At 59.0% G+C, this 115,343-nt stretch carries 98 protein-coding genes and 2 pseudogenes (2 of these 100 running past the window's edge); 42 read left to right on the top strand and 58 right to left on the bottom strand.

Going from position 1 to position 115,343, the window contains the following annotated elements; translation table 11 throughout:
* The 8 genes from FG13_RS19410 to FG13_RS19375 form a co-directional block, all read right to left on the bottom strand.
* Positions 1–354 carry the 5' end (the start) of an aldose epimerase family protein gene (locus FG13_RS19410; RefSeq protein WP_081922646.1) on the bottom strand. It extends 420 nt beyond the left edge of the window, so the window shows 354 of its 774 coding nt (coding positions 1–354); its start codon is at positions 352–354; the stop codon falls past the left edge of the window.
* Positions 351–1,550: a XylR family transcriptional regulator gene (locus tag FG13_RS19405; RefSeq protein ID WP_035823502.1), complete on the bottom strand. Its 1,200-nt coding sequence runs from the start codon at positions 1,548–1,550 to the stop codon at positions 351–353. The genes FG13_RS19410 and FG13_RS19405 overlap by 4 nt, the downstream gene beginning before the upstream one ends.
* Positions 1,551–1,582: 32 nt before the next feature.
* Positions 1,583–2,725 (bottom strand): sugar ABC transporter permease, encoded by a 1,143-nt coding sequence (locus FG13_RS19400; protein ID WP_035823500.1) that lies wholly within the window; start codon positions 2,723–2,725, stop codon positions 1,583–1,585.
* Positions 2,722–4,293 carry a D-xylose ABC transporter ATP-binding protein gene (gene xylG, locus FG13_RS19395; protein WP_035823498.1) on the bottom strand — a complete coding sequence of 524 codons (1,572 nt, stop codon included), beginning with the start codon at positions 4,291–4,293 and terminating at the stop codon, positions 2,722–2,724. Before xylG ends, FG13_RS19400 begins: the two co-directional genes overlap by 4 nt.
* 188 nt (positions 4,294–4,481) lie before the next feature.
* Positions 4,482–5,456: a D-xylose ABC transporter substrate-binding protein gene (gene xylF / locus FG13_RS19390; protein ID WP_099377905.1), complete on the bottom strand. Its 975-nt coding sequence runs from the start codon at positions 5,454–5,456 to the stop codon at positions 4,482–4,484.
* Positions 5,457–5,609: 153 nt separating this feature from the next.
* Positions 5,610–7,397: an IlvD/Edd family dehydratase gene (locus FG13_RS19385; protein WP_035823496.1), complete on the bottom strand. Its 1,788-nt coding sequence runs from the start codon at positions 7,395–7,397 to the stop codon at positions 5,610–5,612.
* On the bottom strand, positions 7,394–8,161 hold the full coding sequence (locus FG13_RS19380; protein ID WP_035823494.1) for an SDR family NAD(P)-dependent oxidoreductase: 768 nt from the start codon (positions 8,159–8,161) through the stop codon (positions 7,394–7,396). The genes FG13_RS19385 and FG13_RS19380 overlap by 4 nt, the downstream gene beginning before the upstream one ends.
* A 27-nt stretch (positions 8,162–8,188) precedes the next feature.
* Positions 8,189–9,349, bottom strand: coding sequence for a fumarylacetoacetate hydrolase family protein (locus FG13_RS19375; RefSeq protein ID WP_035823492.1), 1,161 nt, complete (start codon positions 9,347–9,349; stop codon positions 8,189–8,191).
* Positions 9,350–9,778: 429 nt separating this feature from the next.
* Here FG13_RS19375 and chvE point away from each other — a divergent pair, with 429 nt between their 5' ends.
* The 3 genes from chvE (at position 9,779) to mmsB (ending at position 13,657) form a co-directional block, all read left to right on the top strand.
* Complete coding sequence (chvE, locus tag FG13_RS19370) at positions 9,779–10,801, top strand: multiple monosaccharide ABC transporter substrate-binding protein (protein WP_223278970.1); 1,023 nt, start codon at positions 9,779–9,781, stop codon at positions 10,799–10,801.
* 113 nt (positions 10,802–10,914) lie between these two features.
* On the top strand, positions 10,915–12,456 hold the full coding sequence (mmsA, locus tag FG13_RS19365; protein ID WP_035823486.1) for a multiple monosaccharide ABC transporter ATP-binding protein: 1,542 nt from the start codon (positions 10,915–10,917) through the stop codon (positions 12,454–12,456).
* On the top strand, positions 12,446–13,657 hold the full coding sequence (gene mmsB / locus FG13_RS19360; RefSeq protein WP_035823484.1) for a multiple monosaccharide ABC transporter permease: 1,212 nt from the start codon (positions 12,446–12,448) through the stop codon (positions 13,655–13,657). Before mmsA ends, mmsB begins: the two co-directional genes overlap by 11 nt.
* Before the next feature lie 68 nt (positions 13,658–13,725).
* On the opposite strand, the gene FG13_RS19355 is transcribed toward mmsB, so the two are convergent.
* Together FG13_RS19355 and FG13_RS19350 are read right to left on the bottom strand one after the other, a co-directional pair.
* Positions 13,726–15,357 (bottom strand): NAD(P)/FAD-dependent oxidoreductase, encoded by a 1,632-nt coding sequence (locus tag FG13_RS19355; RefSeq protein ID WP_035823482.1) that lies wholly within the window; start codon positions 15,355–15,357, stop codon positions 13,726–13,728.
* Positions 15,357–16,868 carry a polyamine aminopropyltransferase gene (locus FG13_RS19350; RefSeq protein WP_035823480.1) on the bottom strand — a complete coding sequence of 504 codons (1,512 nt, stop codon included), beginning with the start codon at positions 16,866–16,868 and terminating at the stop codon, positions 15,357–15,359. The genes FG13_RS19355 and FG13_RS19350 overlap by 1 nt, the downstream gene beginning before the upstream one ends.
* Positions 16,869–16,927: 59 nt before the next feature.
* On the opposite strand from FG13_RS19350, the gene FG13_RS19345 reads away from it, so the two are divergent.
* The 7 genes from FG13_RS19345 (at position 16,928) to rsgA (ending at position 22,363) form a co-directional block, all read left to right on the top strand.
* Positions 16,928–17,314 (top strand): DUF350 domain-containing protein, encoded by a 387-nt coding sequence (locus tag FG13_RS19345; RefSeq protein WP_081922834.1) that lies wholly within the window; start codon positions 16,928–16,930, stop codon positions 17,312–17,314.
* A 26-nt stretch (positions 17,315–17,340) separates the two neighbouring features.
* Positions 17,341–18,378 (top strand): SPFH domain-containing protein, encoded by a 1,038-nt coding sequence (locus FG13_RS19340; RefSeq protein ID WP_035823476.1) that lies wholly within the window; start codon positions 17,341–17,343, stop codon positions 18,376–18,378.
* Positions 18,379–18,399: 21 nt separating this feature from the next.
* Entirely contained in the window at positions 18,400–19,863 is a 1,464-nt protein-coding gene (locus FG13_RS19335) for a DUF4178 domain-containing protein (RefSeq protein WP_035823474.1), read from the top strand.
* A complete protein-coding gene (locus tag FG13_RS30715) occupies positions 19,860–20,030 on the top strand; it encodes a hypothetical protein (protein WP_157814714.1) in 171 nt (56 codons plus the stop codon). The genes FG13_RS19335 and FG13_RS30715 overlap by 4 nt, the downstream gene beginning before the upstream one ends.
* A 2-nt stretch (positions 20,031–20,032) precedes the next feature.
* Positions 20,033–20,404 carry an adenosylmethionine decarboxylase gene (gene speD / locus FG13_RS19330; RefSeq protein WP_035823472.1) on the top strand — a complete coding sequence of 124 codons (372 nt, stop codon included), beginning with the start codon at positions 20,033–20,035 and terminating at the stop codon, positions 20,402–20,404.
* Positions 20,405–20,467: 63 nt separating this feature from the next.
* A complete protein-coding gene (locus tag FG13_RS19325) occupies positions 20,468–21,022 on the top strand; it encodes a hypothetical protein (RefSeq protein ID WP_035823470.1) in 555 nt (184 codons plus the stop codon).
* Positions 21,023–21,298: 276 nt separating this feature from the next.
* Entirely contained in the window at positions 21,299–22,363 is a 1,065-nt protein-coding gene (gene rsgA / locus FG13_RS19320; protein WP_035823468.1) for a ribosome small subunit-dependent GTPase A, read from the top strand.
* A gap of 18 nt (positions 22,364–22,381) precedes the next feature.
* On the opposite strand, the gene FG13_RS19315 is transcribed toward rsgA, so the two are convergent.
* The 14 genes from FG13_RS19315 to mnmG form a co-directional block, all read right to left on the bottom strand.
* Entirely contained in the window at positions 22,382–23,350 is a 969-nt protein-coding gene (locus FG13_RS19315; RefSeq protein WP_035823467.1) for an IS1595 family transposase, read from the bottom strand.
* 139 nt (positions 23,351–23,489) lie between these two features.
* Positions 23,490–23,909 carry a F0F1 ATP synthase subunit epsilon gene (locus FG13_RS19310; RefSeq protein ID WP_034752707.1) on the bottom strand — a complete coding sequence of 140 codons (420 nt, stop codon included), beginning with the start codon at positions 23,907–23,909 and terminating at the stop codon, positions 23,490–23,492.
* A gap of 62 nt (positions 23,910–23,971) precedes the next feature.
* Complete coding sequence (atpD, locus tag FG13_RS19305; RefSeq protein ID WP_034752705.1) at positions 23,972–25,372, bottom strand: F0F1 ATP synthase subunit beta; 1,401 nt, start codon at positions 25,370–25,372, stop codon at positions 23,972–23,974.
* A 29-nt stretch (positions 25,373–25,401) separates the two neighbouring features.
* Positions 25,402–26,277, bottom strand: a complete 876-nt coding sequence (atpG, locus tag FG13_RS19300; RefSeq protein ID WP_035823466.1) for a F0F1 ATP synthase subunit gamma — start codon at positions 26,275–26,277, stop codon at positions 25,402–25,404.
* A 62-nt stretch (positions 26,278–26,339) separates the two neighbouring features.
* A complete protein-coding gene (gene atpA, locus FG13_RS19295; RefSeq protein WP_034752701.1) occupies positions 26,340–27,881 on the bottom strand; it encodes a F0F1 ATP synthase subunit alpha in 1,542 nt (513 codons plus the stop codon).
* Between the two features lie 78 nt (positions 27,882–27,959).
* Positions 27,960–28,505, bottom strand: coding sequence for a F0F1 ATP synthase subunit delta (locus tag FG13_RS19290; protein ID WP_034752699.1), 546 nt, complete (start codon positions 28,503–28,505; stop codon positions 27,960–27,962).
* Between the two features lie 2 nt (positions 28,506–28,507).
* Positions 28,508–28,978 (bottom strand): F0F1 ATP synthase subunit B, encoded by a 471-nt coding sequence (locus FG13_RS19285; protein WP_034752697.1) that lies wholly within the window; start codon positions 28,976–28,978, stop codon positions 28,508–28,510.
* A 43-nt stretch (positions 28,979–29,021) separates the two neighbouring features.
* Positions 29,022–29,300, bottom strand: coding sequence for a F0F1 ATP synthase subunit C (atpE, locus tag FG13_RS19280; protein ID WP_034752695.1), 279 nt, complete (start codon positions 29,298–29,300; stop codon positions 29,022–29,024).
* A gap of 59 nt (positions 29,301–29,359) precedes the next feature.
* Positions 29,360–30,169, bottom strand: a complete 810-nt coding sequence (gene atpB / locus FG13_RS19275; protein WP_051959258.1) for a F0F1 ATP synthase subunit A — start codon at positions 30,167–30,169, stop codon at positions 29,360–29,362.
* Positions 30,170–30,220: 51 nt separating this feature from the next.
* Positions 30,221–30,589, bottom strand: coding sequence for an ATP synthase subunit I (locus FG13_RS19270; protein ID WP_035823464.1), 369 nt, complete (start codon positions 30,587–30,589; stop codon positions 30,221–30,223).
* A 269-nt stretch (positions 30,590–30,858) separates the two neighbouring features.
* The gene (locus tag FG13_RS19265) at positions 30,859–31,746 is read right to left on the bottom strand and encodes a ParB/RepB/Spo0J family partition protein (protein ID WP_035823462.1); all 888 of its coding nucleotides are present in this window, start codon (positions 31,744–31,746) and stop codon (positions 30,859–30,861) included.
* Positions 31,747–31,810: 64 nt separating this feature from the next.
* On the bottom strand, positions 31,811–32,581 hold the full coding sequence (locus tag FG13_RS19260) for a ParA family protein (RefSeq protein WP_034752687.1): 771 nt from the start codon (positions 32,579–32,581) through the stop codon (positions 31,811–31,813).
* A 158-nt stretch (positions 32,582–32,739) separates the two neighbouring features.
* On the bottom strand, positions 32,740–33,384 hold the full coding sequence (rsmG, locus tag FG13_RS19255; protein ID WP_035823460.1) for a 16S rRNA (guanine(527)-N(7))-methyltransferase RsmG: 645 nt from the start codon (positions 33,382–33,384) through the stop codon (positions 32,740–32,742).
* A complete protein-coding gene (mnmG, locus tag FG13_RS19250; RefSeq protein ID WP_035823458.1) occupies positions 33,381–35,330 on the bottom strand; it encodes a tRNA uridine-5-carboxymethylaminomethyl(34) synthesis enzyme MnmG in 1,950 nt (649 codons plus the stop codon). The genes rsmG and mnmG overlap by 4 nt, the downstream gene beginning before the upstream one ends.
* Positions 35,331–35,646: 316 nt before the next feature.
* Between mnmG and sugE the strand changes: the two genes are divergently transcribed.
* From sugE to FG13_RS19230, 4 genes are all read left to right on the top strand, one after another.
* Positions 35,647–35,967, top strand: coding sequence for a quaternary ammonium compound efflux SMR transporter SugE (gene sugE, locus FG13_RS19245; protein WP_035823456.1), 321 nt, complete (start codon positions 35,647–35,649; stop codon positions 35,965–35,967).
* 10 nt (positions 35,968–35,977) lie between these two features.
* Positions 35,978–36,337, top strand: coding sequence for an NADH-quinone oxidoreductase subunit A (locus FG13_RS19240; protein ID WP_035823454.1), 360 nt, complete (start codon positions 35,978–35,980; stop codon positions 36,335–36,337).
* 85 nt (positions 36,338–36,422) lie between these two features.
* Positions 36,423–37,580, top strand: a complete 1,158-nt coding sequence (locus FG13_RS19235; RefSeq protein ID WP_035823449.1) for an iron-containing alcohol dehydrogenase — start codon at positions 36,423–36,425, stop codon at positions 37,578–37,580.
* 44 nt (positions 37,581–37,624) lie between these two features.
* Entirely contained in the window at positions 37,625–38,416 is a 792-nt protein-coding gene (locus FG13_RS19230) for an EAL domain-containing protein (protein WP_035823447.1), read from the top strand.
* A gap of 46 nt (positions 38,417–38,462) precedes the next feature.
* Here FG13_RS19230 and FG13_RS19225 read toward each other — a convergent pair whose 3' ends face one another.
* The 7 genes from FG13_RS19225 to FG13_RS19195 all read right to left on the bottom strand — a co-directional run bounded on the left by FG13_RS19225 (position 38,463) and on the right by FG13_RS19195 (position 47,196).
* Positions 38,463–40,529, bottom strand: coding sequence for a 3-hydroxybutyrate oligomer hydrolase family protein (locus FG13_RS19225; RefSeq protein WP_035823446.1), 2,067 nt, complete (start codon positions 40,527–40,529; stop codon positions 38,463–38,465).
* 76 nt (positions 40,530–40,605) lie between these two features.
* Positions 40,606–41,586: a branched-chain amino acid ABC transporter permease gene (locus FG13_RS19220; RefSeq protein ID WP_035823444.1), complete on the bottom strand. Its 981-nt coding sequence runs from the start codon at positions 41,584–41,586 to the stop codon at positions 40,606–40,608.
* A gap of 31 nt (positions 41,587–41,617) precedes the next feature.
* Positions 41,618–42,502, bottom strand: coding sequence for a branched-chain amino acid ABC transporter permease (locus FG13_RS19215; RefSeq protein ID WP_034783850.1), 885 nt, complete (start codon positions 42,500–42,502; stop codon positions 41,618–41,620).
* Positions 42,503–42,659: 157 nt separating this feature from the next.
* Positions 42,660–43,868 (bottom strand): ABC transporter substrate-binding protein, encoded by a 1,209-nt coding sequence (locus FG13_RS19210; protein WP_035823441.1) that lies wholly within the window; start codon positions 43,866–43,868, stop codon positions 42,660–42,662.
* 76 nt (positions 43,869–43,944) lie between these two features.
* The gene (locus FG13_RS19205; RefSeq protein ID WP_035823439.1) at positions 43,945–44,667 is read right to left on the bottom strand and encodes an ABC transporter ATP-binding protein; all 723 of its coding nucleotides are present in this window, start codon (positions 44,665–44,667) and stop codon (positions 43,945–43,947) included.
* Complete coding sequence (locus tag FG13_RS19200; protein ID WP_035823437.1) at positions 44,667–45,437, bottom strand: ABC transporter ATP-binding protein; 771 nt, start codon at positions 45,435–45,437, stop codon at positions 44,667–44,669. Before FG13_RS19200 ends, FG13_RS19205 begins: the two co-directional genes overlap by 1 nt.
* A 133-nt stretch (positions 45,438–45,570) precedes the next feature.
* Positions 45,571–47,196 (bottom strand): GMC family oxidoreductase, encoded by a 1,626-nt coding sequence (locus tag FG13_RS19195; protein ID WP_035823435.1) that lies wholly within the window; start codon positions 47,194–47,196, stop codon positions 45,571–45,573.
* A gap of 1,467 nt (positions 47,197–48,663) precedes the next feature.
* On the opposite strand from FG13_RS19195, the gene FG13_RS19190 reads away from it, so the two are divergent.
* The gene (locus FG13_RS19190) at positions 48,664–49,440 is read left to right on the top strand and encodes a 5'-methylthioadenosine/adenosylhomocysteine nucleosidase (protein WP_081922645.1); all 777 of its coding nucleotides are present in this window, start codon (positions 48,664–48,666) and stop codon (positions 49,438–49,440) included.
* A 75-nt stretch (positions 49,441–49,515) separates the two neighbouring features.
* Here the strand turns inward: FG13_RS19190 and putA are convergent, their stop codons facing one another.
* Positions 49,516–53,169 (bottom strand): trifunctional transcriptional regulator/proline dehydrogenase/L-glutamate gamma-semialdehyde dehydrogenase, encoded by a 3,654-nt coding sequence (gene putA, locus FG13_RS19185; protein ID WP_035823433.1) that lies wholly within the window; start codon positions 53,167–53,169, stop codon positions 49,516–49,518.
* 206 nt (positions 53,170–53,375) lie between these two features.
* Here putA and FG13_RS19180 point away from each other — a divergent pair, with 206 nt between their 5' ends.
* Both FG13_RS19180 and FG13_RS19175 read left to right on the top strand, forming a co-directional pair.
* Positions 53,376–53,831 (top strand): Lrp/AsnC ligand binding domain-containing protein, encoded by a 456-nt coding sequence (locus FG13_RS19180; protein WP_010393827.1) that lies wholly within the window; start codon positions 53,376–53,378, stop codon positions 53,829–53,831.
* Positions 53,832–54,035: 204 nt separating this feature from the next.
* Positions 54,036–55,595 (top strand): methyl-accepting chemotaxis protein, encoded by a 1,560-nt coding sequence (locus FG13_RS19175; protein ID WP_035823431.1) that lies wholly within the window; start codon positions 54,036–54,038, stop codon positions 55,593–55,595.
* Positions 55,596–55,647: 52 nt separating this feature from the next.
* On the opposite strand, the gene FG13_RS19170 is transcribed toward FG13_RS19175, so the two are convergent.
* The gene (locus FG13_RS19170; RefSeq protein WP_034752642.1) at positions 55,648–56,628 is read right to left on the bottom strand and encodes a LysR family transcriptional regulator; all 981 of its coding nucleotides are present in this window, start codon (positions 56,626–56,628) and stop codon (positions 55,648–55,650) included.
* Positions 56,629–56,834: 206 nt separating this feature from the next.
* On the opposite strand from FG13_RS19170, the gene FG13_RS19165 reads away from it, so the two are divergent.
* Entirely contained in the window at positions 56,835–57,140 is a 306-nt protein-coding gene (locus FG13_RS19165; protein ID WP_035823429.1) for a hypothetical protein, read from the top strand.
* 61 nt (positions 57,141–57,201) lie between these two features.
* On the opposite strand, the gene FG13_RS19160 is transcribed toward FG13_RS19165, so the two are convergent.
* The 5 genes from FG13_RS19160 to FG13_RS19140 form a co-directional block, all read right to left on the bottom strand.
* Positions 57,202–57,798 (bottom strand): chalcone isomerase family protein, encoded by a 597-nt coding sequence (locus tag FG13_RS19160; protein WP_035823427.1) that lies wholly within the window; start codon positions 57,796–57,798, stop codon positions 57,202–57,204.
* Between the two features lie 112 nt (positions 57,799–57,910).
* Positions 57,911–58,174: a YfhL family 4Fe-4S dicluster ferredoxin gene (locus FG13_RS19155; protein ID WP_035823425.1), complete on the bottom strand. Its 264-nt coding sequence runs from the start codon at positions 58,172–58,174 to the stop codon at positions 57,911–57,913.
* Positions 58,175–58,188: 14 nt separating this feature from the next.
* Entirely contained in the window at positions 58,189–58,686 is a 498-nt protein-coding gene (coaD, locus tag FG13_RS19150) for a pantetheine-phosphate adenylyltransferase (protein WP_034752633.1), read from the bottom strand.
* 112 nt (positions 58,687–58,798) lie between these two features.
* Entirely contained in the window at positions 58,799–59,458 is a 660-nt protein-coding gene (rsmD, locus tag FG13_RS19145) for a 16S rRNA (guanine(966)-N(2))-methyltransferase RsmD (protein ID WP_035828479.1), read from the bottom strand.
* Positions 59,459–59,528: 70 nt separating this feature from the next.
* Complete coding sequence (locus FG13_RS19140) at positions 59,529–60,434, bottom strand: DUF6279 family lipoprotein (RefSeq protein WP_035823423.1); 906 nt, start codon at positions 60,432–60,434, stop codon at positions 59,529–59,531.
* Between the two features lie 25 nt (positions 60,435–60,459).
* Here FG13_RS19140 and glmU point away from each other — a divergent pair, with 25 nt between their 5' ends.
* Positions 60,460–61,836 (top strand): bifunctional UDP-N-acetylglucosamine diphosphorylase/glucosamine-1-phosphate N-acetyltransferase GlmU, encoded by a 1,377-nt coding sequence (gene glmU, locus FG13_RS19135; protein WP_035823421.1) that lies wholly within the window; start codon positions 60,460–60,462, stop codon positions 61,834–61,836.
* A 651-nt stretch (positions 61,837–62,487) separates the two neighbouring features.
* Here the strand turns inward: glmU and FG13_RS19130 are convergent.
* Entirely contained in the window at positions 62,488–62,961 is a 474-nt protein-coding gene (locus FG13_RS19130) for an Lrp/AsnC family transcriptional regulator (protein WP_035823420.1), read from the bottom strand.
* Positions 62,962–63,122: 161 nt separating this feature from the next.
* On the opposite strand from FG13_RS19130, the gene glmS reads away from it, so the two are divergent.
* Positions 63,123–64,952 (top strand): glutamine--fructose-6-phosphate transaminase (isomerizing), encoded by a 1,830-nt coding sequence (glmS, locus tag FG13_RS19125; RefSeq protein WP_035823418.1) that lies wholly within the window; start codon positions 63,123–63,125, stop codon positions 64,950–64,952.
* Between the two features lie 438 nt (positions 64,953–65,390).
* Here glmS and FG13_RS30165 read toward each other — a convergent pair.
* Positions 65,391–65,938: pseudogene (locus tag FG13_RS30165) on the bottom strand (transposase); the annotation flags it as partial.
* A gap of 217 nt (positions 65,939–66,155) precedes the next feature.
* Here FG13_RS30165 and FG13_RS29100 point away from each other — a divergent pair.
* The 4 genes from FG13_RS29100 to FG13_RS29580 are packed head-to-tail and all read left to right on the top strand — an operon-like array spanning position 66,156 to position 72,510.
* On the top strand, positions 66,156–67,010 hold the full coding sequence (locus FG13_RS29100) for a TnsA endonuclease N-terminal domain-containing protein (protein WP_081922643.1): 855 nt from the start codon (positions 66,156–66,158) through the stop codon (positions 67,008–67,010).
* Positions 67,010–69,196: a DDE-type integrase/transposase/recombinase gene (locus FG13_RS19110; RefSeq protein ID WP_035823416.1), complete on the top strand. Its 2,187-nt coding sequence runs from the start codon at positions 67,010–67,012 to the stop codon at positions 69,194–69,196. The genes FG13_RS29100 and FG13_RS19110 overlap by 1 nt, the downstream gene beginning before the upstream one ends.
* On the top strand, positions 69,197–70,720 hold the full coding sequence (locus tag FG13_RS19105) for an ATP-binding protein (RefSeq protein WP_081922642.1): 1,524 nt from the start codon (positions 69,197–69,199) through the stop codon (positions 70,718–70,720).
* Positions 70,721–70,734: 14 nt separating this feature from the next.
* Positions 70,735–72,510: a TnsD family Tn7-like transposition protein gene (locus tag FG13_RS29580; RefSeq protein WP_081922641.1), complete on the top strand. Its 1,776-nt coding sequence runs from the start codon at positions 70,735–70,737 to the stop codon at positions 72,508–72,510.
* 9 nt (positions 72,511–72,519) lie between these two features.
* Here FG13_RS29580 and FG13_RS31280 read toward each other — a convergent pair whose 3' ends face one another.
* Complete coding sequence (locus FG13_RS31280; protein WP_152598810.1) at positions 72,520–73,410, bottom strand: TniQ family protein; 891 nt, start codon at positions 73,408–73,410, stop codon at positions 72,520–72,522.
* A gap of 208 nt (positions 73,411–73,618) precedes the next feature.
* Here FG13_RS31280 and FG13_RS19090 point away from each other — a divergent pair, with 208 nt between their 5' ends.
* A complete protein-coding gene (locus FG13_RS19090) occupies positions 73,619–73,996 on the top strand; it encodes a helix-turn-helix domain-containing protein (RefSeq protein ID WP_035823406.1) in 378 nt (125 codons plus the stop codon).
* A gap of 249 nt (positions 73,997–74,245) precedes the next feature.
* Positions 74,246–75,844, top strand: coding sequence for an ATP-binding response regulator (locus tag FG13_RS19085; protein WP_035823404.1), 1,599 nt, complete (start codon positions 74,246–74,248; stop codon positions 75,842–75,844).
* Positions 75,845–75,870: 26 nt separating this feature from the next.
* On the opposite strand, the gene FG13_RS19080 is transcribed toward FG13_RS19085, so the two are convergent.
* The 9 genes from FG13_RS19080 to FG13_RS19035 form a co-directional block, all read right to left on the bottom strand.
* Positions 75,871–79,881: a response regulator gene (locus tag FG13_RS19080; protein ID WP_035828475.1), complete on the bottom strand. Its 4,011-nt coding sequence runs from the start codon at positions 79,879–79,881 to the stop codon at positions 75,871–75,873.
* Positions 79,882–79,889: 8 nt separating this feature from the next.
* Entirely contained in the window at positions 79,890–81,047 is a 1,158-nt protein-coding gene (locus tag FG13_RS19075) for a response regulator (RefSeq protein ID WP_051959249.1), read from the bottom strand.
* A gap of 600 nt (positions 81,048–81,647) precedes the next feature.
* Complete coding sequence (gene tnpC, locus FG13_RS19070; protein ID WP_035823401.1) at positions 81,648–83,189, bottom strand: IS66 family transposase; 1,542 nt, start codon at positions 83,187–83,189, stop codon at positions 81,648–81,650.
* Positions 83,190–83,218: 29 nt separating this feature from the next.
* Positions 83,219–83,566, bottom strand: coding sequence for an IS66 family insertion sequence element accessory protein TnpB (tnpB, locus tag FG13_RS19065; RefSeq protein WP_034754629.1), 348 nt, complete (start codon positions 83,564–83,566; stop codon positions 83,219–83,221).
* Complete coding sequence (gene tnpA / locus FG13_RS19060) at positions 83,563–83,988, bottom strand: IS66-like element accessory protein TnpA (RefSeq protein WP_235194276.1); 426 nt, start codon at positions 83,986–83,988, stop codon at positions 83,563–83,565. The genes tnpB and tnpA overlap by 4 nt, the downstream gene beginning before the upstream one ends.
* A 615-nt stretch (positions 83,989–84,603) precedes the next feature.
* The gene (locus FG13_RS19050) at positions 84,604–86,448 is read right to left on the bottom strand and encodes a hypothetical protein (protein WP_051959242.1); all 1,845 of its coding nucleotides are present in this window, start codon (positions 86,446–86,448) and stop codon (positions 84,604–84,606) included.
* The gene (locus FG13_RS19045) at positions 86,439–86,933 is read right to left on the bottom strand and encodes an ABC-three component system middle component 2 (protein WP_035823398.1); all 495 of its coding nucleotides are present in this window, start codon (positions 86,931–86,933) and stop codon (positions 86,439–86,441) included. Before FG13_RS19045 ends, FG13_RS19050 begins: the two co-directional genes overlap by 10 nt.
* On the bottom strand, positions 86,930–88,030 hold the full coding sequence (locus FG13_RS19040; protein WP_235211773.1) for an ABC-three component system protein: 1,101 nt from the start codon (positions 88,028–88,030) through the stop codon (positions 86,930–86,932). The genes FG13_RS19045 and FG13_RS19040 overlap by 4 nt, the downstream gene beginning before the upstream one ends.
* 133 nt (positions 88,031–88,163) lie before the next feature.
* Positions 88,164–88,376 carry a hypothetical protein gene (locus tag FG13_RS19035; RefSeq protein ID WP_035823397.1) on the bottom strand — a complete coding sequence of 71 codons (213 nt, stop codon included), beginning with the start codon at positions 88,374–88,376 and terminating at the stop codon, positions 88,164–88,166.
* 1,412 nt (positions 88,377–89,788) lie between these two features.
* Here FG13_RS19035 and FG13_RS19030 point away from each other — a divergent pair.
* From FG13_RS19030 to FG13_RS19010, 5 genes are all read left to right on the top strand, one after another.
* Positions 89,789–91,258, top strand: coding sequence for a hypothetical protein (locus tag FG13_RS19030; protein ID WP_152598809.1), 1,470 nt, complete (start codon positions 89,789–89,791; stop codon positions 91,256–91,258).
* Between the two features lie 50 nt (positions 91,259–91,308).
* Positions 91,309–91,596 carry an H-NS histone family protein gene (locus FG13_RS19025; protein WP_035823396.1) on the top strand — a complete coding sequence of 96 codons (288 nt, stop codon included), beginning with the start codon at positions 91,309–91,311 and terminating at the stop codon, positions 91,594–91,596.
* A 107-nt stretch (positions 91,597–91,703) separates the two neighbouring features.
* Complete coding sequence (locus FG13_RS19020; protein ID WP_152598808.1) at positions 91,704–92,516, top strand: hypothetical protein; 813 nt, start codon at positions 91,704–91,706, stop codon at positions 92,514–92,516.
* Positions 92,517–92,886: 370 nt separating this feature from the next.
* The gene (locus tag FG13_RS19015; RefSeq protein WP_035823392.1) at positions 92,887–93,114 is read left to right on the top strand and encodes a hypothetical protein; all 228 of its coding nucleotides are present in this window, start codon (positions 92,887–92,889) and stop codon (positions 93,112–93,114) included.
* 12 nt (positions 93,115–93,126) lie between these two features.
* On the top strand, positions 93,127–94,116 hold the full coding sequence (locus tag FG13_RS19010; RefSeq protein WP_152598807.1) for a hypothetical protein: 990 nt from the start codon (positions 93,127–93,129) through the stop codon (positions 94,114–94,116).
* Positions 94,117–94,368: 252 nt separating this feature from the next.
* Here FG13_RS19010 and FG13_RS30490 read toward each other — a convergent pair whose 3' ends face one another.
* Positions 94,369–94,545: a hypothetical protein gene (locus FG13_RS30490; RefSeq protein WP_161784192.1), complete on the bottom strand. Its 177-nt coding sequence runs from the start codon at positions 94,543–94,545 to the stop codon at positions 94,369–94,371.
* A gap of 10 nt (positions 94,546–94,555) precedes the next feature.
* Entirely contained in the window at positions 94,556–94,879 is a 324-nt protein-coding gene (locus FG13_RS30155) for a hypothetical protein (RefSeq protein ID WP_152598806.1), read from the bottom strand.
* A 606-nt stretch (positions 94,880–95,485) separates the two neighbouring features.
* Here FG13_RS30155 and FG13_RS19000 point away from each other — a divergent pair.
* The 4 genes and pseudogenes from FG13_RS19000 to FG13_RS29575 all read left to right on the top strand — a co-directional run.
* Positions 95,486–97,243: an RNA-directed DNA polymerase gene (locus FG13_RS19000; protein ID WP_081922640.1), complete on the top strand. Its 1,758-nt coding sequence runs from the start codon at positions 95,486–95,488 to the stop codon at positions 97,241–97,243.
* Positions 97,244–97,258: 15 nt separating this feature from the next.
* On the top strand, positions 97,259–99,400 hold the full coding sequence (locus FG13_RS18995) for an AAA family ATPase (RefSeq protein WP_035823388.1): 2,142 nt from the start codon (positions 97,259–97,261) through the stop codon (positions 99,398–99,400).
* On the top strand, positions 99,397–101,193 hold the full coding sequence (locus tag FG13_RS18990) for a UvrD-helicase domain-containing protein (RefSeq protein WP_035823386.1): 1,797 nt from the start codon (positions 99,397–99,399) through the stop codon (positions 101,191–101,193). The genes FG13_RS18995 and FG13_RS18990 overlap by 4 nt, the downstream gene beginning before the upstream one ends.
* Before the next feature lie 493 nt (positions 101,194–101,686).
* Positions 101,687–101,992: pseudogene (locus FG13_RS29575) on the top strand (IS30 family transposase); the annotation flags it as partial.
* Between the two features lie 180 nt (positions 101,993–102,172).
* Here the strand turns inward: FG13_RS29575 and FG13_RS18985 are convergent.
* The gene (locus FG13_RS18985; protein ID WP_035828466.1) at positions 102,173–103,039 is read right to left on the bottom strand and encodes a methylenetetrahydrofolate reductase; all 867 of its coding nucleotides are present in this window, start codon (positions 103,037–103,039) and stop codon (positions 102,173–102,175) included.
* A 22-nt stretch (positions 103,040–103,061) separates the two neighbouring features.
* A complete protein-coding gene (locus FG13_RS18980; RefSeq protein WP_035823384.1) occupies positions 103,062–103,958 on the bottom strand; it encodes a LysR family transcriptional regulator in 897 nt (298 codons plus the stop codon).
* Between the two features lie 127 nt (positions 103,959–104,085).
* Between FG13_RS18980 and msuE the strand changes: the two genes are divergently transcribed.
* Genes msuE through FG13_RS18965 form a run of 3 tightly spaced genes read left to right on the top strand, consistent with a single transcriptional unit; the run spans position 104,086 to position 106,759 of the window.
* Complete coding sequence (msuE, locus tag FG13_RS18975) at positions 104,086–104,667, top strand: FMN reductase (protein WP_035823382.1); 582 nt, start codon at positions 104,086–104,088, stop codon at positions 104,665–104,667.
* Between the two features lie 60 nt (positions 104,668–104,727).
* Positions 104,728–105,705, top strand: coding sequence for a DUF1852 domain-containing protein (locus FG13_RS18970; RefSeq protein WP_035823380.1), 978 nt, complete (start codon positions 104,728–104,730; stop codon positions 105,703–105,705).
* 28 nt (positions 105,706–105,733) lie between these two features.
* A complete protein-coding gene (locus FG13_RS18965; RefSeq protein ID WP_035823379.1) occupies positions 105,734–106,759 on the top strand; it encodes a methionine synthase in 1,026 nt (341 codons plus the stop codon).
* A gap of 25 nt (positions 106,760–106,784) precedes the next feature.
* Here the strand turns inward: FG13_RS18965 and FG13_RS18960 are convergent, their stop codons facing one another.
* The 3 genes from FG13_RS18960 to FG13_RS18950 all read right to left on the bottom strand — a co-directional run bounded on the left by FG13_RS18960 (position 106,785) and on the right by FG13_RS18950 (position 110,182).
* Positions 106,785–108,029, bottom strand: coding sequence for a type II toxin-antitoxin system HipA family toxin (locus FG13_RS18960; RefSeq protein WP_035823377.1), 1,245 nt, complete (start codon positions 108,027–108,029; stop codon positions 106,785–106,787).
* Entirely contained in the window at positions 108,016–108,315 is a 300-nt protein-coding gene (locus FG13_RS18955) for a helix-turn-helix domain-containing protein (protein ID WP_035823375.1), read from the bottom strand. Before FG13_RS18955 ends, FG13_RS18960 begins: the two co-directional genes overlap by 14 nt.
* A 199-nt stretch (positions 108,316–108,514) precedes the next feature.
* Positions 108,515–110,182, bottom strand: coding sequence for a methyl-accepting chemotaxis protein (locus FG13_RS18950; protein ID WP_035823373.1), 1,668 nt, complete (start codon positions 110,180–110,182; stop codon positions 108,515–108,517).
* 268 nt (positions 110,183–110,450) lie between these two features.
* Here FG13_RS18950 and FG13_RS18945 point away from each other — a divergent pair, with 268 nt between their 5' ends.
* The gene (locus FG13_RS18945; protein ID WP_035823371.1) at positions 110,451–112,874 is read left to right on the top strand and encodes a DUF3772 domain-containing protein; all 2,424 of its coding nucleotides are present in this window, start codon (positions 110,451–110,453) and stop codon (positions 112,872–112,874) included.
* On the opposite strand, the gene FG13_RS18940 is transcribed toward FG13_RS18945, so the two are convergent.
* On the bottom strand, positions 112,875–113,363 hold the full coding sequence (locus tag FG13_RS18940; RefSeq protein ID WP_200880295.1) for a DUF2938 domain-containing protein: 489 nt from the start codon (positions 113,361–113,363) through the stop codon (positions 112,875–112,877). It lies immediately after the preceding gene.
* Between the two features lie 59 nt (positions 113,364–113,422).
* Between FG13_RS18940 and FG13_RS18935 the strand changes: the two genes are divergently transcribed.
* The 3 genes from FG13_RS18935 to FG13_RS18925 form a co-directional block, all read left to right on the top strand.
* The gene (locus tag FG13_RS18935) at positions 113,423–114,067 is read left to right on the top strand and encodes an ArsR/SmtB family transcription factor (RefSeq protein WP_051959235.1); all 645 of its coding nucleotides are present in this window, start codon (positions 113,423–113,425) and stop codon (positions 114,065–114,067) included.
* Entirely contained in the window at positions 114,067–114,579 is a 513-nt protein-coding gene (locus FG13_RS18930; RefSeq protein WP_035823367.1) for a ClbS/DfsB family four-helix bundle protein, read from the top strand. Before FG13_RS18935 ends, FG13_RS18930 begins: the two co-directional genes overlap by 1 nt.
* A gap of 96 nt (positions 114,580–114,675) precedes the next feature.
* A protein-coding gene (locus FG13_RS18925) for an NAD+ synthase (RefSeq protein WP_035823365.1) crosses the window boundary here: on the top strand, positions 114,676–115,343 show its start. 1,048 nt of this gene lie beyond the right edge of the window; 668 of the gene's 1,716 nt are visible here — the first part of the coding sequence; the start codon lies at positions 114,676–114,678; its stop codon lies off the right edge, out of view.

The following is a 115,343-nucleotide window of genomic DNA, read 5'->3' as shown; positions in this document are numbered from 1 at the left end:
CACATGGTCGCCCACGGCAGCGCGGCCGCCCTGCAGATTGAACAGGGGTGCGGCCAGCGCAAAATGGGAAAGCGTATCGGCCGTGGCGGCGCAGTCGAGGTGCAGGCTGCCATCGTCGTCGAGCCGGTAGGCCAGGCGCACCGACAGGCCGTCGTGCGCCAGGTGCATCAAAAGGTGGCCGTCGTCCGGCGGCGCGCACCGCCAGCCCGTGGATGCACGCGCCGCAGGGGGCGCGGCGCCCAGCACATCGGCCAAGCGGCCATAGCGGTCGGGCGCCCACCAGGCCCGCACGCTGGCATCGTGCGCGTCGATGGCCACGCGCATGCCGCGCGCATTGTGCAGCAGATGCATCATGGCGCCTGCCCGGGCGCTGGCGGCGGCCGGCTGCGCTGCTGGAATTCGCGCGGCGTGCAACCGAGTTCGCGCTTGAAGACGGCATGCATGTACTGCACCGTGGTAAAGCCGCAACGCACGGCCACCTCGGCCACCTGCCCCGGCCCGCGCGCCAGCAGGGTCTTGGCCGCATCGAGCTTGAAATGCAGGATTTCGTCGTGCACGCTGCGCCCCAGCTCGTGGCGGAAGTGCGCTTCGAGCGAAGAGCGCGACACGCCCACGTAATCGGCCACCTGCTCCGTCTTGATGCCCTGGCAGGCATACTGGCGAATAAAATGGCGCGCCTGCATCACCTGCGGATGCTGGAAAGGCTGGTGGCGCGTGGACGCGAGCACGTTCAGGCCGGCCGGCGGCACGAGGATGCGCGTACCGGACAGGCGCGCGCCATTCAACATCTGATGCAGCAAATGCGCGGCCGTGCGGCCCATTTCCTCGGTGCCCTGGATCACGGAACTCAAGGGAATACGCGTGAGCATGCGCGCCAGCGGGTCGTTGTCGATGCCGATCAGGGCGACTTGCTCCGGCACGGCGATCCCCGCGTGCATGCACGCTTGCAGCAGCTGGCGCGCACGCGCGTCGCTGACGGCGATGATGCCGACGGGTTTTTCCAGGCTGTTGAGCCAGGCGATCTGCTGCTCCACCGCCTCGTCCCACGAAGGCGCGCTGGTGGCGACGCCCCGGTACACGTCGGCGCGCATGTGGTCGCGCTCCATCAGGGTACAAAACGCCGTTTCGCGCTCCTGCGCCCAGCGGTTGACATCGGCCTCGGGCAGGCTGAAACAGGCGAAACGCGTCAGGCCCGCTTCCACCAGGTGTTCATAGGCCAGCTTGACGATCTTGAAATTGTCGGTCGCCACATACGGAATGCCGGCCGGGTAATCCTCGGCGCGCGCATACGAGCCGCCCACAGCCACCACGGGCAGGCGGCTGTGCGCCAGCGCTTCGCAGACGGCGGGATCGTCAAAATCGGCGATGATGCCGTCGCCCTGCCAGCGTTCGATGCCGGGCAGGCGGCAGCGAAAATCCTCTTCCAGGAACAGGTCCCACGACACGCGCGTCGTGTTCAGGTAGGCGGCGATGCCCGCGATGATGTCGCGGTCGTAAATTTTATTCCCGTTAAACAGCAGCGCGATCCGGTGCGCGGTCGGCATCTTCATGGTGTCTCCTCCCGTGCCAGATCGTTTCACGGCTATCTACGCCCCGCTCGCGTGCTGACATCGACCCACACGGCCAAAGTGAGGATACTGCCTTTCACGATCATCTGCCAGTAGGTATCCACGTCCAGCATGGACATGCCGTTATCGAGGCTGGCCATCACCAGCGCACCGATCAGGGCGCCGTACACGGTGCCCGAGCCGCCGCGCATCGAGGTGCCGCCGATGAAGCAGGCGGCGATGGCATCGAGTTCGCTGAAGGTGCCGGCCGAGGGTGAACCGGCCGCCAGGCGGCCCGTGTTGATCAGGCCAGCCAGCGCGCACATCAGGCCCATGATGCCGAAGATCCACAGCTTGACGGCTTTCACGTTGATGCCGGACAGGCGCGTCGCTTCCATATTGCTGCCGACGGCATAGATGCGGCGGCCAAACACGGTCTGGCTGGTGATGTAGCTGAACAGTCCCAGCAAGGCCAGCAGCAACAGCACGGGCAGCGGGATGCCTTCATAGCCGTTCAGGGTTTGCACGAAGGCGTACAGCACGGCGCCGATGACGGCCAGGCGCAAGCCGTCGGCCCAGGACGCCGTCTGCGGCAAGCCATGCTGGGCGCGGCTGGCGCGCGCGCGCCACGTCAGGAAGGCGGCCAGCAGGAACAGGCCGATGCCCAGCACGATGCCGGGCACTGCGGGCAGGTAGCCCTGCCCCAGGTAGACCATCGGCTCGGAAACGGGTGCGATCGTGATGCCGCCCGTGATGCCCAGCAGGATGCCGCGATACGCCAGCATGCCGCCCAGGCCCACGATGAAGGACGGGATGCCGCGGTACGCCGTCAGGTAGCCATTGAGCAAACCGATCACCAGGCCGCAGCCGAGTACGGCCGCCAGGTTCAGCGCCAGCGGCCAGTGCTGCGTCACGTCGAGCACGGCGGCGATGCCGCCGAGCAGCCCCAGCAGGGAGCCGATCGACAGGTCGATCTCGCCGGCGATAATCACCAGCACCATGCCGCAGGCGAGGATGCCGGTGACGGACATCTGGCGCAGCAGGTTAGACAGGTTGCGCGGCGTGAGGAAACTGCCCTCCGTCTTCCACGAAAAGAAGGCCCAGATCAGCGCCACGGCGATCAAGAGGGCCAGCATCTTATATTGGGTAAACAGCTGTTTGATACTGTGCGGTTTCATGCTGCGGTTTCCTTGTTTGCGGTGTTGGCGGCGGGCGCCGGGCGCTGGTCCAGCGCCGCCGCCAGCACGGTTTCCTGGCTCAGGCCATCGTTGATAAAGTCGCCGCGCAGGCGGCCTTCGCCCATCACCAGCACGCGGTCGGACACGCCCAGCACTTCGGCCAGTTCCGACGAGACCATGATGATGGCCACGCCCCGGTCGGCCAGCGCCAGCATCAATTTGTAGATTTCATATTTGGCGCCCACATCGACGCCGCGCGTGGGTTCGTCGAGGATCAGCACGCGCGGGCGCGTCAGCAGCATCTTGGCCAGCACGGCCTTTTGCTGGTTGCCGCCCGACAGGCTCGTGATGGACAGCGACGGGCTGGCTGCCTTCAGTTCCAGCTGCGCGATCTCGCCGCGCACGGCCGTCAACTCCGCCTCGCCATCGATGCGCGTGGCGCGCGCGAATTCCTCCAGCACGGCCAGGGTGATGTTCTGTCCCACGTCCAGGTCGGGCACGATGCCGTGGTGCTTGCGGTCTTCCGGCACCATGGCCAGGCCCATGGCAATCGCCTTTTGCGGCGAGCGGGTATCGATCTTGCGGCCATCGAGCCACACCTCGGCCTGGCACGGCCCCTGGTAGGCGCCGAACAGGGCCGAGACCAGCTCCGTGCGCCCCGCCCCCACAAGGCCGGCGATGCCAAGGATCTCGCCCTTGCGCAGGGTGAACGACACATCGTCGACCCGCTTGCGCTGCGGGTTGTCGGCGTCGATGCAGGTCACGTGGCGCGCCTCGAACAGCACTTCGCCGATCGGTGCCGGCTGCGCGCGTTGCGGGTACAGCTGGCTCATTTCGCGGCCCACCATCTGCGCGATGATGCGCTCGACGTTCATCTGCGCCATCGGCGTAGTGGCGATATGCTTGCCGTCGCGGATGACGACGATGGTGTCGCAGATGGCCGCCACTTCATCGAGCTTGTGCGAAATGTAGATGCAGGTGACGCCCTTGGCCTTCAGCGCGCGCAGGATATCGAGCAGCACGGCGATTTCCGACGCCGTCAGCGACGACGACGGCTCGTCGAGGATCAGCAGGCGCGCATTCTTGTTGAGCGCCTTGGCGATTTCCACCAGCTGCTGGTGGCCGCCGCCGTAATTCATCACGGGTTGCGCCACGTTCAGTTCGGGAATTTTCAGTTCGCGCAGCAGCTCGTCGGCGCGCTTGTACATGGCCGCGTAATGCATGCGCCCGCCGGGCAGGGTCAGCTCGCGGCCCATGAAGATATTTTCGGCCACTGACAGCTGCGGCACCAGCATCAGTTCCTGGTGGATGATGATGATGCCCGCGTCTTCCGTGTCGCGGATCGATTGCGCGCGCAGGGGCTGGCCATCCCACAGGATCTCGCCATCCCAGGTGCCATACGGGTACACGCCGGACAGCACCTTCATCAGGGTCGACTTGCCGGCGCCATTCTCGCCGCACAAGCCGATGCACTCGCCGGCCCGCACCTGCAGGTCGATGCCGTCAAGCGCGCGGACACCGCCAAACTGTTTGACGATGCCTTTCATTTCAAGCAGATAGTCGGACATGCTCACTCTCGTTGCGGGTACGGAAAAAATGACGGATGACGGCCGATGCGGGCAATCGCAGGAGTAGGTCGGCTTAGCGCGCAGCGCGTAAGCCGACACCGCCACCGGCGTTGCCGGAGCCGGCGATTGTCGGATTACGCTGCGCTAATCCGACCTACTGCCAACGCGAACCGACATCAAGCGGGTAATCAATTACCCAGCTGCGCCTTGGTATAGAAACCGTCGTCAACGAGAATGTTCACATTCGCCTTGGTCAGCGGCGTAGGCTTCAGCAGCACCGTGCTGACTTTTTTCAGGCCGTTGTCATAGCTGGAGTTATAAGCCGGCTTTTCATTGCGCGCCAGTTGCACGGCCAGCTTGGCCGCTTCCGCAGCGATGGTTTTCAACGGTTTGTAGACCGTCATCGACTGCGTGCCGGCGATGACGCGTTTCACGGCCGCCAGATCGGCGTCCTGGCCCGAGACCGGCACCTTGCCGGCCAGCTTTTGCGCAGCCAGGGCCTGGATGGCGCCGCCGGCCGTGCCGTCGTTCGAGGCGACGATGGCGTCGATCTTGTTGCCGTTGGCCGTCAGCGCGTTTTCCACGATGGACAGCGCTTCGGTGGCGCTCCAGTCCTTCACCCACTGCTGGCCGACGATCTTGATGTCGCCCTTGTCGATGAACGGTTTCAATACTTTCATCTGGCCTTCGCGCAGCATCTTGGCGTTATTGTCGGTCGGCGAGCCGCCCAGCAAATAGTAATTGCCCTTCGGCTGCAGCTTGGTCACGCCTTCGGCCTGCATTTCTCCCACTTTCTCGTTGTCGAACGAGATGTACGCATCGATATCGGCGTTCAGGATCAAGCGGTCATACGACAGCACCTTGATGCCGGCCTTTTTCGCTTCCTTGACGGTGTTGTTGAGGACAGTGGCGTTGAATGGCACGATCACCAGCACGTCCACGCCGCGCGAGATCAGGTTTTCGATCTGCGAAATCTGGCGCTGTTCGCTGGCGTCGGCCGATTGCACGAAGACTTTGGCGCCCTGCTTTTCGGCGGCGGCGATGAAGAAATCACGGTCGCGCGTCCAGCGTTCCACGCGCAAATCGTCGATGGAAAAGCCGATTTTCGGGTTTTTCGCATCGGCCAGGGCGGCGCTGCTGCTCAATGCCAGCATGGCGGTCATGATGGCTGCACTGATGATCTTGTTCATTGTGTGTCTCCTTGTGGATTTTATTAACAACGTTTTTTTAACTACGGGTACTGCTGAAAAATTTTATGTCTGTGGTGGTGTCGGCTTACGCGCGAAGCGCTAAGCCGACCTACCCCGACCTGCCTGCTAATGGTTATGGCGCGGCAGGGTCTGGCCCACGGCGCGGTATTTCAGCGCCAGCTCCATGCAGGCGCCCGTTTCCAGCTGGCCCACGCTGGCGCGGTAGAGCTCCTGCCATGGCGTGGCGCTGTCATTGACGGGCGGCGGCAGCTCTTTGGCGCGGCGCGCCAGCTCAATGGCATCGACCAGCATGTCGCACTGGCCCGCGTTCAAGTCCACGCGGATCATGTCGCCCGTACGCAGCAGCGCCAGGCCGCCGCCCACGGCGCTTTCCGGCGACGCGTTCAGGATCGACGGGCTGTCCGAGGTGCCCGACTGGCGCCCGTCGCCCAGGGTCGGCAGGTTCAGAATGCCGGCCTTGAGCAAGGCGTCGGGCGGCTGCATGTTGACCACTTCGGCCGAACCGGGCCAGCCCACGGGACCTGCGCCGCGCATGACCAGCATGCAGCTGTCATCAATTTGCAGGGCCGGATCGTTGATGCGCGCGTGGTAGTCGGCAGAACCATCGAAAACGATGGCGCGCGCCTCGAATACGCCTTCGCTGCCGGGACGCGACAGGTAGCGCTCGCGGAAGGCGGGCGAGATCACGCTGGTCTTCATGATGGCAAAATCAAACAGGTTGCCCTGCAAGGCCATGAAACCGGCCTTTTCCTTCAGCGGCGCGGCAAACGGGCGGATCATCTCGCGGTCCGCGCTTTCACGGTCCGCCAGGTTCGCCGCCATCGTCTGGCCCGTGACCGTCAATCGGTCCGCGTGCAGCAAACCCGCCTGCTGCAGCTCCCACATCACGGCCGGCACGCCGCCGGCGCGGTGGAAGCGCTCCCCCAGGTATTTTCCGGCCGGCTGCATGTTCAACAGCAGCGGCACGTCGTAGCCGTGCTCCATCCAGTCGCTCGAGTGCAATTCCACGCCCGCATGGCGCGCCATGGCCATCAGGTGCGGCTGGGCGTTGGTCGAGCCGCCGATGGCCGCGTTGACGATGATGGCGTCCAGGAACGCCTCGCGCGTGAGGATGCTCGACGGACGCACGTCCTCATGCGCCATGGCGACGATGCGGCGCCCCGTTGCATAGGCGATCTGGCCCCGCTCGCGGTACGGCGCGGGGATGGCCGAGCAGCCCGTCAGCGACATGCCCAGCGCTTCCGCCAGCGCATTCATGGTCGATGCCGTGCCCATGGTGTTGCAGTGGCCGGCCGACGGCGCCGAGGCGGCGGCGATCTGCAGGAATTTGTCGTTGTCGATCAAGCCGGCGGACAGCTGGCGGCGGCCCTTCCAGATGGCGGCGCCGGAACCCACCAGTTCGCCGTCCATCCAGCCGTCAAGCATGGGGCCACCCGACAGCACGATGGCGGGAATGTCCACCGTGGCGGCGGCCATCAGCTGCGCCGGCGTGGTCTTGTCGCAGCCCGTGGTCAGCACCACGGCGTCGATCGGGTAGCCGTGCAAAATCTCCACCAGGCCCAGATACGCGAGGTTGCGGTCCAGCGCGGCCGTGGGACGACGGCAGTTTTCAAAGATCGGGTGCAACGGGAATTCCATCGGGATGCCGCCCGCGTCGCGGATGCCGTCGCGCACGCGCTGCGCCAGCTCCAGGTGAATGCGGTTGCAGGGACTGATATCGCTGCCGCTTTGCGCAATGCCGATGATGGGCCGGCCCGAACGCAGCTCCTCGGCCGTGATGCCGTAGTTCATGAAGCGCTCGAGGTACAGCGCCGTCATGTCGATGTGGTCGGGATTGTCGAACCAGTCCTGCGAGCGGAAGCGCCGCGCCGGGTGTTTATCCGAGGTGCTCATGCGCCGTACCAGCCTGCGTCGACGTAGTATTCGCGTCCGGCGCACTTGGCCGCGTTGTCCGACGCGAGGAACAGCGCCAGCGCGGCCACGTCTTCCGGTTCCACGCGCAGCTGCAGGCATTGTCCTTGCAGGATCACGGCTTCCGCTTCCGGCGTATGCCACAGCTTTTCCTGGCGCGGTGTGCGCACGGCGCCGGGAATGATGCAGTTGACGCGGATGCCGTCGACGCCCAGGTCGCGCGCCAGGCCGCGCGTCAGGCCCTCGATGCCGGCCTTGGCCGTCATGTAGATCGACAGGCGCGCTTGCGCCAGATGCCAGGAAATCGAGCCCAGGTTGAGGATCACGCCGCTGCCCTTGGCGCGCATGGCGGGCGCCACGGCCTGGGCGCAGAAATACTGGTGGCGCAGATTGACGGCGATACGTTCGTCCCAGTACGCGGGCGTGACGTCCTGCAGTTCGTGGCGGTCGTCATTGGCCGCATTGTTGATGAGGATATCCGTGGCCCCCGCGCTGTGTTCGATCTCGGCGAAGGTGGCGGCCAGGGCGCCAAGGTCCGTCAGGTCGCAATAGCGGAAAACGGGCGGCTGCGGCAGGTGCGCCAGCTTTTCCTGCAGCGCCAGCGACGCTTCGCGGGCGATATCGAGAAAGGTGACGTGGGCGCCCTGGCGCGCGAACGCCTCGACGATGGCTACGCCGATACCGGTGCCGCCGCCCGTGATGACGACGCGCTGGCCTTCCAGGCTAGGGTAAGTTGCATGCTGCATGGTGTCTCTCTTTTTAAAATAATCGGATCAAAGCAAGCCGCGTTGCGCCAGGTTCTGGTACAGCGCGCGCACGCCGAACGTCCAGGGGGCAATCGCATCGCAGCGCTGCACTTCGTTGACCAGCGCGCCCAGTGCAGCGCTGGCAATCGTCACCCGGTCGCCCAGGTGGTGCGTAAAGCCGCCGCCCTGCGCGCCGCGGTCCTTCACGGGCGAGAACATGGTCCCCAGGAACAGCATGAAGCCGTCCGGATACTGGTGATACTGGCCGGCCGTCTGGCGCACCAGGTCGAGCGGGTCGCGGCTGATTTCGCGCATGAAGCTGGCGCCTTCGAGCACAAAGCCGTCGTCCGCGCCTTCGATCAGCAGCGACACTTCCGCCTGACGCACGGTGTCGAGCGTGAAGTGCTCGTCGAACAGGCGGATGAAGGGACCGATGGCGCAGGAACCGTTGTTGTCCTTGGCCTTGCCCAGCAACAGGGCGCTGCGCCCTTCGATGTCGCGCAGGTTGACGTCGTTACCCAAGGTCGCCCCCAGCACCTCGCCGCGGCTGTTGACGGCCAGGACGATCTCGGGCTCCGGGTTGTTCCAGGCGGACGATGGCAGCAAGCCCACCTGCGCGCCGCAGCCGACCGACGACATCGGCTGCGCCTTGGTAAACACTTCCGCATCGGGGCCGATGCCCACTTCCATGTATTGCGACCAGGCGCCGCGCTGCTGCAGCTGCTGTTTCAGGCGCTGCGCCGCGTCCGAGCCAGGCTTCAATGCCGATAAATCGCCGCCCAGGGTCATTTGCAGGGCGGTGCGCAAGCTCGCCGCGCGCGCCGCGTCGCCGCCCGCCTGTTCCTCGATCACGCGTTCGAGCAGGCTGACGGCGAAGGTCACGCCGCAGGCCTTGACGGCCTGCAGGTCGCATGGCGCCAGCAGCAACGGCTGGCCGGCCGGCGCGGCCAGCGCCTGCTCCAGCAGCGCCTGCACGGAGCCGAGCGCGATGCCGGGCGCATGGCGGGCGATATCGAGCGCATCGCTGCGCTCGAACAGTTCGGCCACCGTCGCCACCGTCTGCGTGATGTCGACCATCTCGCCGCTGCGCACGGCGACGACGCACGGGCCGTCACGCCAGATGCGGCCGATGAGGACGGCCTGCGCCAGGTCGGCGGGCAACAGGGAGGCGGGAGAAATCGGCTGCATGGCAAGCTTTCAAAAGGTCGTGACGGGATGGCGGGTCTTCAAGTCCGGACCGATTCTGCGCGCCGCCCTGTGTCGCCGCAATTACGAAAATCACCAAATTGAATGATGATTATTGGTATTGCAGCGCAGCATAAAAAGCCGCCACCCGCCCTCCATTTCCGCCCTGTGCGCAGGCGAAAAGGCGCGCCATGGCGCATTGCATCAATTGGCTTATCGATACCGTTTTGGATATCGGCTATGCGAAAAAAGTGATTGGTGAGGGATGGATGGACAAACTAGTATCAGCCGTGGCCTGCAATCGGCCATTCGCACGGAGCCCGCCCACTGGACGACGGCCCTGGCACATTCAACTATCGAAGACGGTGGAGACCTGAAATGAAAACAACAATGAAAATGCTGACCGCGAGCCTGGCGCTGGCCATCTCCGGCATGGCGGTAATGCCCGTGGCAAGCGCCGCCGACAAGGGCGCGATCGGCATCTCGATGCCAACCAAGTCGTCCATGCGCTGGATCGCCGACGGCGACAACATGGTCAAGGTATTCAAGGAGCGCGGCTACAAGACGGACTTGCAGTTTGCCGACGACGATATCCCGAACCAGCTGGCGCAAGTGGAAAACATGATCACCAAGGGCGCCAAGGTGCTGGTGATCGCCGCCATCGACGGCACCACCTTGTCGAACGTGCTGCAAAAGGCGGCCGACAAGGGTATCAAGGTCATCTCGTATGACCGTTTGATCCGCGGCACGAAAAACATCGATTACTACGCCACCTTCGACAACTTCCAGGTCGGCGTGCTGCAGGCGGGCTATATCGAATCGGCGCTGAAACTCAAGGAAGGCAAGGGTCCGTTCAATATCGAACTGTTCGGCGGCTCGGCCGATGACAACAACGCGCACTTCTTCTACAACGGCGCGCTGTCGGTGCTCAAACCGTACATCGACAGCGGCAAGCTGGTGGTGCGCTCGAAACAGATGGGCATGGAAAAGGTCGCCACCCTGCGCTGGGATGGCGCCGTGGCGCAAGCCCGCATGGACAACCTGCTCAGCGCCTACTACGGCAATGCGCGCGTCGACGCGGTGCTGTCGCCGTATGACGGCTTGAGCATCGGCATCCTGTCGTCGCTCAAGGGCGTCGGCTACGGCACGCCGAAACAACCGTTCCCCGTCGTGACGGGCCAGGATGCGGAAATCCCGTCGGTGAAATCGATCATCCGCGGCGAACAGGCATCGACCGTGTTCAAGGACACGCGCGAACTGGCCAAGGTCACGGCCAACATGGTCGACGCGATGATGAGCGGCAAGACGCCGACCGTCAACGATACCAAGACCTATAACAACGGCGTCAAGGTGGTGCCGTCCTACCTGCTGAAACCGGTCACCGTCGACAAGGCGAACTGGAAGCAGGTGCTCGTCACCGGCAGCGGCTACTACACGGAAGCACAAGTGAAATAAGCATCGACGGTACTGAAGGCCCGGCGCTGCCGGGCCTTTCGCTTCATGCGCGATCAAGAACAAGACTGCCGCACGACCGATGCCGACCAGCGCGGCCGTGCCAGAGAGGTTATATGACGAACACTATCCTGGAAATGCGCGGGATACGCAAAACATTCCCGGGCGTCGTTGCGCTCGACAATGTCAACCTGCGGGTACGCAGCGGCGAGATCCACGCCATCGTCGGCGAAAACGGCGCCGGCAAATCGACCCTGATGAAAGTGCTCAGTGGCGTCTACGGCCATGGCAGCTATACGGGCGACATCGATTACCTGGGCCAGACGCGGCACTTCCGCGGCATCAAGGACAGCGAAGAAATCGGCATCATCATCATCCACCAGGAACTGGCGCTGGTGCCTCAGCTGTCGATCGCCGAGAATATCTTCCTTGGCAACGAACCGTCCCGCATGGGCGTCATCGACTGGGAATACGCGCAAAGCAAGACGCGCGAACTGCTGCAGAAAGTCGGCCTGAAAGAGTCTCCGGACACCCTGATCACCAACCTGGGCGTGGGCAAGCAGCAGCTGATCGAAATCGCCAAGGCGCTGTGCAAGGACGTCAAACTGCTGATCCTCGACGAGCCGACGGCCAGCCTGAACGAAAGCGACAGCGCGGCCCTGCTCGACCTGCTGCTGGGCCTGAAAGCCCAGGGCATCGCCTCGATCCTGATTTCGCACAAGCTCAATGAAATTTCAAGAGTCGCCGATGCCATCACGGTGCTGCGCGACGGCAACACGGTCGACAGTTTCGACTGCCGCGTCGAACCCGTCAGCGAAGACCGCATCATCGAAAAAATGGTCGGGCGCGAAATGGCCGACCGCTATCCGCCGCGCACGCCGACGATAGGCGAGACCATTTTCGAAGTGCGCGACTGGCGCGTCTTCCATCCCGAGCATGCCGACCGCCCCGTCATCAAGGGCATCAACATGCATGCCAAAAAGGGCGAGATCATCGGCATCGCCGGCTTGATGGGCTCCGGGCGCACGGAACTGGCGATGAGCATTTTCGGACGCGCCTACGGCCAGCGCATCAGCGGCACGGTGCTCAAGAATGGCCAGGAGATCGACGTCAGCACCATCGGCAAGGCGATCGCCCATGGCCTCGCGTATGTCACGGAAGACCGCAAGGGCCTGGGCCTGATCCTCGAGGAAGACATCCAGAAGAACACCAGCCTGGCCAACCTGGACGCGATTTCCAAACACATGGTGATCGACGAGCAGCGTGAATTCGGCGTGGCCGAGGAGTTCCGCCGCAAGCTCAAGACCCGTTGCTCGAGCGTGGCGCAGAAGGTGGTCAATCTGTCCGGCGGCAACCAGCAGAAAGTGGTGCTGGCGAAGTGGCTGTTTTCGCGCCCCGACATCCTGATCCTCGATGAACCGAGCCGCGGCATCGACGTGGGCGCCAAGTACGAGATCTACAGCATCATCAGCGAGCTGGCCGCCGAAGGCAAATGCATCATCATGATTTCCTCGGAAATGCCGGAATTGCTGGGCATGTGCGACCGGATCTATGTCATGAACGAAGGCCGCTTCGCGGCCGAATTAAGCGCAGCAGAAGCGTCGCAGGAGCGGATCATGCGCGCGATCGTTACACACGGAGAAAACAATGGACAATAAATTGACAGCGGGCGCGCCGGCAGCGCCGGCGGCCGCACCGCAAGCGAAAAGCTATGCCGGCTTTTTGAAGAACAATATGCGCGACTACGGCATGCTGCTCTCGCTGATCGTCATCATGGGCTTTTTCCAGTACATGACCGACGGCACCCTGATGCAGCCGTTGAACCTGACCAACCTGGTGCTGCAAAACAGCTACATCGTCATCATGGCGCTGGGCATGCTGATGGTCATCGTGGCCGGCCATATCGATTTGTCCGTCGGCTCGGTGGTCGGCTTCGTCGGCGCGCTGGCGGCCGTCCTGATCGTCAACTACAACATGAATTTTGTCGCCGCCAGCATCATCTGCCTGCTGGCTGGCGCCGTCATCGGCGGCGCGCAAGGCTATTTCGTCGCCTTCTTCAAGATCCCGTCGTTTATCGTCACCCTGGCCGGCATGCTGGTGTTCAAGGGCCTGACCCTGGCGCTGCTCGCTGGCCAGTCGGTCGGCCCCTTCCCGGAAGGCTTCCAGATGCTCAGCTCGGGCTTTTTGCCCGATCCGTTCGGCGGAGAGAACCTGCGCGGGCTGTCGCTGCTGCTGGGCGTGATCGCCGCCGCGGCGCTGATCATCACCTCGCTGCGCAGCCGCGCCAAGCAACTGAAACACGGCATGGAAAACGAGCCGCGCGCCTTCTTCCTGCTGAAAAACGCGATCTTTGCCGCCGTGATGGTGTATTTCAGCTACCTGCTGGCGTCCTACCGCGGTTTTCCCAACGTGCTGGCCGTGATGTCGCTGCTCATCGTCGCCTACACCTTCATTACCAACCGCACCGTGCTGGGCCGGCGCGTGTATGCCGTGGGCGGCAACGAGAAAGCGGCGCGCCTGTCCGGCATCAAGACGGAACGGGTCAGCTTCTACACCTTCGTCAACATGGGCATGCTGGCCGCGCTGGCCGGCCTGATCTTCGCGGCGCGCCTGAACACGGCCACGCCGAAGGCAGGAACAGGATTCGAGCTGGACGTGATCGCCGCCTGCTTCATCGGCGGCGCCTCGGCGTCGGGCGGCGTGGGCAAGGTGATGGGGGCCGTCATCGGCGCCTTCATCATGGGCGTGATGAACAACGGCATGTCCATCATGGGCATCGGTATCGATTACCAGCAGGTGATCAAGGGCCTGGTGCTGCTGGCGGCCGTGTTCATCGACGTCATTAATAAAAATAAATGAGAAGAACAAGGAAGCACAGGTTCGAGCCTTAGGGGGCTCTGGCCGGCGCTTGCGCCGGCCTTTTTCATTTATGTGATCGCCAGCCGCGCAGCGCGATCCCCCCACCACGCCGCCTCCTCAAACACGGAAAAGCCCGACAAATCCGCATGCGCAAATAGAATCGCGCCATCGTGCTCGCGCAAGGCTTTGAGGCCCGCATTGCTGCGAAAGCCTGTCAGCGGCGCGGCCATGGCGTGGCCGCGCACGGTGATGTCGACGCGTTCGACGCAATTGGCAAAATCGCGTCCATACGCCGTTTTCAGGTCGACACTGGCCAGCGCCAGCAATTCTTCAGGGCCGGCCGTGTCGAGCCATTTGCGCGCTTCCTGCGGCGTGCGGTCGGACAGGGCCACGTAGGCGCTGAAGACGGTTTTCTCGGGCGGGCGCACGCGGATGTCCTGGTGCGTGGAGACGACATAGCCGAGGCCCGGTTCCTGGTACACGACGTTGTCCCAGCACAGGGGCGCATGCGGCAGTTCGTCGGGAAAGCGTTTCAGTAAAAAATTGGCCACCATCCATGGCGCATACGCGGGCGTATCGCGCTTCGCGTCAAAGCCATAGTCGGCGATATTTTTCACTACGCGGGCAGCCACATACAAGGGAATGGCGCAGATGGCCTTGCGCGCCTTGACCAGGTAGGTGCGCGGCTGGCCGTCGACCAGTTCCAGGCACAGCGCCTCGACGCCCTGGTCCGTCGTCTGCACGGAAACCACCGTGCCCGCATGACGTTTGACGCCCGAAGCCTGTTCCATGGCCGTGGCGACCGGCTGCATGCCGCCCGGCCAGGTCAGCCAGGCGCCATTGCCCGCATTCGCCGCCTGGCCCCAGCGGCTGCAGTAGTAATGCAGGCCGGCCCAGGCCGACACCTGGTCGTAGCGCGTGCCGTAGTCATCGCGGCAGCAGTAGTTCAGATACCAGTGCAGGGTGGGCGAGGTGTATCCCTCGCGCTCCATCCACTGTTTTAACGTGATGGTGTCGAGCGCCTGCCAGGCCGGGTCTTGCGACGATTCCACGGTAGGAAACACGAACACGCGCTTGCCGTCGTTGCCATGCGTCTGGCGCAGTTGCGCCACCTGCGCAAAGAAGCGCTCGTGCTGCGCCAGTTCCGCAGGCGGCACGCCTTCGGTGGGAATGAAGCCTTCCTGCCAGTGACCGTTGAACAGCAAGCGCTCTTCCGGCGCGTGCAGGATGTAGCGCTCGTCGTAGTACGGTTTTTCCGCCTGCGGATCGCGCTGGATAATCCCCAGGTCGAACAATATCTCTCGCACATGGGTCGACTCGGGCGACGGCAGCGGCAAATAATGGCCGCCCGTGGGATAGGCCAGGTCGGCAAAGTGCCCGCCCGCCGCGTTGCCGTAGGGCTGCGGGCCATCGATCATCAGGAAATCCTTGTGCCCCAGTTTATTCAGGCGCCAGGCGGCCGTCAGGCCGGCGATGCCGGAGCCGAGGATGGCCACGTCCGTGGTGATGGTTGCCGAGGGCGCCGGCAGCGCCGTGCGCTCGCGCAGCAGCTTGCGCAAATAGTGTCCCTCGCTGCGGCCCGGGTACAGCACCTTCGGCGTGATTTCCTGCCAGCGCAGGTAGGCGGCGATGCTGCCGATGCCGGCGGCCGCCGATGCGGTGCCGCCGGCAGCCCACAGCATGAAGGAGCGGCGCTGCATCAGCGGATCACCCGGTTCCAGTCTTGCTCGAATTCATGCACGAGCGACTGGGTATTCAGGCGATTTGGCGCCATCGGCAGCGGCTGCATGTCGGGCGGGAAGATGAACATTTCGCGCGTGGTGTCCGCATTCAGGTAGCGCATCGGCAGGCGGTAGGTCGTCGGCGGTGTGTAGTCGAGCTGGGGCGAGGCGAGGATAAAACCCCATTCGCCGAACGAGGGCACGTAGGCGTGATAGGGCCAGGTGCGCATGCCCACTTCACGCAGGGTCGAATTGATGGTCCAGTAGGCGTGCGGGGCAAAAAACGGCGACGTCGATTGCACCACCATCAGGCCCTTCGCCGCCAGGTGCTTTTTCACCAGGTCGTAGAACGGCACAGAATACAGTTTGCCGAGCGCGAAGCTGGACGGATCGGGGAAATCGACGATGGCCGCGTCGAACATGTCGCCGTTGTTGCGCAGCCAGACGGCGGCATCGGCATTGACGACAGTGACGCGCTTGTCCGAGAACGAGTTGTTATTCAGCTTGGCCAGCTCCGGGCGCGTGGTGAACGCGGCCGTCATGGCGGGGTCGAGGTCGACCACGGTGACGTGTTCGATCTGTGGATAACGGAGGATTTCGCGCAGGGCCAGTCCATCGCCGCCGCCCAGCACCAGCACGCGGCGCGCCCACGGCAAGGCTTCCAGCACGGGGTGCACGAGCGCCTCGTGGTAGCGGTATTCGTCGCGCGAGGAAAACTGCAAATTGCCATTGATGTACAGCCGCGTATCGTCCTTCCAGCGCGTGATCACCAGGCGCTGGTAGGGTGTGGTGGTGGAATACACGATCTGGTCGCCGAACAGGCCGTGTTCTCCCCAGGCCACCATGCGGTCCGACATGGCAAAGCCGGCGACGAGCAGCAGCATCACGGCGCAGGCGCGCAGCAGACGCCCGGTGAGATTTTTCAGCTCGGCGCGGAACACATAAATGCTCCACAGGCCCACGCCCACGTTGAGCATGCCGAACAAAAAGCCCGTGCGCACCAGGCCCAGATACGGCGACAGCACCAGCGGGAACAGCAGGGAGACGGCCAGCGCGCCCAGGTAATCGAAGGTCAGCACGCGGCTGACAAGTTCACTAAATTCCGTCTGGCGCGTGTTCAGGGCGCGCATCACGAGCGGCACTTCCATGCCGACCAGTGCGCCGATCAGGAACACCATCACATACAATAAGGTGCGAAATGGAGCGGCCATCCACGAAAAGGTCATGAACAGGATGGCGGCCGACAGGCCGCCGATCAAGCCCACGGCCAGTTCGATGTCGACGAAGCGCGACAGTACGTCGTCATCCTTGACATACTTTGAAAAGTGAGCGCCCACACCCATCGCAAACAGGTAGCAGCCAATAATGGTGGAAAACTGCAGGATGGAGTCGCCGAGCAGGTAGCTGGACATAGCGCCGGCGATCAGCTCATAGGCGAGGCCGCAGGAAGCGACCACGAAGACGGACAAAATCAGAATCTTTTTGTTCATTGGACTTTTTTTGTTCTAATATGCGTTGACGTTATCAAATGCTCATTGCGAGGAATGCCGTGCCCGACATCCTAAACTATCTGATCCACCTTTTACTGGCCGCCGCGCTGCTGATTGTATTTTTTATCATCTACACGCGCGTCACGCCGTATAACGAAGTGCTGCTGATCCGCCAGGGCAACCAGGCGGCGGCCCTGTCGCTGGGCGGCGCGCTGCTGGGCTTTTCCGCCACCATCGCCTCGTCCCTGATGCACACGGCCGGCTACCAGCAATTCTTCGCCTGGGCCTTCGGCGCCATGGTGGTGCAATTGCTCGCCTATGTGGTCACCACGCGTTTGCTGCGCATGTCGAAGGACCAGATCGAATCGAACAACAGCGCTTTCGGCGGCTTGCTGGCCGCCATTTCCCTGTCGATCGGCGCCATCAACGCCGCCTGCATTTCCTGACGTTTTACCTCATCAAGGACACCATCATGAGCCTCGGCAGCTTTATCAAGAAGCAGTTTATCGATGTACTGCAATGGAACGAAGAGACGGAAGGCGTACTGGCCTGGCGCTTCCCCATGCAGGATTTCGAGATCCAGAACGGCGCCATCCTGAATGTGCGCGAATCGCAGGTCGCCGTCTTCGTCAATGAAGGCAAGATCGCCGACGTCTTCGGTCCCGGCACGCACAAGCTGACGACGCAGACTTTACCGCTGCTGACCAATCTGAAAAACTGGGACAAGCTGTTCGATTCACCGTTCAAGTCGGACGTGTATTACTTCAGCACCCGCGTGCAGACGGGCCGCAAGTGGGGCACGCCGCAGCCGATCACCATCCGCGACAAGGATTTCGACATGATCCGCGTACGCGCCTTCGGCATGTACTCGTACCGCATCGCCGACGCCCGCACCTTCTTCACCGAGATCAGTGGCACGCGCGAAGTCTATACGCGCGACGAGGTGGAAGATCAATTACGCGGTATTTTGATGTCGAGCATGGCCAGCTCGCTGGGTGGCGCGAACGTTCCCTTCCTCGACATGGCGGCCAACCAGGCGCTGATGGCGCAGGAAGTCAAGGATGGCCTGGCGCAGGCGTTTGCCCGCTATGGCGTGGGTCTCGACGAATTCAACGTGGCCAGCATCAGCCTGCCCGAGGAATTGCAGGCGGCGCTCGACGAGCGCATCTCGGCCGGCATGAAGGGCGGCCTGGGCGCAGACAAGATGAGCGGCTTTACGAAATTCCAGGTGGCCAATGCGATTCCGCTGGCGGCGCAAAACGAAGGCGGCATGGCCGGCATCGGTGCGGGACTGGGCGCCGGGCTGTCGATCGGCCAGGTGATGGCGCAAAGCATGGGCGGCGCGCTGCAGCAGCCGGCTCCGGCCGCACCTGCGGCGCCACCGGCTCCTGCGGAAGTGCCGATCGAAGCGCGCCTGGAAAAACTCAAGGGCTTGCTCGACAAGGGTCTCATCTCGCCGGCCGACTACGACGGCGCCAAGGCTGAACTGCTGAAAAAACTGATCGGCTAAATATTAGCGAAATACGACTGCATGCAAACTGTTTCCTGTCCCAGCTGCGGCGCGGAAGTTCACTTCCGCTCACATGCTTCCGTGCTCGCCGTGTGCGAGTACTGCCACAGCACCATCCTCAAGGACGCCGATTCCGTCAGGGACGTGGGCAAGATGTCGGCCGTCCTGGAAGACTATACGCCGATCCAGATCGGCACGGCCGGCGTGCACGATGGCGTGCACTTCACCGTCGTCGGCCGCATCCAGCAGCGCTACAGCGCCGGCACGTGGAACGAGTGGTATCTGCTGTTCGACGATACAAGCACGGCGTGGCTGGGCGACTCATCCGGCCTGTACACCTTGACGCGCGAGCGCAGCACGCAAGGTAGCTTACCCGTCTTTGGCGAGCTGGCGCCGGGCAAGCGCTACACGATCTGCGGCGAGCCATACACGGCGGCCGAGATCCGCAACGCGGAATGCATCGCCGGCCAGGGCGAACTGCCGTTCAAGGTGGGCGCCGGCTGGCGCATCCAGGTGGCGGACTTCCGCAACTACGCCAGCTTTGTCACGCTTGACTACACGGATGGTCCGCAACCGGTCGTCTACCAGGGCGTCGCCGTCACCCTGGATAGTTTGCAGTGCCAGCTGCTGCGCGACGACGATGCCATCGCCAAAAGCGCCGGCAAATACCGCGGCAAGCTCGATGCGCTCGACTGCCCGTCCTGCGGCAGCGGCATCAAGTACGTACCTGGCGCGGCGGCGCAACTCGTGTGCCCCGCCTGCCATGCGCAGCTCGACGCCAGCGGCCAGGAAGCGCAAGTGCTGGCCATCGGCAAGCAGGTGCACGACAACGCCGACATCACGCTGGAACTGGGCGCCAGCGCAAAGATCAGCAATGTCGATTTCACGGTGATCGGCATGATGCGCCGCGCCGACGACGAAGGCAGCGAGTGGAACGAATACCTGCTGTACAACGCGCGCGCCGGCTTCTTCTGGCTGGTGGAGACGGACGATGGCTGGTCGCGCTCGAACGTGCTGCCGAACTGGCCCAACTGGGCATCGCTGGACGCCGCTACCTGCACGCTCGATGGCGCCACCTACCGCAAACTGTATGACTACGGCTCGCAGGTCGTGTATGCGGCGGGCGCCTTCAACTGGAAAGTGGCCGTCGGCGACAGCACGCATGTGCATGAATTCGAGCAGGGGCAGACCAAGCTGGCGGCGGAGCTCACCGGTGAGGAAATGACCTGGTCGCGCTCCGTGCCCGTCGCCTATGACCAGATGGCCGCCTGGTTCGGCGCCGCCTTCCATGGCGCCAGCAAAACGACGAATATCCAGCTGAGCCATCGCGGCATCGCCAAGGTCTTCATCGTCATCGTGCTGGTCCTGAATGCGATCCCGATGTTTGTCTCGTTCTCCAGCACCCTGATGTGGAGTTTGCTGGGCTGCCTGGCGCTGTTCCTGCCCGCCGCTTTTCTCGACAAGAATGCAAAGAATCCCCCATGAGTAAATACGTGATCTATGCCCTGATGGTGACCTTCAGTGTCACGGCCGCCAACTGGGTGCGCATGTTCAAGGTGGCCGGCAGCAGCAGCGGCAGCAGCTGGAGTTCGCGTACGGGCAGCGGCGGCGGCAGCTATGGCGGCGGCTCCAGCGGCGGCAGCCACAAGTAAGCATGGCAGCCACACCGCATCTGCCCCTGGGCACCCATTTGCTGGCCGATTTGTCGGACATCGCGCCGGAACGCCTGCGTGACTGCGCCGCGCTCGAGCGCCTGCTGCGCGATGCGGCCGTCGCGGCTGGCGCGCAAGTACTGCACAGCCATTTCCACAGCTTTGGCGCCGGCCAGGGCGTCACCGGCGTGGTGCTGCTGGCCGAGTCGCATATCTCCATCCACACGTGGCCGGAATGCGGCTTTGCCGCCGTCGATATCTTCATGTGCGGCGCGGCGCGGCCGCAACTGGCGCTCGACGCCATCAAGGACGCGCTGCAGGCGGCGCACTGCCAGCTGCAGTCCGTGCGGCGCGCGCCACCCGGGCAAGCATAAGCCCGCTGGTGGATCGCGGGGGGATCGCTTACACTGTCGGCTCATCTCCCAACCGTGACTTCCATGCGCCGTTCCGCCCTGCTTGCCCTGCCCCTGCTGCTGCTGGTTTCCGCCTGCAACGACTACACGGCGCCCAGCCTGTACCAGTCCACCACGCCCGAGTGCAAGACGTGGACGGAGGGTTCACGCTTCGAGCTGCCGCGCGGTATCAGCGTGTATGCCACGCCACCCGTCACCCTGAAGGAAGGCGGCACGGAGCTGGCGCTGATTTTTACGCTTCCCATCGGCACGCAAGCCAGTTTCACGCGCCTGTCCTTCCTGCTGGAAGAGCCGAAAAAGCCCCCCTTCGCCGAAGCGAAAGTGCTGACCATCTACCAGCGCGGCATGAACCGCAAGGCGGAAATCGTCGACGTCATCGAGCAGCTGCCCATCATGTTTTCCGCCGTCGGTTCAAGCGCCGAAACCCAGTGGCGCCTGCGCCTGCAACTGCCGCGCCAGCTGCCGCAGCGCTTTGACCTGTCGATGCCCGACATGCTCGTCGCCGGCAAGCGCTATCCGGTGCGCACCTTTACCTACCGCTACTTCCCCGAGCGCCAGGCTTACGGCATGTGCAGCTGAGCCACACCTTCCGTTGACGCCGGCGCACGCCGCTGGCACACTGGGGTTTTCCATCACACGTGAGGAGTAGACAACATGCGCCATTCGGATACTGCCGTGCTGTCGGCTGCCTGATCACCGTTTTTCTCCGCTAAGGCTCTTGGCCCGCAACTCCCCATACGCGTGATCGCGTAGCCGACGTTCCCTTTCTTTCGTGCCAGTCATGGCGACTGGCGGTGCCTGCACGCGCAGGCTGCATGTCCGCACGCGGACGACAGAATCTGGAATCACGCTACCATGATCGCATTCGATTTTGCGCAACTACGCCTTATCGGGCTGCAGCAGGCCATCGCCAGCGCAGCCACCCAACTCGAACTCTCTTCCCCAACCGCCCAACTGCTGCGCGTTTGCGCCGTGCACCGCGACAGCATCGGCGTGCACGACGGCATCCTGGAACAGCCGGCGCAAATCCTGCCGCGCCTGCTGCACGCGCTACAGGCGCAGGACCATATCCTCACAGTGGGCGACTGGGTCGCCGCCGAAGCCGACGCGCACGCTACGCTGTGGATAACGGCGCACTTATCCCCAGTCACGCAGATCGCCCGGCGCGGCAATGACGGCCGGCGCCAACTGCTCGCCAGCAATGTCGATACGGCCTTGCTGGTGATGGGACTGGACGAGGATTTCAACCCGCGCCGCCTGGAGCGCTATCTGTCCATCGTGCTGGCGGCCCAGGTCAGCCCCGTGGTGGTGCTGAGCAAGGCCGACGTGGCCGACGACGTGCCGGGCAAGCTGGCGCAGCTCAGACAGCGCCTGCCGCCCCACGTGCCCCTGTTTGCCATCGATACGCGGCATGCATATGACGTGGCCATCCTGGCACCGTGGTTGAATGCTGGCCAGACCCTGGTGCTGCTCGGTTCATCGGGCGCCGGCAAGTCCAGCCTGACCAATACCTTGTGCGCGACGGAGCAAACGACCAACGGCGTGCGCCATGGCGACGGGCGCGGCCGGCATACGACGACGGCCCGCTCGCTGCACCTGTGCGCCAGCGGCGCCTGCATCATCGACACGCCGGGCTTGCGCAGCTGGCGCGCCGATGCCGATGCGGATACGCTGGCGGCCACATTTGACGACATCGCGGCGCTGGCGACGACGTGCCAGTTCCGCGACTGCCGGCATGCCAGCGAGCCCGGTTGCGCCGTGCGCGGCGCCGTCGATGGGGACCGCCTGCGCAATTATCACAAGCTGCTGCGCGACGCGCGCCGTATCGACGAGACGCCGCTCGAGCGCATCGCCGCGCGCGCCAGGTGGAAGACGGTATTGAAGGCGGGACTGGAAAGGGGCAAGGACAAGCGCCGCTGATTTCTGCATAAAAAAAGGCTATGTCACCGTCAAATGTGGGAATGCGCCCAGCGTTGCTTTCAATAACGTTTCCGGTGAGCGGATACGCCTGGCGTCGAGTATCCAGCGCCATCCTAGGTAGTTCGGCAGGTAGCGCGTCGCCACGCCATGAAACGGACCCAGCCATTGCCGCAAACGGCTGTGATAGGCATTGACGTTCTGCACATGGGCGGCGCCCTGCACGCGGATGCCGGCGCGCAAGTTGACGGCCTGATGACTGATGCCCGCTTCCCTGGAAAAAGCCCGATAGGCGGCATGGCCATCGGTGACCAACAAGACGTCCTTGTCGATAACGGGTAACAGGCAATGATGCAGCTGCGCTTTCGTCAATGCCCCTTTGCCTGTGACGAAGTCCAGGGTCTGGCCCGTGCGGTCGCGCGCTATCAGGATGCAGACCTGCTCACTCGATATGCCGCGTTTGTGGGCATGGCCGCCCCGGCGGCGGGCCGGACGCGTCAGATGCCGCGATCCCTTTTCCGACTCCAGTAGATATAACTCGTCGGCCTCGGCGATGCCATGCAGGCCATGCGGCCGGTCCGTCTTTGCCAGCGATAAAAACCTGTGGCGCCAGCGAAACGTGGTGTTGCGGTGCACGCCCAGTTGGCTAGCCGCCTTGCGTACGGAATCCGATGCCAGCAGACAATCGGCGTAATCGAGCCACAGCGATTTATGGCGCAAGCGGGCCAACGGCGTGCCGGTGAGCGCATTGAAGGTGCGTCCGCAAGGCACGCAGCGGTAGCGCTGCAAGCCGTGCGCATGACCGTGCCGATGCAGGTGCTCTGAATGGCAGGCGGGACAGGCCAATCGCGGCTGGACCACACTTTCCAGCAGCGCGATGGTCGCGTCGTGTGGCGCGCTGCCACACAGCAGGGCAATGCTTGCTTGCCGCTGACGCTGGCTCAACTGAGCAAACTGCGCAATCAAGGTGATCCATTCGGCTGGCCGCATGATCTGCTCCCTGCGTGATTGATATGCAGAGTCAGACAGCACAGTCCAGGGAAGATTCCAGAATTTCCCCTAGTTGCCGATGACAGAGCCTAAAAAAAAGGCAGCCCGAAGGCTGCCTTTCTTGTGCGGCGCAGATGAATTACATCTTGCGCAGCTTCTGGATCGCTGCCAGTTGCGCAATCGCGCTGGCCAGCTCGGCTTGCGCTTGCGCGTAGTCGATGCCCGAATCCTTGTTGTGGATATTTTCTTCCGCCAACTTCTTCGCTTCCAGCGCTTTCGCTTCGTCGAGGTCGTGACCGCGGATCGCGGTATCGGCCAGGACGGTCACGGTATCCGGTTGCACTTCCAGCAGGCCGCCGGCAACGAAGACGAACTCTTCTTCAGCCTGGCCGACTACCTTGATGCGGACCGCGCCCGGACGGATGCGGGTAATCAAAGGCGTGTGGCGTGGGTAGATACCCAGCTCGCCTTGTTCACCCGGCAACGCGACGAATTCTGCTTCACCTGAAAAAATCAGTTCTTCAGCGGAAACCACGTCAACGTGAATTGTGTGTGCCATGTGTGTCCTATCGGGTTGAAGAACCCCGCCTTGTAAGGGGCGGGGTTAGGCCCAGACTTAACTTAGTTAAGTTTCTTGGCTTTTTCGATTGCTTCTTCGATCGTGCCGACCATGTAGAACGCTTGTTCCGGCAGGTGATCGAGTTCGCCCGAAGCGATCATTTTGAAGCCCTTGATCGTGTCTTTGAGCGAAACGTATTTACCAGGCGCGCCGGTAAAGACTTCAGCGACGTGGAAAGGCTGCGACAGGAAACGCTGCATCTTACGTGCGCGGGCGACCAGCAGTTTGTCTTCCGGTGCCAGCTCGTCCATACCCAGAATCGCGATAATGTCGCGCAATTCCTTGTAGCGTTGCAGGGTCGTTTGCACGGCACGCGCGGTGTCATAGTGCTCTTGACCAACGATCAACGGATCGAGCTGACGCGAGGTCGAATCGAGTGGGTCCACGGCTGGGTAGATACCCAGGGAAGCGATGTCACGCGACAGCGCAACGGTCGAATCCAAGTGAGCAAACGTGGTAGCAGGCGACGGATCGGTGTAATCATCGGCTGGAACGTAGACGGCCTGGATCGAGGTGATCGAACCGGTCTTGGTCGACGTGATACGCTCTTGCAGACGGCCCATTTCTTCAGCCAGGGTCGGTTGGTAACCCACAGCCGACGGCATACGGCCCAGCAGTGCCGACACTTCGGTACCAGCCAGCGTGAAGCGGTAAATGTTGTCGACGAAGAACAGAACGTCCTTGCCTTCATCACGGAACGATTCAGCGATCGTCAGGCCGGTCAGCGCGACGCGCAGACGGTTACCTGGCGGTTCATTCATCTGACCGTAGACCATCGCCACTTTGGAGTTCTCTGGATTTTCCAGATCGACCACTTTCGCGTCAGCCATCTCGTGGTAGAAGTCGTTACCTTCACGCGTACGCTCACCAACACCGGCGAACACGGACACGCCGCTGTGCGCTTTGGCGATGTTGTTAATCAGTTCCATCATGTTCACGGTCTTGCCTACGCCAGCGCCGCCGAACAGACCAACTTTACCGCCTTTTGCAAACGGGCACACCAGATCGATCACCTTGATGCCGGTTTCCAGCAGTTCTTGCGAAGGCGACAGTTCGTCGTATGCAGGAGCGGTGCGGTGGATCGACGCGATCTGCTCGTGCGACACGGGGCCGCATTCGTCGATCGGGTTGCCCAGCACGTCCATGATGCGACCCAGGGTTGCTTTACCGACTGGCACCATGATAGGTTTGCCGGTGTTCTGAATCATCATGCCGCGACGCAGGCCATCGGACGAGCCGAGTGCAATGGTACGGACAATGCCGTCGCCCAACTGCTGTTGTACTTCCAGGGTCAGTTCCGAGCCTGCCATCTTCAAGGCATCAAATACCTTAGGCATCGCGTTGCGGGGAAACTCAACGTCCACCACAGCGCCGATACACTGAACGATTTTGCCATCAGCCATGTTCGTTCCTTCAATATAGTTAAATTCGTTTAAACCGCAGCCGCACCGGCGACGATTTCGGAGAGTTCTTTGGTAATCGCAGCTTGGCGGGTCTTGTTGTAGATCAGCTTCAATTCGCCGATCACACTACCCGCGTTGTCGCTTGCAGCTTTCATCGCGACCATCCGTGCCGATTGCTCGGACGCCAGATTCTCCGCGACTGCCTGGTACACCAGCGCTTCTACATAGCGCTCCAGCAATTCGTCGATGATGCTTTGTGCATCCGGCTCGTAGATGTAATCCCACGAGTGTGCGCTCTTGTCGGCGACCATTTTGTCAGCCGTCAAAGGCAGCAGCTGTTCGACCACTGGTTCCTGCTTCATCGTGTTGATGAATTTGGTGTAGCACAGATACACTGCGTCGAGCTTGCCAGCCTGGAACTCTTCGAGCATGACCTTGACGGGTCCGATCAATTTTTCCAGATGGGGCGTATCACCAGTCTGAATGGCAGAGGCGACGATCTTGACGCCGATGCGATTCAAAAAACCCAAACCCTTGTTACCGATGGCAACTGCTTCAATCCGGTTGCCAGCTGCTTCCAGCTCGCGCGACTTCGACGTCACCTGGCGCAGGATGTTGGTATTCATGCCGCCGCACAGACCCTTGTCGGTCGTCACAACGATGAAACCTACTGCCTTCGCTTGCGTACCCTGGGCAGCTGCCAGGAACGGGTGCGTGTATTCCGGATTGGCATTCGCCAGATTGGCGGCGATATTCCGAATCTTGTCACTGTAGGGACGAGCGGCCCGCATCCGGTCTTGCGCCTTGCGCATTTTGGACGCGGCGACCATTTCCATCGCCTTGGTGATCTTCTTCGTATTCTCTACGCTCTTGATCTTGCCTCGTATCTCTTTGCTTGATGCCATGAGTCCTTACTCCTTCTGCGCGTAGGGCGGCGCCTCACTCAAGGTGGGCGCCGCCTGGCCGCTTAATATGCGCCGGATTTCTTGAAATCAGCAATGGCCGCCGACAGAGTTGCTTCGCTGTCTTTGTCGAGTTGCTTGGTTTCTTCGATCTTGGCCAGCAGAGCAGCTTGCTTGGTCTTCATGTAAGCGTGGACACCAGCTTCGAACGACAGCACTTGCTTGACTGGCACGTCGTCCATGAAGCCTTTGTTCACCGAGAACAGCGATACGGCCATCAGCGAGATCGACAGTGGCGAGTATTGGGCTTGCTTGAGCAATTCCGTCACGCGGGCACCACGGTCCAGCTGCTTGCGGGTCGATTCATCGAGGTCCGAAGCGAACTGCGCAAATGCGGCCAGTTCACGGTACTGCGCCAAGTCGGTACGGATACCACCGGACAGGTTTTTGATGACCTTGGTCTGGGCGGCGCCACCGACGCGCGATACGGAAATACCGGCGTTAATTGCAGGACGGATACCGGCGTTGAACAGCGAGGTTTCCAGGAAGATCTGACCGTCGGTAATCGAAATCACGTTGGTTGGAACGAATGCGGACACGTCGCCAGCTTGCGTTTCAATGATCGGCAGTGCCGTCAGGGAACCGGTCTTGCCTTTGACGGCGCCGTCGGTGAACTTCTCGACGTAGTCGGCGTTCACGCGTGCTGCGCGTTCCAGCAGGCGGCTGTGCAGGTAGAACACGTCGCCTGGGTACGCTTCGCGACCTGGTGGACGGCGCAGCAGCAGCGAGATTTGACGGTATGCAACAGCTTGTTTGGACAGATCATCGTAGACGATCAGGGCATCTTCACCGCGGTCACGGAAGTATTCGCCCATGGCGCAACCGGAGTACGGCGAGATGTATTGCATGGCGGCCGATTCCGAAGCGGAAGCGGCGACAACGATGGTGTATTCCATCGCGCCGTGCTGTTCCAGCGAGCGCACGATGTTCTTGATCGACGAGGCTTTTTGGCCAATCGCGACGTAGATACATTTCATGCCCTGGCCTTTTTGATTGATGATCGCATCAATCGCCACAGCCGACTTGCCGGTTTGACGGTCGCCGATGATCAGTTCGCGCTGGCCGCGGCCAACTGGAACCATCGCATCGATCGACTTCAGGCCGGTTTGCATTGGTTGCGAAACGGATTCACGGGCGATCACGCCCGGTGCGATTTTTTCAATCGCGGCCGTCAGTTTGGTCTCGATGGCGCCTTTGCCGTCGATCGGCTGGCCCAGCGCGTTGACAACGCGGCCGAGCAGCTCAGGACCGACTGGCACTTCCAGAATGCGGCCGGTGCATTTCACCGTGTCGCCTTCGGAGATGTGCTCGTAGGCACCCAGAATCACGGAACCGACGGAGTCGCGTTCCAGATTCATTGCCAGGCCAAACGTGTTGCCTGGGAATTCCAGCATCTCGCCTTGCATCACGTCCGACAAACCGTGGATGCGGCAGATACCGTCGGCGACGGAAATAACCGTGCCTTGATTACGCACTTCAGCGCCGCCGTCAAGACCTTGGATCCGGCTCTTGATCAACTCGCTGATTTCAGATGGGTTGAGTTGCATACTAACTCCTAAAAGTGTTTCTCTCAGCTTGCGCGAGGGGTAAGGGTCTGTCTAAGCTGGCCTGCCGAAGCGCGTGTCTTACGACACCAGTGCAGCGTGCAGTTGCTGCAGCTTGGCGCGCACCGAGGTATCGAGCACTTGGTCGCCAACGACCACGCGCACGCCGCCGAGCAGCGATGGATCCACTGTGACGGCAGGGTTGAGCTTACGACTGAATTTCTTTTCCAGCGTTGCGACCAGCTCGGCCGTTTGGCCTTCGCTCAGATCGAAAGCGCTCGTGATCTCGGCGTCAGCCGCACCTTCCAGGCCATTTTTCAGGGCATGGAATTGCGCGCCGATTTCCGGCAGCAGGCTGATGCGGCCATTTTCGATCAACATCGTGACGAAGTTTTTCACTTCCTCATTGAGCGGCGATTTCAACAACGACAGGATGGTGGCGGCGACGTCGCTTTCCGAAACTTTCGGATTGCGCGCGTACGCCTGTACCTCGGGGTGGCTACCGATCTGTGCCAGTTCGGACACCAGCTCGGACCACGCCGCGAGGTTGCTTGACTCCTTACCAGCTTGGGCTACGCGGAACAAAGCTTCCGCGTAGGGACGGGCGACGGTTGCGAGTTCTGCCATGATTACAGCTCGACAGCAAGACGCTGCAACATTTCGGCGTGAGCCGTAGCGTTAACTTCACGCTTCAAGATCTGCTCGGCACCCTTGACAGCCAGGTCAGCCACCTGAGCGCGCAATTGTTCGCGTGCTTTCGACAGTTGCTGTTCGGCGTCCGACTGGGCTTGCGCAATGATACGCGCAGCTTCAGCTTGTGCATTTTGCTTGATCTCTTCAGCAACCAGCTGCGCGCGCTTTTCAGCGTCCGCAACGCGTTGCGACGCTTCTTCACGTGCACTGTTCAATGCCTCTTGCGCACGCTTTTCAGCGACTGCCATCGAAGCCTGACCTTGATCGGCCGCAGCCAATCCATCCGCGATTCGTTTGGCACGCTCATCCAGCGCGTTGTTCAGCGCTGGAAATACGAACTTCATCGAGAACCAGACCAACACCGCGAAGGTGATCATCTGGCCGATGAGCGACATATTGATGTCCATACCTTTGCTCCTAACTAAAAGTTTCTCCTAGGGTTGGAGCGAATTACTGAGCAACAGCCGTCAGAGCGGACAGGAACGGGTTAGCGAACGTGTACAGCAGAGCAACACCAACGCCGATCATCGAGATAGCATCCAGCAGACCAGCGATAACGAACAGTTTGGTTTGCAGTTGTGGCATCAGTTCTGGTTGACGTGCCGAAGCTTCCAGGAATTTGCCACCCAAGATAGCGAAGCCCAGAGCGGTGCCGATTGCGGCCAGGCCGATGATGATTGCTGCTGCCAGAACGGTCATGCTTTGTACTTGTGCGATCAGAGCTTGCATAAAATTCTCCTAAATTTAAAAACGAAAGATACTAAAAAAACAAAATATAAAGTTAATGATTAATGTTTCTCAACCGCGAGGCTCAGATACACAACCGTCAACGCCATAAACACAAAAGCTTGCAAAGTTACAATCAAGATATGGAAAATTGCCCATGGACCACCCAACGCCCACTGTGCCCACCAAGGCAACAACGCGATCAAGATGAAAATCAGTTCGCCGGCATACATATTGCCGAACAGTCGCAGCGACAGGGAGATCAGTTTTGCAACCAGCTCAACCATTTGCAGCAAGAAATTGACAGGTGCCAGGGCGATCGTGGCGATCAGGCCATTCGCATGGAACGGTGCCGTGAACAGTTCCTTGATCCAGCCGCCCAGGCCCTTGGCCTTGATCGAGAAGGCGATCACGCACAACACGACCGACAGCGACATGGCGAAGGTGTGGTTGACGTCGGCGGTCGGCACGGCGCGCAGTTTATGCACGCCAAACCAGCTCAGGATCTTCGGCAACAGGTCAACCGGCAGGAAGTCCATCGCGTTCAGCAACCAGACCCACACAAAAATAGTGATGGCCAGCGGCGCGATGACCTTGCTTTTCGCGTGGAAGGCCCCATTAATAGTGTCATTGACGATTTCCATGACCATTTCGACGAAGTTTTGCAACTTGCCAGGGACACCAGCCGTCGCGCGGCGCGACGCCATATAGAAAACAGCCAGGAAAACAAAGCCCAGAATGGCCGAAATCCAGAACGTATCCAGATTGATCATGCCGTCGGCACTTCTCAGGTGGGCCAGATGGTGACTGATGTATTCTGTGGCGTTGGCCGGGGCAGCATGGCCCGCTTCAATAGCGTGTTCTGTGGTCATAATGAATTTAGATTTGTCGTTTCAGAGCTCAACAGGCCCCAAAACCAATGATTAAACAGCGAGCAATGAAAACCAGTATGCTAAGGTTGCCACCGCGAAACCCAAGATCAGCCATAACCAGGCGGCCGACTGAAACAACACCAGTGCCAATATAAACAGCACCGCTGTGATAAATATTTTCACCACTTCTGCGCGCAAATGCGCCCGGAATGCCTTGTTGGCGTCGCTAGAACCGCGAACCACCAACAGGGCATACACCAGGCTACCGATGACTGCGATAGCGCCGCCGTATGCGGCGGACCAGCCTCTGACATTGCCACCAAAAAACAGGGTGACCGTGGCAAAGCTGATAGCGATTGCTAGCTGCAATGCAACTACTTTGTAGACTGGCTTGGCAATACTTTGTTGTGAATCACTCAATTGCCAAGTTCCCAGAAAAATCTACACACGCAAAGACACGGGATTATAGTTGGCTTTGATCTATAGAGTCAAACGTTGCTGCACCGCAGCAGGGCAATTGCTGCGTGAAACTGACGCTTTACCGACTATTCGCCGCCTTTTGCACCACTATATGGCAAAGCCGCTTGTCTGGCCGCTTCCAGCCGTGTTATCAAGGAATCACGTGGTCCATCCGGAAAGCATGGCCGGATTGTCCACACCGCAGCTCCCCTGCCTTTGCAGCTTGCTATTTAACCACGCAAGCGGGTCAACAAACCATCGAGCACGTCAAGATCGGCAAAATCAATCACCAATTGGCCACGGCCCTTGTTGCCCATCTTGAACACCACGGGCGTGGCCAGCGCATCGGACAGCTCTTCTTCCAGGCGCGCGATGTCGCCGGACTTTTCCTTCTGCCGCGGCTCGACCGGGTTGGCCGCTTCCTCGACCGTGCGCGTCACGAGCTTTTCCGTTTCGCGCACGGACAGGCGCTTGGCCACGACCTGGTTGGCCAGCGTGATCTGGCTGGCCGCATCGACGGCCAGCAACGCGCGCGCATGGCCCATGTCGATATCGCCGGCCATCAACATGGTTTGCACGGGACTGGCCAGGTTCATCAAACGCAACAGGTTCGACACAGCGCTGCGCGAGCGTCCCAGCGCAGTGGCCGCTTGCTCATGCGTAAAACTGAAGTCGGCGATCAGGCGGTGAATGCCCTGCGCTTCTTCCAGCGGATTCAAGTCTTCGCGCTGGATGTTCTCGATCAGCGCCATGGCCGCGGCGGCCAGGTCGTCCACGTCGCGCACCAGCACCGGCACTTCCGTCAGGCCGGCCAGTTGCGACGCGCGGAAACGGCGTTCGCCGGCGATGATTTCATATTTGACAAGCCCGCTCAAGGTGTCTTGCCCGATCGGGCGCACCAGGATCGGCTGCATCAGCCCTTGCGCCTTGATCGAGGCGGCCAGTTCGTTCAAAGCCCCCTCGTCCATGCGCGTGCGCGGCTGGTATTTGCCGGCTTGCATTTGCGACACGGGCAAGTTCGACGGTTGATGCGTGTCCGCACTGGCGAAGTCGCCACCGCCGCCGCCCAACAGGGCGTCGAGTCCGCGACCCAGTCCTTTTAATTTTTTCGTAGCCATGCTGTCCTAATCGTGTTTTCCGAGTAAGCGCTTACATCTTGATGTGCAGACGCTCGCCCCTTGTTTACATATGTTTGATGCGTTCGACCATCTCGGCGCCGAAGGCGATATACGCCTGGGCACCTTTCGAGCTGGGGTCGAAGGTCACGCCGGGCAGGCCGTACGATGGCGCTTCGGCCAGACGCACGTTGCGCGGGATGATGGTATTGAATACCTTGTCGCCGAAGTGCTGTTCCAGCTGGGCCGACACTTGTTGTGATAATGTCATGCGTGGATCGAACATCACGCGCAAGAGTCCGATGATCTTCAGATCCGGGTTCAGGTTGGCATGCACCTTCTTGATGGTATTGACCAGATCGGACAAGCCTTCCAATGCGTAGTACTCGCACTGCATCGGGATGATCACGCCATGCGCGGCGCACAGGCCGTTCAGGGTCAGCATCGATAATGCCGGTGGGCAATCTACCAGGATGAAATCGTATTCGCCGTCCACTTCGGCCAGCGCATCCTTCAGGCGGCGTTCGCGGTTGTCGAGTTCGACCATCTCCACTTCGGCGCCGGCCAGCTCGCGGTTCGACGGCAAGACATCGAAGCGCCCCGCTTCCGAACGCTGGCGTGCCGTTTTGACATCGGACTCGCCCAGCATGACTTCATAGGTCGACGCCTTCAGGCCGGCCTTGTTGATGCCGGCGCCCATGGTCGCATTGCCCTGCGGGTCGAGGTCGACCAGCAGCACGCGCTGGTTCAATTTGGCCAGACCGGCGGAGAGGTTGACGCTTGTTGTGGTTTTACCAACACCACCCTTTTGATTTGCTACACAAAAAATTTTGGCCATGTATCTTCTAGTTGTAAAGAGATGCAAACTTCATCATGCGCCCCGGCATCTGGCCGAAACGATTTATACTGTTTATTTCATTTATACGATATAAATCGTTTATATGGTTTATATAATTTATACCGTATAAATTGTTTATATCATTTATTTTCCGGCTTTTAAATTCTTGCTATAAATACCAGATGACGCTCTGCATTTAGCCCTGGCACCTGAATCGCTCGTAATTGCGTCACTTGCCAGTCCGCCGGCAGTCGCTCTCTCTCGTCTGGCGGTGCCACCCCTTTCAAGGCGATGAATTGCCCACCCTCGGCCAGCACGTGATTCGACCAGTTGACGAAGTCGGATAGGTCGGCAAAGGCGCGCGAGGTGATCACGTCGAATTTCTGCTGCACTTCCAGCTGTTCCACCCGTTTCGTGTACACGGTGACGTTGCTCAAGCCCAGTTCCGCCTTCACTTGCGTCAAAAATGCCGTCTTTTTATGCACCGTGTCGATCATCGACACTTTAATATCAGGCCGCGCGATGGCCAGAACCATGCCCGGCAAGCCGCCGCCGGCGCCCACGTCGAGCACATTCTTGGCGTCCGCGAACGCCGGCACGGCGGCCAGCGAATCGAGCACGTGCAGGGTCAGCATCTGCAGGGGATCGCGCACCGACGTCAGGTTGTACACGCTGTTCCATTTGGCCAGCAAGGCCAGGTAATCGAGCAGTTTTTCCGTCTGATCCGCGCTCAGGTCGAGCCCCAGCGCGGCAATGCCTTCATTCAAAATAGGGGCCAATGCGGCCCGGTCAAACTGCTTCATTCAACAACCTCGTCCTTTAAAGTGGTGGTCTGTATTTCGGCCTGACCTGCACCAAAACCGCGCTTTTTCAGGTGCACCAGCAGCAGCGAAATGGCCGCCGGCGTCACGCCGGAAATGCGCGAGGCCTGGCCCAGGGTTTCAGGGCGCTGCTTGTCGAGTTTTTGCCGCACTTCGACCGACAGCGCGCCGATATCCAGGTAATTGAAACCTTCCGGCAAAGCCAGGTTTTCATAGTGTTCGTGGCGCTCGATTTCCTTGCTCTGGCGCTCGATGTAACCCGCATATTTGAGCTGGATTTCCACCTGTTCGCGCACGGCAGGGTCCTCCACGCCGGGGCCGGCCAGGGCCTGGCCTTCCATGCCCGTCATGCTCATCAGGGTGTCGTAGGCGACGTTCGGGCGGCGCAGCAAGTCCGCCAGCGAATACTCGCGCTCGATGGCCTGGCCGACGATGCGTTCCGATTCCGCAGCCGCCAGGATGCGCGGATTGACCCACGTGGAACGCAAGCGCTCGAGTTCGCGCGCCACCGCTTCGCGCTTGGTCTCGAAGGCTTGCCACTGGGCGTCGCCGACGCAGCCCAAAGCGCGGCCGATTTCCGTCAAACGCATGTCGGCATTGTCTTCGCGCAGGCTCAAACGGTACTCGGCGCGGCTGGTGAACATGCGGTACGGTTCCTGCACGCCCTGGGTGATCAGATCGTCGACCAGCACGCCCAGATAAGCCTCGGAGCGGCCCGGTACCCAGGCTTCCTTGTCCTGCGTCAGCAAGGCCGCATTCAGGCCCGCCAGCATGCCTTGCGCGGCCGCTTCCTCGTAGCCGGTGGTGCCGTTGATCTGGCCAGCGAAGAACAGGCCGGCGACGGCCTTCGTTTCCAGCGACGCCTTCAAGCCGCGCGGGTCGAAATAATCGTATTCGATGGCGTAGCCGGGACGCAGGATGTGGGCGTTTTCCATGCCCTTCATCGACTGCACCAGGGCGATCTGCACGTCGAACGGCAGGCTCGTGGAGATGCCGTTCGGATAGAACTCGTGCGTCGTCAAGCCTTCCGGCTCGAGGAAGATCTGGTGCGATTCCTTGCCCGAGAAACGGTGGATCTTGTCTTCGATCGAGGGGCAATAACGGGGGCCGACGCCTTCGATGACGCCCGTGTACATGGGGCTGCGATCGAGGCCGGCACGGATGATGTCATGCGTCTGGCTATTCGTGTGCGTGACCCAGCACGGTACCTGGCGCGGGTGCATGGACGTGTTGCCCATCACGGAAAACACGGGCACGGGATCGAGGTCGCCCGGCTGCTCTTGCATCACGGAAAAGTCGATCGTGCGGCCATCGATGCGCGGCGGCGTGCCCGTTTTCAAGCGACCCTGCGGCAGCTTCAGCTCTTTCAAACGGGCCGACAGCGAAATGGAGGGTGGGTCGCCGGCGCGCCCGGCCGAGTAATTGTTCAAGCCCACGTGGATCTTGCCGTCGAGGAAAGTACCGGCCGTCAGCACCACGGCGCGCGCGAGAAACTTCAGGCCGATCTGCGTGACGGCACCAACGACGCGGTCACCTTCGACGATCAGGTCATCGACGGCTTGCTGGAACAGCCACAGGTTAGGCTGGTTTTCCAGGCGCGTGCGGATGGCGGCCTTGTACAAAAGACGGTCGGCCTGGGCGCGCGTGGCGCGAACTGCCGGGCCTTTCGAAGAGTTCAGGATGCGGAACTGGATGCCGGACTCGTCGGTGGCAATCGCCATCGCGCCGCCCATGGCATCGACTTCCTTAACCAGGTGGCCCTTGCCGATGCCACCGATGGAAGGGTTGCACGACATCTGGCCCAGTGTCTCAATATTATGCGTGAGCAATAGCGTCTTCTGCCCCATGCGGGCGGAAGCGAGGGCCGCCTCGGTACCGGCGTGACCACCACCGACAACGATGACGTCGAATTCTGTAGGAAATAACATGATAAATAGGTAACAGTGCAAGTAAAAATGCGGGAAGAGAGCTCCGATTATAGAGTCTTTTTGCAAGCGCAACCTTGCAACGGCCAATTTTTGCTTAATTTTTACTCAGCAGTGGCAAGTCAACGGTGTTTTCTGTTTCACGTGGAACACGAATCGCATCCAGGATGGAGGTGCGGCACTGGACAATGTTTGCTACAATTGCCGCATCGTCTGCATTCGTGGTCACGCCAGTGGCCAACGGGACGATCATCCAGGAGGACGGCCTCCCCCATCATGGGAACACACCGGGACGGCCCGCTCTGTATAAGGAGCCGCCATGGCCTGGATACTCTTACTGATTGCCGGCATGTTTGAAGTCGTGTGGGCATACTCGATGAAACTCTCCGAGGGTTTCACCAGACTCACTCCCTCCGTCATTACCATCGTCATGATGATCGCCAGCTTCGGCTTGCTGTCGCTGGCCATGCGCACCCTGCCCCTGGGCACGGCCTATACGATCTGGACGGGCATCGGTGCCGTCGGCGCCTTTATCGTCGGCATCGTCTTTCTGGGCGAGCAAGTCAACACCATGCGCGTGTGCGCCGCCGTCCTCATCGTGTGCGGCATCGTGCTGATGAAACTGTCGTCCAGTCACTGAGAGGAATCCCATGCTCCTCGAAAACTATTTTCCCGTCCTGCTGTTCATTCTGATCGGCATCCTCGTCGGCATCGTGCCCATGCTGCTGGGGCGCACGCTCGGTCCGCACAAACCCGATGCGCAAAAACTGTCGCCGTACGAATGCGGCTTCGAGGCATTCGGCGACGCGCGCATGAAGTTCGACATCCGTTTCTACCTGGTCGCCATCCTCTTCATCCTGTTCGATATCGAGGTGATCTTCCTGATGCCGTGGGCGGCCAATGTCAACGAACTGGGCCTCGCCGGTTTCTGGGCCGTCGTGGGCTTTCTCGCCGTGCTGACCATCGGACTAATCTATGAGTGGAAGAAAGGCGCGCTGGAGTGGGAATAACCCCCGCTTCTGGTTTCACGTGAAACAGGCGCGGGGCGGGAAAGCGGAGTAAGCTTGGCTTCTGTCCTTATCGTCAGGAGCCTGCATGTCCGCCTTCCAGTTCCGCACCGTGCCGCACCTGATCGTCGAAGCGGGCGCCGCCGCCCAGCTGGGCGTACACATCGCCCATCACTTCCCCACCGTGCGCCGCGCCCTGCTCGTCACGGACGCAGGCTTTTTGCGCACGGGCCTGGCGGATGCCTCCCTGCGCAGCTTGCAAGCCGCCGGCATCGAAGTCCACGTGTTTTCCGACGTGCAAGCCGATCCGCCCGAAGCCATCGTGCTGGCCGGCGTGGCCCAGGCGCAGATGTTTCACGTGGAACTGATTATCGGCCTCGGTGGCGGCAGCTCGCTGGATGTGGCCAAGCTGATCGCCGTGCTGGCGCCGGGCCACCAGGAACTGGCGCAACTGTATGGCATCGGCAATGTCCACGGCCAGCGCCTGCCCCTGGTGCAATTGCCGACCACGGCTGGCACGGGCTCGGAAGTGACGCACATCGCCATCGTCACCACGGGCGCCACCAGCAAGATGGGCGTGGTCGCGCCGCAACTATATGCGGACCTGGCCATCCTCGACGCCAGCCTGACCCTGGGCTTGCCGCCCGCCGTGACGGCCGCCACCGGCATCGACGCCATGGTGCATGCGATCGAAGCGTACACCAGCCGCCTGCTGAAAAACCCTTTGTCCGACATGCTGGCCACCCAGGCGCTGTCGCTGCTGTCGAGCAACCTGGTCACCGCCTGCCGCGATGGCAGCAACTTGCCGGCGCGCCAGGCCATGCTGCTCGGTGCCATGCTGGCCGGCCAGGCGTTTGCCAATGCGCCCGTGGCTGCCGTGCACGCGCTCGCCTATCCCATCGGTGGACTGTTCCACGTGCCACATGGCTTGTCGAACGCGCTGGTACTGCCGCACGTGCTGCATTTCAATTTGTCCCATGCGGCACCCCTGTATGCGCAGCTGGCCACCATCCTGCAGCCCGGCATCGCGGGCAGCGAGGAGGCGCGCGCCGTGGCCTTGATCGATACGATGCAGGAGATCGCCCTGGCCACCGGCATCGCGCGCACCCTGCGCGAGGTCGGCATCGCGGCCAGCGACCTGGACCGGCTGGCCGATGAAGCCATGCTGCAGACGCGTTTGCTCGGCAACAATCCCCGTCCCGTCACGCGCAGCGACGCGCGCGCCATCTATGCGGCCGCACTGTGAGCCAGCAAACGGAGCCAGTTCCTCCACCCTGCTACACTGCCGCCATGACGCCTCCCGACATCCCCATTCATCCTGACAGCACCAGCTTTCCGCACGGTGCCTGTGCCGGCTGCCATGACGGCACACCGCTGCCGTTTGCCTTCGAGTATGCGTATCAGCCCATCGTCGACCTCGCCACGCGCAGCATCTATGCGCACGAGGCGCTGGTGCGCGGCCCCAACGGCGAAAGCGCCGCCAGCGTGCTGGCGCAAGTGAACGACGCCAACCGCTACCGCTTCGACCAGGCTTGCCGCGTCAAGGCCGTGGCCGGCGCCGCCAGGCTGGGCATGCAGGGATATCTGTCGATCAACTTCCTGCCCAACGCCGTCTACCGTCCTGAAGTGTGCATCCGCAGCACCCTGGAAGCGGCCAGGCTGCATCACTTCCCTACCGATAAAATCATCTTTGAAGTGACGGAAGGCGAACGGGTACAAGACCGTCCCCATCTGGTCGAGATCTTCCGCGCCTACAGGCGCTTCGGTTTCCAAACGGCCATCGATGATTTCGGCGCCGGCTATGCGGGTTTGAATCTGCTGGCCGAATACCAGCCCGACATCATCAAGATAGACATGGACCTGGTGCGCGACATCGATACGCACGCACCGCGCCAGGCCATCGTGCGGGCCATCGCCAGCCTGTGCCGTGAACTCGGTATCCGTGTGCTGGCCGAAGGCATCGAGACGCGCGCCGAGCGCGATTTTCTTTCCGGCTGCGGCACTTCGCTGATGCAGGGCTACTGGTTTTCCAAGCCCGTCTTCCAGGGACTGGGCGATATCCCGGATACGGCCTGGGCATAAAAACGGCCACGTGAAACGTGGCCGCAGCGTCCACAGGCGAGACAGCCTAGTTGGGAATATCGACGACAGTCCCCGTCACGCCGATGACATTGCCAGGTGCCGGCGTTGCCGCAATCACCGGCACGTTGACATTCGTGATCAGGGTCGATGCATCGGCACGCGTCACCGTGCGCACTACCTGCGATGGCGGCAAGGCTTGCTTGGCATTCAAGTGCGCATACATGGCATCTAACGCCCGGTTCAGGTACACGTGCAGCGGCACGATCAGGGTCGGCAAGGCGCTGCTGAAGGAATCGAAGTGGTTGGCGTTCGTTACCTCGATATAGCGCAGCTTGCTATTGCTCCCCTCCACGGCAGCGTTCAGGCCCAGATAAGCGCGCGAAGCGTGATTGAGGGGAATCAGGGTGTCGCTGCGGCCGTGCACGATGATGGCCGGCTTGCCGTTCAATTTTCCGCTGGCCGCGACCTCGGCCATGCCTGCCCGCACGCGCACGCTTTGCGCAGCCAATGTCCCCTGCAAGTTGGCGCCGCTGACGGTGTCGCGCCCCGTCGCCAGGCTGCGCAGGCACAGGAAGCCGTCGAGCGACTGGTCCGCCAGGCTGTTTGACGGCGACACGCCGGCCGTGTACACCCTGGCGCCGCCCACGCTGTTCTCGTACACGACATTGCCAAGAATACCGTTTTGCGCGGCAAAGCTGGCCGCCTTTTGCGCCGACGTGAACGCGATCGGATTGCCGCCGCCATCCGTCTGCGCAAACGTGAAACCGCACACTTTATCGGTCACGGAGAATTTTCCATACGCATATGCATACGTGACGGCCACGAGGATGTTGGTGCCCGCGTGCGCTGCCTGCAGCGGATCGGAATCGACCAGCCAGCCATACGCGCGCAAGCGCTGCCTGGCGTCCGCCTGCTGCGCCGCCAGGTCGGCGCCGTTCAATAGCCCCTTGGCCACGAGCGCCGTGCAGCGTCCCGCATTGCCGGCCACGGAGGCGATGCACGGCTGATACAGGGCCGCATAGGTGGCGTAGTCGAACAGCGCACGGCCGGGATTGGCGACCGCCGCCCCGCCCTGGCGCACAGTGTAGGCGCTCGACGCCGCCGGCTGGATTTGTGGCTCGCTGACCGCCACGCCGCCGATCAAGCCCTTGCTATCCTGTTCCGCCGCCAGCAAGGCCGAGCCGGCGCCGTTGGAAATGCTCGAGGCAATCGTGATGGTGTTCTTTGGCGTCAGCCGCACGACGCGCGAACTACCGTCGCGGGCCAGCACGCCGTAGCGCTCGTTCAACACGTAATACGCCATCTCGACGGCCTGCAAGGTGACCTTGCCCCAATCCTTCTCGGGATTTTGCTGCGAGTGCGCATGCTTGAAGGCGATGCGGTTCGGATTGCTGCCCACCCAGGCCAGCCGCTCGGCATCGCTCAAGTCCGGCGCGAAGAGCGCGTTCTTGCCGGCGGCCACCCTGCCCACGCGCAGGCCGTTCTGCAGGTTGACGCTGTCGTCCTCGAACACGTACAAGCCCGTGCCGGAACCCTTGTCCGCATACGCCACGGCGCAGCCTTTTTTCAGGCCCCACTCGCCCGAGCTGCCGATGGCGCCGTAAATGCCACGCGAGCCGCTCGACGTGCCCGTGACGATGCACGCATGGTCGGGGTCGAAGCTGGCCGGCACCTGCACCATCAAGGTGACGTTCTTCTTGCCCGAGCCATCGTCGGCATAGGCGATGTATTCGCTGCCCGCGACCAAGCCCTCGCCCGTGCCCACGTTCCCGGACGCATCCACGTTCGGTCCGTACAAAGTACCGTAGCCGCTGTTGGCGGCAATGTCGAGCACGGCGCGGTAATTGGCGTAGATGGCATTGCGGCGCAGTTCGAGCGGCGTCGGCTGTTCCACGTTCGCATACGCGGGAGTTGCTCCCGCCAGCCCCGTCTTGCCCAGGCCGGCCGTGAGTAAGTCGTTCGTCTTGCCGTCGTAGTCGGCCCGCGTGATGGTGCCCAGGTAGCCGGGCATCTGGTTCAATTCTTCCGGCGCATGGTTGCTGCCGCAGGCGGCCAATGCCAGCAGGGTGCACAGGCTTGCGCCAGTGCCTGCGCGCGTGATCGTCGTTTGCATGGTGGTTCTCTCCGTTAAGGTAACAGTGGACGCACAATGAAAAACGCCGGACGATTCGTCCGGCGTTGCTTGAAAGTCAGACCGCGGCTTTGGCTGGCCTGCCGCCGAAGCGCGCGATGGCTTCGCCGACGATGCCGCGCCGGAACATCAGCACGCAGATGACGAAGATCACGCCGGTCACCATGCCCACCGATTCGCCCAGGGTGCCGAACCACTCGATGCCCGTGTGCGTGGCCAGATAGGTACCGACATCGCCCAGCTTGTTTTCCAGCGCGATGATCAAGACGGCGCCAAGGATGGGACCGGACAAAGTGCCCATGCCGCCCACCAGGGTCATCAGCACGACCAGGCCCGACATGCCCCAGTACACGTCGGTCAGCGTCTCAAAGCCCAGCACCAGGGTCTTGGTGGCGCCGGCCAGCGCGGCCAAGGAGGCGGACAGCACGATGGCCATCAGCTTGTACTTGTTGACGTCGTAGCCGAGCGAGATGGCGCGCGGCTCGTTTTCCTTGATCGCCTTGAGCACCTGGCCGAACGGCGAGTGGATGGTGCGCACGATCAGGGCGAAGCCGGCAACGAAGATGGCCAGCACGACGTAGTACAACACCGTGTCATTGCCCAGGTCTATCGTACCGAGCAAGGTTCCACGTGGAACACCCTGCAAGCCATCCTCGCCGCCCGTGAACGGCAGGCGCAAGGCGAGGAAGTACACCATCTGCGCCAGCGCCAGGGTGATCATCGTAAAGTAGATGCCCTGGCGGCGGATCGCCAGGCCGCCGATCACCAGGCCCAGCAAGGCGCCCGTAGCGACACCAGCCAGCAAACCCAGTTCCGTTGGCCAGCCCCAGGTGCGCAGCGCGTAGCCGGTGACATAGCCGGCGCCGCCAAAAAACGCCGCATGGCCAAACGAGAGCAAGCCCGTATAGCCGATCAGCAAGTTGAAAGCGCAGGCAAACAGGGCAAAGCACAGCAACTTCATCAGGAAGACGGGATAGCCGTAAAACGGGGCCGCCAACGCCAGCAGCAGGGCAATGGCGTAGCCTACATTCTTATTCATCGTGGTAGCTCCAATACATGACTGATGAGGATTACTTTTCTTTGCCGAACAGGCCGGCGGGACGCAGCAGCAGCACGATGACCATCACCACGAACACCACGGTGGCCGAGCCTTCCGGGTAGAACACGCGGGTCAGGCCCTCGATCACGCCCAGGCCCAGGCCCGTCAGGATGGAACCCATGATGGAACCCATGCCGCCGATCACCACCACGGCGAACACGACGATGATCAGGTTCGAGCCCATCAGCGGCGAGACCTGGATGATGGGCGCCGCCAGCACGCCGGCGAAACCGGCCAGGGCCACGCCGAAGCCGAACGTCAGGGTGACCATCAGCGGCACGTTGATGCCGAACGCTTCCACCAGTTTCGGGTTTTCCGTGCCGGCCCGCAGGTAGGCGCCGAGCTTGGTTTTTTCGATGACGAACCAGGTCGCCAGGCACACGGTGAGCGAAGCGATCACCACCCAGGCGCGGTAGTTCGGCAGGATCATGAAACCGAGATCCGTCGCGCCGGCCAGCGCTTCGGGCACGGCATACGGCTGGCCAGAGACGCCGTAGAAGGAGCGGAACACGCCTTCCATGATCAGGGTGATGCCGAAGGTCAGCAGCAAGCCATACAGGTGGTCGAGTTTATACAGCCAGCGCAGCATGGTTTTTTCGATCAGGATACCGACCAGGCCGACGAGGATCGGGGCGATGACCAGCATGGCCCAGTAACTGATGTCGAAATAGCTGAGGCCCATCCAGGCCAGGAAGGCGCCCATCATGTACATGGCGCCGTGCGAGAAATTAATAACGTTAAGCAAGCCGAAGATGACGGCCAGACCGAGGGACAACATGGCATAGAACGAGCCGTTGACGAGACCCAGCAGCAGCTGGCTCATCATCGCTTGTATTGGAACGCCGAAAATTTCCATGGCATCACAGTATAAAAAGCACCGCCGGACAGCGGTGTGGTATCAAGGGAAACGCGCCGCCGCAAACGGGTGCGGCGGCGCAAGGCGTACCCTGCGGGCGAAGTGCAGGACGGAGCGCACGCGCAGCGGCGGGCACTCCGTGGAGGTTGCTACAGCATTACTTCCACAGCGAACACTTCGATTCAGCCTTGGTCACATACGCCTGTGCGCCGGGCACGGTGGCGACCACCTTGTAGTAATCCCATGGATATTTCGACTCGGACGGTTTCTTCACTTCCATCAAATACATATCGTGCACCATGCGGCCATCGGGACGCACTTCGCCATTCTGGGTGAACATGTCGTTGATCTTGGTCTTTTTCAGGTAGGCCATGACCTTCTCGGTGTCATCCGTGCCGATCGCCTTGACGGCTTTCAGGTAATTCGCCGCGGCCGAATAGTCGGCCGCCTGCAGCATCGACGGCTCTTTCTTCATCTTGGCGAAATAGCGTTTCGACCAGGCGCGCGTGTCAGGATTCAAGTCCCAGTACCAGCCGTCCGTCAGGTACATGCCCTGCGTCAGGTTCAGGCCCAGCGAATGGATGTCATTGATGAAAATCAGCAAGCCGGCCAGTTTCATCGATTTCGTCAGACCGAACTCGTTGGCCGCCTTGATGCTGTTGATGGCGTCGCCGCCGGCATTGGCCAGGCCGAGGATTTGCGGCTTGGACGATTGCGCCTGCAGCAGGAAGGACGAGAAGTCCGAGGCGCCCAGCGGATGCTTGACGCTGCCCAGCACCTTGCCGCCGGCCGCCTTGACGACCTCGGCCGTGTCTTTTTCCAGCGAGTGGCCGAACGCATAATCTGCCGTCATGAAATACCAGTTCTTGCCGCCCTGCTTGACGATGGTGCCGCCCGTGCCGCGCGCCAGCGCCACCGTGTCATAGGCGTAATGCACGGTGTACGGCGTGCACTCTTCATTCGTCAGGCGCGAGGAGCCGGCGCCGATGGCGATGAAGATTTTTTTCTTTTCCGCCGCGACCTTGGCCATGGCCAGGCTGGCGCCGGAATTGGTGCCGCCGATCAGCATGTCGACGCCCTGCTGGTCGAACCATTCGCGCGCTTTCGAGGCGGCGATGTCAGCCTTGTTTTGATGGTCGGCGGAAATGAATTCCACCTTCTTGCCGGCCAGCACGACGCCAGCATCGGCGATCGCCATCTTGATGGCTTCCGCGCCGCCGAGGCCGTCGACGTCGGAATACACGCCCGACATGTCGGAAATAAAGCCGATCTTGATGGTGTCGCCCGATACCTGGGCATGCGCGGCGGCGGACAAGCCCAATGCGCACAGGGTGGCGGTGGCAATGGCGATAGCGTTACGTTTCATAGTGTCTCCGTTGGGATTATTGTTTGCTATTCAGTCGATTGCTGGACGATGACGAGTACAACAGACTACATGGGGACTACACGCCAAGCAGCTCGGTCAGTACCGGCATCTTGGCCTCCAGTTCGGATGCAGCAAAAGTCTCGACGATCTGACCGTGCTCCATCACATAAAACCGGTCCGCCAGCGGCGCGGCAAACCGGAAATTCTGTTCCACCATGACGATGGTGTAACCCTTCGCTTTCAGGGTGGTGATCATGCGCGCCAGCCCTTGCACGATGACGGGCGCCAGGCCTTCGGAAATTTCATCGAGCAGCAGCAAACGCGCGCCCGTGCGCAGGATGCGCGCCACGGCCAGCATCTGCTGTTCCCCGCCCGACAGGCGCGTGCCCTGGCTGTGGCGGCGTTCCTGCAAGTTCGGGAACATGGCGTAGATTTCCTCCACCGACATGCCCTTCTCGCCGCTGGCCAGGGTCGGCGGCAGCAGCAGGTTTTCCTCGGTCGACAGCGACGAGAAAATGCCGCGCTCTTCGGGACAATACCCGATGCCCAGGTGGGCGATTTTGTGCGTAGCCAAACCTATCGCTTCGACGCCGTTGACTTTGATGGAGCCCGTGCGTGCGCCCGTCAAGCCCATGATGGCGCGCAAGGTAGTGGTGCGGCCGGCGCCGTTGCGGCCCAGCAAAGTCACCACTTCGCCCTGCTCCACTTTCAGGTTCACGTCGTGCAGGATGTGCGACTCGCCATACCAGGTGTGCAGCTGTGCGATTTCCAGTGCGGGTGCCTTGTTGCTAACGGTCATCAATGTGCCCCTTCCAGTTCGGCGTGGGTGGTGCCCATGTACGCTTCCATCACTTGCGGATTGCGCGACACTTCCGCGTAACTGCCTTCGGCCAGCATGGCGCCGCGCTGCAGGACAGAAATCTTGTCGCAGATGCCGGAAACCACGCTCATATTGTGTTCCACCATCAAAATCGTGCGGCCAGCCGACACTTTTTTAATCAGCTCCGTCACGCGGTGCACGTCTTCGTGGCCCATGCCCTGCGTCGGTTCGTCGAGCAGCATCATTTCCGGTTCCATCGCCAGGGTGGTGGCAATTTCCAGCGCCCGCTTGCGCCCGTAGGGCATGTCGACCGTGATGGTGTCGGCAAACTCCGTCAGGTCGACCTCGGCCAGCAAGGCCATGGCGCGGTCGTTGAGCTGGTTCAATGCCCGTTCGCTTTGCCAAAAGTGGAACGAGGTACCGAGCTGGCGCTGCAAGCCGATGCGCACATTTTGCAGCACGGACAAATGCGGGAAGACGGCGGAAATCTGGAAGGAACGGATCACGCCCATGCGCGCGATCTGGGCCGGTTTGGCGGCCGTGATATCTTTCCCATTGAACAGGATCTGTCCGGAAGTGGGGACCAGGAATTTGGTGAGCAAGTTAAAACACGTGGTCTTGCCGGCGCCGTTAGGACCGATCAAGGCGTGGATATGGCCGCGCTCTACCTTCAGGTTCACCTCGCTCACAGCGGTGAAACCCTTGAATTCCTTGGTCAAATTTCTTGTTTCCAAGATTACGTTTGACATCGTGTCTCCTAGTTGTACTTTTTGTACTACTTAGTCATTTTTATAATACACAACTTAAATTTAACGCACAATACAGTATAACTACGGGGATTTTTCACCAGCCCGAATGGCGCAAACTCGCACGCTTGCCCGGCTATTTCCACGCCGCATGTATCATTTGCGCCGCTTTTTCCGCGATCATCACGGTGGGCGAGTTCGTATTACCAGAAGTAATGTACGGCATGATCGAGGCATCGACGACGCGCAAACCCGCCACGCCGATCACGCGCAACTGGCTGTCGACCACGCTCGACGGATCGCTGGCCTGGCCCATGCGGCAAGTACCCACCGGGTGAAAGATGGTGGTGCCGATCTGGCTGGCCGCCTGCGCCAGCTCTTCCTGGCTCTGGAATTGCACGCCGGGCTTGTATTCTTCCGGAGAGAATTGTTTCAGGGCCGGCGCGGCGGCGATGGCCCGCGTCAGCCGCAAGGCGTCGGCCGCGACCTTGCGATCCTGCTCGGTACTCAGATAATTGGGCACGATCTTCGGCGCCGCGTAGCTGTCGGCAGACGCGATGTGGACGTGGCCGCGCGAAGTGGGACGCAGATTGCAGACGCTGGCCGTAAACGCGGGAAACGCGTGCAAGGGTTCACCAAATTTGTCGAGCGACAGCGGTTGCACGTGATATTGCAGGTTCGGCGTGGCTTGCAGCGGATCGGACTTGGCGAACGCCCCCAGCTGCGACGGCGCCATCGACATGGGCCCGCTCTGGAACAGCGCATACTGCAGGCCGATCTGCATCTTGCCCAGCATATTGCCCGCCATGATGTTCAGGGTTTTCACGCCCTGCACCTTGTATACCATGCGCAGCTGCAGATGGTCCTGCAAATTGCCGCCCACGCCGGCGGCATCGACCACGGGAACAATCCCATGCTGCTGCAGCAAGGCGGCCGGGCCGATACCGGACAGTTGCAGCAATTGCGGCGAACCGATGGCGCCCGCCGTCAGCAGGGTTTCCCGTTTGGCCGTCGCCTGCCATTGCGTGCCGCCGCCCGTAAACACGATGCCCGTGCAACGGGGACACGAGTCCGTGGTCTCGAGCAACAGGCGTTCCACGTGGCAGCCCGTCATGATGGTCAGATTCGGGCGGCGCGATGCCGGTTTCAGAAACGCTTTCGAGGTATTCCAGCGGATGCCGCGGCGCTGGTTGACGTCGAAATACGCGCTGCCGCTGTTGTCGCCACCATTGAAATCGCTGGTTTTCGGAATGCCGACCTGCTGCGCCGCATCGCGGAACGCGTTCAAAATATCCCACGACAGCCGCTGTTTTTCCACGCGCCACTCACCACCGACGCCATGGTTTTCCGAGGCGCCGCCGTAGTAATCCTCGCTTTGCTTAAAGAGCGGCAAGACCTTGTCCCAGCGCCAGGAAGCGTCGTCCGTCAAGTCGGCCCAGTGGTCGTAATCGCCGGCCTGGCCCCGCATATAGATCATGCCGTTGATGGAAGAGCTGCCGCCCAGGACTTTTCCGCGTGGATAGATCAGGCTGCGCCCGCCCAGTCCCGCGTCCGCCTGGGTGGAATACAGCCAGTCCGTGCGGGGATTGCCGATGCAATGCAGATAGCCGACGGGGATGTGGATCCACACGTAATCGTCCTTGCCGCCCGCTTCCACGAGTAAAACGTTGGCATCCTTGTCGCGCGTTAGCCGGTTGGCCAGCACGCAACCTGCCGTGCCGCCGCCCACGATGATGTAGTCGTATTCGCCTGCCGATTCCAATGAAGCTCCTTTCGGTATGCCATCAAGCTGTCGCGCGGCGTGTCTCCCCGCCGCGTTCCGCTACCAGAGTCTGTCTTTCTTCATGCATGCATGGCTGCTGAGCCGCCTTGAGATTACCACCAGTGCAGGGCCAGGGCGACATTAATCGTTGCCACAGATACGGACAAGCGTCACGGCCAGGTAAAAAGAGCACAAAACAAGGGGCTGCAAGCTGTGGATAACCGTATGGATATCCACAGGGACGATATGTGTGTAAACGAAAAATTTTTTCAGCGGCTTTTTTTTGTCCAGAAACCGTCCCAGGCAGATACAACGCTTACTCAGCGCTTATCCGCACGCCAAGCGATTGTTTACAAGGATAAATCGGCACTTATCCACAGAAGATGCGCCCGTTAACTACTATTACTATTCTTGTATACGATCTTGTTAAGGTAAACCCGACAACGCACGCTTTGCCTGCTCTGCGTCTTCGGGAAGGTTCGCAAGCCTGTCTTCAAAAAAAAAGCCGACGAGCTACCTTGGCTGACAAAAAAAATCGCGCCAACAACTGAGCGACGAAAACCGGCACGGCCGATATCACGCGCACTGCACTGCCAAACCGTTTTGCAAAATGGATACGTCAACAGACCTGAGCAGGCACAGTGCCAGCAAGCGCTTCGATGTCGAAAAGAGGGAAAATTTACAACGATTGTGGATAAGTCACTTGATATCCACAGGATGACTTGTGAGTAAGCACGAAGTTATGCGCAGGCCCGCATTTTATACAATTTTGCTCCTCGCGTGATACAGCGATTATGCACGCTTTATTTTGCGCGTAAACGATTGATCCTGTTGAAAAAAAGCGACTTATCCACAGAAAAAAACGCGTTTACTATTACTACTATTTTTATATATGGATCTATTGTAAACCGACAAAAAAAGCGGAAGTCCGGGGATATTTCCAGAAAGCATGCAAAACCGTCAAAAAAAAAAGCCAACGGCGACTTCACGACCCACTACCAAACCGTCTTCCAGGAATCACCTCGATGCCAGTCTCGGTGAAAGAACAACGCTCGTGGCCGCTTACTGTTGATTGCCAGACTTGGATCCATGCTGACGAAGCACGTCAAACATGCCACTACAGCAAGAAAATCCGCGATTTTTGCGTGCAGGTGTGGATAAGTGCCTGCATATCCACAGGATGAGATGTGGGAAAAGTCGATCTTTGTCCACAAGCCGATTTTTATCCCAAACAAGTCCTGCGTAGATACAATGCTTGTGCGCCTACTTTTTTGTGCGCTAAGTTGATGATTTTTCGATGGTATACCGACTTATCCACAAAAAAATGGCCGTTTACTATCACTACTATTTTTATGTATACATCTTTATTTAAAACACAGAGACAAACGCGAACGGTGGAAAAGTCGCCGAAACGGCTGTTTTCACCATGTAAACCGTTTTGCAATCCCCAAAACCTGTAAAAACAGCATGAATTCACACAAAAATATGCGTTTAGGCATCATCAGTGCCTTGCACGAAGAACAGCAGGGGCTGGTAGAAGCCATGCAAGGCCCCCAGAGGCGTTCGCACGGCATGCGCGACTACACCCTGGGAACCCTGTGGAATATCGACGCTGTGTGCGTCCTGTCGCGTCTGGGCAAGGTTGCCGCTGCCATGACAGCTTCTATCCTTGTGGAAAAGTACGGAGTTACCCACATCGTCTTCACCGGCGTGGCCGGCAGTGGGGATAAACGTGTGAAAGTGGGCGATATCGTGGTGGCCGAAGCGCTGCTGCAGCACGATATGGACGCTCGCCCTTTGTTTCCCCGCTTTGAAGTGCCGTTGACGGGACTGCAGCGCTTTGCCACGGACCTGGAACTGAGCACGCAACTGGCTGGCGCCGCGGAAGATTTCCTGCGTGACGATGTGTCCAGCGTGCTCAAGGCGGCCGATATTGCGCAATTCGGTCTGCAACATGCGCAAGTGCACCGCGGCCTGATCGCCAGCGGCGACCAGTTCATCAGCAGCGCCGCGCATGTGAACCAGCTCAAAGCTGATATCCCCGACCTGCTGGCCGTCGAAATGGAAGGCGCCGCCGTGGCGCAAGTGTGTTTTGAACTGGGCGTGCCGTTTACGGTCATGCGCACCATTTCCGACAACGCCAACGAAGAGGCGGCCATCGACTTCATGCGTTTCGTGCAAACCGTCGCTTCGCCGTATGCGTTGACGGTGATTCAGCAATTGTGCCAGCGCCTGGCTGGCTGATTTTTCATCCAGCGTGCATAAAAAAAGGGCAGAACCACTGGTTCTGCCCTTTTGCGTTGACTGCCTGCTTAAAATTTAGACACTCAGCATCATCAAACTCGCGTTACCGCCGGCCGCCGTCGTATTCACGCACAGCGCCCGCTCAGCGACGAGGCGCCACAGGGGGATGACACCCTCCTGCGTGGTGGCGATGGTGCCCACCAGGGCCCCTTCCCGTGCCGCCAACAGCGGTTTGAGTTGCGCATCGAGGCTAGGCTCGATCATGGCGATCTGGAAATCATGCTTGACCGACTCCAGGCTGCTGACGACCTGGATGCGATCTTTCAGCGCCGCCGGCAAGTCACCGGGAATCAGATCCGGCGCTTGCGCCAGCACCAGGGCCTGATTTCCGGTGGCCAGCACGGCCGCCAGCTGGTTCATCAAGGTGCCGGACGTGGCGGCAGCGCAGAGTATCGTGCCGCGCGCGGCAAAGCTCAGGGTATTGCGCTCGCCGGTCGGGCCTGGCAAGACGGTGGTGCTGCCCAGCAAGGTCGTGCGTGCGTATTCCTGCGCCAGTTGCTCGACCTTGTCGTGGCCGTGCATCTTTGCCCACACGGTCAGCGCGTCGAGCGCTGGCGGCGCCTGGCGCTGGTGCTGCGCGCCGGCCGGCGCATTGCGTTGCAGGCGTTTCAGGTACAGGGGGCCACCGGCTTTCGGTCCCGTGCCCGATTTGCCTTCGCCGCCGAACGGTTGCACGCCGACGACGGCGCCGACGATGTTGCGGTTTACATAAATATTGCCCACATGCGCGCGCTTGGTGATGAAATCGATGGTTTCATCGATGCGCGTATGGATGCCCAGGGTCAAACCGTAACCGCTGTCGTTGATCGATTGCACCAGTTGCGGCAGTTCGGAGCGCTTGTAGCGGATCACGTGCAGCACGGGGCCGAAGACTTCCTGCGTCAATTGTGCCAGCGACTTGATTTCCAGCACGGTCGGGGCGACGAACGTGCCTTTGACGGTCGGCAAATCGAGCGAATAATGGTCGATGGCCATGGTTTTCATCTTGTTGATGTGCGCCAGCAAGTTACTTTGCGCTTCCGCATCGATGACGGGACCGATATCGGTAGCCAGACGGTCAGGATTACCAACGCGCAATTCCTGCATGGCGCCCTTGAGCATGTGGATGGTTTTGTCGGCGATTTCCGTTTGCAGGAACAGCACGCGCAAGGCCGAGCAGCGCTGTCCGGCGCTATCGAAAGCGGACGACATCACGTCTTGCACCACTTGTTCCGGCAAGGCGGACGAATCGACGATGAGGGCATTCTGGCCACCCGTTTCGGCGATCAGGGGAATGTCGATGCCTTCGGCCACGGCGCGCGCGGACAAGTTGCGGTTGATCAATTGCGCCACTTCCGTCGAGCCCGTGAAAATCACGCCTTTTACGCGCGTGTCATTGCACAGGCCGGCGCCAACGACCTCGCCGCTGCCGGGAAGGAATTGCAGCGCGCCGCGCGGCACGCCCGCCGCATGCAGCAATTGCACGGCGCGGTGGGCGATCAGCGGCGTTTGCTCGGCCGGCTTGGCCAGCACCACGTTGCCGGCGGCCAGGGCGGCGGCCAGCTGGCCCGTAAAGATGGCCAGCGGGAAGTTCCACGGACTGATGCAGGTGACGGGACCGAGCGCCAGGGTGTTCGGCGCGTGTTCCACCTGCGCCGCGTAGTAGCGCAGGAAGTCGACGGCTTCGCGGATTTCCGCGATCGCGTTCGGCAGGGACTTGCCCGCTTCGCGCACGGCCAGGGCCATCAGCTCGATATGGTGCTCTTCGAACAGGTCGGCTGCGCGCAATAACGCTTGCGCGCGGATCGACGGTTCCGTCGTTTGCCAATCCATGGCGTAAGCGCTGGCGCTGGCCAGCGCCGTTTCGACGTCGGCCGGACCGGCTTCCATGACCTTGCCCACGACATCGTCGTGCTGGGCCGGGTTGTGCAGCATGTGCGTGGGGCCATTCAGGCTGACGGCGCCATCGATCAGCGGCGCGGCCTGCCAGGTCTGCTGCTGCGCCAGGCCGGTGGCCAGGGTGCGCAAGGTGTCTTCATTCGACAGATCCAGGCCGGCCGAGTTCTTGCGTTCGTTGCCAAACATGTCCAGCGGCAGCGGAATCGACGGGTGCGGCAAGCCGCCCTGCAGGCGCGCCTGCTCGAGCGGATCGCGGATCAGGCTATCGATGGCCACGCTTTCGTCGACGATCTGGTTGACGAATGACGAGTTGGCGCCGTTTTCCAGCAGGCGGCGCACCAGGTAGGCCAGCAGGGTTTCATGCGAACCGACAGGGGCGTAGATACGGCACGGCTTGTCGAGGTTATCGCGTCCGACGACCTGGTCGTACAAGGTCTCGCCCATGCCGTGCAGACACTGGAATTCGTAGTCGGTAATGCCGTCGCGTTTCGCCCAGGTATAAATGGTCGACAGGGTTTGTGCGTTGTGCGTGGCAAATTGTGGGTAGATATCCTTGCTGGCGGCCAGCAGCTTTTGCGCACACACGAGGTAAGAAACGTCCGTGTAAACCTTGCGCGTGTAGACGGGATAGCCTTCCTGGCCGTCGACTTGCGCGCGTTTGACTTCCGCATCCCAATACGCGCCTTTTACCAGGCGCACCATGAACTTGCGGCCGCTGCGGCGCGCCAGGTCGATCAGGTAATCGATGGCGTACGGGCAGCGTTTTTGATATGCCTGCACCACGTAGCCGATGCCGTCGAAGCCGGCCAACTCTGCATCAAAGGCCAGTGCTTCCATCAGGTCGAGCGACAGTTCCAGGCGGTCCGTTTCTTCCGCATCAATGTTGAAGCCGATGTTGTACTGTTTGGCCAGCAACAGCAGCGCTTTGACTTTCGGCAGCAATTCTTCCATGACACGGGCGCGCTGGGCACGGCTGTAGCGTGCGTGCAGGGCCGACAGTTTCACGGAAATGCCGGGGCCGTTCTTGATGCCGCGGCCGTTCGACGCCTTGCCGATGGCGTGGATCGCCGTTTCGTACGAGGCATAGTAATTGGCCGCGTCCTGCTGCGTCAGGGCCGCCTCGCCCAGCATGTCGTACGAGTAGCGGTAGCCGCGCGTTTCATTCTCGCGACTGTTCTTCAGCGCTTCCTCGATGGTCTGGCCCGTTACAAACTGGTTGCCCAGCATGCGCATGGCCAGGTCGACGCCCTTGCGTATCAGCGGTTCGCCGCCTTTGGCGATGAGCTTGGTCATGGCCGAACCGAGGCCCGATTCGCTGCTGGTACTGACCAGTTTGCCCGTGATCAGCAAGCCCCAGGTGGCCGCGTTGACGAACAGCGATGGCGATTCGCCCAGGTGTTTTTTCCAGTCACCCTTGCTGATTTTGTCGGCGATCAGGCGATCAGCCGTTTGACTGTCGGGTATACGCAACAGCGCTTCAGCCAGACACATCAATGCAACACCTTCTTCCGACGACAGCGAGAACTCGTGCATCAGTGCATCGACGCCGGAGGCGCGTGTGCGTTTTTGGCGCACGTTCGAGACCAGACGGTGCGCCAGCGCTTGCCCTTCGGCCGTCGTTTCGGCACTGCAGGGGCGCACTTGTTGCAACAGCCACTGCACGGCGGAAACCTCATCGCGCCTATAGGCGGCGGTGATGGCGGCGCGTTGTGGTGTCGCTTCGGGCAGGATTTCTGCCTGGAACGCAGCAAAAGGAATCGGGGTAAAAGCCGAGGGGCCTGCAGGGTGCATAAGTGCTCTTTACAAGGAAAAGGGGACGAAAACTGACGTAATTCTTGCTCTTTTTTGGTGCAAAAAAATACAGAAAGTCGGACGTTAAGATGATTCGATTGTAAAGGGGATTCTTATGGATTAATTCTGGTAATACAGGGGACTAGCAATAGATAGTTTTTGATGCGACAATTTAACCAAATAATATTAATTTGGGGGTGATGGTAATGCTGGACAAGATCAGTAAGAAAATCTTGATGGAATTGCAGAGCGATGGACGCATCAGCAATGTGGAGCTGGCCGCGCGCGTCAACTTGTCGCCGGCGGCCTGCCTGGAGCGCGTGCGCAAGCTGCACGAATCCGGTTACATCATGGGCTATACGGCCCAGTTGAACCCGCAGCTGCTCGACGTGTCGCTGCTGGTGTTCATCGAAGTGGTGCTCGATCGCACGACACCGGAAGTGTTCGACGCCTTCAAGCATAGCGTACAAATCATTCCAGAGGTACTGGAATGTCATATGGTCGCCGGCGGTTTCGATTACCTGGTCAAGGCGCGGGTCAAGGATATGGCCGCCTACCGCGAATTCCTGGGCAAGACCTTGTTGCAGAAAGGTGTGCGGGAAACCCACACTTATGCCGTCATGGAAGAGGTCAAAAACACCACCAAATTGCCAATTAAGTGACCCTGGTGTAGCGGCCCCGTTTTTCTGATTGAGCTATCGGAACAAATGTTGTAGGGTAGAACTACAATTCTGCTATCCGGTAGCCGGCCTGAAAACGACGCGCAGACGTTGTATTCAGGGTGCAAGGTGGGCAATCGTGCCCACCCGCATACGGCCACAGCACGTCCCTCCCGGGACGTGACGGGTTCGCGCAGCGGGGGACAAATGAAGCAGTTGCAGCATCAGCTGGTGCGTTTCTTTGTATTCACGATCCTGGCCATGGCCGTCGCCTGTTGCCTGGCCTATTTGCTGCTGTTGTCGGGCGGCGAGCATCCCTATCTGATTGCCTGCGTGGCCGCCGCCATCGGCGCCGCGCTGCTGGCGTTTGCCGGCCGCCCGCGTGGCGAACCGGGCTTGCACCAGTTCGCCGACACGGTGGGCAACGCCATCGATGCCATCATGATCGGCGCGGCGGAAACCTCGTATTTTGTCGATTCCGTCAAACAGAAGGTGGAACTCGACGTGCGCACGGCCAGCGACATCGCCGACAGCTCCGTACAAAATGCCGCGATGACGGAAAAGATCGCCGCCAATGCGGAACGGGCCGCCAAGGTGGCCGCCGGCGTGCGCGTGGAGAGCGTGGCGGCGCGCGCCGAGGTGGATCAGGGCTTGCGCCGCATCAATAGCGCCCGCGAAGAAGCGCAAGGCGCTTCCAGCAACATGCTGAGCTTGCAGGAAAAATCCAAACGCATCACGGGCTTTACGGAAGCCATTTCCGATATCTCCGCGCGTACCAACTTGCTGGCGCTGAACGCCGCCATCGAAGCGGCGCGCGCCGGCGAACACGGCCGCGGTTTTGCCGTGGTGGCCGGGGAAGTGCGGCAATTGGCGCAGCGCACCAAGGAAGCCTCCGATGAAATCAGCGTGATGGTGCGCGAAATCAATGAACAGGCGGAAAAAGCCGCGCGTGGCATGAGTTCGCTGGCGGCCGGTGTCACGGAAGCGGCGCGCAACGTGGAAAGCGTGCATGCCTCGCTCAGCCATATCGAAGAATCGTCGGGCGAGTCGGAAGACGAGATCGGGCAGATCGCCCGCGCCTCGCGCGAGCACGTCGACACGACGCAAGTGATCGCCGACGCCATCCTGCAAATTCGCGACAGCATGCTGTCGACGAATGCCGAATTGCCGCGCGCCACGCAGTCAGCCATGGCCCTGGCCGAGCGGGCCGAAGTGATCGCCGGGGCCCTCGGCGAATCGAGCGTGGTCACGCCGCACGACGAGATCCGCGAGGCGGCCCAGCGCGCCGCGCGCGAGGTGGGCAAACTGTTCGAGCAAGCGATCGCGTCGGGGCGCATCACGCGCGAAGCCCTGTTCGACCGCCACTATCGCCCCATCCCGAACACCAATCCGCCCAAGCACAACACGAAGTTCGACGCCTTTACGGACAAGGTGTTGCCCGACCTGCAGGAAGGCGTGCTGGCGGCATTACCCCACCTGGCCTACGCGGGCGCCGTCGACAACAATGGCTATTTTCCAACGCACAACAAGAAGTTTTCCCAGCCGCTGACGGGCGACTACGCCACCGACATGGTCAACAATCGCACCAAGCGCATCTTCAGCGACCGCACGGGCAAGCGCTGCGGCAGCAACACCAAGGCCTTCCTGTTGCAAACCTATAAACGCGACACGGGCGAAGTCATGCACGATTTATCCGTGCCGATCCACGTCGATGGCAAGCACTGGGGCGGTTTCCGAATCGGTTATCGCTCCAGCAATCACGCATAGCAAAACGCCTGATGAGAAATCATCAGGCGTTTTTTCTTGCGCAGGCTACGGTTTATTCAATATGCGGCTTCGGCGCCACGCCGCCGCCGGCTGCCGTCGCCGTCCGTAAAGTGGGCGTGTTCATGCTTTCCAGATGATTGCGCAGCCATTTGTGGGCGGGGCTGCGGGCGTCGCGCTCGTGCCACAGCATGTCCAGGTGGACGGCCGGCAAGGTCAATGGCAAATCCTTGTACAGCAGGGACTCCGTCATGCCCGTCGAGGCGATCAGATGGCGCGGCAAGACCGTGATCAGGTCGGAATTGGCGACCACTCTGCCTGCCGTGAAGAACTGGTTCACCGTCAGCAAAATGCGCCGCTCGCGGTGGATCTGCGACAGCGCTTCGTCGATCAAGCCATGCGCGCGGCCGGAAAAGCTGACCAGTAAATGGTTCGCCGCGCAGTAGTTATCCAGGGTCAATTCCTTGTCGGCCAGCGGATGGCCGCGCCGCATCACGCACACATACTTGCCGGAATACAGGCGCTCGTGGCGGATGGGCGAACCTGTTTCGCTCGACAATTGCGCCGCCACGCCGGGAAAAAAGCCGACGGCCAGGTCGATATCGCCGCGCAGCAGCATCGGGCGCGGTTCGCGCGTGGTCAGCGGCATCATGCGCACGTTGACGCCGGGTGCTTCCCGTTCGATCGAACGCATCAATGACGGCAGCCAGAACGCGGCCGTCGCATCGGCCATGGCCATGCGGAAGGTGGCGTGGGTTTTCGACACGTCGAAGGTTTCCGGCGTGACGGCCGCTTCCAGGCTGGCCAGGGCCGAGCGCACGGATGGCCACAGGGCTTCGGCGCGGGGCGTGGGTTTCACGCCATACGCCGTGCGGATCAGCAATTCGTCACCGAGGCTCTCGCGCAGGCGTTTGATGGCGTTCGATACCGCCGGCTGCGTCATCGCCAGGTGGCCGGCTGCGCGCGTCAGGTTTTGTTCCGTCATGACGGCGTCGAAAACACGCAGCAAGTTCAGATCCAGCGTCAGAAAACTCATGGAAAGCCCAAGATAAAAGTTGAATTGATTACTTAAAATTGATTACTTAGGAGTGTAAACCGCGCCGGGCACGAATATTTTCACTCGTCAAAAAATATTACAGTTTTCCATTCACGATTCATATAATTGGTATCAAGAAATGGAATTAGATTTATATGTTGCACTGCACTATAGTACTGGCAAATTCTATAATGCACTGGAACACTATGTCTACCTTCGCCTCCGCCCTGTACGCAGTATCCGCACCCGTGCTGGAGATTTCCCTGCTGAACACCCTGCAACTCGTGCTGGTGATCGTTGCCGTGGGCGCCTTCGCCCTGCTGTTCAAGCCTTTGCTGGTGGGCATCGCCCGCGCCATGATGCTGGTGGTGCGTCCCAAACTGAGCCGCGAAGAGCGCCTGGCGCGCCAGCAGATGCGCGAAGCGCAAGCCTTGCAGCGCACCTTGGGCAAGATGGATGGTGTGTCGCCAAGCAACGCCGCCGAACTGCGCGCCCTGTCGACCCGCGCATAAGCTCGCTGTTGCAGAAAGACCAGCCGGCGCGAGCCGGCTTTTTTTACGCCCGCGTTTTCGTTCAGGCCATGTCACCCAGCAAATGCGCGCGCAATACCGTGTCGGCCGGATGGGCGCCGATCCAGATTTTCAGCAGCGCATTGTAAAAGGCCAGGTCCGGCACCGTGTCGCCCACCTGCTTGCCGTTCAGCTTGCACAACGTCCCCTCTTCCGGCAGCCAGTCCACGGTGAGAATGTCGCCCTTTTTCAGGCCGGGCACCATTTCGAACATGGCGCCGAACTGCATCGTCTGGCTCAGCAGGCGTGTGCGGTCGGCCTGCTCGGAACTGCGCTTCAAGCCCTGCATGAAGGCTTGCCCAAGCTCGTCGGAAGTGATGTCGCGCAGCATGACGATTTCCAGGCGGCGCGGTCCGGGCAGGGCCAGGATGTCGGCCAGCTGGGTTTTCTTTTCAGGCAGGTACAGCGCAATCGTGTAGACCTTGAAGATGACCTTGTAGCGTACGCCGGCGCCGTTGAGTTTTAATTCGCGGCTGGCCAGCTGCACCGTGTCGTCCAGCTTGACGCCGCCGATCTCGACGGCCAGCGCCGGCTGTGCCAGGAAGGCGCTCAGGCAGGCGGCCGCGAGGGAGCGGCCCAAACGGGATGTGCTTATTTGCATCTTCTACCTCCGTGGAAACCATGGGCTGTGGATAAGTCAGCACACAGTGTAGAACAGTTGGCAGAAGCTGGCGCCACGCAGAAGTGGCCTGGATGTGGCGCGGGAGAAAAGCTTAAGTCTTGGCGGGCAATTCCGCCTGCAGGCGTTCGTACTTGGCCATCAATTGCTCCGGGCTTTCGCGCCAGGCGGGATTGAAGGGGATGCAGCTGACGGGGCACACTTGCTGGCATTGCGGCTCGTCAAAGTGGCCCACGCATTCGGTGCACTTGTTGGGATCGATTTCGTAGATTTCCGCGCCCATGTAGATCGCGTCATTCGGGCACTCGGGCTCGCAAATGTCGCAATTGATGCATTCGTCGGTGATCAGTAATGCCATGATTTCACTCTTACTTATTGCGATGAAGCAGCGTTGGCGGCAATCTTGTTTTGCAGCCAGCGGTTCACCGAGGGGAAGACAAACTTGGAGACGTCGCCGCCCAGCGCCGCGATTTCGCGCACGATGGTGCCCGAAATGAACTGGTACTGGTCGGATGGCGTCAGGAACATGGTTTCGACATCGGGCAGCAGGTAGCGGTTCATGCCCGCCATCTGGAATTCGTACTCGAAATCGGAAACGGCGCGCAAACCGCGCACAATGACTCTCGCTTCATGCTTGCGCACGAAATCCTTGAGCAGGCCGGAAAAGCTTTCCACTTGCACGTTCGGGTAATGGCCAAGTACTTCGTTGGCGATTTCCAGGCGTTCGTCGAGCGAGAAAAACGGTTGCTTGTTCTTGCTGTCGGCGACACCGACGATCAGCTTGTCAAACAGACCCGATGCGCGGCGCACCAAATCTTCATGACCGCGCGTGAGCGGATCGAATGTTCCTGGATAAACGGCTACAACCATTGCGGCTCCCTGACGATGCACCAATATAGACGCGCATTATGCCTGAAATTGGTGACCACCTTGGTGCAGTGCCTCGGGCCAGGGAGCTTTTTTGCCTCATTTATAGGCAGATTCAGGCAGTTGCCGGCACTTTGTTGTAAGTTAGCAAATGATAATAAACGGTGCCCGCCTTGTCGGCGCGGATGACTTCCCATGGAGCCATCCACTCCGGTTTTTCCAGTGCGCTGGCTTTATCGAAGACCAGCGGCAAGCCCGATTCCGCGTACACCATGCCGCCTTCCTTGAGCAGGTTGGCGCACAAGGGCAACACTTTTGCCAGGAAATCCTGCTGGTAGGGCGGATCGAGGAAAATCAGGTCGAAACGCTGGCCGCGCGCTGCCAGGCCTTGCGCCGTCAGCAGGGCGTCGCCACGCAGCAGTTGGACATTGTCGGCGCGCAATTTCGCCTTGTTCTCTTCCAGCTGGCGGATCACGGGCGTGTGCGTGTCGACCATGGTGACGGAGCCTGCGCCGCGGCTGGCCGCTTCAAAACCCAGCGCGCCGCTGCCGGCGAACAGGTCCAGCACCTGGGCGTTGGACCAGTCGCCGTCGCGCAAGTGATTGATCCAGTTAAATACGGTTTCGCGCACGCGGTCCGGCGTCGGGCGCAAGCCCAGTGCCTGCAAAACAGGCAGCACGGAGCGCTTCCACTGGCCGCCGATGATGCGCACCTGGTTCGGTGGCGGCGCGTGGTGGACGGGGACTTTGGCGGGTTTTTTAATCTTCTTTTGCATGGGGGATTTCTTCAATTCGGTGGCGGCCACTATAGCATATGGCCCCCTCCCCCCTGCTGGCGCTGCCTGTCTATTTGGCTTGCGTGGCCAGGGAATTGAAATCGTCGATCCAGCCCTGCATGCGCTTGACGGCGTGGGCTTTTTGCGCCGGCGTGGCGCTCTTGATCACCGTCATGACCATCTGCGCCGTGCTGCTTTCGTAGGCATCGAAGAAGGCCTTGCGCTCGGAATGCTCGAGGCGCTCAAAACTGTCCTTAATCAGGGTCGTGATCAAGGCCACGGTCGCTTCCTTGCCGAGTTTTTCCTGGTGAACTTTCTTGACCAGGTTCAACACGTTCTGCTGGCGCCGCATGCGTTCGTCGAGCCAGATCTCATTGTTCAGCGGACGTGCGTCCGACGCCTTGCGGATGAGGGCTTCCTGCTCGCTGCTGAAGCTGCCGAACCACAGTTCGAATTGCTCCATGGCTTTCTTGTAGCGCAGCTTCTGGCGCTTCTCCTGATCGCCGCTCAGGTATTTCTTGCGGTAATCATCATTGTTCGACTTGAACTTCTTTTCCATCTGCGCGATCTGCTCGGGTTTGAGCGAGCGCGCCAGGTCGGCCAGCTCGGGCGCCGCCTTCAGCAACAGCGCCTGGGTGCGCTGCTTGATCTCGCTGTAGTCGGCCATCAGGTCCGCCTGCGTGATATTGCCTTGCAATTGCTTCTGGCCCGTGTACAGGATTTCCACGTAATCCTTCAATTGCGTCTTGCGGTGCCAGTCGAACAGCTTGTCGATATCCTCGCGCACCCAGCCCTTCTGGTCGCGGTCCAGGTCGACATACGCGTTCAGCCACCAGTACAGCACGGTATCGCCATTGTTGTAGGCCAGGCGCAAGCCGCTGCAGCCGGCCATGACGACGAGCAGTAAGGCCAGCACGGCATAAGTAAAGCGGCTGGAAGGCGTGGAAGACGGGGCCTGCGTGTTAAACTTTTTCATATTCTTAACTTATAAAAGACGGTCTATGAACGTTGTCATTCTCGCTGCCGGTATGGGCAAACGCATGCAGTCGGCACTGCCCAAGGTATTGCACCCGTTGGCGGGCAAGCCGCTGTTGTCGCACGTCATCGACACGGCGCGCGGCCTGGCGCCGTCCCGATTATGCGTGATTTACGGGCATGGGGGCGCAGCGGTGCTGACGTTGCTCGACGGCTACAAGGTGAACCATGCCGTGCAGATCGACGCCGCCGAGCAGGCGCAGCAACTGGGCACCGGTCATGCCGTGCAACAAGCGCTGCCTTTGCTCGATGACAGCGTGCCGACCCTGATCCTGTACGGCGACGTGCCGCTGACCAGCGCCGCTTCCCTGCAGCAGCTGGTGCAGGCGGCTGGCAACGACAAGCTGGCCATCCTGACCGTGGAACAGGACGATCCCTTTGGCTTGGGCCGCATCGTGCGCGAGCATGGCGCCATCGTGCGCATCGTCGAGGAAAAAGATGCCACGCTTGACGAGCGCGCCATCAAGGAAATCAACAGCGGCATCATGGTCGCGCCTACCGTGCAGCTCAAGCAATGGCTGTCGGCCTTGTCGAATGACAATGCGCAAGGGGAATACTATCTGACCGATATCGTTGCCCAGGCCGTCGCCGACGGCGTGGCCGTCACCTCGGCCCACCCGGCCGCCGTGTGGGAAGTGGCGGGCGTCAACAGCAAAGTGCAGCTGGCCCAGCTGGAACGCATCCACCAGAACAATATCGCGCAAGCCTTGCTCGAGCGGGGCGTGACCCTGCTGGATCCTGCCCGCATCGACGTGCGCGGCGAACTCATTTGCGGCCGCGATGTCACCATCGACGTCGGCTGCGTGTTCGAAGGCCGTGTCGAACTGGGCGACGGCGTGCGCGTGGGCGCCAACAACGTGATCATCAACGCCACGGTGGCCGCTGGCGCGCACATCAAGCCGTTTTGCCATATCGAGGACGCCATCGTCGGCGCCGCCTCCATCATTGGCCCTTACGCGCGCCTGCGCCCGGGCACGGTCCTGGCGGAAGACGTGCACATCGGTAACTTCGTCGAAGTGAAAAACAGCCAGATCGCCGCGCACAGCAAGGCCAACCACCTGGCCTACATCGGCGACGCCACCATCGGCTCGAAGGTCAACATCGGCGCCGGCACGATCACTTGTAATTACGATGGCGTGAACAAGTTCCGCACGGTGATTGAAGACGATGCCTTCATTGGCAGCGACAGCCAGCTGATCGCGCCCGTCACCGTCGGCAAGGGCGCCACCCTGGGCGCCGGCACGACCTTGTCGAAAGATGCGCCGGCCGGCAAGCTGACGGTCTCGCGCGCGCGCCAGGTGACCATCGACGGCTGGACGCGTCCTGTGAAAATCAAGAAATAAGCGCACCGCCCTCGGTTCGCATGACGCCGTCAGCCTGTCCGGGCTGGCGGCGTTTTTTTACGCCTGTGGATAATCCTGTGGAGAGTTGGCTGGCAACCCGGGATAAGTCGCGCCATTTTTCTCATCCTCTATTTCCTCGACAGTATCGTGTGTGGATAAACATGTGAACAAGCATGCTTACAAGTGATGGATAAGCCCGGTATAAGCTGCGTATAAACGGCAAAAAACCTGTGGAAAAGACGGGATAAGTTATCTGACCCAGCTTACCGCTCCAGCGTGCAAGCCAGTCTGCGCAGAGTGCAAAAACATTCCCCTATTTTTGCTTGCCTGGATTGTGGATAAACTTGTGCATAATCTGCTGGCAAGCCATGAATAACTTATAAGTCATTGTATTGTAAGTATATTTGTGGCCTATTCATACAGGCTGCCTGTGGGTAAGGCTGTGCAAAAGCCTGTGATTAAGGCGTGGGCAAGCGATGGATAAGCCGGGATAAGTTTGATCCTGGAGACTATGTATATTTATTCAGAGGTCTCACGCGAGGCCAGATGTTGCGGCTGTGGAAATCTGGAATTTTTTGTGTTGTGGATAAACTTGTGCATAAGCCGGCGAAAAACCAGGGATAAGCCGGGATAACTTGTCTGCAGCCTGCTTCACACGGCGATGCGCGTCTCGAATTTGCTGCGGAACGTGGAAAAATAGCTTTTCACGTTGCGCACATTCGCGTGCGCGGCGAACAGGCGGTGCGCCAGCGCGTGATACGCGGGCATGTCGGCCACCTGCACCATCAGCACGAAGTCGGGCCCGGGCGAGACGCGGTAGCATTGCAGCACCGCCGCTTCTTGCGCCACCAACTCTTCGAATTCCGCCATGCGTTCCGCCGCCTGCACATCGAGCGTGATTTCCACGATGGCCGTCAGGCGCGCGCCCACCAGCTGCGGCGCGACGATGGCCACCTGCCGCTCGATGACGCCGCTTTCGCGTAAATGCTTGACTCTGCGCAAACAGGTGGGCGCCGAGACGTGGACTGCTTGCGCCAGCTCGCTGTTGGTTTGCGATGCATCAATTTGCAGGGCGTTCAGAATGCGACGATCGATCTCGTCGAGGGTAATGTTGCTATTGTTCATGATTTTAATGAATTGGGAAATATATCGAGTTTAAATGAAATAATATTTCATCGCAAAATGGTCGTGAAATATTCAATCAAAAATACATAGATTTAGAAAGCATATTTCATGCGCTCTGCATTAGCATGCTTGCATTGATTAAATTTTAGACAGAGGTTTCCATGTGCGGCATCGTCGGCGCAGTAGCGCAACGTAATATCACTCCCATCCTGGTCGAAGGCTTGAAGCGCCTGGAATACCGCGGCTACGATTCCTGCGGCATCGCTCTGCATGCGGATGGCCGTTTGCAGCGTTCGCGCTCCACCTCGCGCGTGGCCGAGCTGGAAAAGCAGATCGCGGAAGAAGGCTTGAGCGGTTTTACGGGCATCGCCCATACGCGCTGGGCCACGCATGGCGCCCCTGTCTCCTTCAATGCCCACCCGCACTTTTCCCCCACGGAAGAGAACGCCCGCGTGGCGCTGGTGCATAACGGCATCATCGAAAACCACGACGAACTGCGCGCCGAACTGACTGCGCTCGGTTACGTCTTCCAGAGCCAGACGGACACGGAAGTGATCGCCCACCTGGTCGAGCACATGTATAACGGCGACCTGTTCGAGACCGTGCAGCAAGCTGTCAAACGCCTCGACGGCGCGTATGCGATTGCCGTCTTCTGCCGCGACGAGCCGCACCGCGTGGTCGCCGCGCGCCAGGGCTCGCCCCTGATCGTCGGCCTGGGCAACGGTGAAAACTTTGTCGCGTCCGACGCCATGGCCCTGGCCGGCACGACGGACCAGATCATCTACCTGGAAGAAGGCGACGTGGTCGACCTGCAATTGTCGCGCTGCTGGATCGTCGACGTCGACGGCAAGCCCGTCGAGCGCGAAGTGAAGACCGTGCACGCGCACACGGGCGCGGCCGAGCTGGGCCCGTACCGCCACTACATGCAGAAGGAAATTTTTGAGCAGCCGCGCGCCATCGGCGACACGCTCGAAGGCGTGACGGGCATCATGCCGGAACTGTTCGGCGACAACGCCTATGCCATCTTCAAGCAGATCGACCGCGTGCTGATCCTCGCCTGCGGCACCAGCTCGTATGCGGGCATGACGGCCAAGTACTGGATCGAGTCGATCGCCAAGGTGCCCGTCAGCGTGGAAGTGGCCAGCGAATACCGCTACCGCGACAGCGTGCCGCACCCGAACACCTTGGTCGTGACCATTTCGCAAAGCGGCGAAACGGCCGACACCCTGGCAGCCCTGAAACATGCGCGCAGCCTGGGCATGCAGCACACCTTGACCATCTGCAACGTGGCCACCAGCGCCATGGTGCGCGAATGCGCGCTGGCCTACATCACGCGCGCCGGCGTGGAAGTGGGCGTGGCGTCCACCAAGGCGTTCACGACGCAGCTGGCCGGCCTGTTCCTGCTGACCCTGTGCCTGGCGCAAGTCAATGGCCGCCTCTCCGAAGAACAGGAAGCGGCGCACCTGAAAGCCATGCGCCACTTGCCCGTCGCCATCGCCTCCGTGCTGGCGCTGGAACCGCAAATCATCGCCTGGTCCGAAGAATTCGCGCGCAAGGAAAACGCCCTCTTCCTGGGCCGCGGCATGCACTACCCGATCGCCCTGGAAGGCGCGTTGAAGCTGAAGGAAATCTCGTACATCCACGCCGAAGCGTATCCGGCCGGCGAACTGAAACACGGTCCGCTGGCCCTGGTGACGAATGAAATGCCCGTCGTCACCATCGCGCCAAACGACGCGCTGATCGAAAAGCTGAAATCGAACATGCAGGAAGTGCGCGCCCGCGGCGGCCAACTGTACGTCTTCGCTGACGTGGATTCCCGCATCAGCTCCGGCGAAGGCCTGCACGTCATCCGCCTGCCCGAGCACTACGGCGACCTGTCGCCGATCCTGCACGTGGTCGCGCTGCAATTGCTGGCCTACCACACGGCACTGGCGCGCGGCACGGATGTGGACAAGCCACGCAATCTGGCGAAGTCGGTGACGGTGGAGTAAGGGGGCCGGATTCAGGCTTTCTTCTGTGGACAAACAATAAAGTCTGACAATAAATAATAAAGTCTGACAAAAAATAATAAAGTCTGACAAAGGCCGCCTGGCGTGGCTTTTGGCCCTGGCAGCGGCCTTCAAGCGGTGTGTTTCCTTCCTCATGTCAATCAAAGAATAAGGTCTGCCCAGGCACTGCCGGCGTACTTCTGGCCCTGCCAGTGCCCTAGACCCATCAGGGCATAATTTCCGATTTGTGTAATGGTGTCCCTAGACGTGGTGTATGAGATGTGATTCTCAAGGGGATGGGTCCCTGGTCAGTTGATCACGGCAGAGAGCCGTGCAGACTGATTTTCGCTCAAGGAGCGCAATCCTTTAAGCTGCATGTATCGCGGCTTCAGCGACGCCACGCAGACCGCGCCGGGTCAGGCCGCGCAAGAAGTCCGTCTAGAGCGGTTCTCCTTCGGAAAGACCCGTGGCCACGCCAAGAATTTCGCGCACGCCGTCGGTATCGACGGCCACAGCGATTATTACGGCTACCGATACCACCCGTCCGGCTTGGCGCGATTTAACGCAAGTGGCGACGATCCACAGGTAGGGCCAGTCACGCTCGATGGGCCGGCCCAGGAAGGCTTGCACGCGCTCATCGATTTCCTCGCACAGCCGCGAAACTTGGCTCTTGGACACACCAGTCATGCCCATGGATTTCACCAGTTCATTGACCGAACGCGTTGAAATGCCCTGGATATAAGCTTCCGGGATTACCGCCGTCAGCGCTTTCTCGGCCGTGCGCCGCGGCTCCAGGCCTTGCCGGCCCGTGTTTCATAGGCCCGGTCGCGGTAGTCGTTGCGGCTGTTGGTGCGCTCCTCGCTGCGCTCGCCGTAGGCGGCCTGAGACAGCGCTTCGACGTCCATTTCCATCAGCCTTTGCAGCGCGTGTTGCAGCGTCTGGCGGATGACATATGCGTCTGCCCCCCTTTTCGGCCATATCGATTTCACCTATGTGGCGCTGAGACCCGAGGGCCAGCCCGATTTGGGTCACCGGTGAGCACGTGCAGGATGCATCACAACAGGCAGTAAACTGGAATGTAGCTTAAAAGCTGCTAACCTAATTATCACACCGCCAAAACTCTACGACGTTCGGTTTGAATCTAGCGCTTTGAATCCCTGACCATTACCATATGTCATTTTTCGCAAAGATCTACAGGATTTCGCTATGGGAAAGAGACGATTCAAGACCGAAGCGGATATTGCGCGCTTTGTGAAACAGGGGTACGGACAAGGGGAAGGCTCATCCTACAAACCGTGGCTGCGCGTGCAAGATATTCCATCACTAGGCCGGTCTCGCAAAGCCCCAGGCATAAAATCTGGGCGCATGCACCATTTTTTTTCCGACCTGGAATTTCGCTATTTCCTTCTGCTTGAATTTTCTGACCTGGTGGTAGACATCCGCGAACAGTACCCATTGTTTGCGACATCGAAGGCCCGGGACATCGCTGCGGAAATGGGCATCCAGTATCCGGTTTTTGTAGGCACGCAACTTCCATTTGTGTTGACGTCCGACTTCGTGGTCACACTTCAGGAACCCGGACAAAAAAAACGATTGGCGATCAGAACCTGCAAGTATGAGAAAGACCTTGTTGATCCCAATAGTGGGCTATGGACTATTGATAAGCTTGATCTGGAGCGGGCAATATGGGCCGAAAGCTCTATAACGGACTGGAAGATTGTGACAGAAAAAGTGGGTAGCCAGATCCTCTTCGACAATTTGGAATGGTTACACAGGTCTGCACGGATGGAAGAACCCGTAGATGCTTCGCCAGACCAGCAAAGCCGATTCACGGAGCTCGTTCTAAAAGCGGCGGATGGCGATCGGACCATGGCGTCTTTGGTACGTGCCGCCTCAACGACGACCGGCGTCCCATACCGATCAGGTATGAAACTCTTAAAGCACTTACTCTGGAACAAGAGCATTGTGATGGACATCGCTAGCACCCCGTTGGACCCCACTTTGAAATGCCCGAAACTGTCGATACCGGCCATTCGTGAAACGAACAGGAGGGCCGCATAATGCTAACTGTTAATGCAGTTCTGAAGGCGGTTTTCGCCGAACCGCCGTTTGAGCACCCGATGCGTGTTCTTTGGACAGACCGAGAGATTGACCTGGTCATGTTGTTTGCTCTCAAAGAGCCGTATGGTGTGCCGACGCCGATGCTGCTTAGCGACGTTGAATCAATGCTTGCTGCTGATAAGTTGCGCAAGGTATCGATGCGCCTGCCCTCATTCATGCTGCAAACAGAAGACGAGCTAAGCGATGCCGCCAAAGCTAAGCGAACTCAACTATGGGGTCTGATCGGTCCTATTTTTGCTGACAAGCAAATTTATCTGCCAGGCAAACTTGGGCCCACCATTGCGGCGTACGCCAGCAAGATAAACAAGCCAAAGAAAACGATCTATCGCCTTGTCTACCGTTACTGGGCCTTTGGCATGACGCCAAACGCTTTCCTCGGGAAGTATATTCACTCCGGGGCACCTGGTGTCGAGCGAGAGTACTCGGGCGAGAAGAAGGCGGGGCGTCCTGCGCGCTATTTGGGCGAAGAGAGTCAGACAACAAAAAAACTTACTGAAGACGATAAGCGGATCATCAAAATCGGTTATACGCTGTACAAAAATAATGGAACCCGGCTCATCATTGATGCATACAATAAGATGCTGGACCACTTTTATCGTGTAGAAGTTGCGTCTCCAGATGGCAGTTGTGGAGGTGCGCCACTCAAGCAATTGGACCAAGTACCCTCCCCCACACAATTTTCCTATTGGGGTAAAAAAGCCTTTGACGCGATGGATGTCATGCGAGGCCGAAAGGGTGAAACCAAGTGGGCGATGGACCACCGGCCTATCGTTGGGAACGCTCATCATGGTTTGCGTGGTCCGTGTCACCGGTTCGAAATTGACGCCACGATTGCGGACGTTTATCTGGTTAGTCGCTTCAATCGCAATTGGATTATCGGCCGCCCGGTTGTATATGTTGTCATTGACGTGATGTCGCGAATGATCGTCGGTCTGCATGTGGGCTTGGAAGGACCTAGCTGGAACATAGCGCGGCACGCGCTATTTAATGCTTTCACTGACAAGGTAGCCTATTGTGCTTCCTTCGGGATCGTTATCGATCCGGCGGATTGGCCTTGCGAGCACCTTCCACATGAGGTTGTTGGCGACCGGGGTGAAATGTTAGGTGAGGCTGCGGAGCAGGCGATGCATAAGCTGTCTATTACGCTCGATATTCTTCCGCCGTTTCGCGCTGACTGGAAGGGTACAGTCGAAAGCTCGTTCCGTCTCCTGCAAAGCCGTGGCCAGATCCGCTGGATGCCTGGTGGGCTCAAAAGCCGGGAGAAGGAGCGTGGGCAACGAGATTACCGTCTAGATGCCACGCTGGACCTCCATCAATTCACGAGCATCATGATCAGGTCTGTGCTGGATTGGAATCATCATAGTCGTGACCCTAAACGTCTTTCAAAGGTCATGATTGGGCAGAACGTTGAGCCCACACCTATGGCGATTTGGAACTGGGCGGCGCAAAACGACTTGATCGAGCCAAATGAGCGAACCCGCGAAGAGATCTATCTGCATCTGCTGCCTCAGGCCCGAGGCTCGGTGCAGGCAGGTGGGATTTACATTAACGGAATGTTTTACAACAATGTGCTAGATCTGACTGGAAAGCGTTCGGCGAATGCCAGGGCCAATGGTCGCGAAAGTATCGACATTTGGTCTGAACCGATGGCCGATCACATCTGGATCAAGGATAGATCCGGCGCCTTTGTGCAATGTCCGCTCCGCTCTTCTGAAGCGCGATGTGTCGGTATGCGCACTGAAGAGGTAGTCGATATGCTCGCGATAACTGGGGCAATTTCTCCAGAGAGCCAATATGCCGCGCTCAATAGCAGGGTCGATCTCGCTGGATTCGTGGAGTCTACCGTTGCAACGGCGAGCGCAGCGAAGCAAGAAGCGCAGGCGCCTACATCTGCTGCGGCTGCGGTGGCTGGCATTAAGGGCAATCGAGCCCTGGAGCGCGACATACAGAGAGCCGATGCTTCCGCAGCAGCGCTTGGTGGCAATAGCGAACCATTTGTGCCTGGACCTACGCATGCTCCAGCTCCAGCCAAAAGGGAGTCAAGCGTAGCCAGCGAATATGCGGGTGCGAGAGGGGCTGAGGTGATTAGTTTGTTGAGCCGTGCCGGTAGAAATAGGAGCAAATAAGTGGTTTCAATTCAAGCATTTTATGAGGACTCTCCAGTATTGGAGTACGCCGGTAATCCCTTAATTGAGGCCTTGCCGCCTATTTTGTCTGAAGAAGATGCGGTGGAAGGTTTGGCCTCGATTCCCCCTTTACCGGGAGAAGAAAGAGCACTTCCTAAGCATATTCGCATGCATTGCTTAAATCGGATATCGCATCTGATCCAGCCATTTATGATTCATCTAGAACTGGAAGCTGTCATCTCTTCAGTTCTACGTAGTGGTTACATCGGGCGAAATCCGATGGATGCAGCCACGTGGCGGCACTTGCATTCCATCAGAGCCCAAAGTGGCTCTTCAATTACCAACGTTACAGCCTCAACGTTCAGTTTGATTGGACTGAGTGGAATGGGGAAAACCACTGCCTTGAAGGCGGTCCTGAATCTTTATCCACAGGTCATCACGCATACCCGATACCACGGGCGCGATTTCATTCATACCCAGATTGTTTGGCTGCGATTTGATTGTCCAAATGACGGATCATTGGTTGGATTGTGCCAAGCGTTCTTTCGCGCTGTTGATGCCGCGCTTGGCGACGATATTCACGCAACCCATTATCGAACTAAGCGCAGTGTATCGAGTTTGATTCAAGCGATGGAGCAGACGGCGAGCACGTATTTTGTCGGCGCCATCTTCATTGATGAGCTACAGCACCTTAACGCGGCAAAAACGCCTGGCAAGGAAAGCATGCTTAATTTCTTCGTCACGTTAATCAACACCATAGGCATTCCAGTCGTATTTGTGGGAACCAACGCTATGGCAAGACTTTTTGCTGATGTTGTCAGAAACGCCCGCAGGGTTTCCGGTCAAGGCGTGTACGATTTCAAACAACCGGAAGAGCATGATAAGACGTGGAATTTGTTGCTTGAGACAATGTGGGACTATCAATGGGTTCAAAATCCTTGCGAGTTGACCGATGCGTTAAAAGCCACCATCTATGATTTGACCCAAGGTGTCACCGACTTTCTGGCCCGGTTCATGATCTTGGGACAACGATATGCAATCCAATCGGGCATCGAGCAACTTGATGCGACCGTTTTTAAGCATATCGCTGGCACCAAGATGAAGTTATTGTTGCCAGCGATTGAGGCTTTACGAAGTAAAGATCCAGGCAAGATGAGCCAGTTCGAGGATTTGTTACCGCTCGACGATCAATTGGAAAAAATCATGCAGGACGATCTCTATGTCGTTCCTACGGCCATCTCAATCTTGCGTGCACAGCAGCAGAAAAGACTCGGGGGGGCGGCAACAACAGCCGATTCTGAATTAGCTGCCAATAAAGCCGCCGCTGCGCAGCAGAGCGCCGTTGGTGATAAGTACGCTGATTCTCCACAAAATACTAGCTCTGCCGCACCAGCGAAGGTGGCCCGTGTGATACCCATGTCGGCGAAAATACCGACCGTTTCGCAAGCGACGAATGTGCTCCGCGCCGCTGGCTGGTTGGCCAGTGACCCATTCGAGTTTGAGCCTGCGTATATGGCCGCATAGAAGATGGGGCAGCTATGTTACGTTACTTCCCTGCCTCATTTCCGGATGAAACGTTATATAGCCGCCTGTGCCGTTACCATCGTCTTTCCGGTCAAGAGGTTGACAGGGTGTCGCTGCATGAGTTGATCGGCGGACACACTCATGTCGTCGTCTCGGATTTACCAAGCAAATTGGACACGTTAGTGTCTAGGCTCCCGAACGAGGCCAATGTTAGCGTTGACGACATTGCTTCTAACAATACGCTCTTGGCTTTTTATACGGCCTTTATGCCAGCACGGCGTGCGAGTTCGGTATATGCAGCCATGCGTGGTGACAGCGCCTCTGGCATCAAGATGTCCATCGGCTTAATAGCAAGCCGCTTGGGAGGCCATAACCAACTGAGATTTTGCCGGATCTGCGCGCAGGAGGAATACTTCACTACTGGCCAGCCTTACTGGCATCGCGTCCACCAATTGCCTGGAGTGCTCGTATGTCCTGTCCACAAACAAACACTCTGTGCGCTAGCCGCTGAAACGATTGAGCTCAATAGACATAAGCTGCTCCTGCCGGATGATAAAGCCATAGCGGGCCATTTTGACGACATTCACTTGTCCGACATACAGCAGGAAACCGCTTTGCGACTTGCTCTGTTGAGTGGTGACGTGTTGCATGGCCGTATGCAAACCAAGGGCGCAGAAGGCATCCACCGTCTGCATCGTTCAAGTGCGGCTGCGCATGGCCTCATCCGTGCCAATGGCAGAATACGCATTGACGACCTGGATCAATTGATCGGACTTTATTGCAATTGCTTGCCGGTGAATGTCGAATTTAGTGTGGTGCGATGCAGGCTTTTTGACTGCGCGCTCAAGCTGTTAAGAAAGCCGCGGGAAGCAATCGTCCATCCCATGCTGCATATCGTTCTGATGGACTGTTTGCGTTATGTTGAGGATCGGCCTAACCTTCAATGTGCTGAAGCGGTGCCGGACATGCCGCTTACCTCACGTGCACGCAAGATAATTGATCTGTCAGTACTGGCTGAAAAATTGTCTTTCCAAGGCGCGACCTTATCTGGCGTTGCTGGCGTGATGGGGATCAGCGTGACGACAGCGGCTGTCGAAGCTGCCCGCGCTGGAATCAGGGTTTCGAAGCGCCCCAAGCATATTACCGCAGAGCGCGTGACTGATGTCGGAACATCCCTGAGGCTTGGGCTATCTATTGAAGAAGTGGCCCAGAAACATGCAATTTCTATCGTGTCGGTGTATCGGATCTTGCGTATGGATGCGGCGTTGGCCCAGGAGTATGAAGAGAAGCTGTTCACATTGGTAAGAGAGCAATATCGCCAGCGGTATATGGACTCGCGATCTGACAAAGCCGCCTATGCCTGGCTGCGCAGGCATGATGGGCTGTGGCTTACAGAGCAACTTAAAGCATGCCCAGCCATGCGGACTAGGAAAAGCTGCGTGGATTGGCGCCAGCGAGATACAGCACTGGCGCACCATATTGTGGAGATCGAAGCGCAGCTGCGCAGCATGCCGGGTAAGCCAACGTATATCAGTGAGACAAAGCTAAAAAGGCTCACGTCAATGGCTGACACAATCAAGCACAGCTTGCCCAATCTCCCATTGACCGAAGCAGCGCTTAAAACGTGCGCTGAATCTGCACAAGCCCACCAACGCCGGCGCATTATGTGGGCTTACTGCGAGCTGAAAAAACGGCCTGACTTCCACCACCAGCTATGGGAAGTGCTGCGGCTTGCTGGAGTACGTAAATTGCATCCCTCCAACGAAGCACTGGCGTACTCGCTCCTTTAAGTTTTGCTTCTACCCATCCCGTCGATGCCGTGCCTTCATCTCCAGAACGTGAGGATTTAGATTGGCGATCCATGCACTCGGGCTCTTGCCAGAGCGGATAAATCGCGATACAGCGGACGCCACTTCAAACGTGGAGTGGTTCCTCTCAAGATGCTCGGCAATGCCGATGGTCAGATTATGGCTTGGCAGTCTGCCACCGGATTTCCGTTGAAATACGCTGTGGTCGATATGCATTTGAAAAAACTGGAGCAAGCGTGATGCCGGTGTTTCGTAAGTCCTGCGCTGGAAGACACGGTGAGCCATTTTTGCAAATTCTTGGTCGCGTATATTAGCGTGGCAGCTGGTCCCCAGCGCTAGCGGCTTCCAACCGCATTGACAAGGGACCATCGGCACTGAGCAGAATTTTCCAGCGATTCGGAAGGGTTCCTCGCAGCGCGGACAAGTATCAATAAGACTGGTGCCGTGCCTCCAGCAGACTTTGACGCCCGGCAGTTGATGCGACCGATGGAGATAAGGCAGTTGGCCGGCTGCGCTCTCGTCAGAAGCGCATCTTAAGCATACGTTACTTTCGGCAAACTTCGGATCTGGATACTCCCAATCGGGTGCTGTCAGTACTGGCATGACGAGAGCGACGAAACTATTCAATTCAAGAAGCTGACCCAGCCTTATATGCGGCTGCCCAGGCAGGCGCCGCACCAACGCACTCAGGGCGAAAGGTGCAGCGTCGGTGAAGTTCATTTCTCTGCTCGGTACGCTGAAAAGGGAGATAAATGTCTTCTCGTGATTGGGCTCGGCCGAGAGCAAATGGTAGCGAGAGACCCGTCCGTAAAGTGTTTCGCCGGGAAAAGATTCTGGAAAAAACGGGAGCCTGGAAATGTTGTGATTCACAGCATGAGTCATCTAGCAAATGGGTGATAATTGGATACAGTTTCGCTGGGTGTTGACGCTGGCGCCGGATCTACCTGCCCCAGGTATAACGAAGCGATCATCGATGGATGAAAAATTGGATGGCATGGAGGAATAGGTGATCTTGCCAAAACTTTTGTCTCTTCCATGGGTTATGATAAAGGACGACATGATCGATGCACTAACCGTTTAGGAGCAAGTCATGAACATCAACCCCATTCGTTCAGAAGCAGACCATCGTGCGGCACTAAAGGAGATCGAATGTTTAATGAGTGCCAGAATGGGCACGCCAGACGGGGATCGCCTCGAAGTTCTGGCAATTCTGGTCGAGGCCTACGAGGCCAAGAATTTCCTTGCCGAACCGATAGACCCGATCGATGCCATCAAGTTTGTACTGGACCAGAAGGGACTTTCATTGCGTGACCTGCAACCAATGATCGGTGGCTTGAACCGCGTCTACGAAATCATGAACGGCACACGTGCCCTTACTTTGCCTATGATACGGCGTCTGCATGCTGGGCTTGGCATTCCCGTAGCGATGTTAATCAAGCCACGCAAACCAGTAGACCAGGGCACTTAGTAATTAGAAACTATCGCCCTCGCACTCATCATCCATCAACCGCATTAGTAAGCGTCTGCCCAGTGACGTCTTGGCTAGTTGCGGGATTTGATCGATGATGGCGTCACAGCGATTGACGTTTTTATACAGCCTGGGCCAGAAGCCGACCTTGACGGCTTGAAATGCTTTCGTTTCAAATCGATAAAAAAATGCCGCATAATAAATGAAACGGTGTGCTACCCCACGTAGCAGGCCTCACATGGGGGAGACATGGCACAAGTGCTGAGAATACTGGTGGTTGATGATGTTGAAACAATGCGCAAGGTCACGGCTGGCCAACTGGCCTCGCTTGGCTACGGATCGGTGGATCTCGCAGCCGATGGCTCTGAAGCTTGGCGCATGATTGAGCGCAAGCGTTATGATTTGGTGATCTCCGACTGGAATATGCCGGCGTTGACCGGCATCGCCCTACTGCAGATGATTCGTTCCAGTCCGCGCCATGTGCACATTCCGTTCATTATGATCACCGCCGAGGCCGAGCGCAGCCGCATCGAAACGGCCATCAGCAGCGGTGTCAGCGACCTGCTAGTCAAACCCTACACGGCGGGCCGGCTGGCCACCAGCATCAAGCGGGCGATGGCGCATCAGGTTGCAGCACCGGCGCCGGATAAGGAAACGAACATCGACGCGCCGCAGGCCGCCACACCCGTGGACGATGTGATCGTCAAGCCACCGGCGGCGGTCCATTTACAATCAAGGGAACCGTTGCCTCCGACATTGCTCCTGGTCGACGACACCGCTGACAACTTGTACGTGCTGGCCAATGTGTTCAAGGGCCGCTACCGCATCAAGGCAGCGCACAACGGCGAGAAAGCACTGGCCTTGTGCTGTGGCGACACGCCGCCAGACCTAGTGCTGCTGGACGTGATGATGCCCGGCATGGACGGTTTTGAAGTGGCGCGCCGCATGCGCGAGCATCCCAGCGCAGAAAATGTACCCATCATCTTCGTCACCGCCCTTACCGACGACGCCGCGCGCCTGCAAGGCATGGAGTTGGGCGCGGTGGACTTCATTACCAAGCCAATCGACCCGGCCCAGCTGAAGCTGCGGGTCGACAACTTCATGCGCTACGTCGAGCTGCGCCGCCACCTGCAAGCCGATTACGACAACATGCTCGCCATCGCCCGCCTGCGCGATGACGTCGAGGCCATGACGCGGCACGACCTCAAGGGACCGCTGGCCGGCGCCATCGGCATAGTGCAGTCGCTGATCGACGCCGCCGACATGGACCGCCGACAGCTTGAGAATTTGCGGCTGGCCGAGCAGGCCATGCTGCAGGTGACCGACATGGTCAACCTGTCCACCGAGCTGTACAAGATCGAGACGGGAAAATACGTGCTCCATGCAGCGCCGCTGCCCATCAGCGACATGTTGCGGCGGGTGGTTGAGACGGCACGCGCCACTTACGCGGGTAAGCAGCTGGTGTTGGCGGTCGACACCGATTTCGATGTCGGCATCGACGCTCCGCTAGCGCTGGGCGATGCCATGCTGACCTATTCGCTGCTGAATAATCTGATCAAGAACGCCTGCGAGGCAGCGCCAGAGCGCACCCGTGTCATTGCCACGCTGTACGCCGGAAGCCCGTTGCGCATCGAGATAGTCAACAAGGGTGTGATCCCGGAACCGATACGCGAACGCTTCTTTGACAAGTTCGTCACCGACGGTAAGTCCGGCGGCACCGGCCTGGGCACGTATTCGGCACGCCTGCTGGCGCGCGCGCAATACGGCGAGGTGGCCTTCGCCGTCGATGACGAGCTCCAGACCACCACCCTGATTGTCAGCCTGCCGTCGGTGCCGCCCCCGGCCTAAGGCGAATCGCGCGGCGGCCTTGCTTGTCAGGCTGGCTGCACCACGGCATCAAGCGCTTCCAGCGCAGCGTCGAAGTCGAAGCGTTCAATTGCCTGGCTGACTTTGCGCAGCTGTCGCGCCAGCGGGTGGCCGGCGGCTTGCGATTCCAATGTCTCCAGCACATCCAGCGCGGCGGTGTCGCTGTCGGCCAGCAGCTTGCGCAGCTGGGCAAGTGTGGCGGTCGCGTCCGGCGGCAGGGCGGGAGCCGCTGCGATGGCCCCGGCCCGGGTGTTCTCTGCCGCTGCAGTATAGTTGCCCAGTGCCGCCAGGCCGAGCAGCACCGGCGCCAGTTCGTTTTCGACCGCCGTCAGCAGCACAGCCAGTTCGGCTTCGGCTACACCAGCTTTGCATGCCAGTTCCAGTGCGGTAGCTGTCGCCGCCACGCCTTTGGCACCGACGTTGCCGGCGGTGCCGCGCAAGGTGTGGGCAACCCGCGCCGCCGCTGTGGGGTCATCGCTTTGCCGCGCAGCCTCAAATTCCTCCCGCAGTCTAGCGTGGCCGTCGCGGAAGCGCACCAGCATGCGCAGGTAAAGGTCCTGCCGGCCCATGCTGGTCGCCAGGCCGGCGCGCTGGTCGATACCGGGGAGTTCGGCAGGTAGGGCCGCAACCACTTTGCCTGCGGAATCTGGCTGCCCCGCTGGGGGTGCTGCTAATGCCGACTGCGCCGGGCGGATCCACTTGCTCATGGTGGCGAACATGGCGGTGACGTTCAGCGGCTTGGAGATGTGGTCATTCATGCCGGCAGTCAACGCCATTTCGCGGTCGCCGGCCATGGCGTTGGCGGTCATGGCGATGATCGGCAGCTGAGCGTAGCGGGGTTGGGCGCGCAGGCGGCGGGTGGCTTCGTAGCCATCCATCACTGGCATCTGGCAGTCCATCAGCACGCCGTCGAAGGCGACGGTCCCGGCTTGAGCCAGTAGGTCCAGCGCCTGTTGCCCATCGCCTACGATGGTGAGCACGATGCCAGCGCTTTCAAGCAGCTCGCGCGCTAGCTCCTGGTTCATATCGTTGTCCTCGGCCAGCAGCAGGCGGGCGCCGGCCATGCGGGCCTGGTCGGCCGCGCTGCGGTCCTGTCGCTCTGCCTGGCGCGTTTCGGCCACCACGCCCTTGCCCAGTACCTCGCCGATTGCTTCGAGCAGCGTCGACGGGGTGACTGGCTTGGTCAGCACGGCTGGCAGCGCCACCTGCTGGAGCGCCGCCGCTTCCTGAGCGTCGTCCCGGCCGAAGGCAGTCACCATGATGACAGAAGGGATGTGAGTCACGGCGCCGCTCTGCATGCGCTGCAGCGTTTCGACGCCGTCCATGCCCGGCATGCGCCAGTCCAGTAGCACCAAGTCGTAGGGCAGGCTTTTGCGCTCAGCCTCGACCATGGTGCGCAGCGCGCTGTGGCCGCTGTCGGCGAGGTCCACCTCCAAGCCGAAACTGCGAGCCATTGTCGACAAGATTTCGCGCGCGCTGGCGTTGTCGTCGACCACCAGCACGCGCAGGCCGAGCAGCTCGTCGGCGTGGAACATGCGGCGCGGCTGCACCTCGGTCTGGCGTCCGAAACGGGCGCTGAAGTGGAAGGTCGAGCCCTCGCCTGGCATGCTCTCGACCCAGATCCGGCCATCCATCAGCTCCACCAGCTTCTTGGAGATGGCCAGACCTAGCCCGGTGCCTCCGTATTTGCGCGTGGTCGAGCTGTCTGCCTGGCTGAACGAGTGGAACATGCGTTCGCACTGCTCGGCCGTCATGCCGATACCGCTGTCGCGCACCCAGAAGTGAAGCTCGACTTGATCCCCGGCGTCGGCAGCCATCTCGATCCCGACCACGATCTCACCGCGTTCGGTGAACTTGGCGGCGTTGTTGCCGAGGTTGACCAATACCTGACCCAGCCTCAGCGAATCGCCTACCAATGCGGTCGGCAGGTCGGCCGAAGTGGCGAACAGTAGTTCCAGGCCTTTTTCCTCGGCCTTCAGGCCGATCATGCTGGCGAAATTCTCCAGCACGTCCTCCAGCCGGAACGGGGCCTGCTCTATGTTCATCTTGCCCGCTTCGATCTTGGAGAAGTCAAGAATGTCGTTGATGATGCCCAGCAGGTTCTCGGCCGAGCGGTGCACCTTCTCGATGTAGTTGCGCTGTTTTTTGTCGAGATCGGTGCGTAGCGCCAGATGGCTCATGCCGATAATTGCGTTCATCGGCGTACGGATCTCGTGGCTCATGTTGGCCAGGAAATCGCTCTTGGCGCGCGTAGCGTCCTCGGCGATCTCCTTGGCGCGCAGAACCTCGGCCTCCGCCAGCTTGCGGTCGCTGATGTCGCGCACCGAGGCGCACACGCAAACGCCGCGCTCGGCGATAGCCGGCAGCCGCGACAGGCCGATCTCGACCGAGAAGCGGCTGCCATCCTTGCGCATACCGTGCAGGTCGGCGCCTGTCATGCCCATCTGGCGTGCCGTGCCTTGCTCGATGAAACCATTGCGCGAGCCGACGTGGCGCCCGTGCGCCTCCGGCGGCACCAGCGTTTCGATCGGCAAGCCGGCCAACTCGCCGGCCTCGTAGCCGAACAGCTGGTCGAGCTGCGGGTTGGTCATCATGATCAGGCCGTGCACATCGATTACCAGCATGCCGTCCGGCGCAGCCTCGATGATGCCGCGATACCAGGCCTCGGTGGCTTTCAGCACCACCTGCTGCGCTTCGAGTTCGATCGCCATGGCCTGCACCGCGTGGCTGCGTGCCTTGATTTCCAGCGACATCGCCAGTTTGGGCAGCAGCTCGTCCATCAGCACCCGGCCCGATTCGCTGGGAGCGTCGAAGCCGGCCAGCTCCAGCACGCCCATCAGGCGCTCGCCGTGCAGCAGTGGCAGCACCTGCAGGTGGCGTGGGCGCGACCGCCCCAGTTGCGAGTGAATCTGCACGTAGTCGTCCGGCAGGGCGTCGAGCCGGAGCGGCTGGCGGTCCTGCGCGCACTGACCCAGCAGGCCACTGCCCAACGCCAGTTGCGGCGCCGGCGGATGGTCCGGATCGGCGGCGTAGCTGGCGGCAAGGCGCAATGCGGCGGCGTTTTCGTCAAGCAAGTAGAGCGCGCCCTGGCCAGCCTGCACCAGCGGCGCGAGTAGCGTCAACAGGCGCTGCGCGGCCTGGTCAAGGCTGGCCGCTTGCTGCAGTTCGGCCTGGATCGAGGCTTCCTGCGACTTGATCCAGCGCTGCATGTCGAGCTGGCGCGATTCGACCTGCAACTTGGCGATGGCGCGGGCCAGGTCGCCCGTTTCGTTCTGGTAGTCAGTATGCGGAATCACGCTGTCGAGCTGGCCGGCGGCCAGCGCATCGACCGCCTCGCGCAGGCGGTTGACCGGGCGCCGGATCGAGATGCTGATCCACCAGGCGCATAGCAGCGCCACCGCCAGGCCACCGATCAGTAGGGCGTAGGTGAGGGTGCTGCTGGTGAGGGCGAATTGGCGAATCTGGTAGATGGTGCTGCGGGCGTTGGAATCCTTGACGGCGGCGATCTCGGCCATCTGCCGGTCGGCGGTGCGCATCGCGTGCTGGAAGCGCTCGCTGTTGAGCAGGGCGTTGGCTTCGGCGTTGCGGTGCAGCCGCGCCAGTTCGATTGCCTCGTCGGCGATGCGCTCGGCGCGCGCCAGCATGCTTTCAAAGACGTTATGGCGTTGCTGGTTGTCGATGCGCAGCAGGGTGGCGCGGGCCTCGTCGACGGCAAAGTGTAGCTGCTCGCGCGTCTTGTCTAGCTGTTCGAGCGCCTTGTCGACGGCAACAGGGTCCGGGGCGTTGGCCACCTTGTGCAGCATTAGCTCGAAGCGGTTGAGCTGGATGCGGGCCTCCTTGACCTGTACGATGCCGATCATGCCCTCGCTGAGCAGGCGCTGCATGTCGCTACTCAACTGGTCTTGGGTGCGCAGGCTTTGCAACCCCAGCGCCAGGGCCAGCAGCAGCACTGCGCAAAAGCCGGCCGCAAGCTTCTGGCGCAGGCGCAGCCGTTCAAGATAAGCCAGGGGCGAACGCATGCCGGCGCTCACTGTGCAGGCAGGGTGTGTGCGATGGCTGCAGCCTGCTTGGCCATGTCCTGGTCGCTGTCGGCGTAGCGCGCGGCGATCTGCTGGAAGGCGGGCAGGTTGGCCAGGAAGGCGTCGCAGACGTCGGGATCGAAGTGCGAGCCGCGCCCCTCGGCGATGATCTGCACTGCCTTTTCATGCGGCATGCCTTCCTTGTAGACGCGACGACTGATCAGGGCGTCGTAGACGTCGGCCACCGCCATCAGCCGCGCCGAAATCGGGATGGCGTCGCCGGCCAGGCCTTCGGGGTAGCCGCTGCCGTCCCATTTTTCCTGGTGTGAGTAGGCGATCTCCTTGGCCAGGCGCAGGAAGTCGACGTCCATGCCCAGTTGTTGTTCGGCGTGGGCGATGGCGTCGCGCCCGAGCGTGGTGTGGGTCTTCATGATCTCGAATTCCTCGGGTTCGAAGCGGCCAGGCTTGAGCAAGATGCGGTCGGGGATGCCGATCTTGCCGATGTCGTGCAACGGCGCCGACTTGAACAAGAGCTTGATGGTGTCGGGGTCGAGGAAAGCGCGGAAGCGCGGATGCTCGCTCAGATGTTCGGCCAGCACCTTGACGTAGTGCTGGGTGCGGCGGATGTGGTTGCCGGTCTCGTTGTCACGCGTCTCGGCCAGCGAGGCCATGGCGTGGATCGTGACATCCTGGATCGCGCCCAGCTCGCGCGTGCGGCGCTGGACTTCCTGTTCCAGGTACTCGTTCTTGTCGCGCAGGAAGTCGGCCGCGTCTTTGACCTTGAGTTGGGTGCGTACGCGCGCCAGCACCACGGGCGGGCTGATCGGTTTGGTGATGTAATCGGCCGCGCCCAGCTCCAGACCGTGCGTCTCGTCCTCGCTGGAGGCCATAGCGGTCAAGAAGATGATGGGTATGTCGCGCGTGGCCGGGTCGCCCTGCAGTGCCTGCGCCACTTCGTGGCCGGTCATCCCAGGCATCATGATGTCAAGCAGGATGAGGTCGGGCGGCGGTGCATCGCGCGCGATGCGCAGTGCTTTCTCGCCGTTATTCGCTGCTTTGACCGTATAACTATCCTTGAGCAAGTTGGCCATCAACAGAAGATTATCCGGCGTGTCGTCCACGACAAGGATTACAGGCCTGATGGGACGGGTATAAGATGAGTTCATGCCTAAATGCTCCAATCAGGTCCGCACTAATTTGTTGCCTAGACTATATCTGTGTCCTGTGTGCAAGTAAACCGCATATTAGTTTTGCTATGCGAATCGCTCCCGTCCTACACTACATTCTCCGATCTCTAGGTATATATGGATTGCTCATCACTCAACATTTCGAAAATGACAGTGTGGGGAGGGTGCGCTTAGGGAGACCTCTGCCGCCAAGCTGAACTTCTGCTTTGAGGCCAGGCTGTGTGGAAACGCAGAAAAATTCTGGTTCTTCAAAAATCGGCCTCTCAAAACGCGCGCTACCCCGTTTTCTCGGTGGCGGGAATGGTAACCCTACCCACAAATATTTTGAGATTTGAAGTTTTCACCCAGCCTGGGGCGGAACCAGCCGCTCCCTGCCTCTGCTGGTGGCGTTACGGAAGTTGTCAGTTCAGGGACGACGTCGTTCGCAGCCATTTCGTTATCCCTTTGGATTAGTCGCAGCTATTCAGCGAAAAATCGTCGCAGCTTTTAGCAAAATCAAGTTGGCCTAGCCCTGTGCCGCAATACCTTTCGTCGCGTCTATTTCAGAAAGTCACAACACCGCTGGGAAGCGGCGTGATCTCAAAGGGCTGCTGGCAGCTTGCAGTTCCAAGGCAAGAAGTCATCAACCCGGTTGACGGGATGATCGGTGATATGCGTCAGCACGTGACGCAACCAGGCTTCGGGTGCGACACCGTTCAGCTTGGCCGTGCCGATCAACGAGTAGATCGCGGCGGCCCGTTCGCCGCCGCTGTCGGCGCCGGCGAACAGATAGTTGCGCCGACCAATGGCGACACCACGCAAGGCGCGTTCGGCCGCCGAGTTGTCAATCTCGATGGCGCCGTCGTCGCAGTAGCGCAGCAGCGCCGGCCAGAGCTTGAGCGCGTACAGGATCGCCGCCGCCGTGTCGGACTTGCGCGACAGCGTATCGAGCGTGGAGCGCAGCCAGTGCTCCAAGTCCTCGAGCAGCGGGCGCGAGCGGGCTTGCCGAACTTGTCGTCGTTTGTCGGGCGGCTTGCCCCGGATCTCGGCCTCGATCACATAGAGCTCGGCGATCCGGCGCAGCGCCTCGGTGGTCAGCGGCGTCGCGCGCGCCGCGTGCAGGTCGTGGAATTTGCGCCGCGCGTGCGCCCAGCAAGCCGCTTCCTGGATCGTGCCGTCTTCGAACAAAGCGTTGAAGCCAGCGTAGGCATCGGCTTGCAGCACGCCCTCGAACTTGGCCAAGTGGGTTTGCGGATGGATGCCCTTGCGGTCGGGCGTGTAGCCAAACCAAACCGCCGCTGGCGTGGTGTCGCCGGCGGGCCGGTCATCGCGCACGTAAGTCCACAGACGGGCCGTCTTGGTTTTGCCATTGCCGGGCGCCAGCACCGGGATCGGCGTGTCGTCGGCATGCAGCTTCGACGCCGTCAGCACGTGGCGGCGAATGGCATCGACCAACGGACGCAGCAATGCGCTAGCGGCGCCGACCCAGTCCGCCAGCAGCGCACGATCGAGGTCGACGCCTTCGCGGGCGTAAATGACGGCCTGGCGGTACAGCGGCAGATGATCGGCGAACTTCGCAACCAGCACATGCGCCAGCAGGCCGGGGCCGGCGATGCCGCGCTCAATCGGCCGGCTTGGCGCCAGCGCCTGGACGATGGCGTCGCAGCAGGAGCACGCCAGTTTCGGACGAACATGGCGGATCACGCGGAAGCTGGCCGGCACGAACTCCAGTTGCTCGGCCACGTCCTCGCCCAGCGGCCGCAGGCCGCCGCCACAAGCCGGGCAAGCATCGGCCGGCGGCGCATACACCTTTTCGTCTCGCGGCAAATGATCGGGCAACGGCCGGCGCACAGACTTCTTTCGCGGCGCCTGGTCTGCCGCCGGCATCTCGCGCGCCGCCTCGGCCTCGTCGGCTTGCAGGTCTTCCAGTTGCAGCTCCAGCTGCTCGATTTGATGATCCAGCTTTTCCGATTTGCGGCCGAATTGCATGCGCCGCAATTTGGCGATCTGCAGCTTGAGGTGCTCGATCTCGACGGCGCGCGTGTTCAGCTGTTCGCGCAGCCCTTCAACCACCTCGTTTTGAGCGAGCAGCAGCACCTTCAAGGCGGCGATGTCGTTGGGCAGGTCGGCTGGGCTGAGCATGTGCCAAGTTTACGCGAGCCTTGTGTCGTTTACAAGGCCGACGTTGGTCTCCAGGTCCGTTCCGGCCGCCGCCAGTCGATGCCTTCAAGCAGCATCGACAGTTGCGCCTGCGTCAACGCCACCGAACCGTTGGTAGCCTGCGGCCAGATGAAGCGACCACGCTCAAGCCGCTTGGCCAGCAGGCACAGGCCATCGCCGCTCCACCACAGGAGTTTGATGAGGTCGCCGCGCCGGCCCCGGAACACGAATACGTGGCCGCTGAACGGATCTTCCTCCAGCGCCGTCTGCACTTTGGCAGCCAGGCCGTTGAAGCCGGAGCGCATGTCGGTGGTGCCGGCGGCAAGCCATACCTTGGTGCCGGCGGGCAGGCCGATCATCGTAGAACCCGATCGAGCACCTGCGCCAGCGCGGCCGCGTTGGGCTGGCCTTCGATTCGCACGCGCACTTCGCCCAGCTCCAGCATGATCGTGCCGTCGGCGTCGGCGTCGGCGGTGGAGTTGCCCGGAGCAGGCGCCGTTGGCGCCAGCACCACTGGCAATAGGCCATCGTCGCGAATCAACGCAGGCACGCCGAGGCGTCCTTGTTGATAGAGGCGGCGCCAGCTAAACACCTGGTTGGCGTTGACGCCGTGTTCGCGTGCAATGCGAGCCACCGAGACGCCCGGTTCCAGCGACAACGCCACCAATGCGCGCTTGAACTCTAAAGAATGCTGCCGATAATGGCCGCGCGCATTCGTCGAAGTGATTGGTTGAAAATTTGTGTCCATAATCAGAATTTGTGGGCACAAATGCTGTGCCAAAATTCGATCATGAATGACGGTGGTCAGGGAGTCCAGACGGCGCTGGGAAGACGCTTACCCGCATTATCGCTTGCGTCATTAGCCCACAGGCTTACAGAGCTTGGACAAATCTGCATCAAAGATAAATTCATTACCTTGTTTTTGGACTGTTGGGTGCCGCAAATGCTGTCGAGTTTGTTGATGCTTACTCGCCTGTTGGGTGTTTGCGTAGGACTTTATGTCTAGCGGCGAATGCTGCGCGCAGCTGGGAAAAGGAAGTGCAGTCGGAGAGACGAAAACGAGGGGGATGTGAACCAATGAACGCGATGCACCCCGCAGGTATGATCACTGGCTGTTAATCATCTAGTGGGAGAAAACTTCCAAACTCAGCACCGCGTTGAGAGCCGTCGTCTTACCTAGTAGATATCGGCAGTGGTCGCATCGATTTTAAACCGGTGGCAGGGGCCAAAAAATCCGTCGCCGGCACGACCGCGCCGTGCGTGGTGGTCCTTAGTCCATTTCCACTCCCCCTTGCGCGTGCGCAGGGAAGTCAGGAGTGGCGATCACTTCGCAGTAGTAGCGCCGCTATGCGCGCGTACATGGGCGCACTACCCGAAATTGTCGAACTCGGTGCCGTCACTCGCCGGTTGGCAGCGGGGCGAGCAACGTTCTGGGTGGATAGAACCCTTGCCGTCCATGGGCGTGGTCGTCGGTGAACTCGATGGCGTTTAAAGCGCGGGCTGTAGCCGGATGCACCGCTTCGTTTTCCAGAACAATGATCTGGCCAGGGCCTTCGAAGCGTGACAGCCAGCCGTAGAAGCTTGTGTTAACCGTGGCGGTTGGAATGTCTCGATCCATGTTGTCTGCCTCCTCCTTTTGAGCGTAAGCCTTCAGCGGCGAATCCAGCACTACTACGCCCAGGTGGGGATGACCTTCCTTCAGTGCGTGCTGCATCAACGCGATAGTCATGGCGGAAAGGAATAGGCCGCGCTTGCCCGCGCCATAACTGAGACGCCGACGACCGTCGATGACCAAGTCGCAGGCAGCTGGGTCAACGTACACCGATTTGATGGTCATGAACCCCCAGTCGTTGAGCATCTGGCGCGCGATCGCGCCGACTTCGTCGCCGTGTGACCCCACGTTGCGGACCAGGGCAGTCCTTTTCTGCTTCGTTTCCTGCTCGAGACGGGTGATCTCACCCTTCAGCCGATCAATTTCGTCGAAGGCGTCTAACCATGACGAGAAACGCGTGTGGGACTCGGCAAGCTCGCGCGGATCCGCATCAAATTCCTGCCCCGCAGTCCGCAGGACAGATGTCTCCTGCTCTTCCAAGAGCTCAAGAGACGTCGTCAAACGTTGCACATTGGCGGCAGCATGTGCGATGCGCCCCTCCTCGTGGGCCACGGATGCCCGAAGGCCGCGCCGTAGTTCACGAATTTTCTCGGCCTCTGCGGCAATTGCTTCTCGGTACATTGTTGGCGGTCTAGGTTTCAGATTGCCGGAATCCACGTGCTGATAAATGGGCGTGTCACAGAGTGGGCACGTCGTCTCTTCTAAGACCTGGAAGAAGGCTATGCCCTCATCCGTGGCTCCGAGCCGGGCAAGGTCACTTGAATACTTCAGATCCAGCAGTGTGAAACGCTCGCGGATAGACGTAGCGCTCGCGAACTGTGTCGATGCAAGAGTCAGAGCCCCCCCTTCCGCCGCGATTTGCCGTCGCAGCTCCTTCAGAACTAGCGAGCGCGCCTGGAGCTGCGTGGTGAACATGTCAAGACACTCGTCGACCCGTGTCAAGGCAGCGACGGTCGATGCGCGATCTGTGTCAGCTGGAATGAGGCGCTGCAAACGCGCCAATTCCGATTCGGCGACCGCCAACTTACCTTTGGCTTGGTCTTTGACGGAATTGCTTTTGTAGAGCTCCACGGCGGAGTCGTCGAGCCCGCTGAGAAACAGCGAGTAGGAAGAGACGCGCTTGTCGGACCCATGACCTTTGCCCTTGGTCGCGTCTCTTGAAATCATCCCGGGCTGGGAAAGCAGCGCCCAATGCCTCAGGTCGTCACCGGTGATGGCGCCCTTCTCACTTCGTGTGCGAAGCACCTTCTTGCCTTCCGCTCCTGACAGCTTGACGAGCAACTCTCCAAGATCCTGCTCCAAGTCGTCAAGGGGGTTCGGCGCACCGTCCGCAACCCAAATATCATCCAGCCGCACCAGCACGCGCGCGGCACCGCCAGCCATTGCCTTGCGCACAAGGTACTCATGTTTATCGTGCAGGAAGGCAAGCTCAAGCAAGTCGTAACCTTCAGACTCTGGGAAATGCTCTAGAATCCCTGTCCCGCCCAGCAAGAACCAGATGCAGTCCCAGATGTGGGACTTGCCTGTGTCGCTAGGGCCTCGAATGAGGGTGTGATTTCCATCAAACGTCACCACGGCGGGCAACAGGCCAGGACCGTTTGCCGACAAGTACTTCAGCGTTATTGCCATTGGCGTCCTCGTGTGTTGGCAGCTTCAAATTCGGCACCCCACAGGTGCCCTTGCTGAGCGAAACTTCTGGTCATGTCTCGCGAGCTGATCGTGGCGAAGGTCGCGGCCGCCCACTGACACCGGCCTTTCAGTTCACGCAGGTATGGAGACGTCAGCGCTCCGACCATGCTCCTTGCGTTATCCCCCGCGAAATAGGTTATGCCTGTCTCGTCCATGGTAGCGGAGACGAGGCTGCGGGTGCTCATCAGGTAGAGGCTTTGGGCGATTAGCTCGCGGCGGCTCAGGTATTCGCTGCCGCGGTAGGGCACCGGGGTGTGCAAGCTAGGGGGGCCGCCGAGATCGTCTGAATACACGACGGCGTAGTCAAGAAGAACGAGTTTCTGGAGGTCGGCACCGACCGGATGCAAGGAGTTGAGCAGGTAGACCATCCGAACGCCCAGTTCATACGGCGAGTTGAAGGCGGCGATGGGCTTGGACTTTTTCATTTGACCCACTTGAACCTCCCCTCGTTGACGAGGTGATGGCAGGTGCCAGGCAGATCGCCGCCGCGAAGCTGGGGCGACAAGCGGCTCTCCTGTACTTGCAACGACGATGCCTTGTCGACAACTGCGTCGATACGGTCTATTCCTGTCTTAAGACGGAGTTGGACGACGGTCGGCCGGATGCCTGCGTGGACCATATCCAGCAGCCGTTCAAACTCCTGCTCCTGTGGATAGATGTCACGGCTAAAACGCTGAAGGCCTTCCGCGCAATAGAAGGTCTGCCGCTGTGCAGTGAGGTGTTCCTCGTAATCGCTACCATGCACATTCACCCGAGTCACGGGCGAGGCTCTGTGTTCGGTGTATGCGCGCAGAAGCTCGTCGAGGTATATATCTTCGTCCCTAGCGGGCTGGACAGGCATCGGGTCATCGTCGCCGCGGTTGGGCACGATTCCGAACAAGTCATGGTGGGCAACCTTATCAAGTGAGTGCCAGTCCAACAGGTCGTGAACAGGACACTCGATGAAGCGATCGAAATCAAAGTCGTCGATGGCAGCCTGGACGTCTTGGGTCAGCTCTGCCGCTCTGCCTTTCATGCCGCTGTGCTCGTTTTTCCATGCATCAAGGAACTTCGCCTTGAAAGCTGCGTTACCTGAGGCCATCGTGTTGTGAAGGTCGTTGCCGACAGCCCGCGGACAGCAGAAATAATAGTGACTCGGGCGGGGGTAGGTTTTCAAGGCCAGTTGCTTGAAGAACTTCGCCATCTCCGGAAAGGCGTCGCTATGCGTGAGCCCTTGAGCGTAGTGCTTAGCTTGGTACAGATCCCAGCCGTCACGCACTAACGTTTGGCCGAACCGGGCCTCAATGTCACGACCGCCGTCACCCGCGCCTCCTAGGCGCTTGACAACAGCATAAGGGATCCCGCCGGGAAAAGGGCGTATGCGCGCGGCAGCCAAGATCAAGTCTTCCCATTGGTCAGGATTGAACAGAAGGATTTGTGACGACGGCTGAATGACGCCGCCCTTCGCTACCAGCTGGGTTTTTCGCGGTTTGCGAGTTGTTCCTGGTTTTGGTGGCATAGTGACGATCAGTTGAATCTCCAAGGCGAGAGATGCATATAAGGCAATGATAGCAGCATGCTGACAGGAAAGCACCCCAGCGGGTCATCGATCTCACTGCGCCCGGCGGTGACCAAGCACGGCTGTAGAACTATTAGCGAAATATTGCAGGATTGAGTTATCCACCGAAAAAGATTTGTCCCAGGTTATGCCAGATGTCCCAAGTATTGATGATATGGACATGATGAGTCGCGGCAATAAGCATCTTCACGCCAATTTCAGACGCAACGAACTGCTCAGTCAAAGCTTTGAAAAGCTTGTACCAATTCAGCAGGGCGGGCGCATTTTCCAGGGCAATTGCGAGCGGGGATGGTTTCGTTTTTTGAGACATAGGGTACTCTCCTTAGGTTGAAAAATAGGCCATACGCTTATTACAGCTACTGGTTTTAAATTTATTCGCCGTCCGCCCTCGGCTTGATCACTTGGCCGGCGTCGCACACGACTACCTGTGCGGTTGCGCAGGCGGCGTGCCACTCAAAACTACTGTCACGACTTGCTGTGCGTGCAGGTTTTCACCACATCTTGCCAATCCGACGGCTTGCTTTCCTCTGGTGGGTTTTCCAGCGGATATGCAAGTACTCATGGCAATGACGCGTTGATGCAATCCACTGCCACCTATGTCAAGCGTGGAACTGGCGGCAAGAACAGTCGTCTGTCTCGTCTAGCACCGGGATTTATTCCCAACGGCTAAATCAGCGCACAGCTGTCAAAAAGATTGGTCAATGGGAGGGAAGTAAAGCGAAGTGGAAGCAAGCCAATGAAAGCGATGTACCCGGCAGGTACGATCACTGGCTGTTCATCCAATAGTGGGGGTTAAAGATACTGCGGTAAGACGATGGGAATGCCTTGCGGCTGCTTGTGCTGTAATGGGTGGCTCTAATGGCGCCTTCCGCTGTCTATAGTGTGGGTTAGGCGTTGTGTTCTGTAGATTATGCGACTTCTACCGGAGCAGGCTGCTGCTTGTCCTTGTAGTGTACCAAAAGGTGCCGAGCGCCCTTTTCCGAAAACTAGTCGTGATTACTAGACTAATCACGACGTATCGGTTTGTTCAGTTTGAAGGAATCTGTGAATCGCCAAGAGTGCGCACCGCGCCTGGGTCGTACCGCGCTTGCGCGTCACGGTGGATTACTTGCTGGAGAAATTTGCGCAAATGGAGGAGTTACAAGTACCGCTGGAATCGCTGGCGGCGTACACTGCCTATGCCAGCAATTCGAAGTATTTGCCACGGTAGGAGTGGTTGCTAGTAGGCTGCCAGTTCATTCCCTGCCCACTCCAGGCACCGACACTGGAAGTGTTCAACGCTCTCTATTGTTTCCGCTAGCGCAGCCATCGTCAAAGGCATAATCAGGCTTGTTTGCGAGACGTCAAAGCTCGAGCTGACAGCATAATCGCCATCGAATTTCATCGGGAGAAGGATGGCACTGTGACAAAAGTCAAAAAATGGCCGCTTTCCATGCTTGTAAGTTATTGAAAATAAAGGAAAATGTGTCGGATCATCGAAAGAAGCGTTGACCCACGTAGTGGAGTATTATAAATAGCGCTCTGTGACAGCGAGAAATTCAAGCCATGCCTCTAAACGCCCTTAAATCGCTAGGCCCGTGTCTAACCACGGAACTCGCTCAGCATCTCGTAAAGATCTATGGCATAAGCCAAGTCACGGCCCGGCAGAGAGTTGCGCGTGCGGCCGGGCCGGTAAAAAAACTGAAGCACCTGCCGTTCGCGCGGGGCGTCAGGTTCGTTTACTTGGAAAAGGACTTCCGCTCTCCTTATTATTGGGATCGTCTTTTCGCGGCGATTCTGGCGAGTAACAGCGCCTATGCTAGGGCGCTTGTAGCAGTACAGGCGCGAGGCATAGTTCCCATAACGCACTTCAGTGCCGCTTGCGGCGCGCCTATCGCTCAGAAGAAACACATCTCCGCAGGAACTGTCCTGGAAAGGATGGTCGCTGCAGGCGTGCTAGAGCGTGTAGAGGTGCCAGGTATAGGCGAATGCGTCATGACGGGACGACTCAGCGAGCGCGTTGAACACATGTCCCCCGACGCGGCAGCAAAGTTCCGAGCGCGACTGATCGCGGAAGGCATATTACTGGACAGCGTTAAAGAATGGTTGCGTAGGCTGGGAATGGCGAGCTTTAACAAGGTCAAGGTCCGGGGCGTTGCGGCCGATTTGCCTATGGTGGGCACTTACGCTTGGGACCTCACAGCGCCTAGCTACTTGGGCCCCCTGTCTGGTTGGGGCAAGGACGGTGTCTTGAAGCCTGGCCTGATCGCTTGCGACGTGTTATTGGCAGGTTCGCTTAGTCTCGCAAGCGCCGAAGCGTTCCTTTACAAGGTTGACGCGCTCAAGGCGCTCAAGAAGCTCGGCAGAACCTTATTCATCTACGTTTCCGAATACTTCTCGGCAGAAGCATTTCAAGAATTAAGAAGCGCGGGGATACTCCCAGCGACTCCTGAGACCTTGTTCGGGAAGGACGTAGCAGCCGGTTTCAGAGAACTCAACAAGGTTCTTGTTGAAGCCGCCGTCAGGTCGGTTTCGCCGGACCGGTTCGACATGCTGTTTAGCAGTCTTGGCAAACTGGAGGGTGCTGTTGGAAATATGCGTGGTTCCCTGTTCGAACTGCTTGTGGCAGAAGTGACCAGGCGCGACCATCCCGCCTTAGTGGAGCTCAACAAGATATGTAGAGGCAAGGAGGGAGCAAGGGCCGAGGTGGACGTTTGGCTTGTAATCCCCAATCGCGAGGCACATTTTATAGAGTGTAAAGGCCACGCACCCGGATCTAGTATTGACGACGAGGAAATCGAGCAATGGCTCAATAAGCGCATACTAACCGTCCGCCAACATATTGATCAATTTCTAGATCCGAAACCTACCAAGCTAGTTTTTGAGCTCTGGTATACCGGGGCACTGTCAAGTGAGGCACTGACGCGAATTGAACGGACGCGCGATGCCAATCGGAAGAAGTTTGAAATAAAGCTGGTTGGTGCGGAGGAGATCCGGGCAAAGGTCCGCGCCCTGAACGACGCGTCATTGCTGAAGACTTTCGAGCAGCATTTCCTTCCGCCTCAGTATACCGTCCCACATCATCTGGCCTCTGGCTTCGTAGAGAATATGACTTCTGACGATGAGTCAGAACGCGCCCGGCGTCAATCAGATTTTGGTGCCATTGTTAGAGACTCGCGTGCCATCGTTAGAGATTTCGGTGCCGAATCTTGAATAAGTCAGAGTACAATCGCTATCTCAAATCAACCCTTAGGAATACCTACATGACTACCAGCTATGCAGAATTGAAAGCGCAAATCGCTGAACTCGAAAAGCAAGCTTTTCAGGCTCGTGAGGCTGAGATTTCGAATGCGAAAAACAAAATCCGCGAGATTATGCAGGCGTATTCACTGACTATTGCTGACTTGGGTGGGACAGCTAAGGTAACCAAACCACGCAAGCCAGTCGAGGTAAAGTATCGCGATAACTCGACCGGCCAAGACTGGACCGGGCGTGGCCGCGCTCCAAAGTGGCTGGAGGGGAAAAATAAAGAAGATTATTTGATTAAATGATGGATCGGCTGTTTGGCTATCAAAGCACTTGTCGCAGAAGAAATTCGGCGATAGTCAAATAGTTGATAATCCGCTGAATAATCGGCACAGATAAAAATCGTGAGATTATGAAATTTGTTCCTTTGACCCTAGATCGGGTTCCAGAAGCAGAAAAAGAGATTGATGATGTTAGTCAACGTATTCGCCAACGCTTAGAACACGTTGAAATGATTTTCAATCTGCATCATCAATTTCGAGATATTAAACTTGTTCAACACGTTGGTGATAACGGATGGACGCATCCTTGGCGTTATTTTGATGCGCTAATGTATTATCTACTCTTGACGTGCTTTGACTTGTTAGGGCAACCGGCTGAGTGGGTATCTTTTTCAGAGTGGCTGGAGTCCAGTAAGAAGATCGCCGAGCGCAAATTAGCAGTTGCGAGTATTCCAGAGGGTTCCGATCCTATTACTGTTACTCAACATATCAATAGAGTTTATCAAAATATTTACGGGGTCAAAAATTCTTTCTATAATTTTATTTCGAACGTCCTGACCGATGCAGAGCGTACTGAGTTATATTTTAACATTGAAATTGTAAGGGGAAGAAAAGATGGCGACCCGCACACCAGTTATCCAGCGCTAGGTTACGTTAATGACGATAAGAAAAAGCTGGAGTTCTTGTACAATCTTCGCAATAAGTTTACGCACAGCGCTGTAACGATGGGTTCACCAAACGCCGGGATATCTCCTCACGCTTATAAAGGAATTGAAGAGAACGGTAAGATCTTAAGGGGATATGTCGAGATTTACCGGGAAGCAAAAAAAAATGAGTGGTTGATCTATCAAGTTCGCGATTGGCCATTTGTGCTGCACAGAATTATTTTGGCGGCGCTAACTCGGCGCGAAGAAGCGTTTCACAAGAGTAATGGGCGCATCTAATTTTGCGTCAATAGAAAAAATTACGAATTGTTTGTTTGCGAGCAAGATTGCCCCTGTCGACTTGGCTCTCCCTCCAGTGCCCCTAAATGGTTGGAGGGTAAGAACAAAGAGGACTATTTGATCAAATAATTTGTACATATTGAGACTTGCGGGCGCGAACCGTTAGCTGAGGTATTCGCCTGCGTCTCAGTGCCACGGGCTTAGCGGCGTCGTTGACTTTCCGCTGAAAATTAGCGATACTCGCACCACGACATCATTCGTGGTCGGCGCACGCAAATTACGGATTCCCTTTACCACTTTACGAAATAGTGGGAGGCGGATCCGTGCGTCCACACGATCAGCCTCCTGAATCTCACCTAGGAGCTGAAAAATGAAGGATCTCGTCCCATCCCCCCTCGCTACCCCTGCGCTTCGCAAGCTTAAAGGCCGTGCGCTTGCGCGTATCGATAGCGAGCAGAAGATGCTGGCCTCCGGCCCGCTAGGCGCGGAGCGACTGGTACTCAATATCGCACTTGACTACATGGAACGCCACCCAGGCATGTCCCCGAAAGATGCCGTTTTCGCGGCGCAAGCTTACTGCGATCGAGCACTTAGTTAAGCAAGGATGGCCATGAATAAGCAAACGACTTCTGTTTCGCATAATAGCGCCACTTATGACCTCCGCATAGGAGGTTGGCTTCAGCATCTTCATAGCGATCTCTCAGATGCACTCAAGGAGATCGCTACAGAAGACATTCTGCTGCCTAACGGGCAACAAGTAGGCGATTACAAGGCTGAAAAAAAGGACGAGTACAACGCTCAGTCTGACAGCTACTATTCGTCACCCAAAAGGTATCTAAATGTCTGCTCAGTGCGCGACTTTCGGCTTGACTGGGACACCCTAATCAAGGAGATCAAAAAAGAAATAATTGGCACATGCGTTCCTCTGTTAATGGCAAAGCACAAGCTCTCTGAGCCAGAGCAATATGAAATCCTAAAGGCAGCGAGCAACGGGCACGTTGCTGCAATGTTCTGGATAGGTGCTCGCCTCAGGGAAAAAAAGGATGATAATTGTCTACGGTGGTTATCGATGGCTCACAACCGGGGGCATGTCGGGGCGTGCTACGAAATGGCAGCATATCTTGAATCCCAAGGTAATCATAACGAAGCTTTACGTTGTTTGATAGTATCCGCCGATGGAGGGTGCGATCTCGCCTACATGAGCATTTTCAGTATTGATAACTTGATTACTATGTCCAAGATCGAACAAGTTAGTCTGGAAAATATGTTAGATGAGATTGCTGCAACTCATTCGTCAAGCGCTAGATATCTCGAAGGCATGCTATTATTTTTTCAAGGCAAAGAAACAGAAGGGCTCGCTGTTTTAAAAGCCTTTTTGAAAAGTCCGAAAAGACAACCACCGAAAGGTAGTATTGATGAGGTGTATGAAAACCAAATCAAGGTGGTCAGTAGTTTCGTTGAGGGTATCTTGGCGGATATTGCTTATGGGATACATCCGCTAGATGCCATCCACGCTCGTTGCGAACAGGCTGGATTCATTAAATTTAAGGATTACGATGAAGTAGTCAAAGCTGTTGAAAAGATGCGCCTATCTACGTAAAAGACGGATTCGCTAGGCAGGTCCGCTGTCCTACCGCTGCTGACGAATTGTCTTTTTTCTCCAAAATGAATGTTTGGCTGATGTTGCTCGCTTGGACTCAGCTGGACAGGAGGTAGCCACAGCGATTCAGCTTGCTGCCGTTTTGGGCCTGTTTTTTTGCCAGGCACGACCGACGACCTAGGGGGACGGATGCTGCCGGTGCTGAGTGTGACACTGCGTGTCAGGTCAAGTATGAGCTAGTACGAATGATTGTTAGGCTGATAGCGCGACATGCTTGTATTTGACAACGATATTATCGCCAATTGACAAATTAATCGCCTGGTTGTGCAAGACCAGTTCGTAAACAGAGCGGCCATCTTCTACAAACAGCGGTGAGTCAGCGATAGTCAACGGAAACCCTGGAGGTTGCGACAAGATGATCTTTTTCATTCGACTTACCTTATTTCCCAAAGGTTAAAGAGAACACGTGCCCGTCACTTTTACAAGTCAGCTTGCTTGTCATTCCATTCTCCTTGAATGCGAACTGTGTGTAGCGCGGTTTGAATTCTTGGTCGCGAATGCCGAATCCACGAATCGTTTCGTCAAATATCAGGTAAGGACCTTCGTGACCGTGGACATTGTTCTTGAATGTCACCTCCATTGATCCCGAACTACCACCTATTTTTTGGAAGAGACAGGTCACTGGTGAGTGTATATGTAGATCACGGCGCAGGCCAAGGACGGCCATGCAAGTTTGAACAGCGTGGATTGAATCGGTACTCACGATTTTCCTTTCCGATGCGAGGGATGTAGTGCAACCACGTGTTTCTGCGCCAAGGAAGACGCATACCGAAGGCCACCCTATCACGGATTCTCAACTTTCAACAAATGCTGGATCTGGGAAGTGGTCCAGCGGGGTAGTTTTCATTACGCCTGAGCACGAAGGAATGTGAACGTTATCGTATAGCCAACGCTAGCCGAGAGCCAGCGCCAAGAAGTGACGACACCGCGGCTTATTGGCTTTCGAGGTGAATGGCAGTCTAGGAACGTCAATAAGCATATGATCGCAATACAACTCCAAGACCTGAGCCATTCGCTAGGGGAGTCAGAGACAAACAGCCGAAATTCTAAACAGACTGCCAGCGGCACGGTCTTCGTCAATCTGGAAGATGAGACCGGGACGTTACCGTCATTGGCTGGTCAACACTTGTTGAGAAACACCGCCAGGAGCTGATGGGTGCGCGGCTGCTTGGTGTGCGTCCCATGAACGAATCGCGCGTGGAGATCCAGCGCCTGCGCGCCACGACCTCGCTACAAGATTTTTTATACATGCCGATAATGTGAGAAAATTTACAACAGGAAACCAAATCATTTTCTCTTGAGGCAGGATATGGACCGAACCAAACGATTACTTGCAAAAGGATATTTTCCGTCCCAGCTTCCGCCGTGCTTCACTACCAAAGACCTTGGGGATCACCACCAAGACCTATACGACGAGTGGTTCAAGCTTCAGCCAGAGCCAAAACAGGGGGCGAAGATACCGAAAGCTCCGAGTAGCAAGCCTGAGCTATTCAGTGTCGCCAGGGTCGGGCATAAACGACGTGTCACAAGCCTAACCAACCCTATTGCTCAGACATTCTTAGCGAAACATATCTCCGAAAATTGGGGCGCGATTGTAACCCATTATAGGCAATCCCTCTTAAGCTCCAGTCATCCCCGTTTCCTGCCTAAAGGGGAACGAGGAATCACGATCCCGTCCATGCAACTCCTATATGAACGGAAAGTTCTCCGTGCGGCAGGATACAGATATATGCTGAGGACCGACATATCAAGGTTTTTTCCAACAATATATACACACTCAGTCCCTTGGGCCGTCCACGGCAAAGCCATCTCTAAAAAAAATAGAAAATATATAAAAAAATATTTTGGAAATATTTTGGATCTGTCTTTGAGGCAATGCCAAGAAGAGCAAACCTTTGGACTTCCCATTGGACCAGATACCTCTCACATCATCGCAGAGTTAATTGCTACGTCGGTTGATGTAGAGATGAAGAAGCGTCTGAAGTACATGCCCGCAGGTTTTCGATATGTCGATGATTACTTCATGTTTTTTGCGACCGCAGCCGAAGCTGATGCTGCCTTGGCAGCGTTAATAAGAGCGCTAAAGGAATTCGAACTTCAGATTAACTTCGAAAAAACTTTGACCTGTGCGGTGATTGAGATTTCCGACGACTACTGGACGCACCAGTTACGCAGTTTTGAAATTGCACAAGGCGGAAGAAAGCAAGTTTCAGATATTCACCACTTCTTTGAGTTGTCCAAAGAACTGGCAAAACGAAATTCTGACGAGAGTGTTATGGCGTATGCGCTAAAGAAGGCTTCTTCGGTTTTGATCAAAAAGGAAAACTGGAAGCATTTTGAAGCACATCTTTGTCAAGTTGCTTTAGCTTATCCGAACACACTCCAAATTTTTGCACGGATTGTTTCGACCTACGCCGGAGCAGGTTACAAAATTAGTTTCACGAAGATTGCAAGAGCGCTAAATGCAGTGATCGAAGATCACTGCCAATTAGGACACCATAGCGAGGTTGTCTGGGCATTGTGGATCTGTAAGGAACTAGACATCGCGATTTCGGATTCAAATATTGAACGAATCTCAGATATGCATAGCTCCGTTTGTGCATTAATCCTTTTGGATTTGCACCAACAAGGGAAATTGAGTAAAGCTCCGAAAATAACATATTGGAAACACGCCGAAAGTGTAGACGCATTGTACGGTGATTTATGGCTTCTTTCATACGAGGCAGGTGTACGATCGTGGGGAGGGTTCAAGGATACCCATGTTTCAGGAAACAATTACTTCTCACTCATGCATGCGCGAGCAATCAGATTTTATGACGAGAATGCGAAAACGCCTCCAATTTTTCATATCAAAAAAGATGTACTTGCTGATCGTAATTTGGAAGACGAAAATGAAATTTACGATCTAGATGATGTGGACGACCTAATAGAATTCGACGACTATGAAGTCGGCTACGGGGCGGGAATGATCATTGACGATTTTGAGGATCTTGATGCTCAAAAAAAGGATGCACAACAACATCAGTTGCCCCTTGATGACGATGAAGATGAAATTCCATTTGACTAAAATGTAGAGGAATTTGTGCATATTTCAAAACTTACGCTTGTCAATTACCGTAACTTTCAAAGGTCAATATTCCGCTTTTCAAAGGGAATTAACACAATTATTGGTGAAAACGGATCGGGAAAGTCGAACGTATTGCGAGCAATAAGATTATTGCTGGATGACAGTATGGTACGAGCTTCGTATAGGTTAAACGAAGAGGATTTCAATCGAGGTCTTACCTCATGGCAGGGACATTGGATCATAATCAGTATCGAGTTTGAGGACATCAGCTCTGACGAAGCAATTCAAGCTCTCTTTGTTCATGGAACAGGCATCGGAAGCACGTCGGGAACTGTCACGAAGGCGACCTACAATCTCATCTTCCGGCCAAATAAGCAAGTCAGGATGAATCTAGCAGGCGTGGACGATTATGATGTAACTGCGATGAGTGAAATTCTAAGTAAAATAACAATTAACGACTATGAGACGATATTCACCGGAAAAAGCAATGTCGATTTTTCGGATCCTGAAGTTTACAAGCGTATAGTCGGTGATCTTGATCACGCACATTTCAACTCCAATGTTGAATTTCCTGAAATTGGCTCTCGAATCCCTGGGACTCTTTCGGTTGCCAGGGAAGTTTCATTTACGTTCATTCAGGCGTTGCGTGATGTGGTATCGGAATTCCACAATAATCGAACGAATCCGCTGTTGACGCTCCTGAAGAGCAAGAGCGGTCAAATTGACCACGTGCAGTTTCAGCCGATAGTTGAGCGAGCGCGGCAACTCAACAAAGAAATTGAGGGACTTCAAGACGTACAAAAAGTCCGATCGGACATTGTAGAGACCATACATGGGGCCGCTGGACAAACCTACTCTCCCGCGTTGATGGCGATTCGTTCTGAACTCCCCGACGAAGCGGACTTGCTGTTCCAATCCCTGAAGCTATTCGTCGGTGAGTTCGACTCCAAACACGAAGGAAGCATTCAGGAACTGAGCCTGGGCGGTGCGAATCTGATCTTTTTGACCTTAAAGCTTCTGGAATTCAAATACCAACACGAACGTCAAGCACTCGCGAACTTCCTACTTATTGAGGAGCCAGAGGCCCATTTGCATACCCATGTACAGAAGACGCTTTTCGATCGCATTAGCTATTCGGAGGCGCAGATAATTTACTCTACGCATTCCACGCACATATCTGAAGTAAGCAACATTGAGAATGTTAATATTTTGGGGAGAACTGGAACGGCATGTGAAGCGTACCAGCCAGCATCAGGGTTAGATCCTGATCAGATCGGGAGCGTCCAGCGCTATCTTGATGCGGTGCGTAGTAACTTGCTGTTTGCCAAGAGCGTGCTGTTAGTGGAGGGAGATGCCGAAGAAATTCTGATTCCGCTGATGGTAAAGAAGGTACTCGGCGTCAGTCTAGATGAGCTAGGAATCAGCTTAGTGAACATCGGCAGCACAGGGTTTGATAACGTCTCGGTTTTATTTCATCAAGACAGGATTCGCCGCCGTTGCGCGATCATCACTGACCAAGACACAGCGTTCATGGCTACGCTTCCTGCGCCGGGAGATGATGCAGCGACCATTGAATATAAGGCGAAACTATATCGCGCTCAGCAAGTCGGAGCGGTACGAAAACTTAAGCTCGACAGCCAAGCAGCCGCGAATCCATGGGTAAAACCGTTCTACGCATTTAATACGTTTGAGGTTGACTTCATCGCATCCGGGAATGGCGCAAAGGTTGTGGCATTAGTCGGGGCGGTATATAGCCAGCCCGTGACAGTTGCCCAAGCGACCGCAGAACTTAACTCTGGGGTTCTAGCTCAGTATGGGCGGCGAGTGCTTACGATGGCAAATTACGAAGGAAAGGGGTGGTTTGCTCTGCTTCTTGGGAAACAGATTGATCCGAGAACGATTATCCCTCCGTACATCAGGCAGGCAATCGTATTCGCCCACGGTCAGTTCTCGACCGAGCTGGTCTTCAACATTCTGAAGCACCGGATAACGGTGAACACCCCCGTAGGACTACCTGCGTCACCCGCACTGTATGCGCTTTGGCAGAGACTCCTCCAGTTCCGAGAGGGCGCTATTGATTTCAATTCGATTCGAGCCGACGCAGCAGCGGCATTACCGGGCGATCAAATCCTGCCATTTCTTGGTGATATTCCATGACGTTCACATGGACTGAAAAGGAACTCAATGATGAGCAATCAGCGGCTGTACGGGAACAGGACAGCGTGTTTCTCATTGCGTGCCCTGGGAGCGGAAAAACCAGAACGCTCACTTACAAGATCGCTTACGAACTCTCGCGCCTAACCAACCAGAGGCAGTTTGTCACTGCGCTCACGTATACCCACCGGGCGGCTGACGAAATTCATGAGCGTATCAACGATCTTGGTGTTGACACCTCTCAGCTTTGGATAGGAACGATCCACTCATTTTGCCTTGAGTGGATCTTGCGGCCATATGCAATCTATGAGCCATCCCTAGCCCACGGATACCGAATCATTGATAGCTATGAGCAAGAGAAACTTCTCGAAGAACTTTGTCGTACTCAGCGAGGCATAACGTATTGGGACTGTGAATATTATTTCATTGACGAAGGTTACGTACTAGGATGTCGAGATCAGAATAAGCATCAGCGGCTACACGCGATATTCGAGATGTATTTCAAACGCCTCGCTGAGAATCGGCAGATTGATTTTGAGTTGATTCTTTATTATTCTTCGCGGCTAATCAAAAGCCTCCCACACATTGCTACAGTTCTGGCCAACATCTTTCCGTGGCTACTGATCGACGAATACCAAGACACTAAGCGTATTCAATATTCGATTGTCGCCGCGATAGCACGAGCCGGACACGAGCGTACAAAGCTATTCGTTGTCGGCGATCCGAATCAGGCGATCTTCGGATCATTGGGCGGCTTTGCAATGCCGGTGGCTGAGTTACGCGGCCTCAGCGGAATCCAACTGAACGAACGGGCATTAACGGGCAACTATCGATCTACTGACAGGCTGATTCAGTATTTTTCCAATTTCACGGTTCAGGCTACTCAAATCCGAGGCGCAGGAGAGGGCCGGACATTCCCCAGCATAATCAGCTACAACTCATCTCTACACCGCGATCAGTTGGAAACCGAGTTGGTGAGACTCATTCGGCTTAGCCTTGCTCAAGGCGTACTTCCTCATCAGATTTGCATATTGGCTCCTTGGTGGATCCTTTTAGCAGGTGTTACAAGACGCCTTGCTGGGGCCTTACCTGATCTTCAGTTCGACGGACCTGGCATGGTGCCGTTTAGCAGAGATCAAGACAATTTCTGGTTCCGGCTCTCTAGGATTGCTTTAACTGAAGCGTCTCCGACACAATACGTTCGGCGGATGCGTTGGGCCTCCGAGATTATAGGAGATCTAAATAGCCAAAATCTGAATAAGCAGGAGCTATCTGCAAAATTCTTACTCCGAGAAAGTAATTCTATTGTACTGGACGAAACTGATGGCTTGTCCTATCTAAAAGCTTACTTCGCCACGCTCATGGATCGGTTAGGGATAAGTTGGCAGTCTCACGCTCTGCTAGTAGAACACTATCGAGCATTTTTCGATAGCGCAGAAGCGCGGATTGAGCGCCTGACAAGAGAGGGCGGCGCATACATGGGCGGGATCGAGTTTTTCCGTAAAGTCTTCCAGCATCGGAGCGGAATAACCGTCAACACGATCCATGGTGTTAAGGGCGCAGAATTTGACGTGGTGATCGCATTTGGATTGTTGCAAGGTATGGTTCCTCATTTTACTGAAGAGGAAGACATTGACGGCGGTCTAAGTAGTGCAAAAAAACTGATCTATGTCATTGGTTCCAGGGCACGAAAACACCTTTATTTAATTTCGGAACAAATGCGTATGCAGCCAAGAGGGCGAGGACCATATCCAGCCACGCAAGTGTTAGGTAATTGTGTTTTTGGCTACGATTAGCAAGGTCGTTCGTGCGAAAGCAAAAAATCGCACACATTGTTCATAATTCCGACTGGTCCATAACGTTCGAGCGTGAAATTTCTTGCATCTCGCGGTAAATATTTTGATCTATATAGTAATTAACAGATAATGCATTTGAAATTGTAGTTGGGTTAACTTGTTCACCTGTCGCCATTATTTTTTTCAGTGTCCAAACCATTCTCCTGATAGAAAAACTGTCCCGAGATGTCTGGAATATCGAAATTAATTCCGGGGTTCTTTTGACGATCGCGCTAACTGTTTCATGCGATAACCCTACTTTTTGAGCAATCCGGCGCGCATCAATCTTGCGAGGCGGCCCCTGTTCGGTCAGAAATTCCTTTGCAGCGCTAAGAACCAATTTTGCGCGTTCATCAAAGACTGTGCTGGGATCTTCAAACTCACTAGGACGCGTTGCAATTTGAAAAAGTTCTAGAAGCTTCTCCCGCCATTGTTCGTCGCGAAATCCACCCTTTTGTGGCAGTCATTGACCTGGGATCGTGGCAAAGAACTTTCAGATCGTGTCCTCTTCACGGTCGAGTCCGGGGTGAAGGTACTCTTCGCCGATCCGCGTAGCCCAAGACAGCGCGGCACAAACGAAAACACGAATGGCCTATTGCGGCAGTACTTCCCAAAGGGTACAGACTTGTCTCGGTGGAACGCTCGAGAAATCCAGGCGGTTGCCAATGCACTGAATTCGAGACCTCGGAAAACGCTTGGTTGGAAGACCTCAGCAGAAGTACTGGACGAATACATTCCGTGCTCGGGATGTAGCTGCTGATAGCCGACCAAGCTTCGACGCATTTGTGTCAAACTTTATTATTGCAAGAATCTAGGCACCAGTGTGAAAGTCGTCCTTTGTGTCAAACTTTATTTCGCTCGTCGGTACGAAGCTAAAAGGATAAGTCATTGATTTTTAATGGACCGTTGTGTCAGACTTTATTATTCGTCGACATCTTCTTCAAGGGGGCGGGGCGGTGCTAGAACGGTACTGCTCCACCCACTTCACCGACTGCGCTATGCCGCCAAACGGAAAGAAATGCAGGCTGACCTTGCCATGTGCTTCTGTCAGCCCGGCGGTCAGGCGATCAACAAACACATCCGGCCCTGCCGTGCCGAACAGCTTGCCGATGGAAACCCCGTACTTGGATAACATCGAGGCGCAAGCGCCCACGCCGCACATTGCAGCATAGCGCGCCAGCACCGCGATGCTCGCGGGGCCTGGCACGCCCACGCGCACGGGATGGTTGATGCCACGCGCGCGCAGCGCTTGCAACCACGTCAACACGATGTCGGCATCAAAGGCGAATTGCGTGACGATCAAGGGCGTCATGCCGCGCTTCTCGATGCTGTGACACTTGCGTTCAAGCACCTCCCACTGTTCAGCCGTGTTCATCACCGGATGGCCTTCCGGGTGGCCGCCCACGCCGATCACCTTCATGCCCGCGCGCTCGAAAACGCCGGTGTCGATCAGCGAGGCACTGTCGGAAAACGGCCCCATCGGGGTGGACGGATCGCCAGCGATGATGACGCAGCGCTCGACGCCGGCTTCAGCGACCGCGCGCTGGATGAATGACTCCAAGCCAGCGAGCGAGACGATACGGCGCGCAGACAAGTGCGGCATGGGCTCAAAGCCGAGCTTGCGCACGGCGCGCGCCGCAGCCAGCCGCGCGTCGTCGTCCTCGCGTGCCAGGTAGGGGATGGCAATCGTGGACCCAGGCAATATCCGGGGCGCCGCCGCGCTCAACGCAGCAATGTCCTTCGTACTGGCTTCCAGGGAATAGGCATCAGTGATGTTGCCAGCGGGCCAGGGCTGAGCGGGATGCATCAAGGGGCCGACCATAGCTTCACTACGCATGAGCGCTGGCAGGCTGGCGCGCCAGTGCGATGAAGGCCTTCACGTAGTCGATGGCGGTGTCCGTCTCGCGTGCGCCCAGGAAAATCTGCTTGGCGATGCCGCGCGGGCCCAGCCGTACAGGCACCACGTCCATCTTGGCCGCGTATTCCTCGACCAGCCAGCGCGGCAGGGCGGCCACGCCGCGGCCGCTGGCCACCATCTGCAGCATGATGTCGGTCGTTTCGATGGCCTTGTGGCGCTTGGGCGTGACACCGGCCGGCAAGAGGAACTGGTTGTAGATATCCAGGCGCTCGATGTCGACGGGGTAGCTGATCAGTACTTCCTGGGTCAGTTGCTGCGGTTTTACATAGGTCGCCGACGCCAGGGCATGGCCCTTGGCCACGACCAGCACCTGCTCGTAGTCGAACACGGGTTCGAATGTCAGCCCCGGCTTGTACAGCGGGTCGGGCGTGACCAGCAGGTCGATCTCGTAGCCGAACAGCGCGCCGATGCCGCCGAACTGGAACTTTTGCTTGACGTCCACATCCACGTCGGGCCAGGTGGCCAGATAGGGAGACACCACTTTCAGCAGCCACTGGTAGCAAGGGTGGCATTCCATGCCGATGCGCAACGCACCGCGCTCGCCTTGCGCGAACTGGCCCAGGCGCTCTTCAGCCAGGTCCAGTTGCGGCAGCACCCGGTTCGCCACCGCCAGCAGATACTGGCCGGCCTGCGTCAGGCGCAGGTTGCGCCCTTCGCGCAGCCAGACGTCGGTGCCCAGCTGCTGCTCCAGCTTCTTCATGCTGTGGCTCAGGGCCGACTGGGTCAGGTGCAGCACGCCTGCGGCGGCCGTCAGCGAGCCTTGTTTTTCGACCTGCTGGACGATGCTGAGGTGGATGCGTTCAAGCATTGAAATGAGCCATATTCATGGATGTATGAAATAAGACCATTATACTTCATCGATTCCCCCCGCTATCATCCATCTCCTTGTCGTTGGCATTCTTCGCCCTCGCGCATCACTCCCTATGAAAGCAAACATGACACGTCCACTTCGCTTAGTCGCGGTTTCCGGCGGGCTGCAGCGCCCTTCCAAGGCGGCAGCCCTGGCCGAGTACCTGATGGACCTGATCGCCGATGAAGTGCTGTGCGAGCAACACCTGGTCGAGCTGGGCCAGCTCGCACCGCAGCTGGCCGGCGCGACCTGGCGCTCCCACCTGCCCGAGACGGTGGAGCGGGAACTTGCGGCGGTCGAGCAAGCCGACATTGTGGTGGTGGCAACGCCTGTCTTCCGTGGTTCCTACACGGGACTGTTCAAGCACTTCTTCGACTTCATTGACCAGGACGCCTTGATCGACAAGCCGATCTTGCTGGCGGCCACCGGCGGCAGCGAGCGCCATGCCCTGATGATTGACCACCAGTTGCGGCCGCTGTTCAGCTTCTTCCAGGCACGCACATTGCCGCTGGGCGTCTACGCGACCGACAAGGATTTCCTCGGCTACCGTCTGCAGGACGAGGCCCTGATCCAGCGGGCCGCGCTGGCCGTCCAACGGGCATTGCCCTTGGTCGGCTTGACGCGCCATGCGAGACATGCCGCCGCTGAAGCGCTGGTCGCGGCCTGATACGCATCACCACGGTCAATCAACATATTCACCTTTTCGCAGACATCAGGACAGATCACCATGAGCAAAGATTTTGTATTCAGCATCAAGAGCATTGTTTTCGATGAAAACTATCACCCATCGGACAGCACGCGCTTGACGACCAACTTTGCCAATCTGGCCAGGGGCGAGCGTCGCCAGGAGAACTTGCGCAACACCCTGAAAATGATCGACAGCCGCTTCAACAATCTGGCGCACTGGGACAACCCGAAGGCGGACCGCTACTCGGTAGAACTTGAAATCATTTCCGTCGCGTTGAATATCGATGCCGAAGGCGACAATATCCCATTGATCGAGATATTGAAGCCGAACATCATCGACAAAAAAACCAATGAGCGCATCGATGGCATCGCCGGCAATAACTTCTCTTCGTACGTGCGCGATTACGACTTCAGCGTGCTGCTGCCGGAGCACAACAATAATCAATCCACATTCAGCACGCCAGAGAACTTCGGCGATTTTCATGGCAGGCTGTTCAAGCACTTTGTCGGATCGACTACTTACAAGCAGCATTTCAAGAAGCTGCCGGTGATCTGCCTCAGCGCTTCGAGCAGCAAGACCTATCAGCGCACTGAAAACCAGCACCCCATCCTGGGCGTCGAGTATCAACAAAATGAGTTCTCGTCGACGGATACATATTTCGAAAAAATGGGGATGCAGGTGCGCTATTTCATGCCGCCAAACAGTTCCGCGCCGCTGGCCTTCTACTTTATCGGCGACCTGCTGGGTGATTACAGCAATCTTGAGCTGATCGGCACCATCAGCACGATGGAAACATTCCAAAAGATTTACCGGCCCGAGATTTACAACGCCAATTCCGCGGCAGGGAAGTTGTATCAGCCTAGCCTGAAGAACCAGGATTACTCACTGACACAGATTGTCTATGACCGGGAAGAGCGCAGCCAGCTGGCAGTCAAGCAGGGCAAATATACGGAAGAGCACTTCATCAAGCCATACAAGCATGTTCTTGAACAATGGTCTGCGAACTACGCTCTCTGATTAATCACAATACACGACATCAATCATCATGAAAAAATTATTGCCTACTTCCACCGCCGGCAGCTTGCCCAAACCTTCCTGGCTGGCGCAGCCTGAAAAACTGTGGTCGCCGTGGAAATTGCAGGATGAGGAATTAATCGAGGGCAAACAGGACGCCTTGCTTTTGTCACTGCAAGAACAGCAGCTGGCAGGCATCGATATCGTCAGTGACGGCGAGCAAACCCGCAAGCATTTCGTCACCACGTTCATCGAGCATCTGAGCGGCGTGGATTTCGACAAACGCGAGACCGTCAGGATTCGTGACCGCTACGATGCGAGCGTGCCGACCGTCGTTGGCGCGGTGAGCCGCCCGAAGCCGGTGTTTGTGGAAGACGCCAAGTTTTTACGTCAGCAAACCAAGCAGCCGATCAAATGGGCGCTGCCAGGCCCGATGACGATGATCGATACGCTGTATGACAGCCACTACAAGAGCCGCGAAAAACTGGCCTGGGAATTTGCCAAGATCCTCAATCAGGAAGCCCGTGAATTGGAGGCGGCCGGCGTCGACATCATCCAGTTTGACGAACCCGCATTCAATGTCTTCTTTGATGAGGTCAATGACTGGGGTATCGCCACCCTGGAACGGGCGATCGAAGGACTCAAATGCGAAACGGCCGTCCATATTTGCTACGGCTACGGCATCAAGGCCAATACGGACTGGAAAAACACGCTGGGCTCCGAGTGGCGCCAATATGAAGAGTCTTTCCCCAAGCTGCAGCAATCGAATATCGACATCATCTCGCTCGAATGCCACAACTCGCGTGTGCCCATCGACCTGATTGAACTCATTCGCGGCAAAAAAGTGATGGTCGGTGCCATCGACGTGGCCAGCAACACCATTGAAACCCCGAAGCAAGTGGCCGACACCCTGCGCAACGCGCTGCGCTTTGTCGATGCCGACAAACTCTACCCGAGCACCAACTGTGGCATGGCGCCCTTGTCGCGTCAGGTAGCACGCGGCAAGTTGAATGCGCTCAGCGCTGGTGCGCAAATCATCCGGGGAGAACTTTCCTAATCGGCTGGTGACGTTACACCTGCGCCTAAGCCAGGCGCAGCAGCATTGTCCGCAAGCGCTCCGCCATCCGTGCCCGCAAGGCCGCGTTCAGCAGCGGCGCCACCTGCGCAAAAGCGTTCGCGATGCGCACCAGCAGGGCATCGATATACTCCTCCGCCTGCCCGCGTGTGGCGAAGCCAAAACGGGTCACATCGCGCAGCATGGCGTCGCGCGTGATGTCGCGGCGGCCGGCGCTCACTTGCATGACCAGTGATTGCGGCTCGTCTTGCGTATCCGGTACGACATCGAAGGCGGGCGAGAGGCGCCAGCGTTGCTCTTCCAGATGGAACAGCACGGCGTGGTTGCGCGGATGGTCGTCGTTGTTGCCGACGACGCCGTTGAAGACCATGCGGCCAAACAGTTCGATGCCGTCTTCTGCCGGTGCGCCGATGCGCCGCAGTTCTTCGGCCAGGCGGGGGTAGCTGGCGCCATCGCTGTCAGCCACTTCCACCGGTGGATATTGCACTTGCAGCAGCGAGGCGGCGCTGACGGTCATGATGCGCCGCGCGCCGCGCCGGTCGTAGCGCAGGATGCGCACCACGCTGCGCTCGGCCGTCAATGCATGGTGGCGCGTGTCGGCGAAACGCAGGCCGGCCGCCCTGCCCCATTGCATGGTCGCGTGTTCCAGCAGCGCCAGGTCGACCGTATCGGTCATCAGGCCCGGCTTCACCAGCCAATAGTCTTCGCCGTCCTGCACCGTGGCCTTGGGGCGCGCGCCGCCCATGCTGGGGGTGGCGAACAGGCGCTTGCGCAAGGGCGCATTGAGTGGCGGCCGGCTTTCCGCGATGGCCAACAGTTCCTGCACCAGCGCGTCAAGCTGATGCAGCCTGGGGCTGGCCAGCTTGGCAATGTTCGGTTTGGGCGTGTCGCCCACGGCCAGCGCACCCCAGCGGTCGCCGTTGCCGGACAGGCGCAAGAACTGGATCGCCGTGGCTTTTTCGCCCAGCTGGTGTTCGCGGCGTATCAGCATCTGTCCCCAGGAATCCGGACTGGCGTCGCGCAGCACGTCATGCAGGCCGCCATAGCGGCGCGCCAGGTGTTCCATGCCGGGAATGAAGGGCAGATTGACGGGATCGATGGCCCAGGACAAGCCTGCATCGGCATAGCTGGGCGCGTACCGAAAGCTGCCGATGCCGGTGCGTGCATTGAGCACATAGCGACCAGCCACCACCCATTCGCCGTTGTCGGGCCGCTGCAGATAGACAAACAGGGGACGGCTAGAAGTAGCCATCGTCGTGCTCGTTTACGGCGGGGCGGCTGCGGATGTTGGCGCTGTCCATTTGCCACAGCGCCGCGTCCGGTTCCGGCGCCGTGATGGCAAGGATGCCGAGCACGTGGAAGGCGGCCAGGAACAGACCCACGTTGACGGATGCCTCGCCCCGTTCCATGCGTTGCAGGGTGGGGTGCGAAATGTCGAGGCGGGCGCACAGGTCGCGTGCCGTGATGTTTTGCTGCACCCGCTGCTTGCGCACGCACTGGCCCCATATCCTGAGCCGCTCGTTGACGAGCGTCGGCATGGCATCTTCCGGGCGGGCACGTTTTGTCATAATCAGGAAGTGAACATGGAAGTGAACATATTTTTTATATTGTAGTCCTTAATTGCAAGCATATGTACGCAACAGTTGAGCTAGCAGTTGAGCTTTAAGGTAAACATAAAATTGAATTTAATACGACTAAATTCAATCTTATGTTCATGGTACACGCCGGCGCGCTATTTTAAAATTCCTCCCACTGCGCCGGTGCGCTGGCGCGTTGCGGCGCCGCTGTCACGGCCACGCGCATTGCCGTGCCGGTCGCTGGCCGCGCGGCAGATGTTGGCACGGTCGTCGCAGCCACGCCGCCCAGTTTAAATACGCTCACCACCTGCGCCAGGGTCGCCGCCTGCTCCTGCATGGCAGCGGCCGCGGCGGCCGATTCTTCCACCAGGGCCGCATTTTGCTGGGTGACGTTGTCCATCTCGCTGATGGCCTGGTTGATTTGCTCGATACCGGCCGTCTGTTCCGCGCTGGCCGAGGTGATGTCTTCCATGATGTCGGTCACGCGGCGCACGCTGTCGACCAGGTCGGTCATGGTGTCGCCGGCTTGATGCACGAGCTCGCTGCCGGCCGCCACGCTCCGGGTCGAGTCGTCGATCAGGGTCTTGATTTCCTTGGCGGCCGCTGCCGAGCGATGCGCCAGGCTGCGCACTTCCGTGGCCACGACGGCAAAGCCGCGTCCCTGTTCGCCTGCGCGCGCCGCTTCCACGGCCGCGTTCAAGGCCAGAATGTTGGTCTGGAAGGCGATGCCGTCGATGACGCCGATGATGTCGGCGATCTTGCTCGACGAGGCGTCGATTTGCCGCATGGTCGCCACCACTTGGGCGATGACGGCGCCGCCGCGCTGCGCCACGCCGGAGGCCGTGTCGGCCAGCACATGCGCCTGGCGTGCATTGTCGGCATTCTGCTTGACGGTCGAGGTCAGCTCTTCCATGGATGACGCCGTCTCTTCCAGCGAGCTGGCTTGCTGCTCCGTGCGCGCAGACAGGTCCAGGCTGCCCGCCGCCACTTCGGACGAGGCCGAGGCGATCGTTTCCGTGCCGGCGCGCACCGTGCCCACCGTGTGCGCCAGGCTGTCGTTCATGCGCTTGAGCGCCTGCAACAGTTGCCCCATTTCATCGCGCGACTGCACGGTGATCTGGCTGCGCAGATCGCCTGCGGCCACCGTGTTGGCCACCTGCAGCGCCGTGGCGACGGGACCGGTGATCGAGCGCGTGATGCCATACGCCAAGGCCGCCGCGATGGCCAAGGCCGCCAGCGACATGCCGATCAGCAAGGTGCGCGTGTTGGCATACGTGGTATTGGCGTTGTCGCCCGCCGTGGTAGCCAGGGTGTTTTGCAAGCTGATCTGTTCAGCGATCAATTGCTTGTAGACCAGCAAGACGGGACGCAGCTGGCCGTACAGGTAGGCGCTGCTGTCGTCCGGCGTGCCGCTCCTGATCAGTTCAAGCAAGGCTTCCTGCCCTTGCGCGTAGCGTGTGTTGGCGTCGTTCATCTTCGCCAGCAACGCGCGTTCACGGTCGGAATCGAGCATGCCCGCGAGCTTGCCGAGATTGCCGGCCGCCGCCTGGCGCGCGGCCAGGATGGCGTCCGTTTGCTTGCGCTGGTCGGCCGGATCGGCGCTGAGCATCATGTTGCGCAGGGCAATGGCGATGTCGTTGATGTTGGCCGAGACGCTGTTGGCGAGCTCGATCTTCGGCATGCTGTCATGCACGATATGGCCGGTGCCCTGGTTGATCTTGCCCAGCATGGCAATGCCCAGGCAGGAGATGATGATCAGCATGGCGCCGATGGCGCCAAAGCCCACTGCGAGGCGTGTGCCGATGGTCAGGTTGGATAAAAACTTCATGGCGGTCTCAATACGGAGGGAATGGTGAAAAGGTCGGCGGCGTGCAGATGGCTGCCGCGCCGCCAAGCGGACGACGATCCTAGACCTTTTTGAATCATATTTCCATAGGGCAATATGCCTAGTTTCCCTCCGGGGCACACGCCGGTTCCGCTTATCCTGCGGCTTGGCGGTGTTTTCAGCTATATTGGCAGGCACCTGCCGGGCGGCACGCCTTGACCGGCGCCGCCGCCAATCCGGCCGTTTTTCTCATTTTCAGCCATAGGTCCGCATGACTTCTTTCCGTCTCCGTTTCTTTCCCTTCCTGCTGGCGTTGTTGCTGGCCTGCTCGCTGGCTCCCCCGCCCGCCTGGTCGCAACCCGTCGATGACGCCGCCACGGCCGACCAGCGCCTCGATGGCTTGCGCAAGCAGATCACCGGCATCCAGAAGGCGCTCGACGGCGAGGCGGAGCTCGATGACGCGACCCTGTCGCAGATGCGCGCCGATGCGCTGGCGGCCAGCGCCGAGGCGGACAAGGTGGCCGATGCGCTCGCACCCACGCTCACCAGCGTGCAGGCGCGGCTGGCCGAGCTGGGCAAGCCGGCGGCGGGCACGAAAGATGCGCCCGACGTGGCGGCGCAGCGCAGCCAGCTGGACCGCACCAGCAGCGCCCTCGATGCGCAGGTCAAACTGGCGCGTTTGCTGGCCGTGGAAGCGACGCAGGCGTCGGAGCAGGTGTCGACGGTGCGCCGTGCGCAGTTGCAGGCGCGCCTGGGCGAACGCACGGCGTCGATACTCGCCGGCTCGTTCTGGAAACAGTTGCATGCCGAATTGCCGCAGAACCTGCAGCGCCTGCGGGCGCTGGAGCTGGAGTTGGCGAACGCGGCAAGCGCCACGCCGTGGTCGGCCTGGGGCGGCTTGCTGGCCGCCATCGTGGCCGTGATCGGCGCCAGCATCTGGATTTCGCGCTATTTGCTGGTGGTGACGTCCACGCGCGTGCCGCACGGCCGCTTGCGCCGCTCCCTGCATGCGCTGGCCGTGCTGGTGCTGGCGCTGGCCACGCCGGGCCTGGTGGCGGAATTGCTGGCCATGGGGCTGCGCTGGGAGGGCGGCCTGTCCGAAAAGACCTCGACTTTCCTCAGCAGCTTGATCGGCATCATCTGTTTTGCCGGCTTTACGGCCGGGCTCGGCCACGCGCTGCTGTCGCCGCGCCGCGTCTCGTGGCGTTTGCTGCCCTTGCCCGATGCGCTGGCGCACCGCATGCGCAATTTTCCATCGATGTTTTCCTTCATCGTCGTGCTCGTGTGGGCGACGGAAAGAGTCACCATCGTCATCAATGCGGGCCTGTCGACGGCCGTGGCCGTCAACTGCATCGTCGCCCTCGTGATGAGCACGACCATCGCCTACGGCCTGATGCGCGCCGAGCGCTGCTGGCGCCAGTTGCGCGAGGCCGATCCCGCCAATCTGATCACGCCGTTGTGGCTGCGCTGCGTCACGGTGCTGCTGTGGCTGGCGCTGGCGTCGAGCGTCATCAGCTTGCTGATCGGCTATGTGGCCTTTGGCAGCTTTGTTGCCAAGCAAATCGCCTGGGTCATCGTCGTGCTGTGCAGCACGTATTTGCTGACGGTGCTGGTTGACGACATCTGCATGCTGCTGGCCTCCACGCCGCCACCGCCGGACGCGGCCCATCCCGTGCTGGCCACGCCCAAGGCGCGCGACCAGGCGGCCGTGCTGCTGTCGGGCATCGGCCGCGCCATCGTCGTGCTGCTGGCCCTGATGCTGCTGCTGGCGCCGTTCGGCGAAGGTCCCGGCGAGCTGTTCCAGCGCGTCGGCAAGCTGCAGGATGGCCTGGCCATCGGCGAGGTGGCGATCCGCCCGGCCGCCATGATCCAGGCCCTGCTGGTGCTGCTCGTCGGCTTTGTCGCGCTGGGCTTGTTCAAGCGCTGGCTGCAAAACAGTTATTTGCCGACCACCAATCTCGACACGGGCATGCAAGTGTCCTTCATCACCCTGTTCGGCTATATCGGCGGCGTGCTGGCCGTGGCGCTGGCCCTGTCGGCGGCCGGCATTGGCCTCGAACGCATCGCGTGGGTGGCGTCGGCCTTGTCGGTGGGTATCGGTTTTGGCTTGCAGGCGGTGGTGCAGAACTTCGTTTCCGGCTTGATCCTGCTGGCCGAGCGTCCCGTCAAAGTGGGCGACTGGGTGTCGCTCGGTGGAGTGGAAGGCGACATTCGCCGCATCAATGTGCGCGCCACGGAAATTCAGCTGGGCGACCGTTCGACGGTGATCGTGCCGAACTCGGAATTCATCACCAAGACGGTGCGCAACGTGACCCTGGCCAATCCGCTGGGCCTGGTGCAAGTCAAGCTGCCGCTGCCGCTGGGCACGGATGCGCAGGTGGCGCGCGCGCTGATCCTGTCCGTCTTTGTCGACAATCCCGACGTGCTCGACACGCCGGCGCCGAATGTGCAGCTCGACGGCATCGACAATGGCCTGTTGCTGTTCAACGCCACCGGCTTTGCCTCGTCGCCGCGCCTGACGTCGGGCATTCGCAGCGCGCTGCTGTTCGAACTGCTCAAGCGTCTGGACGATGCGCACATCGCCATTGCCAAGCCCAGCACGATGGTGCTGAGCACTGTGCCGGCGCAGCCCGAGGCGCCGGCCATGTCAGCCGTTGCACCGGCGCCGGCACCGGGGCCGCCGCTGACGAGCTGATCAGCGGATAGTCGACCACAGCAGGGCCGCCAGGTACAGGCCGATGCCGAACGCCGTGTGGGCCATCAGGCTGCGCAGGCGGGCGGCGTTTGGGTGCGGCGTCTTGCTGGCGGCCAGGCCGGCGCCCATGCCCGGCTGCAAGATGCAAAATGGCGCGGCCACGCTCACCAGGCCCGCCAGCAGGGCCGGCGCGAACGTCGGCTGCTGCACCCACGTCTGTCCCACCAGCGCCAGCAGCACGGCCGCAAACAGCACGCCGATCAGGTAATGAGCCGTCCAGCCCAGGACGGCTTCATCGCGCACGGGCGCCGCCTGGGCAATATTTGTGTGCGTCATGGTGCCGCGCGGCAGATGGCCAAGCCAGCGCCCCACCATCGCAAAGTTCAGCGAGGGGATGCACCAGTAGCGTTTCAAGGCTACCGCCCACACATCCATCACCGCCGTCGCGCCCACGCCGATCGCCAGCGCATCGAGCCAGAGTATTTGCATTGCTGCTCCTAACATTCAATTGATTGCTTGAATGTTATAAGGGTGCTAGCATCGTGTCAATGAAAAATGCTGATATCGAATTGCTCACCGGTTCTGCCGGGTTTGCCCATATTTTAGGCAGCGCGCCGCGTCTGCGCCTGCTTGAGCAGATCGCGCATGGCGAGTATGCGGTGGAGCAGCTGGTGGAGTTGACGGGCCTGTCCGTGGCGAATACCTCCCAGCATTTGCAGCAGTTGCGGCGCGCCGGTTTCGTGCAGGCGCGGCGCGATGGCAAGCGCGTGCTGTACCGGCTCGGCAGCGGCCCTGTCATGCAGTTGCTCGATGCGCTGGAAGTGTATGCGCAGCACCAGCGCAGCGAGTTGCAGGCGCTGGGCCGGGGCGACCATGTGGAAGCGATCACGGGCGACGAGTTGCAGGAGCGCATGCGCGAGGCCAGCATCACCGTGCTCGACGTGCGTCCCGCGCAAGAATTTGCCGCCGGCCACTTGCCCGGTGCGATCAATATTCCTTTTGATGACTTGCAGCGCCGCCTCGGCGAATTGCCCGCGAACGCAGAGATCGCCGCCTACTGCCGCGGCCCGTATTGCGTGCTGTCCGTGCAGGCCGTGGCGGCCCTGCGCCAGCACGGCTTGCAGGCGCGCCGTCTGGGCAGCGGCTACGACGACTGGCAGGCGGCTGGCTTGCCTGTCGTCAAGGCGGCGTGATGGCCATCCCCGGCAGCAAGCAGGAATTGATCGCCGCCATCAACAGCACCTATGCGAAGTTGATACAGGAGCTGGCGTGCGTGCCGCCGGCGCTGGCGCGCGCACCCGTGCTGGAAGGACAAGTGGCGGGTACGCGCATGAGCGTGTGCGACCTGCTCGCCTACCTGGTCGGTTGGAACGAGCTGGTCTTGCACTGGCACGCGCAGCTGCGCGACGGCAAACGTATTGAGGACATCGCCTTTCCCGCCGAAGGTTTCACGTGGAACGCTCTGGGAAAACTGGCGCAGCGCTTCTATGCCGACTATGCTGAACTGGGCATGGACGACTTGCTGCTGCGCCTGGAGCAGGCCAAAAACCAGCTGCTGGCGCTGATCGAAAGTCATGATGACGCGCAATTGTATGGCCAGCCCTGGTACACGCATTACACGATGGGGCGCATGATCCAGTTCAACACGGCGTCGCCGTATGCGAACGCGCGCACGCGCTTGCGAGCCTGGCTCAAGACCGTGTAGCACAGTGAGCTGTGGGCTTGCACGATTGCATCAGTACGTTCAGGAAATTTTTCAGGCAGGATAGTGGTTTCAAGCGCAACCGACTGAAGGATCACCATGCTGACCATCGCCCTCGCCCAGCTCAACCCAACCGTGGGCGACTTTGACGGCAATGTCGCCGCCATCACCGCGCGCATGCAACGCGCCAGCGAGGACGGCGCCGACCTGCTCGTGTGCCCCGAATTGTCGCTGTGCGCGTATTACCCGGGCGACCTGTTCGAGGATGCCGCCTTCCTGCGCGGCATGCAGCAGGCGCTGAATCAGCTGCTGGCAGCGTCCACGCGCTGGCCGGCGCTGGTCACCGTCATCGGCACGGCGCGGCCCAATCCCGGCGTCGGCAAGCCCCTGTACAACGCGTTGCTGGCGATGCGCGACGGGCAGATCGTCGCCGAATACTACAAGCAGCTGCTGCCCACCTACGGCATCTTTGACGAAGGCCGCCATTTCGAACCGGGCCCGCCCGGCGCCTGCACCTTGACTATCGCCGGCAGCAAGGTCGGCTTCATGATTTGCGAAGACGGCTGGAACGACGACGGCCGTGCCTACGCCGTCAATCCCTTCGACGCCCTGCACGCGGCGCAGCCGGATCTGGTCGTCAGCATCAACGCCAGCCCGTCCGACATCGGCAAGCGCGCGCAGCGCCACGCCGTGTTTGGCGCCGCCTGCGCGCGCGTGAATCTGCCCCTGCTCTTCGTCAACCAGGTGGGCGGCCAGGACCAGCTCGT

The organism is Janthinobacterium sp. RA13, from assembly GCF_000745325.1.
Taxonomy (GTDB): Bacteria; Pseudomonadota; Gammaproteobacteria; order Burkholderiales; family Burkholderiaceae_D; genus Janthinobacterium; species Janthinobacterium rivuli.
The sequence above is the reverse complement of the archived record's forward strand: the minus strand, read 5'-3'. Positions and strand labels throughout refer to the sequence as shown.

Excerpts from the sequence above, each read along its gene's own strand:
- FG13_RS19310 (WP_034752707.1), bottom strand. The coding sequence starts at position 23,909 with ATGGCACACACAATTCACGTTGACGTGGTTTCCGCTGAAGAACTGATT.
- FG13_RS18950 (WP_035823373.1), bottom strand. The coding sequence starts at position 110,182 with ATGAAGTTTTTATCCAACCTGACCATCGGCACACGCCTCGCAGTGGGC.
- FG13_RS19045 (WP_035823398.1), bottom strand. The coding sequence starts at position 86,933 with ATGAAAAAGTCCAAGCCCATCGCCGCCTTCAACTCGCCGTATGAACTG.
- FG13_RS19170 (WP_034752642.1), bottom strand. The coding sequence starts at position 56,628 with ATGAGTTTTCTGACGCTGGATCTGAACTTGCTGCGTGTTTTCGACGCC.
- FG13_RS31280 (WP_152598810.1), bottom strand. The coding sequence starts at position 73,410 with ATGACTCATGCTGTGAATCACAACATTTCCAGGCTCCCGTTTTTTCCA.
- FG13_RS19400 (WP_035823500.1), bottom strand. The coding sequence starts at position 2,725 with ATGAAACCGCACAGTATCAAACAGCTGTTTACCCAATATAAGATGCTG.
- FG13_RS19385 (WP_035823496.1), bottom strand. The coding sequence starts at position 7,397 with ATGAGCACCTCGGATAAACACCCGGCGCGGCGCTTCCGCTCGCAGGAC.
- atpB (WP_051959258.1), bottom strand. The coding sequence starts at position 30,169 with ATGACCACAGAACACGCTATTGAAGCGGGCCATGCTGCCCCGGCCAAC.
- FG13_RS18965 (WP_035823379.1), top strand. The coding sequence starts at position 105,734 with ATGAAAAAATTATTGCCTACTTCCACCGCCGGCAGCTTGCCCAAACCT.
- xylG (WP_035823498.1), bottom strand. The coding sequence starts at position 4,293 with ATGTCCGACTATCTGCTTGAAATGAAAGGCATCGTCAAACAGTTTGGC.
- FG13_RS19180 (WP_010393827.1), top strand. The coding sequence starts at position 53,376 with ATGCTGGACAAGATCAGTAAGAAAATCTTGATGGAATTGCAGAGCGAT.
- FG13_RS19315 (WP_035823467.1), bottom strand. The coding sequence starts at position 23,350 with ATGCGGCCAGCCGAATGGATCACCTTGATTGCGCAGTTTGCTCAGTTG.
- FG13_RS19240 (WP_035823454.1), top strand. The coding sequence starts at position 35,978 with ATGCTCCTCGAAAACTATTTTCCCGTCCTGCTGTTCATTCTGATCGGC.
- FG13_RS19080 (WP_035828475.1), bottom strand. The coding sequence starts at position 79,881 with ATGCGTTCGCCCCTGGCTTATCTTGAACGGCTGCGCCTGCGCCAGAAG.
- FG13_RS19175 (WP_035823431.1), top strand. The coding sequence starts at position 54,036 with ATGAAGCAGTTGCAGCATCAGCTGGTGCGTTTCTTTGTATTCACGATC.
- FG13_RS19110 (WP_035823416.1), top strand. The coding sequence starts at position 67,010 with ATGCTAACTGTTAATGCAGTTCTGAAGGCGGTTTTCGCCGAACCGCCG.
- FG13_RS18930 (WP_035823367.1), top strand. The coding sequence starts at position 114,067 with ATGGCCATCCCCGGCAGCAAGCAGGAATTGATCGCCGCCATCAACAGC.
- FG13_RS18935 (WP_051959235.1), top strand. The coding sequence starts at position 113,423 with ATGAAAAATGCTGATATCGAATTGCTCACCGGTTCTGCCGGGTTTGCC.
- FG13_RS18955 (WP_035823375.1), bottom strand. The coding sequence starts at position 108,315 with ATGCCGACGCTCGTCAACGAGCGGCTCAGGATATGGGGCCAGTGCGTG.
- FG13_RS19075 (WP_051959249.1), bottom strand. The coding sequence starts at position 81,047 with ATGAACTCATCTTATACCCGTCCCATCAGGCCTGTAATCCTTGTCGTG.
- FG13_RS19000 (WP_081922640.1), top strand. The coding sequence starts at position 95,486 with ATGGACCGAACCAAACGATTACTTGCAAAAGGATATTTTCCGTCCCAG.
- glmS (WP_035823418.1), top strand. The coding sequence starts at position 63,123 with ATGTGCGGCATCGTCGGCGCAGTAGCGCAACGTAATATCACTCCCATC.
- FG13_RS29100 (WP_081922643.1), top strand. The coding sequence starts at position 66,156 with ATGGGAAAGAGACGATTCAAGACCGAAGCGGATATTGCGCGCTTTGTG.
- FG13_RS29580 (WP_081922641.1), top strand. The coding sequence starts at position 70,735 with ATGTTACGTTACTTCCCTGCCTCATTTCCGGATGAAACGTTATATAGC.
- FG13_RS18980 (WP_035823384.1), bottom strand. The coding sequence starts at position 103,958 with ATGCTTGAACGCATCCACCTCAGCATCGTCCAGCAGGTCGAAAAACAA.
- FG13_RS19230 (WP_035823447.1), top strand. The coding sequence starts at position 37,625 with ATGACGCCTCCCGACATCCCCATTCATCCTGACAGCACCAGCTTTCCG.
- FG13_RS30490 (WP_161784192.1), bottom strand. The coding sequence starts at position 94,545 with ATGAAAAAGATCATCTTGTCGCAACCTCCAGGGTTTCCGTTGACTATC.
- FG13_RS19220 (WP_035823444.1), bottom strand. The coding sequence starts at position 41,586 with ATGAATAAGAATGTAGGCTACGCCATTGCCCTGCTGCTGGCGTTGGCG.
- FG13_RS30715 (WP_157814714.1), top strand. The coding sequence starts at position 19,860 with ATGAGTAAATACGTGATCTATGCCCTGATGGTGACCTTCAGTGTCACG.
- FG13_RS19215 (WP_034783850.1), bottom strand. The coding sequence starts at position 42,502 with ATGGAAATTTTCGGCGTTCCAATACAAGCGATGATGAGCCAGCTGCTG.
- FG13_RS19035 (WP_035823397.1), bottom strand. The coding sequence starts at position 88,376 with ATGTCTCAAAAAACGAAACCATCCCCGCTCGCAATTGCCCTGGAAAAT.
- tnpC (WP_035823401.1), bottom strand. The coding sequence starts at position 83,189 with ATGCTCAGCCCAGCCGACCTGCCCAACGACATCGCCGCCTTGAAGGTG.
- FG13_RS19140 (WP_035823423.1), bottom strand. The coding sequence starts at position 60,434 with ATGAAAAAGTTTAACACGCAGGCCCCGTCTTCCACGCCTTCCAGCCGC.
- mmsA (WP_035823486.1), top strand. The coding sequence starts at position 10,915 with ATGACGAACACTATCCTGGAAATGCGCGGGATACGCAAAACATTCCCG.
- FG13_RS19085 (WP_035823404.1), top strand. The coding sequence starts at position 74,246 with ATGGCACAAGTGCTGAGAATACTGGTGGTTGATGATGTTGAAACAATG.
- FG13_RS19335 (WP_035823474.1), top strand. The coding sequence starts at position 18,400 with ATGCAAACTGTTTCCTGTCCCAGCTGCGGCGCGGAAGTTCACTTCCGC.
- tnpB (WP_034754629.1), bottom strand. The coding sequence starts at position 83,566 with ATGATCGGCCTGCCCGCCGGCACCAAGGTATGGCTTGCCGCCGGCACC.
- mnmG (WP_035823458.1), bottom strand. The coding sequence starts at position 35,330 with ATGTTATTTCCTACAGAATTCGACGTCATCGTTGTCGGTGGTGGTCAC.
- FG13_RS19190 (WP_081922645.1), top strand. The coding sequence starts at position 48,664 with ATGAATTCACACAAAAATATGCGTTTAGGCATCATCAGTGCCTTGCAC.
- FG13_RS19260 (WP_034752687.1), bottom strand. The coding sequence starts at position 32,581 with ATGGCCAAAATTTTTTGTGTAGCAAATCAAAAGGGTGGTGTTGGTAAA.
- FG13_RS19050 (WP_051959242.1), bottom strand. The coding sequence starts at position 86,448 with ATGGCAATAACGCTGAAGTACTTGTCGGCAAACGGTCCTGGCCTGTTG.
- FG13_RS19210 (WP_035823441.1), bottom strand. The coding sequence starts at position 43,868 with ATGAAACGTAACGCTATCGCCATTGCCACCGCCACCCTGTGCGCATTG.
- FG13_RS19160 (WP_035823427.1), bottom strand. The coding sequence starts at position 57,798 with ATGCAAATAAGCACATCCCGTTTGGGCCGCTCCCTCGCGGCCGCCTGC.
- atpG (WP_035823466.1), bottom strand. The coding sequence starts at position 26,277 with ATGGCATCAAGCAAAGAGATACGAGGCAAGATCAAGAGCGTAGAGAAT.
- chvE (WP_223278970.1), top strand. The coding sequence starts at position 9,779 with ATGGCGGTAATGCCCGTGGCAAGCGCCGCCGACAAGGGCGCGATCGGC.
- FG13_RS19375 (WP_035823492.1), bottom strand. The coding sequence starts at position 9,349 with ATGCAGCCGATTTCTCCCGCCTCCCTGTTGCCCGCCGACCTGGCGCAG.
- FG13_RS19090 (WP_035823406.1), top strand. The coding sequence starts at position 73,619 with ATGAACATCAACCCCATTCGTTCAGAAGCAGACCATCGTGCGGCACTA.
- rsmD (WP_035828479.1), bottom strand. The coding sequence starts at position 59,458 with ATGCAAAAGAAGATTAAAAAACCCGCCAAAGTCCCCGTCCACCACGCG.
- xylF (WP_099377905.1), bottom strand. The coding sequence starts at position 5,456 with ATGACCGCCATGCTGGCATTGAGCAGCAGCGCCGCCCTGGCCGATGCG.
- FG13_RS19225 (WP_035823446.1), bottom strand. The coding sequence starts at position 40,529 with ATGCAAACGACGATCACGCGCGCAGGCACTGGCGCAAGCCTGTGCACC.
- putA (WP_035823433.1), bottom strand. The coding sequence starts at position 53,169 with ATGCACCCTGCAGGCCCCTCGGCTTTTACCCCGATTCCTTTTGCTGCG.
- FG13_RS19235 (WP_035823449.1), top strand. The coding sequence starts at position 36,423 with ATGTCCGCCTTCCAGTTCCGCACCGTGCCGCACCTGATCGTCGAAGCG.
- atpA (WP_034752701.1), bottom strand. The coding sequence starts at position 27,881 with ATGCAACTCAACCCATCTGAAATCAGCGAGTTGATCAAGAGCCGGATC.
- FG13_RS18945 (WP_035823371.1), top strand. The coding sequence starts at position 110,451 with ATGACTTCTTTCCGTCTCCGTTTCTTTCCCTTCCTGCTGGCGTTGTTG.
- glmU (WP_035823421.1), top strand. The coding sequence starts at position 60,460 with ATGAACGTTGTCATTCTCGCTGCCGGTATGGGCAAACGCATGCAGTCG.
- FG13_RS19380 (WP_035823494.1), bottom strand. The coding sequence starts at position 8,161 with ATGCAGCATGCAACTTACCCTAGCCTGGAAGGCCAGCGCGTCGTCATC.
- FG13_RS18960 (WP_035823377.1), bottom strand. The coding sequence starts at position 108,029 with ATGGCTACTTCTAGCCGTCCCCTGTTTGTCTATCTGCAGCGGCCCGAC.
- sugE (WP_035823456.1), top strand. The coding sequence starts at position 35,647 with ATGGCCTGGATACTCTTACTGATTGCCGGCATGTTTGAAGTCGTGTGG.
- FG13_RS19340 (WP_035823476.1), top strand. The coding sequence starts at position 17,341 with ATGAGCCTCGGCAGCTTTATCAAGAAGCAGTTTATCGATGTACTGCAA.
- FG13_RS19200 (WP_035823437.1), bottom strand. The coding sequence starts at position 45,437 with ATGTCAAACGTAATCTTGGAAACAAGAAATTTGACCAAGGAATTCAAG.
- FG13_RS19130 (WP_035823420.1), bottom strand. The coding sequence starts at position 62,961 with ATGAACAATAGCAACATTACCCTCGACGAGATCGATCGTCGCATTCTG.
- rsmG (WP_035823460.1), bottom strand. The coding sequence starts at position 33,384 with ATGAAGCAGTTTGACCGGGCCGCATTGGCCCCTATTTTGAATGAAGGC.
- atpE (WP_034752695.1), bottom strand. The coding sequence starts at position 29,300 with ATGCAAGCTCTGATCGCACAAGTACAAAGCATGACCGTTCTGGCAGCA.
- FG13_RS19010 (WP_152598807.1), top strand. The coding sequence starts at position 93,127 with ATGAATAAGCAAACGACTTCTGTTTCGCATAATAGCGCCACTTATGAC.
- FG13_RS19405 (WP_035823502.1), bottom strand. The coding sequence starts at position 1,550 with ATGAAGATGCCGACCGCGCACCGGATCGCGCTGCTGTTTAACGGGAAT.
- FG13_RS19355 (WP_035823482.1), bottom strand. The coding sequence starts at position 15,357 with ATGCAGCGCCGCTCCTTCATGCTGTGGGCTGCCGGCGGCACCGCATCG.
- FG13_RS19350 (WP_035823480.1), bottom strand. The coding sequence starts at position 16,868 with ATGAACAAAAAGATTCTGATTTTGTCCGTCTTCGTGGTCGCTTCCTGC.
- FG13_RS19020 (WP_152598808.1), top strand. The coding sequence starts at position 91,704 with ATGAAATTTGTTCCTTTGACCCTAGATCGGGTTCCAGAAGCAGAAAAA.
- FG13_RS18940 (WP_200880295.1), bottom strand. The coding sequence starts at position 113,363 with ATGCAAATACTCTGGCTCGATGCGCTGGCGATCGGCGTGGGCGCGACG.
- FG13_RS19205 (WP_035823439.1), bottom strand. The coding sequence starts at position 44,667 with ATGACCGTTAGCAACAAGGCACCCGCACTGGAAATCGCACAGCTGCAC.
- FG13_RS19155 (WP_035823425.1), bottom strand. The coding sequence starts at position 58,174 with ATGGCATTACTGATCACCGACGAATGCATCAATTGCGACATTTGCGAG.
- FG13_RS18970 (WP_035823380.1), top strand. The coding sequence starts at position 104,728 with ATGAGCAAAGATTTTGTATTCAGCATCAAGAGCATTGTTTTCGATGAA.
- msuE (WP_035823382.1), top strand. The coding sequence starts at position 104,086 with ATGACACGTCCACTTCGCTTAGTCGCGGTTTCCGGCGGGCTGCAGCGC.
- mmsB (WP_035823484.1), top strand. The coding sequence starts at position 12,446 with ATGGACAATAAATTGACAGCGGGCGCGCCGGCAGCGCCGGCGGCCGCA.
- FG13_RS19165 (WP_035823429.1), top strand. The coding sequence starts at position 56,835 with ATGTCTACCTTCGCCTCCGCCCTGTACGCAGTATCCGCACCCGTGCTG.
- speD (WP_035823472.1), top strand. The coding sequence starts at position 20,033 with ATGGCAGCCACACCGCATCTGCCCCTGGGCACCCATTTGCTGGCCGAT.
- atpD (WP_034752705.1), bottom strand. The coding sequence starts at position 25,372 with ATGGCTGATGGCAAAATCGTTCAGTGTATCGGCGCTGTGGTGGACGTT.
- FG13_RS18990 (WP_035823386.1), top strand. The coding sequence starts at position 99,397 with ATGACGTTCACATGGACTGAAAAGGAACTCAATGATGAGCAATCAGCG.
- FG13_RS19325 (WP_035823470.1), top strand. The coding sequence starts at position 20,468 with ATGCGCCGTTCCGCCCTGCTTGCCCTGCCCCTGCTGCTGCTGGTTTCC.
- coaD (WP_034752633.1), bottom strand. The coding sequence starts at position 58,686 with ATGGTTGTAGCCGTTTATCCAGGAACATTCGATCCGCTCACGCGCGGT.
- FG13_RS18985 (WP_035828466.1), bottom strand. The coding sequence starts at position 103,039 with ATGCATCCCGCTCAGCCCTGGCCCGCTGGCAACATCACTGATGCCTAT.
- FG13_RS19290 (WP_034752699.1), bottom strand. The coding sequence starts at position 28,505 with ATGGCAGAACTCGCAACCGTCGCCCGTCCCTACGCGGAAGCTTTGTTC.
- FG13_RS19285 (WP_034752697.1), bottom strand. The coding sequence starts at position 28,978 with ATGGACATCAATATGTCGCTCATCGGCCAGATGATCACCTTCGCGGTG.
- rsgA (WP_035823468.1), top strand. The coding sequence starts at position 21,299 with ATGATCGCATTCGATTTTGCGCAACTACGCCTTATCGGGCTGCAGCAG.
- FG13_RS19265 (WP_035823462.1), bottom strand. The coding sequence starts at position 31,746 with ATGGCTACGAAAAAATTAAAAGGACTGGGTCGCGGACTCGACGCCCTG.
- FG13_RS19025 (WP_035823396.1), top strand. The coding sequence starts at position 91,309 with ATGACTACCAGCTATGCAGAATTGAAAGCGCAAATCGCTGAACTCGAA.
- FG13_RS19015 (WP_035823392.1), top strand. The coding sequence starts at position 92,887 with ATGAAGGATCTCGTCCCATCCCCCCTCGCTACCCCTGCGCTTCGCAAG.